The organism is Paraburkholderia sp. MM5482-R2 (assembly GCF_050436125.1).
GTDB lineage: Bacteria > Pseudomonadota > Gammaproteobacteria > Burkholderiales > Burkholderiaceae > Paraburkholderia > Paraburkholderia tuberum.
Window position 1 is genome coordinate 576,717 of record NZ_JBNDLP010000001.1, and the last position, 94,549, is coordinate 671,265.

General features: G+C 60.7%; 77 protein-coding genes and 9 pseudogenes (1 of these 86 running past the window's edge). 45 read left to right on the forward strand and 41 right to left on the reverse strand.

Annotated elements, in window-relative coordinates; genetic code table 11:
• Positions 1–173, forward strand: the final stretch of a protein-coding gene (locus tag OKW37_RS02620; protein ID WP_187639387.1) for a Uma2 family endonuclease. It extends 346 nt beyond the left edge of the window; 173 of the gene's 519 nt are visible here — the last part of the coding sequence; the start codon falls outside the window, past its left edge; it ends in the stop codon at positions 171–173.
• A gap of 36 nt (positions 174–209) precedes the next feature.
• On the opposite strand, the gene OKW37_RS02625 is transcribed toward OKW37_RS02620, so the two are convergent.
• Positions 210–581 (reverse strand): hypothetical protein, encoded by a 372-nt coding sequence (locus tag OKW37_RS02625; protein ID WP_429401096.1) that lies wholly within the window; start codon positions 579–581, stop codon positions 210–212.
• A 312-nt stretch (positions 582–893) separates the two neighbouring features.
• Here OKW37_RS02625 and OKW37_RS02630 point away from each other — a divergent pair.
• A pseudogene (locus tag OKW37_RS02630) lies at positions 894–2,079 on the forward strand (FIST signal transduction protein).
• A 163-nt stretch (positions 2,080–2,242) separates the two neighbouring features.
• On the opposite strand, the gene OKW37_RS02635 reads toward OKW37_RS02630, so the two are convergent.
• Positions 2,243–2,584 (reverse strand): hypothetical protein, encoded by a 342-nt coding sequence (locus tag OKW37_RS02635; RefSeq protein ID WP_429401098.1) that lies wholly within the window; start codon positions 2,582–2,584, stop codon positions 2,243–2,245.
• Positions 2,585–2,807: 223 nt separating this feature from the next.
• On the opposite strand from OKW37_RS02635, the gene OKW37_RS02640 reads away from it, so the two are divergent.
• The 4 genes from OKW37_RS02640 (at position 2,808) to OKW37_RS02655 (ending at position 5,551) form a co-directional block, all read left to right on the forward strand.
• Positions 2,808–3,155, forward strand: coding sequence for an MTH938/NDUFAF3 family protein (locus OKW37_RS02640; RefSeq protein WP_187639383.1), 348 nt, complete (start codon positions 2,808–2,810; stop codon positions 3,153–3,155).
• Between the two features lie 24 nt (positions 3,156–3,179).
• Complete coding sequence (locus tag OKW37_RS02645) at positions 3,180–3,392, forward strand: ATP-binding protein (RefSeq protein ID WP_187639382.1); 213 nt, start codon at positions 3,180–3,182, stop codon at positions 3,390–3,392.
• A complete protein-coding gene (locus OKW37_RS02650; protein ID WP_429401101.1) occupies positions 3,389–3,835 on the forward strand; it encodes a cupin domain-containing protein in 447 nt (148 codons plus the stop codon). Before OKW37_RS02645 ends, OKW37_RS02650 begins: the two co-directional genes overlap by 4 nt.
• Positions 3,836–3,952: 117 nt before the next feature.
• Positions 3,953–5,551: a SagB/ThcOx family dehydrogenase gene (locus tag OKW37_RS02655; protein ID WP_429401103.1), complete on the forward strand. Its 1,599-nt coding sequence runs from the start codon at positions 3,953–3,955 to the stop codon at positions 5,549–5,551.
• 1,960 nt (positions 5,552–7,511) lie between these two features.
• Here OKW37_RS02655 and OKW37_RS02660 read toward each other — a convergent pair.
• From OKW37_RS02660 to OKW37_RS02690, 7 genes are all read right to left on the reverse strand, one after another.
• Positions 7,512–8,261: a response regulator transcription factor gene (locus OKW37_RS02660; RefSeq protein ID WP_184061688.1), complete on the reverse strand. Its 750-nt coding sequence runs from the start codon at positions 8,259–8,261 to the stop codon at positions 7,512–7,514.
• 303 nt (positions 8,262–8,564) lie between these two features.
• Positions 8,565–9,380 carry an ATP-binding protein gene (locus OKW37_RS02665; RefSeq protein WP_429401707.1) on the reverse strand — a complete coding sequence of 272 codons (816 nt, stop codon included), beginning with the start codon at positions 9,378–9,380 and terminating at the stop codon, positions 8,565–8,567.
• Positions 9,275–10,426: a sensor histidine kinase gene (locus OKW37_RS02670; protein ID WP_429401751.1), complete on the reverse strand. Its 1,152-nt coding sequence runs from the start codon at positions 10,424–10,426 to the stop codon at positions 9,275–9,277. Before OKW37_RS02670 ends, OKW37_RS02665 begins: the two co-directional genes overlap by 106 nt.
• 677 nt (positions 10,427–11,103) lie before the next feature.
• On the reverse strand, positions 11,104–12,024 hold the full coding sequence (locus tag OKW37_RS02675) for an ornithine cyclodeaminase family protein (RefSeq protein ID WP_429401106.1): 921 nt from the start codon (positions 12,022–12,024) through the stop codon (positions 11,104–11,106).
• 47 nt (positions 12,025–12,071) lie between these two features.
• A complete protein-coding gene (locus OKW37_RS02680; RefSeq protein WP_429401108.1) occupies positions 12,072–13,064 on the reverse strand; it encodes an asparaginase in 993 nt (330 codons plus the stop codon).
• 54 nt (positions 13,065–13,118) lie between these two features.
• Positions 13,119–14,369, reverse strand: coding sequence for a D-amino acid dehydrogenase (locus tag OKW37_RS02685; protein ID WP_429401709.1), 1,251 nt, complete (start codon positions 14,367–14,369; stop codon positions 13,119–13,121).
• Positions 14,370–14,556: 187 nt separating this feature from the next.
• Positions 14,557–15,648 (reverse strand): GlxA family transcriptional regulator, encoded by a 1,092-nt coding sequence (locus tag OKW37_RS02690; protein ID WP_026225747.1) that lies wholly within the window; start codon positions 15,646–15,648, stop codon positions 14,557–14,559.
• A 320-nt stretch (positions 15,649–15,968) separates the two neighbouring features.
• Between OKW37_RS02690 and OKW37_RS02695 the strand changes: the two genes are divergently transcribed.
• Complete coding sequence (locus tag OKW37_RS02695) at positions 15,969–17,093, forward strand: branched-chain amino acid ABC transporter substrate-binding protein (RefSeq protein WP_429401711.1); 1,125 nt, start codon at positions 15,969–15,971, stop codon at positions 17,091–17,093.
• A 777-nt stretch (positions 17,094–17,870) separates the two neighbouring features.
• On the opposite strand, the gene OKW37_RS02700 is transcribed toward OKW37_RS02695, so the two are convergent.
• Positions 17,871–18,329 (reverse strand): YybH family protein, encoded by a 459-nt coding sequence (locus tag OKW37_RS02700; RefSeq protein WP_429401110.1) that lies wholly within the window; start codon positions 18,327–18,329, stop codon positions 17,871–17,873.
• Between the two features lie 894 nt (positions 18,330–19,223).
• Here OKW37_RS02700 and OKW37_RS02705 point away from each other — a divergent pair.
• Together OKW37_RS02705 and OKW37_RS02710 are read left to right on the forward strand one after the other, a co-directional pair.
• Positions 19,224–20,765: a trypsin-like peptidase domain-containing protein gene (locus OKW37_RS02705; protein WP_280783377.1), complete on the forward strand. Its 1,542-nt coding sequence runs from the start codon at positions 19,224–19,226 to the stop codon at positions 20,763–20,765.
• 460 nt (positions 20,766–21,225) lie between these two features.
• Positions 21,226–22,101 (forward strand): tyrosine-type recombinase/integrase, encoded by an 876-nt coding sequence (locus OKW37_RS02710; protein ID WP_429401112.1) that lies wholly within the window; start codon positions 21,226–21,228, stop codon positions 22,099–22,101.
• A gap of 1,408 nt (positions 22,102–23,509) precedes the next feature.
• Here the strand turns inward: OKW37_RS02710 and OKW37_RS02715 are convergent.
• A complete protein-coding gene (locus tag OKW37_RS02715) occupies positions 23,510–23,983 on the reverse strand; it encodes a hypothetical protein (RefSeq protein WP_429401114.1) in 474 nt (157 codons plus the stop codon).
• A 517-nt stretch (positions 23,984–24,500) separates the two neighbouring features.
• Between OKW37_RS02715 and OKW37_RS02720 the strand changes: the two genes are divergently transcribed.
• Together OKW37_RS02720 and OKW37_RS02725 are read left to right on the forward strand one after the other, a co-directional pair.
• Positions 24,501–24,905, forward strand: coding sequence for a hypothetical protein (locus tag OKW37_RS02720; protein WP_429401116.1), 405 nt, complete (start codon positions 24,501–24,503; stop codon positions 24,903–24,905).
• A gap of 14 nt (positions 24,906–24,919) precedes the next feature.
• Positions 24,920–25,465 carry a GIY-YIG nuclease family protein gene (locus OKW37_RS02725; protein ID WP_429401118.1) on the forward strand — a complete coding sequence of 182 codons (546 nt, stop codon included), beginning with the start codon at positions 24,920–24,922 and terminating at the stop codon, positions 25,463–25,465.
• A 464-nt stretch (positions 25,466–25,929) separates the two neighbouring features.
• Here OKW37_RS02725 and OKW37_RS02730 read toward each other — a convergent pair.
• The 3 genes and pseudogenes from OKW37_RS02730 to OKW37_RS02740 all read right to left on the reverse strand — a co-directional run.
• Positions 25,930–26,301 (reverse strand): annotated as a pseudogene (locus OKW37_RS02730) (glutathione binding-like protein); the annotation flags it as partial.
• 103 nt (positions 26,302–26,404) lie between these two features.
• Complete coding sequence (locus tag OKW37_RS02735; protein ID WP_429401120.1) at positions 26,405–27,073, reverse strand: peroxiredoxin-like family protein; 669 nt, start codon at positions 27,071–27,073, stop codon at positions 26,405–26,407.
• A 115-nt stretch (positions 27,074–27,188) separates the two neighbouring features.
• Positions 27,189–27,548, reverse strand: coding sequence for a hypothetical protein (locus tag OKW37_RS02740; RefSeq protein WP_429401122.1), 360 nt, complete (start codon positions 27,546–27,548; stop codon positions 27,189–27,191).
• 19 nt (positions 27,549–27,567) lie between these two features.
• Between OKW37_RS02740 and OKW37_RS02745 the strand changes: the two genes are divergently transcribed.
• Positions 27,568–28,467 (forward strand): LysR substrate-binding domain-containing protein, encoded by a 900-nt coding sequence (locus OKW37_RS02745; protein WP_429401124.1) that lies wholly within the window; start codon positions 27,568–27,570, stop codon positions 28,465–28,467.
• Between the two features lie 15 nt (positions 28,468–28,482).
• On the opposite strand, the gene OKW37_RS02750 is transcribed toward OKW37_RS02745, so the two are convergent.
• The 4 genes from OKW37_RS02750 to OKW37_RS02765 all read right to left on the reverse strand — a co-directional run bounded on the left by OKW37_RS02750 (position 28,483) and on the right by OKW37_RS02765 (position 32,759).
• Positions 28,483–29,205 carry an SDR family oxidoreductase gene (locus tag OKW37_RS02750; protein WP_429401126.1) on the reverse strand — a complete coding sequence of 241 codons (723 nt, stop codon included), beginning with the start codon at positions 29,203–29,205 and terminating at the stop codon, positions 28,483–28,485.
• Positions 29,206–29,261: 56 nt separating this feature from the next.
• Positions 29,262–29,936 carry a peroxiredoxin-like family protein gene (locus OKW37_RS02755; RefSeq protein ID WP_429401128.1) on the reverse strand — a complete coding sequence of 225 codons (675 nt, stop codon included), beginning with the start codon at positions 29,934–29,936 and terminating at the stop codon, positions 29,262–29,264.
• A 33-nt stretch (positions 29,937–29,969) separates the two neighbouring features.
• Positions 29,970–30,536 carry a carboxymuconolactone decarboxylase family protein gene (locus OKW37_RS02760; RefSeq protein ID WP_429401130.1) on the reverse strand — a complete coding sequence of 189 codons (567 nt, stop codon included), beginning with the start codon at positions 30,534–30,536 and terminating at the stop codon, positions 29,970–29,972.
• 765 nt (positions 30,537–31,301) lie between these two features.
• Entirely contained in the window at positions 31,302–32,759 is a 1,458-nt protein-coding gene (locus OKW37_RS02765; protein WP_429401132.1) for an NCS1 family nucleobase:cation symporter-1, read from the reverse strand.
• A 690-nt stretch (positions 32,760–33,449) separates the two neighbouring features.
• Between OKW37_RS02765 and OKW37_RS02770 the strand changes: the two genes are divergently transcribed.
• The 3 genes from OKW37_RS02770 to OKW37_RS02780 all read left to right on the forward strand — a co-directional run bounded on the left by OKW37_RS02770 (position 33,450) and on the right by OKW37_RS02780 (position 36,535).
• Complete coding sequence (locus OKW37_RS02770; RefSeq protein WP_429401134.1) at positions 33,450–34,265, forward strand: IclR family transcriptional regulator; 816 nt, start codon at positions 33,450–33,452, stop codon at positions 34,263–34,265.
• A gap of 163 nt (positions 34,266–34,428) precedes the next feature.
• Positions 34,429–35,793 carry an MFS transporter gene (locus OKW37_RS02775; RefSeq protein ID WP_429401136.1) on the forward strand — a complete coding sequence of 455 codons (1,365 nt, stop codon included), beginning with the start codon at positions 34,429–34,431 and terminating at the stop codon, positions 35,791–35,793.
• Positions 35,756–36,535 carry a hypothetical protein gene (locus OKW37_RS02780; protein ID WP_429401138.1) on the forward strand — a complete coding sequence of 260 codons (780 nt, stop codon included), beginning with the start codon at positions 35,756–35,758 and terminating at the stop codon, positions 36,533–36,535. The genes OKW37_RS02775 and OKW37_RS02780 overlap by 38 nt, the downstream gene beginning before the upstream one ends.
• 146 nt (positions 36,536–36,681) lie before the next feature.
• On the opposite strand, the gene OKW37_RS02785 is transcribed toward OKW37_RS02780, so the two are convergent.
• Positions 36,682–37,419, reverse strand: coding sequence for a hypothetical protein (locus tag OKW37_RS02785; RefSeq protein WP_429401140.1), 738 nt, complete (start codon positions 37,417–37,419; stop codon positions 36,682–36,684).
• 127 nt (positions 37,420–37,546) lie between these two features.
• Between OKW37_RS02785 and OKW37_RS02790 the strand changes: the two genes are divergently transcribed.
• The 5 genes and pseudogenes from OKW37_RS02790 to OKW37_RS02810 all read left to right on the forward strand — a co-directional run bounded on the left by OKW37_RS02790 (position 37,547) and on the right by OKW37_RS02810 (position 44,745).
• Positions 37,547–37,936: a hypothetical protein gene (locus tag OKW37_RS02790; protein WP_429401142.1), complete on the forward strand. Its 390-nt coding sequence runs from the start codon at positions 37,547–37,549 to the stop codon at positions 37,934–37,936.
• A gap of 283 nt (positions 37,937–38,219) precedes the next feature.
• Complete coding sequence (locus OKW37_RS02795; protein WP_187639394.1) at positions 38,220–38,414, forward strand: hypothetical protein; 195 nt, start codon at positions 38,220–38,222, stop codon at positions 38,412–38,414.
• Between the two features lie 2,329 nt (positions 38,415–40,743).
• Positions 40,744–40,995: pseudogene (locus OKW37_RS02800) on the forward strand (IS6 family transposase); the annotation flags it as partial.
• Between the two features lie 954 nt (positions 40,996–41,949).
• On the forward strand, positions 41,950–43,839 hold the full coding sequence (locus OKW37_RS02805; protein WP_429401144.1) for a sulfatase-like hydrolase/transferase: 1,890 nt from the start codon (positions 41,950–41,952) through the stop codon (positions 43,837–43,839).
• A 228-nt stretch (positions 43,840–44,067) separates the two neighbouring features.
• Positions 44,068–44,745, forward strand: a complete 678-nt coding sequence (locus OKW37_RS02810; protein ID WP_429401713.1) for a transposase — start codon at positions 44,068–44,070, stop codon at positions 44,743–44,745.
• Here OKW37_RS02810 and OKW37_RS02815 read toward each other — a convergent pair.
• Positions 44,742–45,075, reverse strand: a pseudogene (locus OKW37_RS02815) (hypothetical protein); the annotation flags it as partial. The gene OKW37_RS02810 and the pseudogene OKW37_RS02815 overlap by 4 nt on opposite strands.
• Before the next feature lie 487 nt (positions 45,076–45,562).
• Here OKW37_RS02815 and OKW37_RS02820 point away from each other — a divergent pair.
• Together OKW37_RS02820 and OKW37_RS02825 are read left to right on the forward strand one after the other, a co-directional pair.
• A pseudogene (locus tag OKW37_RS02820) lies at positions 45,563–45,667 on the forward strand (IS6 family transposase); the annotation flags it as partial.
• Positions 45,668–45,833: 166 nt separating this feature from the next.
• The gene (locus OKW37_RS02825; RefSeq protein ID WP_187639731.1) at positions 45,834–46,853 is read left to right on the forward strand and encodes an IS110 family transposase; all 1,020 of its coding nucleotides are present in this window, start codon (positions 45,834–45,836) and stop codon (positions 46,851–46,853) included.
• A gap of 1,353 nt (positions 46,854–48,206) precedes the next feature.
• Here OKW37_RS02825 and OKW37_RS02830 read toward each other — a convergent pair.
• The 6 genes and pseudogenes from OKW37_RS02830 to OKW37_RS02855 form a co-directional block, all read right to left on the reverse strand.
• Positions 48,207–48,587 (reverse strand): type II toxin-antitoxin system VapC family toxin, encoded by a 381-nt coding sequence (locus OKW37_RS02830; RefSeq protein ID WP_429401147.1) that lies wholly within the window; start codon positions 48,585–48,587, stop codon positions 48,207–48,209.
• Positions 48,584–48,790 carry a type II toxin-antitoxin system VapB family antitoxin gene (locus tag OKW37_RS02835; RefSeq protein WP_018420240.1) on the reverse strand — a complete coding sequence of 69 codons (207 nt, stop codon included), beginning with the start codon at positions 48,788–48,790 and terminating at the stop codon, positions 48,584–48,586. The genes OKW37_RS02830 and OKW37_RS02835 overlap by 4 nt, the downstream gene beginning before the upstream one ends.
• A gap of 363 nt (positions 48,791–49,153) precedes the next feature.
• Positions 49,154–49,354, reverse strand: a complete 201-nt coding sequence (locus OKW37_RS02840; RefSeq protein ID WP_429401149.1) for a hypothetical protein — start codon at positions 49,352–49,354, stop codon at positions 49,154–49,156.
• A gap of 89 nt (positions 49,355–49,443) precedes the next feature.
• Positions 49,444–50,137: pseudogene (locus OKW37_RS02845) on the reverse strand (IS6 family transposase).
• 62 nt (positions 50,138–50,199) lie between these two features.
• Positions 50,200–51,177: pseudogene (locus OKW37_RS02850) on the reverse strand (class I SAM-dependent methyltransferase); the annotation flags it as partial.
• A gap of 1,343 nt (positions 51,178–52,520) precedes the next feature.
• Positions 52,521–53,039, reverse strand: a complete 519-nt coding sequence (locus OKW37_RS02855) for a PRC-barrel domain-containing protein (protein WP_429401715.1) — start codon at positions 53,037–53,039, stop codon at positions 52,521–52,523.
• A gap of 767 nt (positions 53,040–53,806) precedes the next feature.
• On the opposite strand from OKW37_RS02855, the gene OKW37_RS02860 reads away from it, so the two are divergent.
• Both OKW37_RS02860 and OKW37_RS02865 read left to right on the forward strand, forming a co-directional pair.
• On the forward strand, positions 53,807–54,592 hold the full coding sequence (locus tag OKW37_RS02860) for a hypothetical protein (RefSeq protein ID WP_429401151.1): 786 nt from the start codon (positions 53,807–53,809) through the stop codon (positions 54,590–54,592).
• Between the two features lie 3 nt (positions 54,593–54,595).
• Entirely contained in the window at positions 54,596–55,198 is a 603-nt protein-coding gene (locus OKW37_RS02865; protein WP_429401153.1) for an RES family NAD+ phosphorylase, read from the forward strand.
• Positions 55,199–55,963: 765 nt separating this feature from the next.
• Here the strand turns inward: OKW37_RS02865 and OKW37_RS02870 are convergent.
• The 3 genes and pseudogenes from OKW37_RS02870 to OKW37_RS02880 form a co-directional block, all read right to left on the reverse strand.
• On the reverse strand, positions 55,964–56,113 hold the full coding sequence (locus tag OKW37_RS02870) for a DUF3562 domain-containing protein (protein ID WP_429401717.1): 150 nt from the start codon (positions 56,111–56,113) through the stop codon (positions 55,964–55,966).
• A gap of 190 nt (positions 56,114–56,303) precedes the next feature.
• Positions 56,304–57,929 (reverse strand): APC family permease, encoded by a 1,626-nt coding sequence (locus tag OKW37_RS02875; protein WP_429401155.1) that lies wholly within the window; start codon positions 57,927–57,929, stop codon positions 56,304–56,306.
• Positions 57,930–58,705: 776 nt separating this feature from the next.
• A pseudogene (locus tag OKW37_RS02880) lies at positions 58,706–59,601 on the reverse strand (LysR family transcriptional regulator).
• 166 nt (positions 59,602–59,767) lie between these two features.
• On the opposite strand from OKW37_RS02880, the gene OKW37_RS02885 reads away from it, so the two are divergent.
• The 6 genes from OKW37_RS02885 to OKW37_RS02910 are packed head-to-tail and all read left to right on the forward strand — an operon-like array spanning position 59,768 to position 66,249.
• Positions 59,768–61,879, forward strand: a complete 2,112-nt coding sequence (locus OKW37_RS02885) for a 3-hydroxyacyl-CoA dehydrogenase NAD-binding domain-containing protein (RefSeq protein ID WP_429401719.1) — start codon at positions 59,768–59,770, stop codon at positions 61,877–61,879.
• Between the two features lie 38 nt (positions 61,880–61,917).
• Positions 61,918–63,084, forward strand: a complete 1,167-nt coding sequence (locus OKW37_RS02890) for an acyl-CoA dehydrogenase family protein (RefSeq protein ID WP_429401157.1) — start codon at positions 61,918–61,920, stop codon at positions 63,082–63,084.
• Between the two features lie 12 nt (positions 63,085–63,096).
• Entirely contained in the window at positions 63,097–64,236 is a 1,140-nt protein-coding gene (locus OKW37_RS02895; RefSeq protein WP_429401159.1) for an acyl-CoA dehydrogenase family protein, read from the forward strand.
• A 42-nt stretch (positions 64,237–64,278) separates the two neighbouring features.
• Entirely contained in the window at positions 64,279–65,028 is a 750-nt protein-coding gene (locus tag OKW37_RS02900) for an electron transfer flavoprotein subunit beta/FixA family protein (protein WP_429401161.1), read from the forward strand.
• A gap of 17 nt (positions 65,029–65,045) precedes the next feature.
• Positions 65,046–65,981: an electron transfer flavoprotein subunit alpha/FixB family protein gene (locus OKW37_RS02905; RefSeq protein ID WP_429401163.1), complete on the forward strand. Its 936-nt coding sequence runs from the start codon at positions 65,046–65,048 to the stop codon at positions 65,979–65,981.
• A gap of 4 nt (positions 65,982–65,985) precedes the next feature.
• Positions 65,986–66,249 carry a hypothetical protein gene (locus OKW37_RS02910; RefSeq protein ID WP_429401165.1) on the forward strand — a complete coding sequence of 88 codons (264 nt, stop codon included), beginning with the start codon at positions 65,986–65,988 and terminating at the stop codon, positions 66,247–66,249.
• Positions 66,250–66,305: 56 nt separating this feature from the next.
• On the opposite strand, the gene OKW37_RS02915 is transcribed toward OKW37_RS02910, so the two are convergent.
• Both OKW37_RS02915 and OKW37_RS02920 read right to left on the reverse strand, forming a co-directional pair.
• Positions 66,306–66,602: a hypothetical protein gene (locus OKW37_RS02915; protein WP_429401167.1), complete on the reverse strand. Its 297-nt coding sequence runs from the start codon at positions 66,600–66,602 to the stop codon at positions 66,306–66,308.
• Positions 66,586–67,446: an IclR family transcriptional regulator gene (locus OKW37_RS02920; RefSeq protein ID WP_429401169.1), complete on the reverse strand. Its 861-nt coding sequence runs from the start codon at positions 67,444–67,446 to the stop codon at positions 66,586–66,588. Before OKW37_RS02920 ends, OKW37_RS02915 begins: the two co-directional genes overlap by 17 nt.
• 762 nt (positions 67,447–68,208) lie before the next feature.
• Between OKW37_RS02920 and OKW37_RS02925 the strand changes: the two genes are divergently transcribed.
• The 10 genes from OKW37_RS02925 (at position 68,209) to OKW37_RS02970 (ending at position 78,331) form a co-directional block, all read left to right on the forward strand.
• Positions 68,209–69,648 carry an aldehyde dehydrogenase family protein gene (locus tag OKW37_RS02925; protein ID WP_429401171.1) on the forward strand — a complete coding sequence of 480 codons (1,440 nt, stop codon included), beginning with the start codon at positions 68,209–68,211 and terminating at the stop codon, positions 69,646–69,648.
• Between the two features lie 54 nt (positions 69,649–69,702).
• On the forward strand, positions 69,703–70,926 hold the full coding sequence (locus OKW37_RS02930) for a CaiB/BaiF CoA transferase family protein (protein WP_429401173.1): 1,224 nt from the start codon (positions 69,703–69,705) through the stop codon (positions 70,924–70,926).
• An 84-nt stretch (positions 70,927–71,010) separates the two neighbouring features.
• Positions 71,011–72,552 carry an acetolactate synthase large subunit gene (locus tag OKW37_RS02935; protein ID WP_429509758.1) on the forward strand — a complete coding sequence of 514 codons (1,542 nt, stop codon included), beginning with the start codon at positions 71,011–71,013 and terminating at the stop codon, positions 72,550–72,552.
• Between the two features lie 64 nt (positions 72,553–72,616).
• Complete coding sequence (locus OKW37_RS02940; protein ID WP_429509760.1) at positions 72,617–73,525, forward strand: NAD(P)-dependent oxidoreductase; 909 nt, start codon at positions 72,617–72,619, stop codon at positions 73,523–73,525.
• Between the two features lie 56 nt (positions 73,526–73,581).
• Entirely contained in the window at positions 73,582–74,040 is a 459-nt protein-coding gene (locus OKW37_RS02945; protein ID WP_429401177.1) for a cupin domain-containing protein, read from the forward strand.
• 65 nt (positions 74,041–74,105) lie between these two features.
• Positions 74,106–74,402, forward strand: coding sequence for a DUF1330 domain-containing protein (locus OKW37_RS02950; RefSeq protein ID WP_429401179.1), 297 nt, complete (start codon positions 74,106–74,108; stop codon positions 74,400–74,402).
• Between the two features lie 67 nt (positions 74,403–74,469).
• A complete protein-coding gene (locus OKW37_RS02955) occupies positions 74,470–75,240 on the forward strand; it encodes an SDR family NAD(P)-dependent oxidoreductase (protein WP_429401181.1) in 771 nt (256 codons plus the stop codon).
• Positions 75,240–75,509, forward strand: a complete 270-nt coding sequence (locus tag OKW37_RS02960; RefSeq protein WP_429401183.1) for a hypothetical protein — start codon at positions 75,240–75,242, stop codon at positions 75,507–75,509. Before OKW37_RS02955 ends, OKW37_RS02960 begins: the two co-directional genes overlap by 1 nt.
• Positions 75,510–75,678: 169 nt before the next feature.
• Complete coding sequence (locus OKW37_RS02965; RefSeq protein WP_429401185.1) at positions 75,679–77,079, forward strand: GntP family permease; 1,401 nt, start codon at positions 75,679–75,681, stop codon at positions 77,077–77,079.
• 70 nt (positions 77,080–77,149) lie between these two features.
• Positions 77,150–78,331: a porin gene (locus tag OKW37_RS02970; RefSeq protein ID WP_429401187.1), complete on the forward strand. Its 1,182-nt coding sequence runs from the start codon at positions 77,150–77,152 to the stop codon at positions 78,329–78,331.
• A 500-nt stretch (positions 78,332–78,831) separates the two neighbouring features.
• Here OKW37_RS02970 and OKW37_RS02975 read toward each other — a convergent pair whose 3' ends face one another.
• Genes OKW37_RS02975 through OKW37_RS03005 form a run of 7 tightly spaced genes read right to left on the reverse strand, consistent with a single transcriptional unit; the run spans position 78,832 to position 85,367 of the window.
• Positions 78,832–79,299, reverse strand: coding sequence for a hypothetical protein (locus tag OKW37_RS02975; protein ID WP_429401189.1), 468 nt, complete (start codon positions 79,297–79,299; stop codon positions 78,832–78,834).
• Between the two features lie 40 nt (positions 79,300–79,339).
• Entirely contained in the window at positions 79,340–79,933 is a 594-nt protein-coding gene (locus OKW37_RS02980) for a DUF302 domain-containing protein (protein ID WP_429401191.1), read from the reverse strand.
• Positions 79,934–79,979: 46 nt separating this feature from the next.
• A complete protein-coding gene (locus tag OKW37_RS02985; RefSeq protein WP_429401193.1) occupies positions 79,980–81,566 on the reverse strand; it encodes a solute symporter family protein in 1,587 nt (528 codons plus the stop codon).
• Positions 81,559–81,933 (reverse strand): DUF485 domain-containing protein, encoded by a 375-nt coding sequence (locus tag OKW37_RS02990; RefSeq protein WP_429401195.1) that lies wholly within the window; start codon positions 81,931–81,933, stop codon positions 81,559–81,561. Before OKW37_RS02990 ends, OKW37_RS02985 begins: the two co-directional genes overlap by 8 nt.
• Before the next feature lie 46 nt (positions 81,934–81,979).
• Positions 81,980–83,308 (reverse strand): fumarylacetoacetase, encoded by a 1,329-nt coding sequence (fahA, locus tag OKW37_RS02995; RefSeq protein WP_429401197.1) that lies wholly within the window; start codon positions 83,306–83,308, stop codon positions 81,980–81,982.
• Between the two features lie 56 nt (positions 83,309–83,364).
• Positions 83,365–84,594 (reverse strand): CaiB/BaiF CoA transferase family protein, encoded by a 1,230-nt coding sequence (locus OKW37_RS03000; protein ID WP_429401199.1) that lies wholly within the window; start codon positions 84,592–84,594, stop codon positions 83,365–83,367.
• Positions 84,595–84,596: 2 nt separating this feature from the next.
• Complete coding sequence (locus OKW37_RS03005) at positions 84,597–85,367, reverse strand: enoyl-CoA hydratase/isomerase family protein (protein WP_429401201.1); 771 nt, start codon at positions 85,365–85,367, stop codon at positions 84,597–84,599.
• Between the two features lie 280 nt (positions 85,368–85,647).
• Here OKW37_RS03005 and OKW37_RS03010 point away from each other — a divergent pair, with 280 nt between their 5' ends.
• Positions 85,648–86,835 (forward strand): AraC family transcriptional regulator, encoded by a 1,188-nt coding sequence (locus OKW37_RS03010; RefSeq protein ID WP_318268219.1) that lies wholly within the window; start codon positions 85,648–85,650, stop codon positions 86,833–86,835.
• 679 nt (positions 86,836–87,514) lie between these two features.
• Here the strand turns inward: OKW37_RS03010 and OKW37_RS03015 are convergent.
• Both OKW37_RS03015 and OKW37_RS03020 read right to left on the reverse strand, forming a co-directional pair.
• Positions 87,515–88,678, reverse strand: coding sequence for an IS91 family transposase (locus OKW37_RS03015; RefSeq protein ID WP_429401203.1), 1,164 nt, complete (start codon positions 88,676–88,678; stop codon positions 87,515–87,517).
• A gap of 23 nt (positions 88,679–88,701) precedes the next feature.
• Positions 88,702–89,517, reverse strand: a complete 816-nt coding sequence (locus OKW37_RS03020; RefSeq protein WP_429401205.1) for a tyrosine-type recombinase/integrase — start codon at positions 89,515–89,517, stop codon at positions 88,702–88,704.
• Between the two features lie 95 nt (positions 89,518–89,612).
• Here OKW37_RS03020 and OKW37_RS03025 point away from each other — a divergent pair.
• Both OKW37_RS03025 and OKW37_RS03030 read left to right on the forward strand, forming a co-directional pair.
• Positions 89,613–91,183, forward strand: a protein-coding gene (locus OKW37_RS03025; RefSeq protein ID WP_429401723.1) for an IS3 family transposase whose coding sequence is annotated in 2 segments (ribosomal slippage) — positions 89,613–90,093 and positions 90,093–91,183 — 1,572 coding nt in all. Because the reading frame shifts where the segments join, the coding sequence is not laid out codon by codon here.
• 1,016 nt (positions 91,184–92,199) lie between these two features.
• Positions 92,200–92,670, forward strand: coding sequence for a YbhB/YbcL family Raf kinase inhibitor-like protein (locus OKW37_RS03030; RefSeq protein ID WP_018422176.1), 471 nt, complete (start codon positions 92,200–92,202; stop codon positions 92,668–92,670).
• A gap of 188 nt (positions 92,671–92,858) precedes the next feature.
• Here the strand turns inward: OKW37_RS03030 and OKW37_RS03035 are convergent, their stop codons facing one another.
• Positions 92,859–93,407 carry a hypothetical protein gene (locus tag OKW37_RS03035; protein WP_429401207.1) on the reverse strand — a complete coding sequence of 183 codons (549 nt, stop codon included), beginning with the start codon at positions 93,405–93,407 and terminating at the stop codon, positions 92,859–92,861.
• Positions 93,408–93,469: 62 nt separating this feature from the next.
• Between OKW37_RS03035 and OKW37_RS03040 the strand changes: the two are divergent.
• Together OKW37_RS03040 and OKW37_RS03045 are read left to right on the forward strand one after the other, a co-directional pair.
• Positions 93,470–93,715: pseudogene (locus OKW37_RS03040) on the forward strand (hypothetical protein); the annotation flags it as partial.
• Positions 93,716–93,787: 72 nt separating this feature from the next.
• Entirely contained in the window at positions 93,788–94,360 is a 573-nt protein-coding gene (locus OKW37_RS03045; RefSeq protein ID WP_429401725.1) for a class I SAM-dependent methyltransferase, read from the forward strand.
• Positions 94,361–94,549: the final 189 nt, after the last annotated feature.

Sequence of the window (94,549 nt, forward strand, 5' to 3'; positions counted from 1 at the left end):
GGATGCCGCAAGATATTGGGCACAGAGTCCGGGCCTACCTGGAGGATGGTGCCCGCGAGGTCATCGTCGTCGGCCAACGCGGCGAACTGCAGTTCTACGGCGCTCATGGGCAACTTCAAGCATCAGCGTTTGGCATATCTTTGTCGCTCGAGCCAATGTACTTCGACGCATAGCGCCGTCGTCCACTGAATCCGTTGGCCGAAACTCAGCTAGCGCTTTATCTGGGTGGGAAATCGCACGTACGCTGCTTGCGGCGCTCCAGGCGTCAGTTGCAGTTCGTGCTTGCCATGCCGCCGCCGAGGTTCGTGGTCGTCCAATAGATGCACTGTCTGCGGCTGCCGCGCGTTGACCGCGTGCATGTAGTTCGCCCACGCGGACATGCTGTTTGCGAACTGCTGATTTGCAATCTGCTCGGCCTGGAGCTGTCGCTCGTGGTTTTCAACGAGGCGAGCTTCCCGGTACTGTCGGGCCGCGTCGACGGCGGCTTTCCCTATTGCATACCGGCGCTGCGCGAACTCGCCGTAGGTGACCAGGCGGTCAAAGTCCGGCACTGGCCATGTATGTCCGTAGTGGGTCGACATGAGCCTATCGCGGGACGCGGCGCGCGGCCAGAAGTGGCCGGTGACTAGTCTATGTCGACTGACAGTTCGCCGCCGAGGCTCATCCTGACCGGGGCGGGTTCGACCAGGGTGAACTCGATGTTGAACGGCGCGACTTTCCGGGCCACCGCCTCGACGCAGCCTTCGCCCCCCCACTCGTTGATGTGGTAGAGGCTGAAATTCGGATAGGCAGTCGGTCCGCCTGCCGCCTTGATCGCGGGTTGCTCAACGGCCGGCTGAACATACCTTGCCTGCGTAGGTCCAATTTATTCTGGTCTTCGACACGTTTCCGCCATGTCTCGCGCTTCGTTTGTCCACGCACACGCTGCCCACGCCGATTGGCGGGTGGCCCTGGCCGAGTGCCAGAGGCAAGTGCAAACTCAAATTTCGACGCGTGCGGCACAGGAAAATGAACCCGGACCGTTCACGCTCGGTTGGTGCTACCTGAGCGACTATTACGCACCCGCGTCCGAGGCAATCCTCAGTGAGTTGCACCGGGGTCTGCCCGGCGTCGCTTGGGTCGGTACGGCCGGTGTCGGCGTGGCCGCTAGCGGCATCGAATACTTCGACGAACCGGCCCTAGTGTTGATGGTCGCGCCGCTGCCACGGGAATCGTTCCGGCTATTCTCCGGCCTGCAGCCAATGCCTGCGACGTCCTCTGGGTTCGTGGCCCATACCGCGCTGGTACATGCCGAGGGCGGCACACCCGACGTGCAAGAATTGCTGCACGAGTTGAGCGCACGCACAACCACTGGATATCTCTTCGGCGGGCTATCCTCGGCGCGAAACCGTCCGCTACACATGGCTGACGGCGTGTTCACCGGCGGTCTGTCCGGAGTGCTCTTCGGCCCCGAGGTCGGTCTGATCTCACGTGTGACGCAGGGCTGCCAGCCGATCGGGCCGCTGCGCACCATCACGCAGGCCGAACACAATCTGGTGGTCACGCTGGACCGCAGGCCTGCACTCGATTGCGTGTTGCAAGATCTTGGACTCGACCTGGATCTGCCAATCGATGCGTTTTCGGAGGCGCTGTCCACCACCCTGGTGGGCTTGAGCATCGGCGCCGAGGACGTGCCGAAGTGGCCTGGAAGGTTCGGCGCGGATACACTCGTGCGGCACCTGCTGGGCGTGGATCTGGAGCACCGGGTCTTGGCGATTGCGGATCTGGTCGAGCCCGGCATGCATCTCGCCCTTTTGCACGCGCAACCCCGAAGCCGCCCGGGTCGATCTGGTGCGCATTGCAACGGAAATCCGCGCGGAACTCGAAAGCGGCACGGCGGGGCACCTATCGGGCGCCCTGTATGTCAGTTGCTCGGGACGGGGCGGCCCGCACTTCGGTGCGCGGCATGCGGAATTGCAGACGGTGCGAAAGGCGCTAGGTGACGTGCCGCTGGTGGGATTCTTCGCCGGCGGCGAGATCGCAAGGGATCACCTTTACGGCTACACGGGGATATTGACGGTCTTTACGAGCCGGGACTGATGCCCTGAACTGTTCTGATCGGCGCTCCGGCCCTGTACGCCAACAGCCATTCGCATGCCGCGCTGACAACTCCATGCATGCCCTTTTCGAACCACGCCTTGTTAATGACGCGTTTGGCGACCCGGGTCTATAGACAGTCGCGAGCATCGTCGCGCTGTGTCGATCACCGCCCCGTCAGCATCCGCAGGATTTTTTGCACGATGCGCTCATGCAGCTCCAGCGCCTCATCGAGCATCCGTGTTCCGTAGCTCTTGTTCTCTCGCGCTTGCATTCCGGCGATGCGCGTCACAAACAGCAAGGGCTCCCCAGTCCTGGCTTCGGACACACCTCGGAAGCGGGTCGTGACCGTTACGCCGGATTCTTCCAGCAGCGTGCGGCGGAAGATCAGTTCGTTCTCGGCCATCCAGCGCGACCACTCGCCGCGGTCGAACACCTCGACGGGCCTGTTCTTCGCATCGAGGACATAGACGTTTTCCCGCCTGGGCGGGACGGAGCGGGTCTTCATATTTCAATTGGGAGGCGCGAGCAGGAAGCCGATCGCCTCCCGCCACCAGGTTTCGTCGACATAGCCAATCCAATCGTTATGTTCAGCCTCCTTCACGATCATCAGTTGCCTCGGTTCGTGCTGCAGCGCAACCCGGCTCCGTACCTATAATCGATTTGCTGGCCAGGCGTTTGTTGGCCTGATGCAATGATTCGTGGCCAGTGCAGGAGCAGTGGAGGCGGCTATGCACTTCGACGCATTTTCTTTTGGTTCTATCCGCATAGATGGCGTTACTTATCAGCATGATGTGGTGATCGACCGCGGGCAGGTTCGCAAACGCAAAAAGAAGCCATCGAAGGCGTTCCGCGAAGCGTTCGGGCATACACCGCTATCGATGGCCGAGGCCATTCCCTGGAGTTGCCAGCGCCTCGTGATCGGCACGGGCACCGGAGCGTTGCCGGTGATGGAAGAGGTGAAGCAAGAGGCCGCGCGCCGGAAGGTCCGACTGCTTATCGTGCCGACGGAGGAAGCCATCGCCACCCTCAAGGAGCGCGCTCATGGAACAAACGCGATTCTGCACGTCACGTGCTAGGCGGTGCATCTGGCGCGGCACTTCGTGGGACAGATTGATCTCGAGTCGCGTCCCACCAGCGGCAAGGGCTGCGGTCTCGGTCTCGACATCGCCTACCGGATCGTCGTCAACCGGCATGACGGCGCGATCACCGTAGCGTCGCAGCCGGGCGCGACGACGTTCCAGGTGCGGCTGCCGCTCGGCGCGCAGGCCGCGGGCGGCGACGAGAATCCTCGACTTGACGGAGACAGAGAATGACTCCAGGCGGCGCGGTACCAGGCGAACCCATCGAGGTCGGTCAATTGAGCATTCGATACCTGATTGATGGAACCGCTACTGGCGGCATGGGTGTATTCGAATTGACTGTGCCACCCGGCTCACACGTTCCACCGCCGCATCGACACACCCATAACGAGGAGTGCGTCTATGCGCTCGAGGGCATACTGCGGTACTCGGTCGATGGCGTAGAGCGGGACCTGTCGCCAGGAGACTGGATGTTCACCCCACGCGGAGCGGCCCATCACTTCAGCAACCCGCACAGCAACTCGGCCCGCGCCTTGATCGTCATTGCGCCCGACATTGGCGCTCAGTATTTCCGTGATGTTGGAGCAATCGTCAATGCTGGCGGTCCACCCGACCGCGCGAAGCTTCTCGCCGTGATGGCCGAGTCCGGGCGGGCTGGTGCCAGCACTACGCATTGAATAGCAGTTGCCGAACCATCGCGTCCCGAGAATGCCCCCGCATCTCGGGAGCGGCAATTTGCATCGGCTCGTGCTCCGGACAGCCGCACGTGCGGGTATTCTTGGTCTGAGGTGAACATGGACCCGCTAAAGCATGCGCTGCTTGAATATCACGAACGCAGCAAGCACCGCGTCAACTCCTACGCTCCCGGCCCCGGGAGGCTGGATTGGGCAACCCAGCCGGATCCGTTCCGTGTGTTTCACGGCACGGCGCGCGTTGGTCTGCCGTTAGCCGCGGACACACTCGCGACTCGCTACAACGATCTACGCCGCGGCACCCTGCCGCTCGCGCACGGATTCGATCTATCCAATCTGGCAATCCTGTTCGAACTTTCGCTCGGCCTGTCGGCGTGGAAATCCTATGGCGCCCAGCGGTGGGCACTACGTTGCAACCCATCGAGCGGAAATCTGCATCCGACCGAGGGCTATCTGCTGTGTCCGGCACTGCCCGACTTGCCCGGAGGCGTGTATCACTATCTGAGCCGGAGTCATGCGCTTGAACATCGCGCCGCAGTGGAGGATCCGCAATGGACCGAGGCGTTTTCAGAGAGCGGCGTCCTGCTCGGCGTAAGCTCGATCTACTGGCGCGAGGCGTGGAAATACGGTATGCGCGCTTGGCGATACTGCCAGCACGATTGCGGCCATGTCGTCGCCGCAGTGAGCTACTCGGCGGCAGCGCTAGGCTGGCAGACGCGGCTGCTTGAGGAGACCGCCGATGACGCAGTGGCCGACTTGCTTGGATTGGACCGCAGGGAAGACTTCGGAGTGGCCGAAAGAGAGGCGCCGGATGTTTTGCTCTGGATCGGCAAGCCTGCATTGCGGCCTGATCTCGAGCGCATGCGGACCGCGCTGGACAAGGCTCAGTGGCACGGGCGCGCGAATCAGCTGAGCTCGGGACACGTGACGTGGGCGGATATCGATTCGATTCATCGCGTCACGCATAAGCCCCCGACTCGCGCACCGACCTCGTCGACTCCGCAACAGCGCCCGCCGCCCGCGACGCCGGCCCTCGATCTCAACTTTGCCCGGATCGCCCGACAGCGTCGCAGTGCGGTGAATTTTGACGGTACGACGTGCATCACCACGGGGGCGTTTTTCAGCATGCTGGCGTGCCTGTTGCCACGTCGCGACACGCCGCCGTGGAATGCACTGATGTCTGCTCCCGCAGTGCACGCGGCACTATTCGTGCACCGCGTGGACGGCCTGGAGCCGGGCCTGTATATGCTCGTGAGAAATAGGGGCGCGCTGCAGGATCTCAAACAGTCCATGCGTCCGGAATGGCTGTGGCAAAAGATCGGACCAGACTGTCTGCCGCTCTATTTTCTGCTGCCTTACGACCTGCGCGCCGCGGCAAAGTTGATCTGCTGCGACCAGGATATCGGCGCTGATTCCTGCTTTGCGCTGGGGATGCTCGCGAGTTTCGAAATCGCCTTGAAAGAGCCGTGGCGATATCGCCACCTTTTCTGGGAATGCGGCATGCTCGGCCAGGCGCTCTATCTCGAAGCCGAAGCCGCCGGAGTGCGCGCCACGGGGATCGGCTGCTTTTTCGACGATGAAATGCACGCGCTGCTCGGCCTGAAAGATCACGCCTGGCAGAGCCTGTATCACTTCACCGTCGGTGGCGCATTGGACGATCAACACCTATGCGCCCTCCCGCCCTATGAGGTTCAGCCCTGAAACGAGAGTCCCGTGTCTCGACGCGGGCGAGGCGGTTTTCTCCGGCACGACAGAGGCCGCTACATCGGAAATCCGTCGGCAAAGCTATCGCGGAGATAGCTGACGAACAGGCTGACTGCACGCTAAATGGCTTGAACCGTCCGCATCGGGCAGGAGCCGGCCAGGAAGCGTCATTCGGCCGTCGCGTCGCTCGGACGTTCAGACGTCGGGTCCGCCCAGTAAACAGTCATTCGACTGGCGAAGGCGAATGTTGCTTCGTCGGCCATAGCCGACGTGGGACCGGGGTTCGGTTCTGCGTCAGCTAGGGGCATTGCCGTCAGCGGCGGCGTTGAGCAGTCCGACGGCAGCTTCCGCGACCGGTGCCCTTGCACTTTCGACCCATTCGGCATCTCTTTTATCAATCGTATCGGTCGTCCCGGTCGTTTCAGAGAGCGAGTTGGCTTATCGCGACACAGCCGCCAAGTTAACTACCCTGATAGATATCGCACGACAGGCCGACCACGCACGGTTGACCGTCTCGGGCTTTGCCGTAACCATCTCGTCCGCCAGGTTGGGCTCCATGGTCCCACGGACTGTCGCCGTCCGTCGGCATCGCCCGCTGCGATGAATTTATTGCTTGCTGGCTGGAGGAGTGGCTAGTGGCGTCTAACGGTTGCATTTCCTGAGAGTAGGCAGCGCCGGCCGCGGTGAGCAGGAATAGCACGATGGTTACGGCCGAGGGTTTCACTTTCATTTCTTCACCTTTCGTCATCAATGGATTGCGTTAGCGACGCCGAACTCGCGGCCGGGGAAGGAATTCCAGAAATGCGCGGCCCAGACGTCGTCTTAAGTGAGCGTTCCCGCGAAGGTTGAATTGACGCGAAGAAGAGTTGGCCGTGGCCCGCACCACGCTGACGTCCTGCCAGCTGCAACTGGCGCGGCGATTTCGAACTCAAGCTTCGCGACCGCCCAAATGCTCGTTATGACGCCCCTTTCACTTGCTCCTGAAGCGCCGTCGGGCCTCTCGCGTGTCGTGGCGCCTCCCCTCTCAGGAGGCGCCACCTGAAAGAGTGACAGCGAACTCGGTAAGCCGGACCACTTTCCAGTCATGGCTCGCGCGCCGTCAGATCGGTGTTAGCTCCCTCCAAAAAAAACGTTGCATTGTGGATCCATCCGGCACGGTCTGGCATGTTTTGCACCGGCTTGTACCCGTGTGTCGGGCGTACCGCCGTATGCTTCCATCCCCGCACTCGGGTCAGCGGCTTGTGTTGCGGCGCTTTCTTGCGGGGCGGGTTGAGAGGCTTCCGGTGTGCCTTGCGAATGGGCAACACCGGCCACGGCAAACAGCACGACGGCGGATGCGACTATCAGTGGTGATTTCATGCTGGTTCCTTTGTGTACGTTGAGTTTTCCATTCATGCGATTCGTTATTTGCGTGCCCCGAGCTCGAAGTCCACGCGCATCGAGCGTGTCGCGCACGAGCCGCAACACCGGTGGTGATTGATTGATAAGGTTTCGTGAGAGGGCTCGTTGGAGTTAAAGCAATCAGCCTGTTCACTTCATGTCGACCTGCAGCAGTCGTCGCACGAGCCAAGGCCGGTTCAGCTCTTCACGACGACCAACCGCTCTGGGTACACTCGGCGAATGCACCCTCTGCGCTGCTGTCATACTCATTCTTGGTCAGGCGAAACGCCGTCGCAACGCACATGCGTAGGCGGTCGACAGCAATCGTCGGCGAAAGATGTATGCACTGTTATCGTCCGATCCCGGTGACATGTCGGATACTCGCCTCCCGACGCAGCTCGTTCCTGAAGTGGTCAGGCGCTGGGCGAGCGCGCGTCACCTGGCTGATACATTTGTGGCTGTTAGTAGGGATAGCGACCTGTTATTTTGCTTTTTTTTCGCGCTGCGGCCACGCACGAGGCGTTGTGCATCGTGCTGTTAAGCAAGTCTTCCACTCCAGAAAGCACGCTGCCTGAAGTCAGTCGGTTGATTGTCCCCCAGCAGCCGGTAGTCTTCGGTCAAGCGCCGGATCCGTGACCGGCGGGACGCCGAGCTTGATCCCGCTATTCGCCAGCATGACGATGAGTTCCGTACGGCGCCGGAGATTGAAATGCGCAAGCAGATGACTGATGTATTTCCGTACCGTAATGTCCTCGAGGCCCATTCTCAGGGCAATGGCCTTGGACGGAAGTCCGCGCACCAGCCACGCCAACGTTTCGAACTCTCTCGGTGTGAGTCCCAGCTCGGATGCATTGCTCGTTTCCGATTTAACGCGCGGCTCACGATCCTCAGGTCCATTTGCCGGAGTCTCATCAGTGTCCATCTCACGACTGAGGCTGGCGATGCTGGAGGCTGGTAGGAATACGCCCCCCGCAAGCACCGCGCTTATCGCCGCACGAAGCGCTTCAGGCGGCGACGATTTGGGCACGTATCCCATGGCGCGAAGTTGGATGCATCGACTGATGGTTTCCACTCGCTCATCGGCCGATATCACGATCACCGGTAAGGACGGTCGCGATTCCTTCAATTCGGCAAGCGCGTTGCAACCGTTGCCATCGGGCAGGTCGAGATCGAGAAAAACGATGTTCAGGAGGTCACAAAGCGCATGATTCAAACCCTGCGACAACGTGCTCGCGTGCAGCAACTCGATGTTCGGAAAGAGTTCCGTCAGTAGAAGCGCCAATCCGGCTCTGAACAGCTCATGGTCGTCGACGATCAGTACGCGCATTCCATCGTCTCCCGGAATCGTATTCGAGCCAGGCTGCGATTACACATCGGAGGAGGGTTCAATCGACAGTGATCGTCCGATGTCCCAGGTCAGATAGTACACACTAGCGGTGGATCTACATGGCGCCGCCTGAAAAGTGGCGGTTTTCATCCACCATTAGACGAATCGAGCGTATCAAGGGGACCACCGGGCCTTGCATGGGCCAATACATCAGTCATCTGTTCGCATACTTCAAGTTGCGGCGCCGTGCAGCACTCACCGTGATGCTGGCAGAGAAGGGCGTTACGCTCGGGACGCTTTCAGTCACTGATCGTTCGCGAGATCGAGATTCACCTTCCGTCGAGCGGTCACGAACCGGCTAATCTCGGCCAGCAGGTCTTTCGGGGCGGAGGACTTGCGCAATAGCACGAACGGTTCGGGAAAGTCGCGAAGGATGTGATCGGACAGCAGCTCGCCGGTGATAAATGCGACGGGAATCACGCCGGCCCACGCGAAATGACGCCTGAGCCGATCAGCAACCTCCTTGCCGGTTACTCCCTCGCGCAGACGAATATCGGCGACGATGAGATCGGGAATGCGGCTGTCATCGGCAAGGACGGCTTCGAATCCAGCCATCGACTCGGCGGCGTGCACGAGCGCGCCCGCGCTCGAGAAAAGACGCCTCAGGCCTTCGAGCACGGTAGGTTCATCGTCGCACAGGAGCATGAACGTGCCAGCGAGATCGGGCATGCAGACGTCGCCATCCTGAGCATTTTCGCCGACTGTCGGGGCGGATGCCGAAACCGTCGCGTAAAGCGAAAATCGGGATCCGCGCCCTTCCACGGACGCGAGACTCATGCCATGTCCCGGCAGGATATGGATCGCACGCTGCACGATCGACAGCCCCAGTCCCAGTCCTTTCGAACGGTCGCGCCCCGGATTGTTGATCTGATAGTACTCGGAGAAGATCGCGTCGCGATGTGCGGGCGCAATGCCGATGCCGGTATCCCATACATCGATGCGCAGCCGTTCATTCAGTTGCACCCAGCCAAGCACAACGCCACCCGATGATGTGTTCTTGATCGCGTTCGATACGAGATTCGATACAGCCCGCTTGAAGAGCGACCGGTCGGTCGCGATAGACGGGGGTAGCCTCGCCGTCCCGCGATCCTTAGATCGATGCCACGCAATCGGGCCGTCTCCCGGTACTGCTCGAAGACCTCGGTCAACAGGCCGTGGGTGTCGACCGGTACGACATGGGGAACATATGAGCCCAGCTCGCTGTAGTCCTGAATGTCCTTGAACATGTCGAGGATGTCGGACGCGGTCTCCTCGACGACATCGAGCTCGCGATCCACGGCGTATCCGTCCCTGATCCTCGTCCGGGCGCTTCGGATGAAAAGGTTGATTGCGGCCAGAGGCTGCTGGATGTCGTGATACGCCGATGAAAAGAATCGCTCTTTCTCCCTGACGAGCTCTTGCATGCGTCGGTTCTGCTCGTTGACCACACGCGAAGCCGCTTCGACGCGCGCCTTGGCCGCGCGCAAGGTGCGCCGGTACATGAATTCGCGCCTCGCGGCACGTTCCAGCGGGATACTGACGAGCAAACCGACGATATACATCATCGGCACCATCGTGGCGTGCGCGATCACCGACTCCATGCGCGCGCCGACGCTCTGGCCATCGGGCTTGAGATAGAGCATCACCAGATAACTGACGACGCATAGGCCGACCAGCCACGCCGCCGTAATTACTCGAAGCCGGAAGGCCATGAATATCATGAAAAGGGCAAACGTGAGGATCGGATAGGCCTCCCGCCAGGCCAGGTCGCCCGGATAGATCTGTACCATTCTCAGGACCGCGAACCAGCAACTGAGCGTCCAGACACTGAGCAGCCCGACGCTCCAGCGCTCGTCGAGTGCGTGTCGGCTCCACAACAGAACGGGCACCGTCATGCCGATCGTCCCGGCGATTCTCAGGACACAGAGTTCTTTGTGGTGCAAGTGGGCGGGATCGAGTATGTCTAATCGCCCGAGGTCGTGGACGGAAAACACGACCCACAGCACGGTGAAGATTGTGATGGCGAGCCTGCGCTGTCCGAAGAAGCGCCGCGCATAGTCCATCCGGAACGCGCGTTCCTGAGCCGCCGATCTGAACCTGCGCACCGTGAGGCCTGACGATCTCATGACGACGCTCGATCAGGAAATTCGCCGTCCGCGGATAGGGCAGCGTGCAATTCAAACAGAATAGCAGGCCGCCATCCAGAGTCATACACACAAATGTAGCGGTCTCGATGCGCCTGCCCGCCCAGGAACGCCTACGTTTCCAGACTCGGTTCCGGGCCGGCAAACGAGAAATGCGCTTTCTTCGTAACTGTCATCGCCTCGGTACGGCCTCTTCTTCCGGACTTTCATTCGCATTATTTTTGTTCTTGAGGCGGTTCGGGCGTTTGCCTCGCCTCATCGCAACCGGACGTTACGGCAACGCTCGTTAAAGGAGATTCTCGTGAAAACAGGGGCTCAATACCACCACCGTCAGCAATCTGCCACATTGCTGACGTAGAGCCCAACGGTCCCAGTGGCAGCAATGCCGATCGACCTGCCGTGCGACCCGCGAGATTAAGCGGCCGTTGCACCTCGCAAACGGCCATTGGGGGCGTGTCGAGCCGACAGGCAGTTGTGGGTCGGCTACGGAAGTTCGACGCGGCGGTGCGGCCGACGATCACCGGAGGCCGCTCGATTTCCGGGATCGGCCATGAACCGACCATCGCACCGTGACGCCGAATGACTCAAAGTGGGGCTATCGCGGCCAGTCATTCACTCACAGTCTCGGCGATTTAATACATGATCTGGAAGGCGTGCTACTACTCTTCGCGGGTCATACGGCGTGTGATCAGGCCGGCTAGCGCAATGTCCGAAAGACCGAAGCCGAGCGACTTAAAAATTGTCACGTCGCCTCGTGCGCGATCCGCAATCTGGGGATTCGTGAGTACCACGCCGAGTTCGACGACGCGGTCCCCGTCGACAACACCCGACGCGGCCATCAGCAGATCGCCCGCTTCGGTACGCGCCTGCTCCAGCGATTCGACGACAAGCGTGCTCGCGCGCGCCAACAGCGCGTCGTCGAGTTCGCGCGCATCGGGTTTGCTCGAACCGATCGCCGCGACGAATGCGCCCGCCTTCACACACGTGCCGTCAAAGAGGGGCGTCGCGCTTCGCGTCGCGGTGACGATCACATCGGCGGCCTGAGCGGCTGCGTGCGCGTGGCTGCCTTCGATCAGTTTGTCGGGGAAATACGCCTGCATTTCCGCAACCGTCTGCGCGACATGGTCGATTCCGGCGATCAGCACGCGCTCGATGCTGGAATTGTCGGCGAGCGCCCGGATATGGGCTCTGGCCTGCCGGCCGGTGCCGAACACCGCGAGCACGCGTGCATCGGGCCGTGCGAGCGCATCGCTGGCGATACGCGTGACTGCGGCGGTGCGGAATTCGGTCAGTGCATCGCCGTGGAGGATCGACATCAATTGTCCGTCTTCGCTCGAGAAGAGCGGAACGACGAAATCGAACCGGCCGCGATGCGTCGAATAGATCTTCGCGCCGCACACACCCGCGCTCGGCAGGATTGCACCCATCGCACTAATCGATACATGCTCGCCCTTCGTTCTGACGCGCGGCTGAACCGATGCGCGGCCCGCGCCGTGTTCGATCAGCGCAAGGCGCAGTTCGGCAATTGCGTCGCGCATGGTGATCAGACGGCGCACATGGTCGTCGGTAATGAAATGCATGATGTTGTGTCGGGTCAGATGAGAGTTGGTCGTCAGGAACGGCGGTTTCAATAGCGCTCGAACGCGGCCTGCAACGTATTCGTGTCGCAGCCTTGCGTGAGTGCCAACGTGAGAAGCAGTCGGGCTTTCTGCGGAACCTGGTCGTCGACGGTCAGCCAGCCATACTCGTCGTCGGGTTGCGCGCCGTTGCGCAGCACGATGCCGTTGCCGGTGCGCGATGCCCGAACCACGTGCACGCCGCGCCGCGCTGCTTCCCGAAGTGTCGTGAGCAGATGGCTGGCGACGTTGCCGTTGCCGGTGCCTACAAAGATCAGCCCGCGCGCATTCGCGGCGATTGACGCGAGCGCATCGGACTCGAGTGCGCCGTATCCGTAGACGATGTCGACTTTGGGCAGGCCGGCAAGCCCGTCGAGCGACCACGGCGTGTCGAGCGTATGCGCGCGCGATGGGCGGCGATAGTAATGCGGCACGCCTTCGATCACATATCCAAGCGCACCATAGGGCGAACGAAACGCTTCGAGCTTGAAGCTGTTGCTCTTCACGACATCGCGCGCAGTGTGTATTTCGCTATTGGCGACGACCAGCGTGCCGATGCCGCTCGACGACGGGTGCGCCGCGACCGCGATTGCATCGTAAAGATTAAGCGCCGCATCGGAACTCATCGCCGACGGTGGGCGCATCGATCCGACTACGACGACCGGTTTTACGCTTTTGAGCGTCAGATGCAGAAAATACGCGGTTTCCTCGATCGTGTCGGTGCCGTGGGTGATCACCACACCGTCCACATCCTGCCGGGCAAGCACATTGGCAACGCGCTTGCCGATTGCGAGCAGATGCTCGTTATTGAAGTTCTCGGAGCCCGTTTGCAGCAACTGCTCCGAGCGCAGATTGGCCAGCGCCAAGGCATGAGGGATGGTATCGAGAACCTCGTCGATGCCAAGCACCGAGCACAGGTAGGCAGACGTGTTGACGGCGGCTTTGGCCCGGCCGGCAATGGTGCCGCCGGTGCCGATTACCAGGATGTTGGGCTTTGCTGTCATGCGGGTTTGATCAGGTAGGGGGAACGCGCTCGCGAAACGCATCGCATCGCGGCATTAATTGGAAAGGGCGAACGTGCGGCGCAGTTCGTGGCCGGTGCTGCTTGCCAGCCAGTCAGCGAGCAGCGCGGCGGAACCCGTCGCGAGCGTGAATCCGAGCGCGCCGTGGCCGACGTTGAGCCACAGGTTGCGGTAACGTGTCGGTCCGACAATCGGCGTGCCGCGTGGGGTAGCCGGGCGTAGGCCGGTCCATTCGCGGGCAGTGATGGACCCGGTCAAATCAGGGAGCAGAGCGGCTGTCTCGGTATGCAGCGTCCCCAGCCGGATGGGATCGGCTTCGAGCGAATAGCCTTCAATGTCGGCAATTCCCGCAACGCGTAATCGATCACCCAGTCGCGCATAAACGACTTTGCGGCTGAAATCCGTGACGCTGAGGCGCGGCGCGACCGTCTCCGGTTGCAGATCGAACGTGAGGCTGTAACCCTTGAGCGGATAGACCGGCACACGGATATGCAGCGCCTTCAGAAGGTGTGCCGCCCCGGCGCCCGACGCGACGACGATATGATCTGTTGCGAGCGGTGCGCCGTTCTGGAGAGCTTCCACGTCGCCGTTCGCGTTGAGTCTCAAAGTGTCGATCGGCGTATTCATCAGCAAGCGAACGCCTCGTTCGCGCAACACGGCCGCGAGGCCTTCGCAGAAGCGCAAACAATCGGCGGTTTCCTCGCTCGGTGTATGAATGCCGCCCTGGAGAAGCGGCTTGACGTGTGAGAGCGCCGGTTCTAGTTCGACGCAGGCGTCAGCGCTCAGCGCCTGCTGTTCACAACCGAGCGCGCGCTGGAATTCGAGCAGACTCAGGGCATTTTGCATGGCGTTCGCGTCACGGTGCACCACGAGCTTGCCCGAGCGAACGAAGTCGAAGTCGAGCGTGGGTTCTGTGCCGATCAGCTCGTGCATGAGCGTTCGACTCAGGAACGAGAGCGACAGCAGACTGCGTGTCGTCAGTTCGCTGCGTTCGCGAGTGCATGCTGAGAGAAATTCGAAGCACCAGCGCCATTGCTCGACGCTCAGCTTGGGCCGCAGACGCACCGGCGAATCGCGCTGCGTCAGCCAGCGCGGCAGCTTCGAGACGACGCCAGGGCCGGCGAGCGGCGCGACATAGCTGTACGACAGTTGGCCGCCGTTGCCGGAACTGGTCTCGCCCGCGACGTCCGCGTGCCGGTCGGCGACCGTCACGTCGTGGCCCGCGCGACTCAGGTAATACGCGCTCGACAAGCCGATGACGCCTGCGCCGACGATCAATATCCGCATGCTGCCGTACTCGCTCTCTGGGGTGATTTGCGTTGGGGCGTGTGCCATGCGATGCATGGTTTGCCCGATAACTACACTGTACGGTGGCATCGACGCAGAGGAATTGCACCGATCTGCCGGAAAATAGAAGAAACGCGACAGATGCCTGAGGGACGAGACGAAATGCGCCGCGCGCGGCCCGCGAGGGTCAGGCCGCGGCGGCGCTCCGCGACGCGCGTAGCTTGCCCGGTGTCACGCCATAAGCCTCGCGGAACACGCGGATGAAATGTGCCGAGTCGGCGAAGCCGCACTCGTACGCAATGTCAGTAATCTTGCGTGCCGTGTTGACGAGCATCCAGCGCGCGTAGCGCATGCGCATGCGCCGATAGAACTCGTTCGGCGATGTGTCCATCTCCGCCATGAACGCGCGTTCGAGATTGCGCACGCTGGTGCCGATCATCTTCGCGATGACGGCAATGTTCAGCGGTGCTTCGAGGTTCTCTTCCATCAGCAGCACCGCGTGACGCACCGTGGCATCGTCGACGGAAAGGTAGCCGAGCGCCGCGCGCCGCTCGACAAACGAGGAGCCGCCCTGACGGCTCACTGTCATCTGATGAATCACCTTCGACGCGCGATCCGGCCCGCAATGCAGGCTGATCAGGCGCGCGGCCAGTTCGACCACGGAAATCCCGCCCGCACAGGTGATACGGTCACCGTCAATCAGATAGTCGGCGTGCGTGATGACACGCAAGGCCGGAAACATGCGCCGGTAGTCGTCGAGATGGAAGCTGTGCACGCAGGCGACGCGATCTTCGAGCAGGCCCGCACGCGCCAGCACGAAGCTGCCGGTGCACATGCCGACTAGCGGAATGCCCGCGTGGAGGGCCTGTTTCAGATAATCCCAGTAGCGACGGTCGACGTGATCGAGATGCGGCAGCAGGCCGCCTATCACGACCAGATAGTCGAATTGCGCGACGTCTGGAAACGCGGACTGCACCTGCACCGGAATACCGCAGCTCGCCTCGACCGATTCGCCTTGCACGCCGACGATCGTCCACAGGCAGCGCAACTGCCGGCTCTGGTCGCCGCGATCCGCGGCATGGCGCAGCGCATCGCACAGGCCGGCGAGCGACAGCATGGGAAAGCGCGGCCATAAGAGGATGCCAACGCTCAATTCCGCTTCGGAGCGGCTTTCGCGTTTCTGGAGCGTACGCGGTAACGCGTCCAACTGCTCGACCAGTTCGTGAGCCGCCTGCGCATGGGGCTGGGAAACGCTAGTAGGAGGGGCAGCAGTCGGCATGCGCGAACTCGTGGGCGGTTCGTTCTGATTATACGGTGACGGGTTGCGAATCGGTGTGGCTGGCGCTTGCCGCAATTCTTCTATTTTCCGGCAGATCGATTCAATGCCGCGGCATTCTGGCTGCATAAATTTGTAACCGCTAACGAACGACGCCGCGCCCCGAGGTGCGGCACGCTCCAGCGAAGGCAGGCATACCGGCCGCATTGAGACGCGTGCGGCTTGTGCGTCCGGTCGACAGACGGCGCTGGCCGCTCGTCCCGGCCAACCACAACTACTTTTTCGGGTGAAGCATGAGCAAAAGCATAGCCTTGGGTCGCGGCATGGCGACTGTCGGGATTCTGGGAACGTTGGCGGCCGCTGCAATGGGCGTCGCCCGTGCCGACGAGATGGTGAAGATCGGCGAAGCCGCGCCCGTGACCGGACCGGCTTCGTACCTGGGCAAGGACACCGAAAACGGCGCGCGCCTCGCGATTGAGGAAATCAACCAGAGCGGCCTCGTGATCGGCGGACGCAAGGTGACGCTGGTGTTCGACGCACAGGACGATGCCGGCGACCCGCGTCAGGCGACCCAGGTTGCCCAGAAACTGGCGGACGACAAGGTTGTCGCGGTGGTCGGGCACATGCAGTCGGGCTCGACCATTCCCGCTTCAAAGATCTACAACGATGCGGGTATCGTGCAGGTGTCGCCATCCGCGACGAATCCGGCGTACACCCTGCAGGGATTCAAGACTGCGTATCGTGTCGTCGCGACGGACGCTCAGCAAGGTCCGACGCTTGCCGACTACGCGGCAAAAACGCTGAAGGTGAAAACGGTTGCGATCGTCGATGACTCGACCGCCTACGGTCAGGGACTTGCCGTCGAATTCGAGAAGCAGGCGAAGGCGGACGGCATCACGGTGTTGTCACATGACGCGAGCACCGACAAGGCGGTCGATTTCCGCGCGATTCTCACCAAAATCAAAGGCGAAAAGCCCGACGCGATCATGTACGGTGGACTTGACGGCACGGGCGGCCCGTTCGCGAAGCAGGCGAAGCAACTCGGCATGACGGTGAAAGTACTGGCCGGTGACGGTTTATGTGCCGACGATCTGGCCAAACTTGCCGGCGACGCATCCGATAACGTGATCTGCTCGATTGCCGGTGCGCCGCTGCTGAAAATGGCCGGAGGACCAGCTTTTGTCGAACGTTACAAGAAGCGTTTTGGCTATGCACCGGTCTTGAACTCACCGTTCGCATACGACGCGGTGGGCGTTATCGTCGCTGCGATGAAGCGCGCGCAATCGACCGACTCCGCGAAGATTCTCGCCGCGATGCCGGCCACCGACTACCACGGTGTGCTCGGTGAAACGCAGTTCGATTCGAAAGGTGATCTGCGGCACGGCGTAATTTCGCTGTACAAATATGTCGGAGGTAGACAGACGTTACTGGGCGTCGTGGAGAAGTAATCGCGTTTTAGCAGTCTTTTTGTTTCCTTATAAACCCCGCTTCCAGACTTGTCGTTCCTGCAGCGGCACAGGCGCTCGTTCATGTGCCGCTTTCTTACGACACCACGATTTCGGTTCACGCTTTGCAGGTACTCTGCGACGCTTTAATACGCGTTCCCATCTGACCTTCACTGGAACGAAGGTTGACCTCAAATGGACTCCGCAACCGCGCAGGCGCTCGCGGGCGGCAAGCGGCAAATGTTGGCTATGGCTAGAGTGCTTTCCTCAAGGTACCAAACTGGCTAGACGGAGGAACTGAGTCCTGCGAACAACGACAGGCCGATATCAACGCTAAAACGGACACCCGCAATCTGGCCTGAAGGGCTGGTCAGGGTCGGGCACGGCCGGTCGCATCAGGGCGGAGGCCATCAGCGGCCGGTTGCCCGCGCTGCCGTACGGACACTCGAACGTTGGCTCCGCACCAGGCACGGACCTTCATTCGCCGAGGATGTCATTTTCCGTCAAAACTTCGCGAACTTCGGACTCGCCCCTATCGCATATGAAGCCACCTGCCCGTCATATAGGACGGCGCCCGATGTCGCGTCCGGACAGATGAACAGCGCTCGATCGAAAGGAAAAGTCGTGCGGCCTGCTCCTCGGTGCGCGACGATCGCCTCGCCCGAAGATGTACCGGTCGGCGACGGCACTTCGATCGCGCGGAGTTGATCTTTTGTGGTCGGCGGGCGCCGGTGCTCGCGCTTCCCGACTAGAGTAGACCGGAGCGCGGTGAACGCGGCTTCACTTGTTTTCTTCCGCGTTCCAAGTGTGCGCAGTCGTGCGCCACTTGCCGTCCGCGCTCTTGGTCATCACCTTCAGCAATACGCCTTTGAATTGCGTCTTCTTGCCGTCCTTCTCCTGCACGGCGGACCAGTTGGCCGTTTCGTACATCACGTTGCCGACCCGGGTCGCGTGCACCACGTCGATCGTGTGATCGTGAACGCCCGCATCGAAGTAGCTCTTGAAGAGCTTTTCTATTTCCTCGCGCCCTTGAACGGTCTTGCCGTTGCCCGGCGATACGACCGCCTTCTCGTCGTATAGCGCGGCGAGCCCGTGAGCGTCGCCTTTGTTGAAATCCTTGTTCCAGGTCGCATTCGCTTCTTCGACGAGCTTGTCCTGAGCGAGGGCGGGATGCGGCGCGACGAGCGTGAACAGCGCGCAAAGCCCGCACGCACTGAGGTGCCTCAAGGTCTTGTTCATTGCATGCCTCCAGTAGCGAACGGCGGCAAGCGATATTTAAGCTTATCGCGCGACCGGACGCACATTCGCGCTTGACTTTCAGTCGCTTGTCAGTGCGTGCAGTATAGGAATGGGCATCGCCGTAATCAAGTAACGGAGATCGATGCTGCTGACCATTACGAACGTCGCCAGCCGTAAAGATCGATCCAGAACGTGCAATAGGAGTGCAACTGGGTAAGCACCCAAACACACTCATACCGAAGCTTCCCGTTCCAGCCGGCTAGCCGATTCGACCGTTCCAGCGGATCGGTTACTCGCCGATCAACTCGATGGGGCGCAGCGGCGGCTGTACTTCGGAAGCGGTCGTTGCGGTGGCCCGAGTCCGAACGGCGGTTCAGGGTCGATCAGGGACATTTGAAACGCGCGCTCTCAGCGCCTTGTCATCGACAAAAGGCTACTGAGCATCAGCGGCGAGCGCGGGGCCGACCAGTCAGAAGCGGCCGGCGACGACGCGCTTACCTATGCGCAGGAACGGATCGTCGGCGCTTTTTGCACCGCCGCATGAAACGCCCCCGACGACAACCCTTTGACGCACGCCAGGATTTGTACTCGCTGCAATTTGCCCGCTGCTTCCCTATAAATAAAAGAGGACGAGCGAGCAAACCGTTTGCGTCCTGATGGCCCATTGCTGGCAAACATGCTGCAGCCGAATCTCAAGTCGACTTTGATCCATCGAAGATCATGTATCGGGTCGATCGCATCCCTGCGCGCGAGCGCACTGGAACGCTCGGCGCTATCACACGCGCGAAATAATTTCTTCACAGTGCAAGGCACCATGGGAGGTGCGCTGTGTTTGACCTGACCAAATCGACCCACTCAACTCTGTCTCGCATCTGGTTTTACACCGCCGTAACAATGGCATGTCTGACCGGTTGTTCCTGCGCGGACGCAGCCGCAGTCGCCACTTCTCCGGCAGCTGCTTCCGCGGTTGCTCCTGCATCAGCGCCACCTTCGGCGCCCGCCACCGCGCCAGCGAGGGAAAAGAGCGCTGCAACCGCCAGCACGGCCGCACCAATCGACTTTCCGGCGGTCGTCGAGCGCTATGGGCCAGCGGTTGTGAATATCCGCGTGACAGTGCCGGTGAATGCGCCCGCGAGCGCGACGCCTGCTTTCGGTCCCAGTGCCGAAGCGGTCGACGGTGACGACCCCATCTTCGCGTTCTTCAAGCAGGCCTTGCCACAATCGCCAGACGGCCAGGGCGCTACGCCGCGCGCGATGTCGGGCGTCGGATCGGGCTTCATCGTGAGCCCGAACGGTCTCATTCTGACGACGGCGCATGTCGTCGATCAGTCGGGTGACGTGACTGTGCGTCTGACCGACCGGCGCGAGTTCAAGGCGAAAATCGTGGCCGTCGATACGCAAAGTGACATCGCCGTGATCCAGATCGACGCGACGAAGCTGCCTACCGTCAAGCTCGGCGATTCGGCGCGCGTGCGCGTCGGCGAGCAGGTGCTGACGATCGGTTCGCCAGACAGCTATCAGAACACGGTCACGGCGGGCATCGTCAGCGCGACGTCGCGCACGCTCGCCGATGGCAGCACCTTTCCGTTCTTCCAGACGGACGTGTCGCTGAACCCCGACAACTCGGGCGGTCCCGTGTTCAACCGCGCGGGCGAAGTGGTCGGCATCGACGTCCAGGTGTATGCCGATAGCGATCGCCTGCAGAGCCTGACGTTCGCAATCCCGATCAATATGGCGAACAAGGTGCGCTCGCAGTTGCAGGCTGAGCAAGCCCAGCAGGGCCAGCTAAGCGCGCAAGACAATGCGCGCAGCAATCTGGGCATTCAGGTAGAGGACGTCGATACGAATCTGGCGAGCGCGTTCGGCCTGCCGCGCGCGGCGGGCGCGCTGGTGACGTCGGTCGACCCGGGCAGTTCGGCGGCGGCGAGCAATCTGAAAACGGGCGACGTGATCGTGCAACTCGCCGACAAGCCTATCGACCACGCGGCCGATCTAACCGGACAGAACCCGGCGTTGCAGACCGGAACGAAAGTCCCGCTGAAGCTGATCCGCGATCACAAGCCGATGACGGTGATGGTGAATATCGGGCCAGCGTCGCAACAGGCGAACGCAGGTGCGGGCGGGGTTGCAGGCCCAAGCTCTGACGCAGGCTCGCGGCAGTTTCACGCGCTCGATCATCTTGGCCTCACGATGCATTCTTTGACCGACCAGGAACGGCACAGCATGGACCTTCCTCAAGGCCTGATGGTCGATGACGTGTCGGGGACAGCGGCCGCTGCCGGCATCAAGCCGGGCGATGTCGTGCTGTCGTTGAACGGCACGCTGGTCGCGTCGCAGGATGAGCTGGCGTCGCTCGCGGCAAAGGCTGGCAAGAAGGCAGCGTTGCTGATCCAGCGCAATCACGCACGAAGCTTCGTCACGGTCGACCTCAAATAAAAACCGGAGTGCGAGAGCGGCTAATCGATACACGATTCCCGCCTCGCATGCCGACGCGGTGAACACATGTCGCTAACGCCCCGGGTGAGGGACGATCACGACGGATCGCAGACCGGGCATATTCGCACAGCGTGTGTCAACCCTCTGCATAGTGGCCGCTGTGCTTCGAAAACGCTCATTTGGTACCGGGCATGGGGGCCGACCGACTCGGGTCGTGACGGCTCATTCACCGGCTGGGAGAGCTGCCATTCGTCGACGCCGGTTTGTGAATGTCCGCAAAGCAAGGTGCGGCCGCCGCAGGGCTCCTAATCACTGTCCGTCGGCTATGGCCGATGGGACTAAACCGCTCGCGCGGTAGGGGGCTGCGGCCCGTCTCTGGCGGCGAATGGGAGGCCAGTGGTGCCGGCGCTTATGTTGGTGGTTGAGGCAATCCGCCTCGTCCTCCAGCAGGAGCCCCATCATGACCTCCTCCGATCCGGGCATCAGCCCGCTGCGCCGCCGTATGCTTGAGGACTTGCGCATGCGCAAGTTCGCACCCAAGACCCAGGCCGCCTACCTGCGTGCCGTACGTCAGTTCGCCCGATACCTCGGGCGTTTACCCGATAGCGCCACTGTCGAGGACCTCCGGGACTACCAGCTGCATCTGGTCGATCACGGCGCGTCGCCGGTGTCGCTGAACGCCGCGATCAGCGGTCTGAAGTTCTTCTTCGAAGTCACGCTCGGCCGGCCTGAGCTGATGGCGCGGATGCAGCCGGTACGCGTGCCTCGCACGCTCCCGGTTGTGCTCAGCCCCGAGGAGGTGCGCCGGCTCATCGCGGCAGCCGGAAACCTCAAGCATCAGACCGCGCTGTCGGTCGCCTATGGCGCCGGGCTGCGTGCGAGCGAAGTGGTCGCGCTCAGGGTCAGCGACATCGACAGCCAGCGCATGACCCTGCGCATCGAGCAGGGCAAGGGCCGCCGTGACCGCTACGCGATGCTCTCGCCGGTCCTGCTCGAACGTCTGCGCGTCTGGTGGCGCGTTGCCCGTGCCCAGGGCTGCATGCTCGATGGCGGGTGGCTCTTTCCGGGCCTCGATCCGATCGACCCGCTCAGCACGCGGCAAGTGACCCGCGCCATCCATGCGGCCGCCGAGACCGCAAACATCGACAAGCGCGTATCCATGCACACGCTGAGGCATTCCTTTGCCACGCACCTGCTGGAACAGAAGGAGGATATCCGCGTGATCCAGGTGCTCCTTGGACACAGGCAGATCGAGACCACCACGCTCTATACCCAGGTTGCCACTGACCTCCTGCGCAAGGTGATCAGTCCGCTGGACCGCCTGCCCGCCGGCTAGCCCGGTCGCACGCGGAGCACCCTGTGCTGGAGGTCGCGGATATCTTCCGCGCCTGCGGGCCGGCGTGGCGGCGCACGGTAGCGCTGAGCCTGGGGCAGCTGAGAGTCTGTAAGCCCCACTCGAGTTGGCGCCGGGGAGAGCAGGATTGAGGAGGAAGCGTGAGAAGCATGAGAAGCACATCGATGCGGGTGGCAGCGGGCACGAGAGCGCTGGTACGGGATGCATGGCCCGCCGTTGGCGCAGAGTTGATGATCCTCGTGGCGGGTGCACTGCTGATGGCTGCTGTCGACACAGTAATGGAGCGCTATCACATTGCGTGTTTCATGGTGGTACTTCTTTGGTTCCTCGAACGCGAACGCATAAACGTGTTCTCAGAGCCGCGAGGCCATCGTAACCCTTACCATGGGAAGGCAATAAGATGGGCCTTCTCTATCGGCTCCTTTGCTCTCTGCGCAGTTCTACTCTACATTCTTCGGCCATAACTTCCGCCAGTCGTACCGTAAATTTAGCTTCACTGCCCAGCAGCATGGACACCGCTGGAGTCTGTTGATAATGGCACGAGCGATGAGCAGCCGCAGCGTCGAAATCGAGTCAGTCTCGTGGCGCTGTACTCGTCCGGCTGCCGCGAGGAACGTAATCTTTGGGTAGGGAAGGCGTTTCTGGTTGAGCACGGTTTTTTTGAGCAGTCGCGAATCTCGCCCGCCGAAGGCGAAGCCCGGCGCGCGCCGGGCGCGCGAGGTACTTGCTAACCCGCCCGCGTCGCTCCGTCTGATCGAAGAGTTCGGCGACTGCCATGAAGTCTTGCGTGGGACCCTTTGTGTCAAAGTCTATTGTCGCAAGATCGGCGAGTTCATTCGATCGCTAGCCGTTTGTGTCAAAGTCTATTTTCCGCTGGCTCCATGTCGCTGCCACGTAAGCCGCTGATTTAGCTGAGTGCGTTGTGTCAAACTCTATTGTGCGTTCACAAATAGTTATTCGATTGGCGACAAGTTTGTCAAGGCGCTGCTCTCATCCAGCGACGGTCACGGGCTGCGATGCGACCTTCGCGGCCAGGGAGCCAGTGGTGGCGGCGTATGCGTAGACGACGGCGGCAAAGTGTACGACGTCCTCCTGGTGCGGAAATAAGCATCAGTTAGTATTCGCGCCTTACCGGGTCCTCGGTGAATGCGATTGACGCGAGCGAGCAAGGAATTGCACTACTCGGGCGTGTCTGGTTGAACGTTGAAGTTTGATATCTCGGCATCAAGATCGACAGGGTGTTAGAGACGGCGAAACAGACTGGGGTTTGGGCCACTGTCGGCACCCGCAAGGTACAGGCACCGTTCTGCCACAGGCGGACCTTCGCAGTAGGCGTCCCGTTAGTCGACAATCTTTACGGCTTGATACCGGCCTCCCGTCAACAAACGGTCTAGGTGCGCGCCCCTATCCACAGAGCTAAGCCTCCTACGCCGAACGTCGCAACAAGCAGGATGGCGATGCTCCCCAAGAGGGACCAGTCACCGTGAAAAAGCGCGGCCAAGATCGCTATCGGGACAACGCCGACACCCATCATAAAAATTCCGATCCATAACGCCAGCGTTCCCCACAGCTGAAGCGTCACCAATACTGACGCGATCCAGAGGATTGCACCGAAGACGAACGATGCAATCATGAGCGCGACCGCCGAGAAACCTCGCGTCTTACGGAATGCGGCCAGCGGCGCAAAGACAAAAATACAGGCGAGCAATGTCAGTGAGAAGGCCGGGCGCAGCCAAGGCGCTAAGTGAACGCTGAGCCACGTGATCCCGAAAATGAGCACCACCGGAATCACGAGCCCGACCAGAGTCAACGCGATTGCCGCAAGACCGAAGCCTACGCCTTTCACCTTTTGTATGGTGCCCATGGTGCCCCCCGTGTTTGAAAGCAGTTTGTTGGAAAGCTAACGTCTGCCGAGTGGCCAAGGGTATCGTCGCTTCATATCGATGAAACAGCAAGCCTGCTACTCGGCCGCCTACCCGAGTTCCGATTCGGACCACCGCCGGTCCTTGAATGGCTGCTTTCGCTAAAGTCGAAGGTCGGTTCACGGTCGGCTCATGCCTTTTGCATAGCTCGCACGCCCGAGACGATCGTCGCGCTCGTTCGTCAGGCGCTGGTCGGCCACGAACCGACATTGGATCAATCGTCGTAGATTGAAAACAATCCGTGGTCTTTTCTGGCGCGACCGCTAGCCCGGTAGTGGATGCTGCAGCGAGCAAATATCGTGAACTGGGCGGGGAGATGCCGCCGCTCGACTACACCGCCCGTAACATGCCAAACTCGGGCGACCGTAAGGTACGCGGGGTCAATGCAATTGCACTGGAACTGGCGCCCACATGGGTGGAGTGCGCTGCTTCCGCTTGATAAAAATACAGGGGGTTGGGATGAAACGGGCACTTTGTGCTGCGGTAGCAGCGACGTTTGTGATCAGCGGGTGCGCGACGTACGATATAACGCTCATGCCGCGCGGCGCGGGAGCCATGGCCCACGGCGTGGCGAAGCAGATAGACAAGTCCGTGGCGATCACTCTAGGCGACGAGACCTACACCGGTAAATACGTGTACGTGCAAGGCGGGGCGTTCTCACTGGCGAGCGGAATGGCGGGCGCGCAGACCTTTACCGGTAACGCCGTGGGCGTCAGCGCCGTGGGTAATGGCAATGTGCTGGCGCAGTCGGTAGACGGTCACAACCTCCGGTGCGTGTTCACCTTCAGTGGATGGACCCAGCAGGGTACGGGCCTATGCGTGACCGACAGCGGCATTGCCTACGACTTGCAGATAACCCGTTAGACCGACATGTGACCATGCTTTACGACCAGATTGTTGAGGCCCTCCTGTGTAGGATGTCCAATCCAGATCAAGTGAGTGCGCCGAGTTGTCCAGGCGTGTATGCATCCTTTCTCGTTAATGGCGATGCGCTCGCCCCCTTTGGGGTGCCAGCCAACGGGCTTGTCTACATTGGGAAGTCGTCAAACTTGGCACAGCGCGAGTTCGACACTCACCTGAACTCGGACAACACGGGCTTCTCAACGGTGCGGCGCTCGATCGGTGCGATCCTGAAGCAACAGCTCAAGCTTACACCACGCCCCCGCGGACGCGGGGCGTCGAATACCGACTTCACGAACTACCGTTTCGATCGAGAAGGCGAAAATGAATTGACCGATTGGATGCGGGGGAATCTAAAGATTTCTGTGCATGCGGATACCGATTATGCCGTCGTCGAACGCGACTTGATCAATGGCCTGCAGCCAATTCTCAATCTCACTGGTTGGCCGAATCCGAACAGAAGGGAGATCAAAGCCCTACGAAAGGCGTGCGCCGATGAAGCAAGACAACGACGTCCCGCCTAACAACAACTTCGACGGAACCGCTTAACTGAATGACCGGTTCGGCGATGATCGACCGGCCGGATTGGGTCGGTTTGGTGCGTTCGCCGTCGGCCCGCGTTCGGCCAACTGCAGCCGTTCCAACAAACGCATCCTCCGACATTCGAGTGGCGGCTCGGCCTCAGACAACGGACCTTCGTGCGTCGATCGTGTCAGTGGCGTCTTCGGCCGAAGCAGCGCGGAATGGATCAAACCGCGTATGCAGTCAAGCAGCCACGAGCACGTCATGCCTCTGCAGCAGATCGATCTGTCGCGCGAGCATGTGAGCATGGGTCAATGGTGGACGGGACGTCCGGCGAAGCGAGCCATTGACGCGCTCACTTAGGGGTGGGGCGTCGTCACTGGAGCCCGACCCCGCGCTCAAAAAATGTGCAGATTCTTACCCACTCCAAATTCAAAAGACCCTCATTTTTTCGGTTCCAGCCGAGTTAGGCGCCAGTCGCCAGGCGTGCGTTCTGGGGAAACAGCGCTTTGCGCGTTTCGTCGTCCAGCTCGGTCTTGAATGCATGGCGCGCCTTGATCGCTTCAGCGCGCTGCGCTGCCGGGCGGGCATTGATCTCGTCGAACAGGCGCTTGACGTTCGGCAGCTTGTCCCATGCGTCGGGGCCGAGGACGAACGGCGCGACGCAGGCCCATCCCCATACGGCCATGTCCACCAGCGTGTATTCCTCGCCGAGCATGTAGCGGTATTGCGCCAAATGCGCGTCGACGATGCTCCAGTGGCGCCACGCTTCGAAGTCATAGCGGTTCACGGCGTAGTCCTTGGGTTCCGGCGCAAAGTGCTTGAAGTGCACCGCCTGTGCCGGCGCACGACGACTAGGGCAATTCCCCCGAGGATTGAGGCCCGCCCGCGCGGACTGACGGAATCGCGCGTGGACGCAGCCGGGACGAACTCCTCGAGCTTCAAGCCTGGATGGGGGCCGCCGATTGTAGCGAGCGGAGCGCTGAGAGTACGACATCAGGTTCGCAGCGCCCTCGGTAGTCAATGTCGACATGGGACAGAGCGATGCGTCCATCGCTTGCGATCACAAAGGTCGCGGGAACCGGCAATTGCCAGCTTTCGTCGCCATTGATGTCTGGCAGCGCCTTGTCGACCGAACGCAGGGCCTGGCGCAGTTCTTCCGGAAGCGAATAGACAAGACCGAACGACTGGGCGACGCCATTGCCGGCATCGCTCAGAACCGCAAAGTCAAGTGCATTGCGCTCGGCGGTGGAGAGAGACCCATCCGGCAACTGGGGCGAAATGGCAACCAGGTTGGCGCCGAGTTGCGATAGCTCTGGCAGCACCTGTTGGTACGCTCTGAGCTGAATGTTGCAGTAGGGACACCACCCACCACGATAGAAGATCAGAACTACGGGGCCCTTGTGAAGAAACTCCGCCAGCGAAACCGTCCGCCCCCATGCGCTGGGCAGCTCAAAATCAGGTACGTTCTGTCCTGCGGCGAGCACGCCGCCGATCTGGAAGCTTGCTTTTAGTTCTTCCACCTTGGCGTTGTAAAGTGCAATCCGTTCGGCTGGTGCCGTGCGCTCGTATTCGGCGCGAAAAGCCATAAGCTCTTGCTTGAGTTCCATCTTTGTTGCTCCTTGAAATTGTCCCCGCGCGAAATCCGGAAACGTTCCGGTGACAGCATTGCGATCCAGGTTTGCACGGGCATCACGACGACGGTCTCGAACCCTGACTCGGCCGTCAGCATATCGATTCGAAGGTGGCCGGCCGGGTAGCTGATGCGACTATCGAACAGCTGTCGCACCAGCTCAGCCGCGCCGTCCGCTGCCCCCGCTTGCACCGCGAAGCCGCTACCGGGCATGATCGGCGCAAATACGTTGCCATCAGGCCGTTGGGAACATCGCCCGTGCTTGAGCGCAAGCGTGTGAGCGGTGCAATCACGACGCGATGCTTGAGTGCGTATGGGCCAATCGCGGCCGGAGAAAAGAGTGACTTCATGATGACTTCTTGTAGAAGATCTGAATGGGGTGGCCCTACTGGATGTGAACTGTGCCCTGTCCGGCGTCCCGGCGGAAGACATGTGTCGGCGATATGATTCATTCCTTGGAGGAATGACTAAATGGACAGATTGACTGCGATGGAGACTTTCATCAGTGTGATCGAGGCCGGGTCGTTTTCCGGTGGTGCGCGCCGGCTGAACGTGGGGCAGCCGGCGGTATCGAAGTCGATTGCGCAACTGGAGGAAAGACTCGGGGTGCGCTTGCTGCTGCGCTCAACACGCGGCCTGACGCCCACCGATGCCGGCCAACAGTTCTACGAACGGGCAAAGCGCGTCATCGAGGAAGCCGATGAGGCCGAGCTCGCCGTGCGTGGCTCGGGCGAAAGTCTGTCGGGAAGACTGCGGGTGTGCGCTCCGGTGACGTTTGCACGCCTGCGCATTGTTCCGTTGATGAAGGCGTTTCTGGCCGCACACCCGGAGCTGACCCTCGAAGTCGTGCTCGATGACCGCCATATTGATTTGCTCGAAGAAGGCATCGATGTCGCGCTGCGTATGGGCGCACTCGGCGACTCGAGCATGACCGCGCGCAAGATCGGGCAGAGTCGGCGGATCGTCGTCGGAACCCCCGCTTACTTTGAATTGGCTGGGACGCCAAACGTTCCGGCCGACCTGATTGCGCATCAGGCGATCATCTACGAGCAGCGCGGCAGCAGCGGCGCGTGGTCATTCAAACGCGGCAGTTCGGAAGCGACGGTGGCCATATCCGGTCGGATGCGCGTCACTGCCGCCGAAGGCGTGCGTGCGGCTGTGCTCGCAGACATGGGTGTGGCGATTGCGTCCGCATGGATGTTTGCGCCGGAGCTCGCGAGCGGCACGGTCAAGACCGTGTTGAACGATTGGACCTTGCCGCCCGTCGATCTGTGGGCCGTATTTCCGACCGGCCGGATGGCCACCGCGAAGGCGCGGGCATTCATCGCGTTCGTCGAGGCGACGCTGGGAGCCGCAGCCGCTCCCGCCTGAAGCAGGCGCGGCGACTCAGACTGCTGCCTTTCCTATCGATGCGCCGCCATCGACGAAGAGCGTCTGGCCGGTGATAAACGCTGCGTCGTCGGATAGCAGGAAAGCGGCGGCCGCTGCGATCTCGTCGGGGCGGCCGAAGCGACCCATCGGCACGGCCGACAGATAACGCTGTTCGCCCGCGCTGCCAGGCGGGTTGTTGGCGCGAAACAGTTCCGTTTCCGTCGGCCCAGGCGCGATGGCATTCACGGTGATACCGGTCGTGGCCAGCTCCAGTGCCCAGGAGCGCGAGAAACTGACCAGCGCGGCTTTCGCGGCGGCATAGGCCGTGCGCTCGACCATGCCGAGTACCGTCAGGCTGGAAATGTTCACGATGCGACCGCGGCCCATCTCGCGCATGCCCGGCAGCAACGCCTGCGCCGTCTGCACGGCGGGATGCAGGTTCAGCGCGAAGACGGCGTCCAGATCGTCGAGTTCGATCGCGCCCAGCTTCTGGGGGCGCACGAGGCCGACATTGTTAACCACGCCGTCGAACGCGTATTCTGACGTAAGCCGCTGGAGGACGGCCTGCGTGGCGTCGCGATCGGCGAGGTCGGCGGGCACGAGAGCGCCGGGAAAATCCGCGTCGTCCGCATGACGCGCGAGTCCGACGACGCGATGGCCGTCGCGCGCCAGACGTGCGGCCAACGCTCGTCCAATCCCCTTACTCGCGCCGGTAATAAGATAGGTGCGTTGTGACATGTTCAGTTCCTTTCATAAATGGCGTACGCCGTTTCTGCGACGTCCGCCCGCTGGTCTCAGGACACCCGCACACCTGTCCGACGCAACGCCGGCAACATGTCGGACGGCTCTGGCCGACGCGTGTAGTCGGGATTCACTTCCGAATACAGGATCATGCCGTCCGGGCCGATCACGTAGCGCGCCGGCATCGGTAGCGTCCAGCTCGGGTCGCCATTGAAGGCCGGCAGGTCGTTCTTGAGATTCTTGTACAGCTCTACCAGATAGTCCGGCAACGCGAAGCGCAGGCCAAACGCGGCTGCGACATCGTTGCGCGGGTCGCTCAGAATGGGAAAGCTGAGCTTGTTCTGACGAGCCGACTTGCGGCTGTTCGCCGGGTTCTGCGGCGAAATCGCGACCACGCTCGCGCCCGCTGCTTCGAATTCCGGCAGCACTTCTTCCAGCGCCTGCAGTTCCATGTTGCAGTACGGGCACCAGACGCCACGATAGAAGCTGATCACGAGCGGCCCTTTCTCCAGCAATTCCGTCGAGGAGACCAGCGTGCCGTTGGGATCAGCCAGCGTGAACGCCGGTGCCATGTCGCCGGCTTTGTGCGCACGTTCGGCTTGTCCCGAGGCGATCAATTCAGCGGTGGCGCGCTCCATCACTGCATGGATTTCGGCCGGGGCGAAGTAGGGTGCCTTGCCCGCCTTGAAGTCTGCCTTGAAGGCATCCAGCTTATCTTGCAGCGACATGGTAACTGCTCCTTGCATATGAGATGAGCGGGCTCAGGCCGCTTCAGCGACCGGCTTGGTCCATTCGTTGCCTTTCATGAAGGCGTCGAGCGACGTGTGTGCCAGGTGGTTGGTGTAGTTGCTCATCACCTTGGTGGCGACGCCCAGCACGACTTCGAGCACGTTCTGGCGCGTGTAGCCAGCGCGGAGGAACGCGTCGATATCCCCTTCTGCGACAAAGCCGCGTTCGCGCACGACGAGAGTCGTAAAGCGTTGGAGTGCTTCGAGCTTTGCGTCGGGCAGCGGCTTTCCAGCGCGCAATGCGTCGATGACCGCGACATCCATCTTGATCATCTTGGCGAGCGTGGTGTGTCCGGCCATGCAGTAGTGGCAGTTGTTCTCAAAATTCGAGGTCAGGTAAACGACCTGTTGCTCATGCGGGGTCAACGTGCTTTTCGAAAACAGATCCCAAAGCGCGGAGTAGCCGGCCAGCAATTCCGGCGACTCAGCCATGTTCGCCTGTAGGTTGGGCACGAAGCCGAAGGCCGATTTGACGGCCTCGAGCGTTGCCTTCGATGCTTCCGGCGCGGTTTCGACGGTGTGTGCGATGAAGTTGGTCATGGAGTCGCCTTTGTCGGTGAATGTCAGGTGGCACATTGTGGAAGCCATGTTCGCGCAAGTCGCTTGCGCACAGAAGTCAGCGCCCGCGCATAACACTCATTCCCCCAAGGCATATGGGTACGGTGAATCGCGCCGACATAACGACACGGTAAAAACAGCGTTGCCCTAACCCAGGGTCAAAGGGGCGGTCCACGCGAGGACACATTTCCTTTGCCGGTGCTTTGTGACCGCGTGGCCCACACCATATCTTGAAGGTTCGTTGGCAAGAGGCGATGGTGGTAGCTCACCGTTGGCGGCAGTGGCCGCGAGCCTTCCGACACGGCTGACTGCGTGAGTGGCCGTACTACCCTAAAAGCTGCCGTATAGGGGGCGTCGGGGCGGCCGTCCGGACTGGGTCGGGAGTGTGAGTTCGCTGATGCAGGAAGCTGCCGCCCGGCCGCTCGATGCCGCCACCGTCGGCAATCTGTCCCACTGCCGACCTAGAACCCAGTACTCTCCAACGTCGGCATTGGCCGAATTGTCGGGGTAGCTCGTCCGTCAGGTTCCGGAGTAATGCGGTCGCTCCAACGGCAGATTTCCCGGCTCGCTGAACGGGAAGTTGTGGCCGAAAGTGCCATTCTTTGAACGATGCCATCAGGCGGATCGTCGGCCAAATCTGCGATTCGCGAGTCGCACGCGGCTATCGTGACCGACCGCCCGCTTCCGGGAGGCACCCGGCGGTGCCGTGCCAGTGCTTGACCCTACCTGATCGGGATGGAAAGAGCCTTAAACGCGGGTAGGGGCGATCGCGGTACGCGGCCGCAGCGTCGCCATGACCAGGTACATGCCGCCGCCGATCGCTACGCCGAAGAACCAGCCATATGTATTCCACCAGGCCGGCAGCAGGTTAGTGAAGTTGGGCAGGAAGGTCGAAAACACGCTGCCGACCGCCGCCGCAGCCAGCGCGTTGACGTTCCAGCCGCCTTCGTAGCGATACTCGCCGTGCTCCTGGTAGAGCGCCGCGACGTTGACGTTGCCCTTGGCCACCAGATAGTAGTCCACCAGGATGATCCCCAGCAGCGGGCCCATCGTGGCGCCGATGGCGTTGACGAAGTGCGCGGCGTTGCCTTCCCACGGCGCAAACGGGTAGAGCACCAGCGCGATGGCTGCGGCGATGAAACCGCCCTTCCTGAAACTGATCTGCCTGGGGAACGTGTTGGAGATGTCGAACGCCGCCGAGACGAAATTGGCCACCACGTTGATGCCTAGCGTGGCGACTGCGAAGGTCACCGCCGCGATGAGTGCCAGTATCCAGCTATCGAACTTGGCTGAGATCTGCTCGGGGTGCAGCAGCACTTCGCCGTACACCCTGAAGGCGGCGATGGTGGTGACGCCGGCGACCAGCGAGAACGCAATCAGGTTGACCGGCAGGCCCCACAGATTTCCTTTCTTGACTGCGTCGCGGTTTTTCGCGTAGCGCGAGAAGTCGCAAAAGTTCAGGTACAGCGCCGCGAAGTAGGTGATCCAGGTCGCGCCTACGGCCATCAGCGCCCAGAACGAGCCGGGCTCGCCGCTGACGCCGGCGTCCCTGGTCTTCTCGAGCAGCGCGTCCATCGGAATGCCATGCTCGAACGAGAAGCCGCCCGCCTTGACGCACAGGCCGAGCGCCAGGATCAGCATCGCGATCCACACCGCCGGACCGGCCAGGTCCTGGAATTTGCGCACCGTTTCCATGCCCTTCTGAATGATGAGCAGCTGCAGCGCCCAGACGATGAAGTAGCAGATCACTTCCAGCCCCGAGTGGCCGAGAAAGTGCGTGTCCTTGTGGAACTCCATCAGGCTGGTGCTGCGGATCAACAGCGCGACTATCGCGCTCGAAGCCGCTGCTGTCTGCGCGCCGTACCAGAAGCAGGCCACCACGGCGCGCACCAGCGCCGCGAGGTTGGCGCCCCACACGCCGAAAGAGGCGCGCGCAAGCACCGGGTATGGCACGCCGGTCTTCTCGCCGGCGTAGCCGATCAGATTCATCAGCGCGAAGATCACAAGTGAGCCGAGCCCGATCGCCAGCACAAAGTTGGTAAAGCTGCCGCACAGCAAGAACAGGCTGGCGGCGAGGTAGTAGCCCCAGAGGCTGTGCACGTCCGAGGTCCAGACGTTGAAAATGCTGAAGGCACCCCAGTTGCGCACCCTGGCAGGTGCGAGATCTTCGTTGTAGAGGCCGGGGGAAGGGTTGCGGATTTCCATGTGTCATCTCCTTTGATTTCGTGGAACTGAGGAAACACCGCCAGACGACCCTGGGCGCCGATGCCCCCGCGTCTGAAGCAGGCTCGTATGCAAGAACTGTATGTACTTTGCGGCACAGCTCTGAATGGGTTAACCCTAGTCGAGAGGCATGTCGGCGCAAGCCAACAATCCGATCCCACGCACAATGAGCGCAATCGCAAGTTCGTCGTTGTTGTCCATTGTGACCGCGCAAATCAATAAAATTGCGCGACGCTTACTGTTGCTGCGTCCCGCTCGCAATCTGTGGGGCCGTTGATGTGGAGATGGCCGGAGGCCCCCCTCGTCGAAGGGTTCGATGTGAGGGCAGCCCGATTCAAATGCCGTGTTTGATTGACCTCCGATGGTCCCGCATCGGGCGACAGCTGGCGTTCGTCAGTTCAGATGCGATCTCAAATGGCAGAAGTGGATCGGGTGCCGCCGAACGCAACCGGCGGTGCTCAGCCCCCTCACCGAAGTTTGCTGTCGGACCGGGGTCGGCCAGGAGCCGCCTGTTGAAGCGCTGAGACCGGACACTGACTACTTTCGTGACTGCTTATCCACTAATCCTCGGAAAAATTAAGCCCGCCCCGCGATTTTGAAAAGTATTTGCATTTTGGAAACACTTTCCACTATCATGGCTCTCAAGTCGAATGACTCAACTCGAGTAATCACATGAGCGCTATAGCCGAACGCATCCTCCGTGTACTGGAAGAGCTCGCCAGTGCGCCAGAGGGCAAAACGCTTTCAGAACTTTCCGCTAAGCTCGATTTGCCAGTTAGCGCTACTCATCGCCTTCTTGCGGATCTGGTCGAGCAGGGTTATGTGCGCAAGGACGAACGGCGCGGCGAATTTTCGCTGACCATGAAACTGCCTTCGCTGGGACTGCGATTTCTCAGCGCAGGTGGGGTCGTTGACGTCGCCCAACCCATTCTGGAACGACTTGCGGCTACCTCGGGCGAATTGGTTCGGCTTGCGATCGTCGATGGCGAGCAGTTGATTTACGTTGCCAAGGCGCAAGGCGCGCGACAAGGTATCCGCTACGACCCGGAGATGGGCCGGGCGGTGACTCTTTCATGCAGTGCAGCAGGAATGACCTGGCTGGCTGGCAAGAGCGAAGAAGATGCGATTCGGCTTGTGTCGAAACAGGGCTTTGGCATGCCGTCAGACTTTGGTCCGCTTGCGCCGACCACGTTCAAAGCTCTACTGCCAATGATCGAGCTTGCGCGCAAGAATGGCTACGCAACGACGCAAGACATGTTTCTGCCGGCAATGAGTTCTATGGCTACGCCTGTGCATTTGAGCAATGGCGAAGTGCGCGCAATCCTGATCATCGCGGGACCGATGTCACGGTTGACTGAAGAGAGAATGAAAGAGCTCGCTCCGGCGCTCATGGCGACGGCAACAGAATTGTCCGACGCAAGCGGTGTGTCAGCCATGCTTAAGCAGGCGATGCAAGGCGCCAGCCGCACAGCAGGCGCTGAGCGCTAGGCCAAGGCGTCCATTGCTGGACGTTATCCGTTCGTGACTTGATGTAGTGACATGGAGAATTGAAATTCGTCAATACTTCAGATCCTATATTTAGCAGTAGAAATCAAAATAGGCGATTGACGCAAGAGCAGCACAGACTCTTTTGAGACAGCAGGAGACACGCATGAACCATGTTTCAGAGCAACCTACCTCACATTCCATGGCGAACAGGGCGGTGAGCGCCGCCACGCTTGGCACCGCACTTGAATGGTTTGACTTTACGCTCTACGGATCAGTCGCAGCCACCGTGTTACCAAAGTTGTTCTTCCCGGCGATGGATTCGAGTTCCGCCATGCTTGCCTCGTTGGCAACTTTCAGCGTCGGACTGGCCGCGCGTCCACTCGGCGCGATCATCTGCGGATACTTTGGCGACAAGGTTGGACGTCGCAATCTCATGCTCGGTACGGTGTCGGTGATGGGTCTGACATCGGTACTGATGGGTTTGCTGCCGACGTATGCGCAGATTGGCGTTTATGCGCCCCTGCTGCTTGTCATTCTTCGCATTGTTCAGGGTTTTGCACTTGGCGGCGAATCTACTGGTGGCCAACTGATGGCGCTAGAGCATGCTCCAGCAGACCGGCGAGGCAAATACTCCGGTCTGATCGGCATGTGCGCTCCGCTGAGCCAAATCGTTGCTAACGCGGTGCTTCTGCTACTTTCTTCGACGATGAGCGCGGGTGCCTTCATCAGCTATGGCTGGCGAATTCCGTTCGTGCTGAGCTTCGTGCTGGTGTTCGTCGGCATTTACATCCGACTGCGCGTTGCGGAGACTCCGGCTTTCGTCAAGATGCAGCAGTCCGCTGTTGCCAAGGTCGGGAGCCCTTTAAGGGATGCGTTCCGCCTTCACTACAAGACGATCATTCGCATGATGCTGTTCTTCTGCGGACCGACTGCACTTTTCTATCTTGCCGTCGTGTTCACCTTGAGCTATCTGACGAATACGCTCGGCGTGCCCAAGCAGACCGGCTTCATGTTGTTGATGATCGCCAATGCCTGCGCCATCGCAGGTTCGATCTTTGGCGGCCTGCTGAGTGACCGGATTGGTCGTAAGCGCGCATTGCTGTTCGCGTCCGCCGCGACCTTCGTGATCATGCTGTTTTATTTTCAGGTCCTAGCTACTCGAAGCTTCGTACCGATGGCGATAGCCATGGGGCTTTTCATGGCATTCACGCAGGTCCAAACGGGGATTCAACCGGTCGCGTTCGCTGAGGCGTTTCCAACCAATGTTCGCTATTCCGGTTCGGCCCTCGCATTCACCGGTGCAAGCCTGTTCGCTGGTGGGCCGATTCCGGTGGTCGCCGCTTGGTTGTTACACCTTGGCAACGGTTCCCCGTGGCTGCTCGTCGCATTGGTTGGAGCACTCAACATCCTGTCGTTCTGCATGATTGCCATCGGACCAGAGACTGCAGGCATCGACATGAACCGCCTCGACTCAGCGGCCGAGATCGCCGGTGAGCATCAACGTGTCTCTGGGCAGGCCACATATTGATCTCGCGCTGTGCCTTCGCTTTGCACTGGAAGAAGCACAGCCTTTGAGCACTCGAAAGCAGATGGAGCAAACACAATTGGACAACGCAAACACTGGCCTTCTCGCGATCTGGAGCACGATCGCGGCCGAATCAGAAACTGACTACATGCACTGGCTCACCCGGGAGCACATCTTTGAACGGGTAGGCGTCCCGGGTTTTCGCTCAGGGCGCGTCTTCAAGCGACGCAACAACCGGCCCTCGGAGTACATGATGCTGTACGAACTCGACAACGCAGACGTGATGGCGAGTTCTGGCTATCTGGAACGGTTGAATAACCCGACTGCGTGGACGCGCCGGATCATGCCGACGCTCGAGCAGTTTCGCCGAGGCGGCGGAACTATTCTCGCTCGGGGTGCGAACTCGGCCGGACACGGCGGTCACCTCGCCATCGCACGATTTGAAGACGCACTACCGGAATGCCTGACAGCCCAGCAAGGGCCGACAATCGTTGATGCGCTCGCGAAAGGCGACTGGGTTGTGAACGCGCAGATCATGGCCGTGAAAAACGGGGCGACAGCCATTGCCACGCAGGAGAAGTCGATGCGGCGAAGTTCAGAAGGTGAATTCGCGGGACTACTTCTCGTGGAGTCGCTCGATAATGGCTCGCTTGACCGGGCGATGATGCAGGCGAGCAAGGCAGCCGGGATCAATCCTGATTTGTTCGAGTCATACGACCTCGTCTTCGTCTGCCATTCCAGGTAGGCGACTGCATAAGAGCATCTGCTGTCTGGAATAACTCAGAGAGTGAGGCGGTCCGGCCAAGGTGAGACGTTGCATCGGATGTCCGTGAGAATGTCTGTAACGGTCATTCGGTCAATTTACGCGGCGTCCGCTTTGGTCGACCCCGGTCATCCAGCGGAGGCGCAACGCGCCCGTTCTAGTACCACGGCGGCCATATCTACAGGTGTCGGCACATTGTTCGAACTCGGGCCTGCGGCATGGCGAGTGGTGGTCCCGGTGCACTTCTTGACGTAAGCGCGCCCTGGCCTTGCAAATGTCTTGTCCGGGCAGGGGCCTTCCCATTTCAGGTCGATACCGTGACCGCGCAGGAGTACGATGATCTGTCCTTCGCGAAGGTGCGTTACCTGCGTGAGTGAGCGCGCCCGAAAGTACGCGTCCAGTTCAACGAACTTGTAGTGCCAGATGCCGGCCTGCTGCCGGACTTCTGATGCCGACGCCGCATCTGGAAGATGCGCGAGCGTCCACAGATATCGCCGGGCATAGAAATGCCACTGGGTCTCAGCGAACCCGTCGAGGACTTCGTTGCATTGCGGGTAAGCGGCGCGCGAGGACACCACATGGGCGAGCTTTGCGGCTCGCCCGATGATGTACTTTGAGATTCTCGCCGGCCGATCGGTGCTAGCATAAAGTCTTAGCGCGGCCTGTCGAAGCTGGTCGGCCCGCTCGCCATCAAGCCGATGTGGCGAAATCACTCGCGCGGTGACTGGTTGCCTGCTGCGCGACTTCTGTGCAAGGTCGCGAATTTGGGCGAAAGCCTTTCGGTCCCATTTCAGCAGGCGTGTAAGTGTGCCCCGATACCTGCTCCACAGGTCTTCAGTCTCCGTCAGGCGCTCAGTCGCCTGCATGCGGGCCTGTTCAACGTGTACATGGCCACACGGAAAGTGCAGCACCGGTGAGCATGATGACTGGCGGCCACGATTACCGCTGATGCCGTAGTCGCATTGGCCAGTCGCGCGGAGGCACGGAGGCATCATGACATTCAAGGCGCAGTGGTACCGGGACAGGCTCGCGAAAAAAAGCCGCAAGGGGTTCTGCGGCTACCCGGTCGCAACGGTGGCCTGCTATGGGCCCGATGACAGGTGCGCGACGAAGGTTGCCGTCGGCATCGTCGCGTACGAAGGCGCGGATGCTGATCCTGTTGAGCGGTGGTTCTGTGAAACGTCCGATGCGAGAACCGATCCGGAAATCACCGAAGCAGTCGTCCGGTTCATTGAACAGCATGGTGCGCGTTCGGTCGTCGCCGTCGATCGCATCATCGGGTGCCCGCATGAGGAAGGCATCGACTATCCGGACGGCGAAACCTGTCCGCGGTGTCCGTTCTGGAGCGACCGTGACCGCTGGAGCGGCGGGTTGATCAGGTGAGGCCAGTTGGGTGCTCTCGCGACTGTGCACGGGGCAGCTGGCGTTGAAGCGGGGTGACGCTATTTCACGTGCGGAAGACCTTCGATCTGTCCAATATGCGGGACGACCCGGATTGCTCCGCTCCCGAGCCTGCTTCTATCATCAACTCCCTGCTGCCCATCGCAGCCAGACGCGCCATCGGTAATGCGTCGCCGACAGCGACCCTAGCCGGGCAGGCACGGCCCACAGGCCAGTAGCCGGCGCAATCCTCTACGGCACCTACTCGAACGACCAGGAGACAGGAATGCTCAGCGCCCATGAATTTGCGACATTGATGCTCGTCAGGGACTCGGCCGACCATATTGCCGAGCGGCAGGAACTTGACACGTTGCTCGAACGCCAGCTTGTCGCCATGGAGCAGCTTGCCGGCGGTACCGTGCGGCCTCGCATTACGCAGGACGGAGATTCCCTTCTTCGGGCCTTCGCACGCCGTCACTGAGATGTCGCACGCTATGAGGCCGCAAGCCAATAGGATGCAGGCTTGAGCGTTGTTCCGGACCCTTGCCGCGGCCCAACTACGACGGCCGCCCGATCTGCGCTGGGATAGCGCGAGCTTGACGGCGTTTATGCGCCGAAGTTTACGACCGGGCTGACGACCGCGGCGGCTCGCGTGTGCTGCCAGGCGGGTTCGTACACGGCAACAGGGCACGTCAGGCTGTTCGACTCCTCGTCGCTGGATGCCAGCCGGGAAAGTGGGTGGACCAGACGCGGCTCGAGCACCCGTTCGAGCACGCGATACCGCGGACGCTTACCTGGCGCTCGTCGCCTTCTCCGAGGTGCGATTGATCAGCTGTACATCCTGTCACGAGACCGTCTGGCGCGCAAATATGCGCACCAGACGCTGCTAAACCCGTCCTTGATGTGCGTTATGCTGGTCTTTTCTGGCGATAAGACCTGGCGATAAGACCAGCCCGGGTTCCGCCAGAAATTCAGCTACTGCCGGCCTGGCCTCATGTTCCAGCCACTCTTTCGAATGGCCGGTGATAATGAAATCGTCCGCGTAACGCACCATGTTCACTTTCAGTCCTCTCTGTCGGGCTCGCGGGAAGCTGTGCGTTTCATGAAAGGTTCAAATGACGCGACGCCGGCTCGCGCTGCGTTGACTGCATATACCGAGGCCTCGGGCAGCTGGATGCCGGGGCGACAGGTGTGTCGCTGCTTCCGGGCGCAGTACGAGCGACCGGCGCGACGGTCGGGCCTGATTTGCCAATTGTCGATTCCGCTGTCAATCACGACCTTTGCGTTCTATAACATAAACGCAGCAAGGGTCTTATTGGCCAATTGACTTTACAACGTCCTTTCGCCGGCGCACTTATTGCGCATCCTTCTGCCCCGCCCGGTGCCAGCCTCGCGTCATTACCCAGGTAGTCATCGAATAAGTCCGGCTTTGGGCCCAAACGGTGCCACAAGCCAACTTCGCGTTTGCTCCGCTAAACGGCGTCGGAGACGACCCTGAATGGCATTTGGTGAAGCGAAAGCAAGAGTCGGCAAAAAGCGAAAAGGTCTAATGCAACCCTCGCGTGCTCGTGGGAATGCGAATCCCCTTGTTATTCCGGGGGCGTGTTATTCGCAACCCGTTGACGAAAAAGAGGTGACGAGATGAAAGTGCAACTTTTAGCTGTAGTCAGCGCGGTATCCCTGCTCGCTGCGACCGGCGCCGCCCACTCGCAGCAAATGCAACCGTCGGGCACAACTGACCCGTCGTCTGCCCAGCAGCCCATGACAACTGCTCAGCCGGCAACAACGATGGACCGCACACCTGACCTCGGATACGGACCCCAGCCCGGCGGAAGCAGCGGCAGCGGCAAAGCCAGAAACGGTGCTCCGTGCACGGTGGGCCTGTCCTGCGATATCTATCAGGGCAGCTAGCACGCCTGAGGTCGCCGATGCCAGCGTGGGCCGAATACGGAAATTTGGATGACCACCCTGATTGGGCCGCGAGTCATTGTTGCTCGAGTCTCGTTTTAAGCGGTGGGTGGGTCAGCCGAGGCCTCAATGCGACGTTTTTTCGGCAATGGAGCCAGAGCTTAGTCGGGGAGTGTCAGCCCGCGGCTTATCATCCGACAGCCTTCTCCGTTACGTAATATTCCCGGGAGACCGTACTTGAAATAGCGGGTCTGTTGACGGCTCAAGCAGCCAAACCCATCGAACTTTTGTGGAGTACTTAGATATGAAAACGCCTAAAGTAGCGGCAGCTATCGCCGCGGTTCTCGCATTTGGATACGTCCAGGCGCAAGACATGGCGCCTGCAACGCAGCCCACAAATCCCAACGTGTCTTCGGCAGACTCTGTGGGTGGTGTGCCCGCCACGAGGAGTGACGCTGGCGCTCCAATGGGAAAGACCCGGACCCAAGTCAAGCAGGAGCTTCTGCAAGCACGCAAAACGGGCGAACTCGACCGCATCAACGCGGAGTATGGGGGGCAATAAAATGAGGTGCCTGCTCGCACCGGTCAGGTCTGGTGCGTCCCACCGTGGTCGTCAATTTTCATATGCGGTCCCGGAAAAGGTCAGGGATGTTGCAGCGAGATCGCACACGATGGGCGCGAAAGCGAAGACGGATGCGAGCGGTGCTGTTGGACGGGTACCCAGCAATCTGCACAGTTCGGCTCCAGTTCCCGTCGCTCGGGCGGTCTTCATCTGCAAAGCTCGCACTTGTTCGACTTGTGCCGAGACGACCGACGCGCCGTGCAGTGACGCCCCAGGTGGGCTGTATCGCATTAACGCGGGAGGTAAACTTCGAGGCTGATGAAAACGCTTTGTTCGCACGATGAAGAAGACACTGACACCACGAACTACGCTTGCTCCGGCCATCGCCAAGGTTCTGAAGCGGCTGCACTATCCCCTTGAGGTGAGGCTGCTGTGCGTGCGGTGGTACGTGGCCTACTCGCTGAGTCTTCGGAACCTTGAGGAAATGCTGGCTGAGCGCGACATTGACGTCGACCATTCGACGGTACATCGCTGGATCATCAAGCTGGTGCCGCTGTTTGAAAAGACATTTCGCAAGTACAAGCGTCCGGTTCGCGTGGTGCATTTTCCACTGTCTGTCACAGCGTCACTGCCGACGGCACGAGCACACGAAATCCCTCGTGTTCGATCGTCCGCTTCCAGGCCGCCGGGATTTCATTTGTCACGACGACCACCGGACGAATGCCGGCCACATGTGGATCAGGTTAGTCAGGTTGGACTCGTCACCGACCTCAGTGCGGGAACTCAAAAGGGGTGCTCAGCACTGATGGCCGGGCCGGTCTCCCGCGTGTGAGTTACCTGGACGTGGCGGCCGCTGAGAAGTTCCAGTCTCCAACCGTGACCAGCGGCGGCGCACGTCAGGCAAAGCGCGAGTGGCACCCCGACCCCGAGCGCCAGCCGGAGGAGACGACGCCTGCGAGAAGAGCATGCGGAACGACGCGCGCCCATCGCAACGTTTGTCTGGGCATAAGTAGGCGCGGGCCTATCGCACGGGGCCGGAGATGACAGGCTCGCCAACCTGACTGAGTGACGCGGCATATCCTCCCAAGATGTTATCCGTGGAGAGTCGTCGTTGCGGAGTGCTGATCGATGAAACCGGGATAATCGCAAAATCCAGTACTCCGCGCGAGACAATTAAAGGTAGCAGCGTATCGGGATAAAAAATCGAGGTTTGATCTGCGGGGAACGACACAATCTCATGCAGCGCAGACAACGGCGCCCTGTTGTCAACGGATATGTTGTAGAAAGGCGGTGGCGGCGACTCCCCATCGCGCCGTTGAAGCGCGCGATAGGCTATTTCATCTACCCGACTACAACAATAGACGTAGCGCCGAACGGGAGGTGTCTGGTGACGATACGCGGCAGATCGACCCTGCCAGTCAGGTGCCTGCTCTGAAGATTCAGCAGTCGAATTTCATCGTCACTACGCTCTGGTTATTGTTTCGCTTGATACGACGATCAAAAGACGCGAGGCAACCCGCTCGCGGAGGACCAATGAGGTGGAGCCATGGATCGCAGAGATTTTCTGAAGAATGCCGGCATTGGCGCATCGCTCGCCGCAACTGGGATAATACCTGGAGAAAGCAACGCTGTGGAGCGGGGCAGTCGTGACCCACACGACGGCCGACCGCCAAACATCTTGTTCATTCTCGTTGACGAGCTGCGTTATCCGCGGGTATTCCCGAAAGGGATCGGTAGTGCGGGCGAATTTCTGCAAACATATATGCCGCGAACCTATTCGCTATGGGCTCGCGGAGTGAAGTTTGCGGGGCATTACACGGCGGCTGTTGCATGCTCGCCCGCACGCGGGACGCTGGTGACAGGTCTATATTCGCAACAGACCTGGCTGCTCACCACGATACTCGATGCACCTGACTCTCAGGTATCGATACAGCCGGTGCTCGGACGCGAGTACCCGACCTACGGAAAGCTGCTTCGCAACGCTGGCTATCGAACCCCCTACATTGGAAAGTGGCACCTCTCAGTGCCGCCTAACGTCGCGGGCCGTCTCGCGGCATACGGGTTCGAAGGACTTACTTACCCGGATCCGACAGGCAGCAACCTTCAAGGCACTGTCGGCGACGAGGCGCAGGGCTATCTCAGCGACCGTGACATCGCCGCCCAAGCGGCCACGTGGCTAGGCACGCGTCGTCCGGCCGAACGGCCGTGGTGTCTCACAGTCGGATTCATTAATCCACACGACAAAGAGTTTTTTCCCGCGGGTACAGAGTTTCAAACCTTCACCGATCTGTTCGCTTCCCGTCACTACAACCCGAGCGGACTCGCGCAATTTATCAACTTTACCGCAGGCCCTCCATCCTACGACTGGAACGCAAACCCGCTGAAAGATCCTCCCGCGCTCGCCTATCCGGCCATCCCGCCGAACTGGGAGTCATCCGATCGGATCGCGAGGTCGAAGCCGTCGACGCAGACTTTTGCGCGGCTGTTTCAGGAGACGGTATGGGGTGGTGTTTCGGACGATCCGCAGGTCAAGGACTTCAGTATCAGCCAGTTTCAGACTAATCCCGCCGATCCTCCTCTCAACCCTCCGGACGGCCTTGCAAAAGCGCCATTCACTTACTGGAAGCGCAGCCTCGACTCATATACGCAGGTCATGAACACGCTTGACGGTTACGTCGGTAGCGTACTCGACGCGTTGCCGCGTGCTGTCGCCGCCAACACCATTGTCGTCTTCACGTCGGATCACGGCGAGTATGCAAGCGCGCATGGCTTCGTTTCCGGTAAGGCAGGTTCGTGCTACGAAGAGATTTACAATGTCCCTCTAATCGTATTTGATCCCACGGGGAATTTTACTGACGACATCGACGTCGTACGGACGGGGCTCACCTCGTCGGTCGATATCCTGGCGATGCTGGTCAGCCTTGGTTACAAGGGGGATCGGGGGTGGTTAAGCGGCGATCTTGCGCAACTGTACGGCAGCCGCCATGACCTGTTGCCGATGCTCAAATCGGCGAACGCGGCGGGGCGTCCCTATGTCGTCTACACGTCGGACGAAACCGTGCCGCGAATCTACAATTTCAACAACTCACCTGGTCACATCATCGGGTTGCGAACGCCCGATACCAAGCTTGGCGTCTATTCTAACTGGACACAGGCGACCACCGAGATAGCGATGGACGGGACGATGGAATTTGAGTTCTACGATTACTCGATGCCGGGCGGCCGCCTTGAACTAGTGAACCGCAAGAGAGATCCGGCAGCCGCGGCCCTGTACAGCGCTTTGCTTGGCGACGTGCTACCCAACGAATTGCGGGCACCGCTGCCCGCCAGTCTGCTTGGGCAACAGACCGTCGTCCGCGATCGATACCTTTTGTACGTCGATCTCGTCAACGGTACGTCAAAGCCGGATTTGCCATTCCGTATTGGAGATCTTTGAATGGCTTTGGCAACTTGTCGAGGTTTAGGGGGAAAGACGGCAGCAAAAGAGCATCTTTCAGAAAGCCTAGAGGGTGTTAGGAACTTTGAATTAGACCTGGTATCCTGGCGGGATGAAAAAACGCAGGCCATACCCAACGGATGTATCGGATGAAGAGTGGTACTTCGCCGCACCGTACCTGCCTTGATGAACAAAGACGCACCGCAGCGCCGCTACGAATTGCGTGAGATGTTCAACGCGCTTCGCTGGATCGTACGTGCGGGTGCGCCGTGGCGTTTGTTGCCCAATGATTTTCCACCGTGGGAACTGGTCTACCAGCAGACGCAACGCTGGATTCAGGCAGGCTGTTTCGAGGCCATGGTGAATGACCTGCGTTCGATCATCCGGATCGCGCAGCAGCGCCGTGGTCAACCCAGCGCGGTCATTCTCGACGGGCGGACCCTGCAGTCGACCTGCGAGAGTGGGCCTCGCGCCGGTTACGACGGCTACAAACGCAAACGCGGCAGCAAGGTCCACATGGCGGTTGATACCTTGGGGCAGTTGCTTGCTGTGCATGTCACGCCGGCCAACGAACAGGAACGCGCGCAGGTCGGAGAACTGGCGCGTCAGGTTCAGCAGGCCACGGGCCAGACGGTCAAAGTGGCGTTCGCCGATCAGGCGATATACCGGCGAAGAGCCTGCGCAGGCGGCACTCGACGAAGGGATCGAGCTTCAGGTAGTCAAGCTGCCGGAGGCGAAAAAGGGCTTCGTGCTGTTGCCGCGCCGCTGGGTGGTCGAGCGCAGCTTCGGCTGGCTCAACCGCTTTCGCCGACTGGCCAGAGACTACGAGCGATTGCCCGAAACCTTGGCTGGCTTGCACTTCGTCGTATTCTCCGTGCTTATGCTTGTTCACTTTGCAGCCCTTAACAAAAGTTCCTAACACCCTCTAGGGGATTTCGGGTGACTTCGGTGATTTCGCGCCACGCGCCGAACCGTGCCGGCGAGTTGTTTGCGAAAGAGTGAAGCGCGCAGCAGATGGCGCTTGAGCGCGAAATGTTGCCGGATCGGCCCAAAACACCAGAGCCATTTCCGTGTGCGTTTCGGGTCGAAAGCCACGCACGCCCCGAAGGAAGTCCCCTTGGGGATGCGCCGCCCGCGCTCGCGTGCCGGTTGGTGGCTGTTCTCTGCGCGATTGTTCAGCCGAGCAGCCGCCTTGACGAACACGTGCTTCACATTCACAAGCTCCACGATCTCGGACAAGCTCTCGTCTTGATCGGCGCAAGGCCGCGCGGTTCGACGGCAAGGGAAAATCCTAACCTGTGGGGCTCATTACGCGTTTGCCGATAGGCCCGGCACCGGAAGCAGCGAACTTTCCAGTTGGACGGTCGCAGGGACCGTGATCATTCACCGCCAACAGAATGACTCGGCGTTCCTCGTGGGGTGGGGGCCAGCATTGCAGACCGGTCCGGCGCGTTCTCGGACAGCAGAGAAGCCGACAGTCGCCGAGCGGATCGAGAGCCTTCGCAAGTACCGCGGACGACTGCCTGCCGACTTCAAGTTTGATCGGAAATCGCTCAGCGAAAGGGGAAATGCTGAATGACCGTTGACGTACCGCAACGATTTGCAGTCGATAGTCGACGTCATTGCCTATCTGTTTTCCGCCGACGCCGGGAAGGCTGACCGGGCGGCTCTGTCGCGCAAGGCGATCAGGTAAAATTGATCGACCCAAATTGAGACGACCAGAATGGCTATGACGGGCAAGACGCTGCGTAAGACGTTGCCGCCCGGAATCACGAAGGTGCTGAAGCGACTGCATTATCCGCTGGACGTGATCCTGCTATGCGTGCGGTGATATGTGGCCTATTCGCTTAGCCTGCGTGATCTTGAGGAATGAAATGAACGCGTCCCACCCCGTGACCGAGTGAGCAAATCAAGGTGGATCCTCACTGGCCAACGGCATCGATGTACCCACGTGGAAAATAGGAAGTTTCCCAAGGCAACCGGAGGATCCAGTCGTGAATCGTACAGCAGTCGGCGTGGACATCGCGAAAAACGTGTTCCAGGTGCATTACATCGATCAGGAAACCGGCGAGATCGTGAACAAGCCGATCAAGCGGGCAAAGTTCCTTGAACATTTCGCGAACCGTGCGCCGTGCCTGATCGGGATAGAAGCGTGTGGTGGTGCGCACCACTGGGCCCGGCAACTGACGAAGATGGGCCACGAGGTGAAGCTGATGCCGGGGGAGTTTGTGAAAGCGTTCAATGTCCGCAACAAGAGCGATGCGGCGGACGCCCGGGCGATCTGGCTGGCAGTACAGCAGCCAGGCAAGCCGGTAGCGGTAAAAACTGAGATGCAGCAGGCGATGCTTGGGCTGCACCGGATGAGGCAGCAACTGCTCAAGTTCCGAACGATGCAGACCAATAGCCTGCGAGGACTGCTGACGGAATACGGCGAGGTGATGAGCAAGGGGCGAAGCAAGCTGGACAAGGAGATACCAGTGGTGCTCGAACGGCTCGCTGAGCGTCTGCCTGCTGTGATCATTGACACGTTTCGCGAGCAGTGGAACGGACTGGCGAAGCTGGACGAACAGGTAGCGCAGATTGAGCGCCGCATGCGCGAGTGGAAGAAGGAAGACAAATCGGTAAAGGCAATCGGCGAGATTCCCGGCGTCGGACTGCTGACGGCAACGGCGGCAGTCGCGATGATGGGCGATCCGAAAGCGTTCAGTTCGGGGCGGGAGTTTGCCGCGTGGGTTGGGATCGTACCGAGGCAGACGGGTTCGGGCGGCAAGGTGAATCTGCACGGGATCAGCAAGAGGGGTGACACGTATCTGCGCACACTGCTGATCCACGGTGCGCGTAGCGTCCTTGAGCACGCAAAGGAGCCGGGTGAGTGGGTCGAGCAGATGAAGAAGCGGCGGCCAAAGAATGTCGTGGTCGTCGCACTGGCCAACAAGATGGCGCGAACGATCTGGGCCGTACTGGCCCATAACCGGCCATACCGGAAGGACTATGTCAGCGTGAATCCGGCCTGAATGGCTCACGCGATGTAGAAGATCAACGTTTGACACAGGGTGAACGTCGAAAGGTTGCGCAGCAAACGAGTGTGATGACAAGCCAGGTAGGACCGGGGCCCGCCAAGCCTGAATCATTTCCAGAGCTTCGAGCTCGTTTGAGGAGTGAGGCGCGGGCCAGCGGATTTCATAGGGGGCCGTAGCCTATTGGGCTGCAACAAGCCCGGATATAGAGCAGCAGCCCATCCTGTCTGTCACACAAGCGAGAACTAGCGCAAAGGGACGCGTTCATATAGAGATGATGGCCGAGCGCGGCTTCGAGGTCGAACATTCGAGCGTGCATCGCTGGGTCATCAAGCAAAGGACGACGGAGTCGCGCAAACCGTCGCCGCCCAGTTCTATTCGCTGACGGCGTAAGAAATCCTTACCATGGTCGGATTTTTCGCCTCGTCAGCCTTATCGCGACACAACCCTGTAGGGAGCCTGATCGACCTTGGCGTGGACGTCGCGTGGACATCTGCATAATGCTCGCTCAAACGCAACCGCCAGGGTGCGTCTCAGTGCCCTGATCCATCTCGCCCGCGTGTGTGCTTCGCATGTGGTGGTCGAAAGTGTCGAAGATGAGAAATGTCTGCAGCTATCCTTGGCCTGTGGCGCGCTCTCGGTTCAGGGCTATCTCTTCGAGCCGCTCTTCGCCGCCGGCCTCGAGCAACAAGGTCTATACTCGCCAGCACTCACGCATAACAAACGTCCGCGAGAGGAGTGATCGTGCGGGACACCTGCTCATCGCCGCGAAGGAGTGCGTGCCGGTCCACCTCCTGCGCCGCCAACATGCATTGTGCTGCCTAACGGAGCCGTTTGCGAAACGCAAGCCGGCCACCAACGCCCACTAGTGCGCCGGACCTGAGGCTAGACGGCGCGCCTCACGGCGGCACCGTTGGTCACGTAGCTTTGTTCCTCGCGAGCCAAGATTGGTTGGGAGTCTCCGCCCAGACGGGAACAAATTTAGGCAAGGCGGCGTTCCGCAAAATTGTTCCCGCGCCGGACGGTCGGCCGCACCATGCACGTCGAGCCCGCCTGAGGCGTTCATCGGGGGTGCTGAGAACGGGTTGACGCAGAAATCGCGCAAAAGCTATGCAATCCAACGGCGGGCGACAGGGCTGTTCGCCGCACCTCGCAATTTGACATAAAAGAAATTAGCATTTTCATTAGTTGGTATAACTAACTATCGTGCGACATATAAAATCCGCCTGCGGACCGGAGAAGCCTCGTGAGGAACTGCTCAGGTGGGTGAGCTGTAAGACCGCAGGTTTTTGCACAGCGATAGCGCTGATCCTGGAAAGTGCCGAATGACGTGCCCGGGGGATGCCGCGCCTAGTGGATGTCATGCATATGCGCGATGCCGAGTTCACCGGCGAGCTGGGCGAGTCGTTTGTCCAAGGTCCAAAGTGACGCACCGGGAGTCATCAAAGTTGACGCAAGCAGCGTAAGGTCGCTACTGCCGCAGCCTCGACCATAAAATTGTCTTGCCTCGATAAACGCCATCACCTCAGTCCATGTCGCGTGCGTCGCATGTTGCAGCAGCCCGATGTCGTGGAGCGTACGTGCGCGGGGTGCAGGCGGAGTGCCGCAGGCGAGCTCAACAAGCACGACTGGATGGGTGAGCGCCTGATCGCTGGTGATCAGCTGGACAAGTCTCGCATTCGCGCGACGGAAATGATCGACCCACACAGATGTATCGATGAGGACGCTCATTGAGCCGCAGGCTCCGATCGGCGCCGCGGGATGTCGGGCATACCGGGCTCGGTACCGCCCAGCGACGCCAGACGCTTACCAGCCTGAACGCGAACAAACGTCTGCATCGCCACTCGAAACAGGTCGGCCTTATCCATGTCAGGGTCGGCGAGCTCGAGAGCGCGCTCGTAAAGGTTGTCGTCGATCGTAACAGTGGTTCGCATTTGACTTCCAGTTGATGCTGAATTGCATCAATTATAGCATCAAATATTTGACGCTTCTTCCTGGACGAAAGATGGGGTAGGCCGCACGGGAGTATCGAAGGAGCTGTGTTGCGTGCAACGCGCCGGATCCACGGCGTGCTCACTGCGTCAGTGTGGGGCGACCATCCGCAACGACTCGACCAACTGCCGCAGCGACGGGCTCCGCGGAGAAATCGTGCTTCCACGCGATCAAGTTTTCGAGAAACGTGCCGAAAAACTGCTTATCCCCAGGCTTGGCTTCGCGCTGCTAGAGATCACCGCTCACACCCGGGAATGTCGTAGCTTGAACTCATACACCTACAAGCCAGTGCAGCGGCGCGAGTGTTACTCCTCGACGACGATAGGCGAACTTTCGGTTCCTGCGAGAAAATCCCTGAGTTGCTCTTCGGCGTGACGTACCGCATGCAGTGGTGCGCGGGCAAGTTGCGCGTCATACAGCGCTATCAGTTTTTCAAAGTCACCGATGACGTCCGGCGTCAGACGCCATTCGCCCGTCCCATACGCGTGCGCCAGCGCCACCTCCACAGCGCACTCGGCGACCTTGAAGTGCGCGGCGGGAGGTTTTGTCGCGGTAAGGGCAAGACGCGGACGAACGGTGGTATAAGTAGGACTGCTTATGCTGCCAGTGAGTAAAACTGCTCGGCACGAGTGTATCCGATGCCACTGTCTTCCATTTGGCCCTTGGCGATCATGTGCATGAGTTCGATGCCGCTCAACAGGATGCGGGCACAACGAAAATTCTTGAAGCCGAGCATGGGCCGCGTGCGTCGCTTGATCGCCCGATGATCTTGTTCGACGACGTTGTTCAGATACTTGTTCTGGCGAATCTTGATCGGTGTTTCCCGCTCCGCGTTGAGGGCATCCAGCGCGGCCAGGTTCGCACCGCTTTTATGGATTGTCACCGTCTCGGGCTCGCCATTTTGGTCGATTGACTTTTCGAAGTAGCGCCGCGGCCTTGTCACGATGGGCGCGCAGCAGAAAATCCACCGCGTTGCCCTCCTTGTCGACTGCGCGATACAAATACTTCCACTGGCCTCGGACCTTGATATAGGTTTCATCCATTCGCCAGCTCCGACCGACGGCTCGCTTTTGGCGGCGAAACGCCTTCTCCAGAACCGGCAACACCTTGATGGCCCAGCGATGTACGGTTGAATGGTCGACCGAAATTCCGCGCTCGGCCATCATCTCTTCCAGATGTCGAAGGCTCAGCGGATACGCCACATACCAGCGCACACACGTCAGGATCACATCGAGCGGATAGTGCAAGCGCTTGAGCACCCGTGCCAAGGCTGGATTCAGAGTCGTCATCAAGCGTCCGATCGTTCGCATTGTCAGGGCACATGATACCCGACGCTTACTGCGACAAAACCCAGGTTGCCGCGGGTCATGGCGTCCATCATCACGCTAACGTGCACCAGCTGGCCACCCGGGAAGATATATCTGTCGATGAAATCACCCATGCCGCCATCGAGTTGCGGGGTATCAGCGCCGCCAGCGGTGATGCTGTGATTCATCATGAGGCCGCCCGGTCTGAGCAGACGGCGCATCTTCCCGAAGTACAGAGGCAGGTTTGGACGGCCCACGTGTTCGCACATGCCTACCGATGCTATCTTGTCGAAGGGCATGGATTCGTCGACGTCGCGGTAGTCCTGCAGTAGCATGCTGACGCGGCCGTGCAGTCCCTTTCGCTCGATAAGCCGGTTGACGTAGGCGTGCTGATTCGTCGACAGGGTGATGCCGGTCGCGGCAACGCCGTAGTTCTCTGCGGCCCACAGTAGCAACGCGCCCCAACCGGCGCCTACGTCAAGAAAACGCTCGCCCGGACGCATCATCAGTTTCCTGCAGATGTGATCGAGTTTGGCTTGCTGGGCCTGGGCGAGCGACATGGCGGGCGCTGAAAAATACGCGCATGAATACACGCGCAACGGGTCGAGCCAGAGGGCATGGAACTCATCGGAAAGATCGTAGTGGTGCGCGATCTGCGCGACATCCCTGGCGCGGCTGTGATGAGTGCGCTCCCAGATCGCGCGACCGGTGCGATTGACATGGCGCTTCAGCCATCCATGCGCTTCCTGGGAGGGGTCCTGGCGGAGCAACGCGGGTGCGGTCGCCATCAGGTCGTGCAGGTCACCTTCGATCTCGAGCCGGCCTTCCACGTAGTCTTCCGCCAGCCGCCCGATTGCGCCCTGCGTCAGTTGCCAGAGCGCCCGCATGTCCCGGATGACGAACGACAGCCGCGGCTGCGCCGCTCCGATGTGCTGGCCATCGGGAAGTCAAACCGAGCACGGCAGTGGCAGGCTGGCAATCTGCTGTTCGGCAGGTTGCCGCAAAAGGCTGGATAGAGTCATGACAGCTGTCTCCTACTGGCAATGTCGCAGCGCTCCTGGGCGCGAGGCGATGACTCCACGTCCAACTCAGATCATTCTTCTATATTCGAGCGCCTCGTAAGCGCAGCGATCCAGAATCGCTGAACAAATACAGATGTGATGATGCTGTGACGCTGTTACCGCAGCATCATTCATGCCGTACCCGATCGGCGTCGTTTGCGCTGCAACGGTTCTGTTCACATATGTCATGACGTGACTTATAACGATCGTATCGGATTCGAATGCGAAGCGTCGGGTGTATATCTTCAGAAACGAGATGTGAAACGACGACGGTGTCGTGCAACGTGGGGTCCCGCTGATTGTGCAATCAGGTCCGATCATCTTCATGACTGGGGCATACGGCCACCGGTTTTTTGTCTGCTGGTCCTTTTCGCCGTATTGTTCATCTTCTCCATCAGAGGGTTGGGGGTTGTCTCCCCTTGTTCCCGAAAATGACGCTCCGGACCGACTCTCCGTAAGGCGTCGTACCGAATCTGCTGCCGCGGTCGTTGTCAGGGCTCCATGCCACCGGTACCGTGCGCAAACAGGCCGGCGAGAGCATTTCGCCGATGTTCCCGGAGAACACATGAACAGGATGCAAAAAAATTCAGAACAGCGCCGATGAGCGATCGCGCGGCATGTATGTCTCACGGTTGGCACGATGGCGTTGGTATCAGCTGCATTGCAGCTGATAAGCCACTTTCGCCCCGACGGCAGCACATACGGCCTCTACGGCGGTCTTTTGTCAGAAGGATTTCTCTATTCGATTCGTCATGCTGACAGTTCCCTCCTGCGGCAAGGCCGTACAGAGGGGGCTCAAGAGAACCAGCGGGCTCCAGATGGCCATACATCACGCCTGGCCGAAATCGCGACCGGTCGCCACCACCAATCAATCCGGCCCAAGGCGGACAGGACATCCCGCCGAACCGCGACAGCAGCCAGGCGATATGGCGCCATCCGAACTGACTTGCTGGCTTTCCTGCGACAAATTTATAGTGGAGAGCGTACAGAATAAAGCCAACGACGATGGCGAACAGGACGGAATCGGTCTTAACCCGGTTCGGACGATCACCCACTTACACGTAGACGGGAAACATCATCCTGCTCCAGATACGGCCCACGCCGACGTCGTGGCTTCCATGGGCTCATGTGAACCAGCGCGCCACTTCGCGGCAAAACCGCAGCCAGTTCGGCGTAACCATTGCGGTGACGGATGGGGCGCCGGTTCCCCCGGCTTTCCTGAAGCTCGCCGGGACAAAAAACGGCGTACCGTTTTCAGGCAATGCGCCGGTCTTTGCCTCCGCGCGACGTGGACGTCGCCAGTGTTAAAGTTTGACGTCCCCTCGCTCCGGTGACTCCGGCGAATCCGCAACGGTTTCACCGATCCGCATATCGCCGCGCTCGTCGACGGGTACTTCTGCGCGGCCTTTCCAGTATGGCTCGCTGCCGTAGTACGCATGCACGGTGGCGGCCCAATTCGGATCGGCCATCGCCGGCCAGTTATCCTTGTCGAAGCCCGGGGCATTCCTGATCTGCTCGGACGATGCCGACAGCACAAAACATTCGCGCGACGTATCGAGCGTCAGCATGCACCAGGGGATCGCGAGCAGCTTGCTGCCGATGCCGAGAAAGCCACCGCTTGCCAGCACCGCGTACGCTACGCGGCCAGTGCGCACGTCGAGCATGATCTCCTTGATCTTGCCGACGTCGTCGCCGTCCGCACTCAGCACGGTATTGCCCTTGAGCGTCGCCGCGGCCATCACGTCGGGGCCCGGGCCGCCGGCCGGATCGCCGCTCGTGCGCGCGATCTGTGCGCCGCCTTCAGTGGCGGACTGATTGGTCAGGTTCATGATAGGGCTCCTGTTTATCAACAATGGCTTGATGAAACTGCGTGCCGGCTGCGTGACGCTAATCACGCCAACAACTACTGCGTTCTTTGTCGGGAGACTGCCGCCCGGTCGCGGTAATTTTTGTCGGGCAAATCCTTGACCCGATCGCCAGACGCGTGCCGCGTAGAAATGCCGCAAAGCGTATGCCTGGGCGACCCGTGAAACCGGTGCGCGCGTAGCAATACAGCCCATTGGGCGCGCACGGGAAGTCTTTAGCTTCGCTTTTCGACGCCGCTCAGCGCGCGACGATGGACGTGGCGATCCGGTCGGCCAACTGCCCAAGAATTTGGCACAATGCAGCGGCTTGCGCCGCGGCGTCGCGGTTCGTCATCTCTGAACTGAACGTGGCTTGTTGCGACAAAGTCATCTCAACTGGCCTGGCTGGCGGCGACTTTTCTCACGAAAGTGAGAGGCACGGCAGGTGGTCCCCCCGCGCCCGCTGCGGGCCGCAAAGCAGCTGACAGCAATGGTCCCGAAAAACGGCGCAGGCAATCGCTCTATACGCAACTAACGGTCAAGCCGGCTCACCAACAGCCACCGGCTGCCGGCGGCAATAGTCGGGGAGCAGAACGACGACTCCGGTAAGTGCTGAAGCGGTTCCCGTCGGCCCCGCGAGCGGACGCAGGCAACAACGGCAAAGGTTCACGTCCTTTACTCCCTTGACAACCTTGACGGCGTTGCCATCTCCGGATTATCCTTGATCGTTCCCATGGAGAGACGTCATGTCTACGGCAACCATACACGCGTCAGAGTTTTCGCGGCTACTCGTGCGTGCTGCGAAGGTACTCGATCGTACCGGCGCGCGTACGCCGGAAGCGATCCGCAAGGTCGTGGCCAGATCGATGCAGGCCGATATCGGTCAGCTTCCCGCCAAAAAGCAGCAGAAGTTCGCGCAGTCGATCGCGCTGTTCGCGCAGGGCTTCGATGATGCGCTGGCGGCCGTCACTGACGCGGCGCCCGGGATCGCGCCGGCTGCGAAGCCAGGAACCGGCCAGCGCCGTCGTGCGCCCGCGCAGCGCGCCCGTTCCGCGGCGGACTCCAGGGCGGGGCGTCGTGCAGGGACGTCCTCGGTCGAAGCAGAAATGTTTGCGGAGGCGATGGCAGCCCGAGCCAAGCTCGCTAAGGAAGGGCGGTTGCTTGAGCCGGCGGAATTCATGCGACGTGCGGGTGTCACCCGGCAGGCAATCAACCAGCGGCTGAAAACGGGTTCTCTGTTCACCGTGGACGGTCCCAACGGGATCAGCTATTACCCGACCTTTTTTGTGGACGAGAGCCTCGACCGGCGCACGGTTGCTCGAGTATCCCGGGCTCTGAGAGGGCTGCCCGGCGCTAGCAAATGGGCGTTCTTCTCGAATCCGCGGCATTCGCTCGGCGGCCTTACCCCGCTGGAGGTGATCGGCGGCAGGCAGCCCGGGCGAAGGCAAGGCGGTCGTGCCCGCATTGATGAGGTCGAGCAGGTCAATTTGCCGATGGTGCTGCGCGCCGCAGCGGGCTACGCGGAGGAATAGCCTTTGCCTGCTCGCCCTCTTAAAAGTCCGGCAAGGAATTTCGGCACACTTGAATTGCCCGTCGTCACGGTAAAAGCAGAGCTGCTGTTCCGTATCTCGAGTTACGAGTCTGGCGAGCCGCATTTTGGGAAAACTGCAAGTCACCGGTTCGACGATTCCAGAAGGGAATACGGGACCAGTTACTTTGGTCTGAGTCTGGCAACGGCCGTCGCAGAGTCCCTGCTTCACGACCTCGAGCCAGTTGGGACCCGATATCAGGTGGCGGCCGATGAAGTGAAGCGTCGTTTTATTCATCGATTCGAGGGCAGGGATCTCGCGCTCGCTGATCTGACAGGCCAAAGCATGAACATTCTTGGCGCGCACGCCGGGCTGTTTGGTGCCGCGAACTACAGCATCCCGATGCGCTGGTCCCGGGCGATCTATGCGCATCCAGCTGACGTGGACGGAATACTCTACGTGTCGCGAATGATGGCGCCCAACCTGGCTGTCGTGCTTTTTGATCGGGGTCGAAGTATCGGGCTCACGCAGCGCACGCCTTCCAGGGCATTGGCGAGTAGCGCGGCTTTCGCGAAGATCCGGAAGGATCTGCGCATTGCTTATTCCTAGGCCATGTTGCCAGCTATCGGGGTGCGAACCAGTGCGTGTGCCGCCTCATGAACCCGCGGGTGACGTGGAATGGTTTCCCTTCAGTACTGTCGATTGCCTCGTTCGATATCGTTGCGAGTTAATCGCATTCGGGAATTGAGCCTGTTTCGGCCGTTTGTTTGCCTGAAGGCGACCTGGAACAAAGCGATATGGTGTGACACGTCGCGACGAACAGGCGCGATCGGGGTACTGAGGAGAAGAGCGCCCCCACGGCCCAAACTCGCCGTGGGGAATGCATCAGTTATCGGCGTGATCCAATGCACGCCGTGGTCACCCAGCCGCAGGTCAAAAACATTCGAGCAGGTTAGTGGCTCCAAAGCGGCGTCGTGGCTCAGTGCAATCGGCCACAAATGGCCGTCCATGTGCTTCGTCGGTCGGACATTCATGGTTTGGCTACACTCTGTAAGCGGTCATCCATCGCCAAAGACGAACGCTCATTCATCGGCCATTGCGGACGCTCAGCGTTCAGCCGCCGTGCGGCTGCAGCACACCGCTTCGCTGTCATTCGCGACGAGATGCTCTCCAACGTCGGCTTCCGGCAATGGCGAATGAGTCTTCACGACCCGCTCCGGCCGTTGGCGCCGGCACCATCCAACTGGCCGCTTTGAGGGGTGAACGGTCGTCCGCGCCGCATGCCGGCACCTACCGCCTGGGCCGGCGTTCGCTCAAAGTCTGACGTCGTCGGCTGGCAAGTAGATTGACGTCTGGCGTGCTCGGCAATACGCATCAACGTGCGGCGTCCTTCGCTGCTCGGCGTAGCGCATCGCGAACGCGTTTGGCGACGGGTACCGGCACGTAGTCCATTATTTTCGGCACCTCGCTGTATTCTGCCCACGTATCAGAGGCGGCGCCGCTTGTTCGGACAGGGGGCCGGATTTATAAGTTCAGCGGCTGTGGCAATCACGCTGCCGATTTGGTCGCTGGCAGCATCGCGAAGTATGCCTCATCCGGAGCCTCAAGACGACATGAGCCTCACCGGACGCGCGACGATTACCGCCGTCTCACCTCGAATCGGGCGCGCCGCCGAACCTATCCCGGCGCGCGCCGTAACAACACCCTCCGCAGATCACAAGGTGTGTTCGATTTCGATCAGGATCCTGCCTGTTTCTTCGGCGGGAAGCGCCGTGCGTTTGGCCAGTTCGATCACGACAACGCTCCAGACGGCGGTCACGGCAACCGAGCTCCAAAAGCCGAGAACACCGTAGCCGCCGAGATCGTGACCACTCAGCGCGGAGATGGTCCACATGCCGCCGAACCAAGCGCCCAGCCACCAGATGTGGCGCCAACCGAAGTTGGCGGGGTCCTCATGAGCGATGAGATGATAATAGATCAGATAAAGCAGGAAAATGAACAGGACGATCATAAATAACCACGAAACAGTGGCGAGGCCGCTCCACAGAATAATCAAATTGCAGCAGATGAACGCGGTCGGGGCGAGGATGCCGGCGGCACCGAGACGGAACGGCCGCTTGAGACCCGGATGATCCCGGCGCAGGATCAGTAACACGATCGGCCCTATACCATATGTGAGCGCGGTGATGTCACTGATGTAATCGACCATCTTCTGCCAGGCCGGGAAGGGTAGCAAGAAAACCACACCGATAACCCACATGAGCACCACCGCAACCCAAGGCACCTGTCCGCTGTTCAGCTTGGTCAGTGCCGGCGGGCCCGCCCTCATTTCGCCATTGGCAAAAAGAATTCGCGCGCCAGCGGTCACGTAGATGAGGCCGGTGCCAGCGGGGGAAACGGCTGCGTCGATATACAGCAACGTCGCAAGCCAGCCAAAGCCAAGCCCGGCGGCGAGCCCCGCGAAGGGGCCCTTCACGCCTGGGAAATTGATCTGCCCCCAACCGTGGACGATATCCTGCGGCTTCACCGAGTTCAAAAAGCCGAGTTGCAAGAGGATGTAGACGATTGCGGAAAGTACGACGGAACCGATCACTGCCAGAGGAATGTTACGGCTAGGATTGGCACTTTCCCCGCCAAGATCGATCGCGGTCCTGAAGCCAAGAAAGCTGAACACGATCCCCGCAGAGGGGAGCGCGAGGAAAACACCGTTCGGATCGTAGCTGTTAGATGCGGCTGTCCACACGCTGGTGCCATGGGGCCAGAGCGGCGCAGTCTCATGGGCACCGGCGATAATCAGGACGATTGCCGTTAGAAGTGGTACCGCGATCTTCCACCATGTGACCGTACTGTTGACTGCCAGAAGCCAGCGAATAGCCAGGAGATTCAGGAGTGCCAGAATGCCGACCAGGACTGCGCAGGCGATGAAGCCCGCCGCTGTCAACACCCCGTCGTTACCGACGAGATGGGGGTAAAGATTGTTCGCATAGGTCACAATGCTCTCCGCCTCGACGGAGGGCACCGCGACATAAGAGAGAAACAACATCCAACCCCAGACCCGACCCAGGCCCTGGCCGTGGCTCGCGTGGCTCATATGCACAAGCGCGCCCGAACGCGGAAAAAGGGCGGCGAGCTCGGAAAAGCAGAGGGCGATAAGCATAATGATGATCGCGCCAAGGATCCAACTCCACAAGCTGAGCGGCCCAGCGATTTTTGACGCATGGAGCGCACCAAACAACCAGCCGGAGCCGATCATACTGGTTGTACTCGCGAATAGCAGGCCGATGATGCCTGCGTCTCGACGTAGGCTCTTTCCCGTACTCGTCGTGGATGAATTCGACATGGTGGATAGTCCTTCTCGGTTCTACAGGACGGCAGGTCTCCTCTGCTTTTCACCTTCCAGAGGTTCCGGGTTATGCAGTGGCATCCTTGGCCGACGCCATTGCCGACAAACTCAATACCTGACTGCGCACCACACCGCATTAGTGCACGCCGTGGTCCTATCCCGGGGCACGGAGAGAATTCTTGTTCGTAGATTAAGGTACACCATGAATGGCAGCTTAGCTTAGTCAAGCCGTTGTGCAACTAGGGACCAACGAGCGGCAGCTTTGACCGAACTACTTTGACAGGGTATTCGAGGGCATTCGGCAGCTTCCGGAGTGGACCAGCCGTTCAAGTGACTGCTTTGTGGGATCGGCGTGCGGCTGCAATTGGCCGGCAGTACGCGTTCACACAAGTCGCCGGAAAGCTGCCGTTGAGGATTCCAACGTCGACTCTGTAAAACGTTCATCGAACAGATCCTATCGGCCACAAGGGGACCATCGTCTGTTTTGAAATGCAGACGTTCAAATGACTGGTCCACCCCGCAACCTGCCTTTCACAATCACTAGCGCTGCCACCGAGTCACTGCAAATGTAATCCAGTTCAGCTTCTCCTTAGGTCCAAGGAGGGAAGCGTCGACATTGGTGTCCTTTTTATGGCGCTTTCGCGAGACATGATGATCGGCTCACGCCGCAACGAGATGGCATGGAGCGCGACATCCTTTTGCTTCCTTGGAAGTCCATCCGCGACGTTGATTTGGATAACGTATGGAAGTGATCGGTTGATTCGAAATTGAGTTCAGGTGCCTGTTCGTCGGACGCGATCAAGAATGTAATCGATGAAGGCGTGCGTCGCGCGCGTCTGATGACGGTTCGGCATATAGAGCATGTACATGTGGGTGCCGAAGATGCTCAGCCGCCACTGATCCAGCGCTGTCACAGCGTGGCCTTTCCGCAGGTCATCCATCACGACGTAATCCGGCACAATTCCCACGCCCAGTCCGGCGAGAATGGCCTGTCTCAAGAAGGTGAAATTCTCCGAGATGAGGCTCGGTTCGAGCATGACCTCGTGACGCTCGTCGTCAAGATAGGCCGCGACGCGTGTCTGTTTGCCGACGACCGTGGCCGTGATAACGGGCACGATTCGAAGCTCGTCGAGCCTCGTGGGCATGCCGTGCTGCGCGGCGTACGCCGACGACGCACATGCGACATAGCGCACCGGTCCCATGTCGCGTGCGACCAGACTCTGCGGCGGCTCCGGCATCACGCGCACCGCAATGTCGACCTCGTCGCGCAGCAGGTCTTCCACGCGATTCTCGAACATCACATCGAGCACGATATCCGGATACTCGCGCTCGATGTGATAAGCCACTCCGACATTACGAGTTGCCCGTAACCGCTCGGAACTGAAAGCCGCACCCGCCCTTGCAAGCGTTGACCGAGCGTCGACACAGACTCCTGTGCCGCCAGCAGCGCATTGCGAATCGACCTACCGTGCTCGTAGAGCGTCAGCCCAATATCGGTCGGCTCGACGCGCCGCGTGGTTCGACGCACCAGTTGCATGCCGACCGACTTCTCGAGCTGATTCAGGTGATAGCTGACATTTGCGCGGGTCATCTTGAGTCGCCGCGCCGCTTCGCTGAGATTGCCGGCATCGAGGATTTCGACCAGCAAAGAGAGTCCGTTGACGTCCACGAGTGGGAGGATTGTCAAATTAGATTTGACAGTCTGTCAATCCCGGCTGGAATTGTCAAGGCAGTCTGTCCCCGCGAGAATGCAGTCAGCCTCTCAAACACTCGAATTCAGACCGGAGACAGCATTCATGACGTCGAGCAGCACGATTAAAGCCGCACCCACCGTAATGGGCGAAAACGCCAGCGTGACCCGTCAGCGGCGCGGCAGCGTACTCGTCGTGACTATCGATCATGCGCCGGTCAACGCCCTGAACGCAACGGTGCGGCGCGGCCTGCTCGACGCGATCGAAGCCGCCGACACCGACGCAGCCGTGCGCGCGGTGCTGATCGTCGGCGCGGGCCGCAATTTCATCGCGGGCGCGGATATCCGCGAGTTCGGCAAGCCGGCGGTCCCGCCGTCGTTGCCCGACGTGTGCAATCGAGTCGAGGCGTGCGCGAAGCCTGTGATCGCGGCGATTCACGGTGCGGCGCTCGGCGGTGGTCTGGAGGTTGCGCTAAGCGCTCACTATCGCATCGCGTTCGAAGGCGCGAAGCTCGGACTGCCGGAAGTTCAGTTGGGCCTCTTGCCCGGCGCGGGCGGCACGCAGCGCACGCCGCGTCTGATCGGCGCGACGGCGGCGCTGTCGCTGATTCTGAGCGGACGCCACGTCGGCGCACAGGAAGCGCAAGGCATGGGCCTGGTCGATCGCGTAGGTGTAAGCGATCACGTGCTCGCTGAAGGCCTCGCTTACGCGCACGAGCTGATCGCCACGCAGGCGGTTGCGCGTCGCACGAAGGACGCGGCCGCGCTCGCCGACAAGGCAGCGAGCACAGCCGCCATTACAGCCGCGCGTGCCGAAACGCAGAAGAGATCGCGCGGCCTGCTTTCGCCAATGAAGATCGTCGATTGCATCGAAGCCGCCGTGAATCTGTCTTTCGATGAAGGTCTTCGCTTCGAGCGCCAGCAGTTTCTCGAATGCCGCGAAAGCCCGCAGCGCGCGGGCCTCGTGCATGCCTTCTTTGCCGAGCGCGAGGCGCAGAAGGCGCCGGAAGCGCGTGATGCAAAGGCTCGTGCGCTGCGCTCCATTGGCGTGATCGGCGGAGGGACGATGGGCGCGGGCATCGCAGTGGCTTTGCTCGATGCCGGTCTGCTCGTCACGATGATCGAGCGCGACGACGACTCGCTTCAGCGCGGCCGCGCGCACATCGAAAAGGTGTACGACGGGCTGATCGAGAAAGGGCGTTTCACGCGCGACGCGAAGTCGAGCGCGTTCGAGCGCTTCAACGGCAGCACCTCATACGATGCACTCGCCGATGTCGATCTCGTCATCGAAGCCGTGTTCGAGGACATGGCCGTGAAGAAGTCCGTGTTCGGCGAATTGGATCGCGTGTGCAAGCCAGGTGCCGTGCTCGCGACCAATACGTCCTACCTCGATATCGACGAGCTCGCCGCGTGCATTTCGCGCCCCCAGGACGTCCTCGGGCTGCACTTCTTCTCTCCTGCGAATGTCATGAAACTGCTGGAGATCGTGGTGCCCGAGCGCGTCAGCGCCGATGTCGTCGCGACCGCGTTCGAGCTCGCGAAGAAGCTGAAGAAGGTCGCGGTGCGTGCAGGCGTGTGCGACGGCTTCATTGGCAATCGCATGCTGGCGGTGTATCGCTCGGCGGCTGACCACCTGATGGAAGATGGTGCATCGCCGAATCAGATCGATCAGGCCATCCGCGAGTTCGGCTTTCCGATGGGACCGTATCAGGTCATCGATCTGGCCGGCGGCGATATCGGTTGGGCGACGCGCAAACGCCGCGCCGCAACGCGCGATCCTCGCGCGCGCTACGTGCGCATCGGCGATCTGTTGTGCGAGCGCGGATGGTTTGGTCAGAAAACCGCACGCGGCTATTACCGCTACGACGACGGCGCCCGTATCGGCAAGCCTGACCCTGAAGTTGAAGCGATCATCGACGCCGAGCGCGCGCGGGCCGGCATCACGCCCCGCACATTTGACAACGGGCAGATCGTGCGCCGATACCTCGCAGCGATGATCAACGAGGGCGCAAATATCGTGCATGAGGGCATCGCATTGCGTCCTCTCGACGTCGATGCCACGTTGATGCACGGCTTCGGCTTTCCGCGCTATCGCGGCGGCCCGATGCACTACGCGGACAGCGTCGGCCTCGACACGGTGCTTGCCGACATTCGCGAGTTCGCGAAAGAAGATCCGCTCTTCTGGCGCGCGTCGCCGCTGCTCATCGAACTCTTGGAAAGCGGCAAGAACTTCGCGAGCCTGAACCAGGCCGCCTGAGCCGGTCGAACCATCACTTTCCAGACAGGACCGCAATCATGGATCTGACATTTACCGCACAGGAAGAAGCGTTTCGCGCCGAAGTGCTCGATTTCCTGCGCAGCTCGCTGCCGGAGTACATCGCGCAAAAGGCCAGCACTGGCAAGCCTTTGACGCGCGACGACATGGCGCAATGGCACGGCATTCTCAACGCGCGCGGCTGGCTCGCGAATCACTGGCCAAAGGAGTACGGCGGCCCGGGCTGGACCGCCGTGCAGAAGTTTATCTTCGAGAACGAATGCGCGATTGCGGGCGCGCCACGCATCGTGCCCTTCGGTGTCAACATGCTCGGGCCGGTGCTGATCAAATACGGTAGCGAAGCACAGAAGCGGCACTGGCTACCGCGCATTCTCGACGGCTCCGACTGGTGGTGCCAGGGCTATTCGGAACCGGGTTCGGGGTCCGATCTCGCATCCGTACGCACGACAGCCGTGCGTGAGATGGAGAACGGCAAGGCTTATTACATCGTCAACGGACAGAAGACGTGGACCACGCTCGGCCAGTACGCCAACATGATCTTTTGTCTCGTGCGTACCGCGCAGGAGGGCCGCAAGCAGGAAGGTATCAGCTTCTTGCTGATCGACATGAACACGCCTGGGGTGGAAGTGCGTCCGATCATCACGCTCGACGGAGAGCACGAAGTCAACGAAGTGTTCTTCACCGACGTGCGAGTGCCCGCTGAGAATCTCGTCGGCGAAGAGAACAAGGGATGGACGTATGCGAAGTACCTGCTGACTTACGAGCGCACCAACATCGCAGGCGTCGGCTTTTCCGTCGCCGCGCTGGCTCGTCTCAAGGCCGCTGCCAGCAAGGTGCGACGCAACGGCCGCGCGCTCATCGACGACCCGCTGTTCGCCGCGCGTCTTGCGCGTGTGGAGATCGATCTCGAGAACATGAAGACGACCAATCTGCGCGTGATCGCGGCCGTGGCGGGCGGCGGCGTGCCCGGCGCCGAAAGTTCGATGCTCAAGATTCGCGGCACCGAGATCCGGCAGGAGATCTCTTCACTGATGCGTCGCGCGATGGGTCCGAATGCGCTGCTGCTCAGCGATGACGCATCGCAGAACGCTTCCGCTCAGTACTTCAACAATCGCAAGCTGTCTATTTTCGGCGGCTCGAATGAAATCCAGAAGAACATCATCTCGAAGATGATTCTCGGACTCTAAAGGAGTCGCACCATGAACTTCCAGCACACCGAAGACCGCCGGATGCTCGCGGATTCGCTCAACCGTTTTATCGCCGAGCAGTATGGCTTCGACGTCCGCGACCGCATCGCGCGTTCGGCAGAGGGCTTGAGCCGCGACATGTGGAGGCGTTTCTGCGAACTGGGCATCATCGGCGCGTTTTTCGATGAAACCGTGGGCGGTTTTGGCGGCGATGGATTCGATATCGCGGTCGTGTTCGAGGCACTGGGACGCGGGCTCGTCGTCGAGCCGTTTCTCGATGCGTTGATCGTTGGGCGCGCGCTCGCTCATGCGGGCAACGAATCGCAGCGCGAGGTCATCGCGAAGATGATCGATGGCGCTGCCATCGTGTCCTTCGCGCATGACGAGCCGGGCTCGCATTATGAATTGTCGCGCGTGTCGATGCGCGCCGAGCGCAGTGACGGGCAGTGGACGCTGAACGGTGCGAAGGGCGTCGTGCTGCAGGGCGAGCACGCGGACGTGCTGCTCGTTTCGGCTCGCACGTCGAACGATGAATACGACGACGCAGGCATTTCGCTCTTCCTCGTGCCGCGAGATGCGACAGGCGTGACCGTGCGCGGTGACGGAAAGATCGACGGCGGAAGGGCCGCGGAGGTGTTGTTCGACAATGTCGCGCTAAATGCCGATGCGCTCGTCGGCATCGAAGGCGATGGGTTTGCCACGCTCGTGCATTCGGTCGGTTACGGACTCGTCGCGCTCGCATCCGAAGCCGTCGGCGCCATGGACGTCGCGAAAGAACACACGCTCGAATACCTTCGCACGCGCAAGCAGTTCGGCGTCGCCATCGGTACGTTTCAGGCATTGCAGCATCGCATGGCCAACGTGCTGCTGGAAATCGAGCAGGCTCGTTCCGCTGCGATCAATGCGGCCGCGGTGGTCGGTGGCGCAGGCGTCGAACGTGAGCGGACGCTGTCGGCGGCAAAGTATTCCGTCGGCCATATCGGTGCGCTGGTCGCTGAAGAGTCGATCCAACTGCATGGTGGGATCGGCATGACCTGGGAACTGCCGCTGGCGCACTACGCCAAGCGTCTCGTGATGATCGATCACCAACTCGGCGACGAAGATCATCATCTCGCACGGTACATGGAACTGGGCCGGCAGAGCGCGGCGTGAGCGCGTGTGTGGTCAATCTCGTAGTTCAATCGGGAAACGGATATGAAGATTCTTGTGCCTGTCAAACGTGTGGTCGACTACAACGTGAAGGTCCGGGTGAAATCGGATAACACGGGCGTCGATATCGCCAACGTGAAGATGTCGATGAACCCGTTCGACGAGATCGCCGTGGAAGAGGCGGTGCGTCTGAGGGAAGCGGGCGTTGCTACCGAAGTGATCGCCGTATCGTGCGGCGTGACGCAGTGTCAGGAGACCTTGCGCACGGCGCTGGCCATCGGCGCGGATCGCGCGATTCTCGTTGAATCCGCTGATGAATTGCAGCCGCTGGCGGTGGCGAAGATTCTCAAGGCGCTGGTCGATCAGGAGACGCCTGAGTTGATCATCCTCGGCAAGCAGGCTATCGATGACGATTCGAATCAGACCGGTCAGATGCTCGCTGCACTGGCAGGCCTGCCGCAGGCGACGTTCGCATCGAAGGTTGTAGTCGCCGATGGCAAAGCCACCGTGTCGCGTGAAGTCGATGGCGGCGCGGAAACGCTGTCGTTGAAATTGCCCGCCGTGGTTACCACGGATCTGCGCCTGAACGAGCCGCGCTACGTGACGCTGCCCAACATCATGAAGGCGAAGAAGAAGCCGCTGACGACGGTGAAGCCCGCGGATCTTGGCGTCGACATTACGCCGCGTCTGAAGACGCTGAAGGTCACGGAGCCGCCCAAGCGCAGCGCCGGTATCACGGTGCCCGATGTAAAGACGCTGGTGGACAGGCTCAAGACCGAAGCCAAGGTGCTGTAAAAGGGAGACGCGACAAAATGACGATTCTGATAATTGCGGAACACGACAACGCGTCGATCAAGGCGGCGACGTTGAACACGGTTGCAGCGGCGGCGAAGATTGGCGGCGACGTGCACGTGCTGGTGGCAGGTTCGAACGCGCAAGGCGCGGCGGACGCGGCGGCGAAGATCGCGGGCGTGGCAAAAGTGCTGCTCGCCGATGCACCCCAACTCGCCGATGGTCTGGCGGAAAACGTCGAAGGCACGGTGCTGAGTATCGCGAAGAACTACTCGCACATCCTGGCTCCGGCGACCGCTTACGGCAAGAACATCGCGCCACGTATCGCGGCGCATCTGGACGTTGCGCAGATCAGCGACCTCACCGCAGTCGACAGCGCCGATACCTTCGAGCGTCCGATCTACGCGGGCAACGCGATTGCGATCGTTCAATCGATCGATCCGATCAAGGTCATCACGGTTCGCGCAACGGGCTTCGATCCGGTTGCAGCCGAAGGCGGCAGCGCATCGGTCGAAAAGATCGAAGCCACAGCCGATGCGGGCGTCTCGCAGTTTGTGAGTCGCGAAGTGACGAAACTGGACCGTCCGGAACTGACGAGCGCGAACATCATCGTGTCGGGCGGACGCGGTCTGGGCAGCGGCGAGAACTACACGAAGACGCTCGAACCGCTCGCGGACAAGCTCGGCGCGGCACTGGGCGCATCGCGCGCTGCAGTGGACGCGGGCTACGTCCCTAACGACTATCAGGTCGGTCAAACCGGCAAGATCGTCGCGCCGCAACTGTACGTTGCGGTCGGCATTTCGGGGGCCATTCAGCATCTCGCGGGCATGAAGGATTCGAAGGTCATCGTCGCGATCAACAAGGACCCGGAGGCGCCGATCTTCAGCGTGGCGGATTATGGGCTGGTCGGCGATCTGTTCACCGCAGTCCCCGAACTCGTGAATGAACTGTCTTGAGGCCATGAGCGCCATGCTGGCAATAACCCGCAATAACGTCCGGAGCGAAGCCGCCGCGCTCGCCGATCAAGAGGATGCTCGCCTCTGGCGCTGGTTCTCCGAACTCTACGACGAGGGCAGAATTCGCTGGTGCCGGTCCTCGCAGGGCTGGCTCGTCAGCGTGGACCACCGGCATCTGGCCACCGAGTCAGACTTCGACACTGCGATTCGCATATCGCGCGAGCGCTGCTACAGCGGCCGGCTCAGACGTGCCGACGCGCGCCGCTGATCCGCACTCGTCGTGTAAGAGTTGGGGTGAACCTCGATGACCTAAGGGACAAAATCCTACGCGTAACGAATCCGACTGACCCTAGTCCACAGGGTGCGGGTGATCTGCGGTTGGTCGGGAAGCAGATTCTGCTTACCAACACCTTGTGATGAATCGTGGACGACCGGCTCCTCGTGGTTCTCGAGCGGGCCGAGCATCACGTTATCCATAGGCTCAGCGTAAAGACGATCGCCTTGCGCATCGGTGAGCAAAACGGCTGGTGCGAGTTCCTCGACCGGTAGCGCCAAGTCGATGACGCCGATGACCGCAAGCCCGACGGGCGCCGCATGCGGTGGGTCAAAGTTCCACGACACCACCGCCGCCAAGCGGAAACCGGCTTCCGCACGCTTGCGAAACGCGCGAACTCGCTTCGACCAGCCGCGCGATCGCCATTTCCTTGATCGACGACACTTCGACGCTCGCGCCAATCAAGGTCAGGCAGGCAACTGCTTCTTCCTGCACGTCCAGAATCGGGGCGCTTATTGCGGCGAGGCCCGGGATGAGGACGGACTCTGCTTCGTCATACCCGCGCCGACGAACCGTTGCCAGACGATCACGCAGATCCGACGGCGGCTTTTCGTGATTCTTTGATACAGCCAGTTCGATCAGATGGTCTCTTATCTGAGCCGGCATAAACGCGAGCATCACGCGCCCCGTTGCCGAGTTGGTCAGTTGGAATGTCGATCCGACAGACAGCGTCGTAATGAAGGGAACATAACTGCGTTCCCAACGGACGATGGTTGGACCACGATCACCAAGGACATTGAGCAGAGTAGGAAGACCCGTGTCGGCGACCAATTGCGGCATCGCTTCGCTGGCAAGCCGCAAAGGATCGAGGCGTCCGAGCGCGGACGCGCCGATGCGAAGCGCAGCAGGACCCAGGTCGTAAAGACCGGTGACTTCATCTTGAATCGCCAAACCGCTCGCAGTCAGGCTGGCGAGATAACGGTGCGCAAGGCTGTTGGGCATGCCTGTCGCCCGCGCCAGCTCTCGCAACGGTGCAGCCTTCCCAACTGCGACGAGCGCCAGGAGCATATCTGTCGCCTTGTCCGCCGACTGAATGCGCCGTCGCCCGCCGCCACCGTCAGCGGGCCCGGCAGACAAATCGTGCTTAGTTGACGTCGAGGTCTGTGGGGCTCGTTTTTTCGTTGCGGGCAATGCGGTTATTTCCTTAATCCTGGCGTCGATGGTCCCGCTGAGAGAGCCCGTCGGCTCTATTCAAAACCAGAGAGGCTCCGGTTGCGGGCGGGCTTCGGAAAACCCCGAGGGTATGTGGGAAATTTCGCCCGGGCGCGGTCAGTCTACCATTTGCATCACACCGTGCGGTCCGATCAATGCTGGTCCTTGGGCTCGATGCGAAAGTGTTCAATAGGACGATCGGCGAGGCGCCCCAGGCGCATCCCGATGCGTGCACAGACGTGCATCCCGCTTGCATCGTCTGGGATCAGGCAGACCGAAAAAGGCGGTGCGCACAGAAACAAGCAACTCATCCGCATGCTCTCGCGTGCGTTCGCCCTTCGCCCCTCCAAGGCCGACTACAAAGGCCGCTTCCCGGCTGACCTCTTCGGCTGACATCCTAAACGCGTTCTTTCCGACGATCTCGCAGGCGCGACACGCTCAAACTCACGATGCGGGCTGCTCCTGGGTAACTTTGCTTCCATGGTGCATGCGCTGTTTCCTCACGGAATGGAAGTTTTCCCCGTTTCTTTTTTGCCCTGATTTCGGGTGCCGGACACGGTGAAATGACCGGCTGGCGTGCCTCTTAGACGTTATCCTATAGACAACGGGTTATCCCCATTTGCAACGCAGCGAGACCGAGTCTACCTTTCAGCCCATGGGACTTCTCGCCGTTCAAAAGCGTCAGCAGTGTGCGTTTCGAGCGGGAAGCATTGGTTTTGCATCCGTAGCCTGAGAGAAATCGTGCTTGAAAAAAGACAGTTTTATATCGATGGGCGCTGGGACGAAACGCGGACGGCGCGGACGCTTTCCGTGCTCGATCCATCGACCGGACAGCCGTGCGCAATCATTTCGGCTGGCGATGCAACGGACATCGATCGTGCGGTCGATGCTGCGCGCCGCGCCTTCACCAACTGGTCGGGCACGGCGCCGGAAGAGCGCCTCGCGCTAGTAGAGAAGCTCCTTGCGATCTACAAGCGTCGCGCGCCGGAGATGGCGAAGATGATTAGCCTGGAAATGGGCGCGCCCATCGACTTGGCCGCGAACGATCACGTCGGCGCCGGTGCCTTCCATATCGAAAACTTCATCGCGGCGTTTCGCGACTTTCGGTTCGAACGTCCGCTCGGAGCGCACGCACCCGCCGACCGCATCTTGATGGAGCCGATCGGCGTAGCGGGCCTTATCACGCCGTGGAACTGGCCGATGAACCAGGTCACGCTCAAGGTCGTTCCCGCGCTGCTCGCGGGCTGCACTGCGGTGCTCAAGCCGTCGGAAATCGCCCCGTTGTCGTCGCTGCTTTTCGCTGAGTATGTTGACGAAGCCGGCTTCCCGAGCGGTGTCTTCAATCTCGTCAATGGCGATGGCGCGCAAGCGGGCGCACGACTCTCATCCCACCCGGATGTGGACATGATCAGCTTCACCGGTTCCACGCGCGCGGGCATCGCCATTTCGATCGCGGCGGCGCAGACCCTCAAGCGTGTATCGCTCGAACTCGGCGGCAAAGGCGCGAATCTCGTCTTCGCGGACGCGGACGTAGGCGCGGTGAAGCGCGGCGTGCTCCATTGCTTCAAGAACACGGGACAAAGCTGCAACGCACCCACGCGCATGCTGATCGAGCGGTCGATCTACGAGCGCGTGGTCGAGGAAGCGCGCGAGATCGCGGAAAGCGTGGCTGTCGACGCGGCCCATCAACCGGGCAAGCACATTGGGCCGCTTGCGTCCGAGGCGCAGTTCATGAAAGTCCAGGAGATGATCGAGAAGGGCATAGACGAAGGCGCGCGACTCGTGGCGGGCGGTCCCGGACGCCCGCGCGGACACGAGGCCGGCTACTTCGTTCGCCCGACCGTCTTCGCCGACGTGAACAACCAGATGGCCATTGCGCGCGAGGAGATCTTCGGCCCCGTGCTGTCGATCATACCGTTCGATAGTGAGGATGAAGCCATCGCCATTGCCAACGACACGCCCTACGGCCTCGCCAATTACGTGCAATCCACGGACGGCGAGAAACGCAATCGCGTCGCAGGGCGGCTTCGCTCCGGCATGGTCGAAATGAACGGCAAACCGCGTGGAGCGGGATCGCCTTTCGGCGGGATCAAAGCTTCGGGCCGCGCCCGTGAGGGTGGCGTGTGGGGTATCGAAGAGTTTCTCGAGGTCAAGGCCGTCTCCGGCTGGGCGTCCGCCTGACGACTGCCCCTTCGCCCACGCATGCATCAACAAGAGTCAAGCAGGAGAGAAGAGATGTCCAAAGCATTATCCGGTGTACGCGTGCTCGATCTGTCGCGCGTGCTCGCCGGACCTTGGGCGAGTCAGACGCTCGCGGATCTGGGAGCCGAAGTCATCAAGATCGAGCGCCCCGGAAGCGGCGATGACACGCGCGGCTGGGGGCCACCCTATCTGAAGGACGTCGAAGGTGAATCGACGGGTGAAGCCGCCTACTATCTTGCCGCCAATCGCGGCAAGAAGTCCGTGACACTGAACATCGCGCGTGCGGAGGGGCAGGCCATCGTCCGCCAGCTTGCTGCACAGGCCGATGTATTCATCGAGAACTACAAGGTGGGCGATATGGCCCGTTATGGTCTGTCTTACGAAGACCTTCGGGAGCTCAACCCTCGTCTCGTCTATTGCTCGGTGACCGGCTTCGGGCAAACCGGCCCGCTCGCCGAGATGGCTGGCTACGACTTCATCGTGCAGGGCATGGGCGGTCTCATGAGCATCACCGGCGAACGCGACGAGTGTCCAGGTGGCGGGCCGCAGAAGGTGGGCGTCGCCTTCGCGGACATCATGACCGGCATGTATTCGACGGTCGCGATACTCGCGGCCATCGCACAGCGGGCGAGTACGGGAGAAGGGCAATACATCGACATGGCATTGCTCGACGTTCAGGTTGCAACGATGGCCAACATGAACCTGAACTACCTCGTCTCGGGTACCACGCCACGCCGGCAAGGCAATGCGCACGCGAACATCGTGCCGTATCAGGTGTTCGACGCGAAGGACGGGCAAATGGTGATCGCCGTCGGCAACGACAGTCAGTTCGCGAAGTTCTGCGAGACGGGCGACTGCCTTCATCTCGCGGCGGATCCGCGGTTCGCGACCAACGCCGGACGCGTGGCTCACCGCGATGTGCTGATCCCCATGCTTGAACAGATCATGCTTACACGCACGGTGGACGAGTGGACCGTGCAGCTCAATCGGAAAAGCGTGCCGGCCGGGCCGATCAACAGCATCGCGCAGGCGTTCGAGCATCCGCAGGTGAAGCATCGACAGATGCGCGTGGACATTGAGCATCCGTTGTCAGGGACCGTGCCGAGCGTGGCCAGTCCGATCCGCATGTCAGCGTCACCCATGACCTATGACACGCCGCCGCCGACGCTGGGTCAGCATACCGATGAGGTGCTCGCATCGCTCTGCGGGATGCGTGCGGACGATATCGAGGCGCTGCGTAGCCGCGCGATCGTATGAAGGACCAGCACAGCTGCAATCGCGAACCGCGTGGGCTTTCCTTGCCAGCCGGGGCGCATATCGTTGAATCGGAGAAAGTACAGCATGAATGGCGCTGAGAGTCTTGTTACCACCTTGCTGGAGTCAGGCGTCGACACCTGCTTCGCCAATCCCGGCACCAGTGAGATGCACTTTGTTGCAGCACTGGATCAGATCCCGGGCATGCGTTGCGTGCTCGGCCTTCAGGAAAACATCGTGACCGGCATGGCCGATGGTTACTACCGTATCGCGGGCAAGCCGGCGAGCACGCTGCTGCACTGCGGGCCGGGGCTCGCCAATGGGTGGGCCAACCTGCACAACGCGCGCCGGGCCAATAGCGGCATCGTCAATATCGTGGGCGATCAGGCGACCTATCATCAGCCGTTCGATGCACCGCTCACCGCCGATACCGCTGGCCTCGCAAGTGCCGTCTCGCGCTGGGTACGGACGAGCCGGCATGCGGCTGATGTCGGCAGGGACGCGGCGGCGGCGGTGGCGGCCGCGCGCACCACGCCTGGACAGATCGCCACGCTCATTCTGCCGTCCGATACATCGTGGGACACGGGCGGCGTCGCCGTGCGCGCGATGCCCGTTCCCGCCGCGCCGGTCGTCGATCCGTTCGCAGTCGAAACGGCTGCGCGCATCCTGCGGCAGAACCCGAACGTGCTGATTCTGCTCGGCGGACACTGCGCAATGCCGGAAGCACAAGCACTGGCATGGCGCATCGCGAGCGCAACGGGCGCGACACTGAAGTACGAGTATGTGAACGGACGCGTCGCACGCGGCCGCGGCCGCTTGCCGATCGAGCGGCTGCCGTATAACACAGATCAGGCCGTCAAGGTGCTGGAGCCATTCCAACACATCATTCTAGTCAACGCGAAAGCACCGGTTGGGTTCTTCGCGTACCCCGGCAAGCCTTCGATTCAATACTCGAGAACCGCGCAGATCCACACCTTGTCGCGCGTCGATCAGGATCCCACTTCGGCACTGCTGGCGCTCGCGGAAGCGCTGAATGCGCCTCCGGCCGCCATGCCCGACGCCGGTCCGCGGCCGGAAGTGGGCCGGGGCTCACCGACGCAGGAAGGCCTCGCGCAGACACTGGCCGCGCTGATGCCCGAGAACGCCATCGTGTCCGACGAGAGCATTTCGTTCGGGCGCGGCTTTTACCCGCTCACTCATGGGGCCGCGCCGCACGACTGGCTTCAACTGACCGGAGGCGCCATTGGCGACGGCCTGCCCGTGGCGACCGGCGCGGCAGTGGCGAGCGGTGGGTCGAGGCGAGTCATCAGCCTGCAGGCAGACGGCTCGGCCATGTATTCGTTGCAATCCTTGTGGACGCAGGCCCGCGAGAAGCTGCCCTGCACGACGATCCTGCTGAGCAACCGGAAATACAACATCCTGATCGGCGAATACCAGAATGTCGGCGCCATTCCCGGGCCGACCGCGATGAGCATGCTCGATCTTTCCAACCCCGACCTCGACTGGGTAAAGCTGGCCAATGGCATGGGCGTGGAAGCAGCACGCGCGACAACACTGGAAGCATGCGCGGACCTGATGAAGCAGAGCTTCCAGCAGACCGGGCCCTTCCTGATTGAACTGGTCATTTGAATAGGCCAATAGCCAGCGCGAATTTATCCGAATGGCGCTGGCAAAATGAAGGAGACATATCATCGTGAGCGATATCACCCATCTCGGCTTTCTGGGCCTTGGAAACATGGGGGCCGCGATCGCCCTGCGGCTCATTCATCCAGGCTCGACGCTACATGTGTTCGATCCAAATCCGGAAGCGGTCACGCCGCTCGTCGAAGCTGGCGCGATTGCGCATGCCAGCCCGCGTGCCGTTGCAGATGCGGCCACAGTCGTCATGGCCTGCCTGCCGAGCAGCGCCGTCTGCGAGAGCGTGTTGTTCGGAGAGGACGGCGTTGCGGCCGGCAGGACCGTGCGAACGTACATCGAAATGTCCACGCTTGGCCCAACCGCGGTCTCGTCGAATACGAAGCGACTCGCTGCCTCGAATATCGCCACCATCGATGCGCCCGTCAGCGGCGGCCCTGCTGCGGCGCGGGCAGGCACCTTGTCCATCATGCTGTCCGGCAATGAAGATGTCGTCGCCACGGCGATGCCGTGGCTCACGCTCATCGCAAAGAAGATCTGCAGGCTTGGCGAACAGCCAGGTCAGGCCCAGGCGATGAAGCTGGTGAACAACATCATGCTCGCAGCCAACATGGCCGTCGCTTCTGAGGCGCTTACCGTCGGCGCAAAGGCGGGACTCGACGCAGACGCCATGATCGAAGTGATTCGCTCGAGCACGGGGAACAGCGCGGCCGCGGATATCCTCGCCCGCTTTGCTATCTGCGGTGCATTCGACTTCGGTGCGCACATCTCGATCGTGGCAAAAGACGTGGAGCTCGCCATCGACGAAGCAAAAGCGCTCGACGTGCCGGTGCCCGTGCTGAACGAAGCGCGAAGCCTCTGGCACGGCGCCATCGAACAAGGCCGGGGACGCGACGATTTCACGTCCATCCTCAAAATCGTGGAAGCGCGCGGCGGCGCGACCGTTCGCGGTAGGCCACGACGATAGGCCTGCAGGCAGCTTCGATTACATCCCTCAACTGCTTGACCCCAACGGAGAAATTCATGAATTCCATCGACAACGATAAGGCTGTTTCCCCCGAGCCCGCTTGCGATACCGCCGACCTGATTAAAAGGCTCGCCTACGCCACCTCCGAAACCGCGCCGCTAGTGCCGGGCCGCCGCGAGTTCTTCAAATATCGTGATCTTGGTGTCACAGATGCCACGGGCGGCCGCATGCGAGCCCAGCTCACCATCGCCACGGGCGACATGCAGCAAACGGGCTGGCACTACCACGTGTGCGAGTCCCAGTTCATCTTCACGTTGCGAGGCTGGGTCGATCTCCTGATCGAGGATGGACGAAAGATTCGCGTGAGCGCAGGCGAGTCGCTGCTTATTCCGGGTGGGCTCAAGCATAACGAGATCGCCATCTCGGAAGACTTTGAGCTGCTCGAAGTGTCCGTGCCGGCGAAGATGGGCACAGTGGCCTGTGAGCCGCCCGCAGCCTTCGCCTCCCAATCGTAATGAGTTCGTGGATGCGAGCCATCGCGATCCGACGTTAGACGATATCGAAAGCAGAGAAACTTCAAATGACTAAAGGCTATATTTTTGCCGAAGTAACGATCCACTCCGCTAATGCTGAGTGGAACGAATACAGCAGCAAGGTTCAGGCAACACTCGATGCGTATGGCGGTGTGTTCCTGATTCGCGGCGGCGCGCAAAACGTGCTGGAAGGAACAACGGATGGCGGCACGATCGTCGTGCTTGAATTCGAAAGCCCTCGACGCGCCGAAGAATGGTATGCATCGACTGCGTATCAGGACATCCTGCCGCTACGACTGCGTAATGCAGATGCGCGCGTCCTGTGTGTCGCCGGCGTCAACTGAACGAATACGAACGTCGCGCCAGTCCCATCGGCGCGCAGAAATCATCGCACACATCGCCGGAGACAGAATGATCGAAGCGAAAGGCCGACTCGCAGGAAAGGTGGCGTTCATCACGGGCGCGGGCGCGGGTATTGGACGGGCCGCGGCCGAGCAGTTCGCCCGTGAGGGCGCGGCGGTCATCATTGCGGAATTCGACGCAGACAGCGGTGAAGCCGCTACCGAAGCCATCCGCAAACACGGCGGCAGGGCGAAGTTCGTTCGGACCGACGTCACGAACGAGGATAGCGTGCGTGAGGCCATCAAGTCTGCAATCGAATTCGGCGGCAAGATCGACGTGCTTTATAACAACGCAGGCGGATCGAGCGCGATCGACGCGCGCGTCACCGATTGCCCGGCCGACGAGTTCTGGCGAGCGGTGAAGCTCGATCTTTTCGGCACGTGGATCGCTTGCAAGTATGGAATCGCGGCCATGCTTGAGAGCGGCGGAGGTTCGGTCATCAATAGCTGCTCCGTATTTGCGCTCGTCGGCACGCGAGGAAAGGACGCATATACGGCGGCCAAGGGCGGCATCGCATCGATTACACGTTCGATGGCCGTCGAGTACGCGCCCCATCGCATCCGCGTCAATGCGCTCGCGCCAGCCGTGACGACGACCAGACGCGTTCTCGGTCTCATCGAAACTCAACCGGAGGTGATGAACAAGACGAGCGAGCGTCAGTTGCTCGGCCTCGTCGAGCCGGAGCAAGTGGCGATGACCGCCCTGTTCCTGGCATCGGACGAATCGAGGAGGACGACTGGCCAGATCTTCGCAATCGACGGCGGCTTTTCGATCTCGTGATGGGCATCGAGATCGACAGTGGCCGTGCCGCCGAAGCATTGTTCGCGAATGTGCATGTCGATGTCAACGCGATACGCGGAAGCCGGGGCGACAGTGTCGCGACGCTCTCTCGCGCCAGGGGTTATGGCACCGTCGCGCCGACCTCAAAGGTAGTCGGTGCGATGAATGTCCTGAAAGAGCACCCGCTCGACTACATGCTCTCGACCGAGATGGATTTTGATGTGGCGATCGGAATATCGCGCGAGCGGTTTCTAAAACGGGCTGCATAGCCCAACAATACTCGAACACGTAGTCTTACGCCGCAGCTTGCTCAGCGCGATACCTCTTATTTATTGTTATGTATAACTAAGTGATAGTGTAAAACATTTTTGAAACAATTGAAGCTTTCACTGGTAGTTTGAAAATCGACCGAAAAAATAGTCAAGACCGGAGACAGGTATGGCCTTGGTAATTGTTCTTTGTTCGCTGGCGTTTCTCATGATAGCGGCGTATCGCGGCTACAGCGTCATTCTTTTTGCACCGATTGCCGCGCTCGGTGCCGTCTTCCTCATGGAGCCCGCAGCCGTCGCGCCGGTGTTCTCGGGCATTTTCATGGAGAAGATGGTTGGCTTCGTGAAGCTCTACTTTCCAGTGTTCCTGCTTGGGGCGTTATTCGGGAAGGTGATCGAGATATCGGGATTTGCCGCCGCCATTGTCGCTGCTGCCATTCGATATATCGGTCGTTCGCGTGCCAACGTCGTGATCATCACAGTGTGCGCGTTGCTGACTTACGGCGGGGTGTCAGTCTTCGTTGTCGTGTTTGCGGTTTATCCGTTCGCTGCAGAGCTCTATCGGCAGAGCAACATTCCGAAGCGGTTAATGCCAGGCGTCATCGCGCTAGGCGCGTTCTGCTTCACCATGGATGCACTTCCAGGCACGCCACAGATTCAAAACATCATCCCGTCAACCTTTTTCAAGACCACGGGCTGGGCCGCACCTGCGCTTGGAATGAGCGGTTCAGTATTCATGCTGGCCATCGGCTTGATCTATCTCGAATGGCGGCGAAAGCGCGCGATGGCAAAGGGCGAGGGTTACGGCACGTCGCTTGTCAACGAACCGGAACGCGTGGCGGAGAACATGCTGCCTAACCCGTTGCTGGCGATCATGCCGCTAATCGTGGTCGGCGTCTCGAACTATTGCTTCACGAAGTGGATTCCGCTCTGGTATGGACCTTCGTACGCTGTGGCACCGGAGGTACTGCCAGGCGTGCATGCTCCGGTTACGACGTCGATCAAGACGGTGACAGCGATCTGGGCTGTCGAGGCAGCATTGATTCTCGGCATCGCGCTCGTGGCGTTGACCGCATTCAGGCGGGTCGCCGCCACTTTCGCCGATGGCACGCGCGCGGCGGCAAGCGGCGCTTTGTTGGCCGCAATGAATACGGCGTCGGAATATGGCTTCGGTGCGGTCATCGCCGCGTTGCCGGGATTCATAGTCGTAAGCAATGCACTCAAGACCATACCAAACCCACTCGGCAATGCCGCAGTGTCGGTGGGTACGCTGGCAGGCATCACGGGGTCGGCCTCCGGCGGTATGAGCATCGCGCTTGCTGCGACATCAGATGTGTTGATCAGGAATGCGCAAGCCGCGCACATACCGTTGGATGTCCTGCATCGAGTCGTCGCGATGGCGAGCGGGGGCATGGACACGCTACCGCACAACGGAGCCGTCATTACCTTGCTGGCGGTGACCGGGCTGACGCACCGTCAGTCCTATCGGGAGATTTTCGCGATCACGCTCATCAAGACAATGGCCGTGGCGTTCGTCATCGCCGTCTATTACGTCACAGGGTGGGTTTGAAACCCGTCCTTCAGTCACGTTTCAACTGGCAGCACTTCAAAAAAACAAAGACTTTATTGGAGATCTTTACATGTGGAAGCTTCCTCTTGCCTGTGCTTTAGCGTGCTCGGTCAGCGATGTCGCACATTCACAAAGCAACGTATTGCTGTACGGCATCGTGGATGAAGGAATACAGTTCAACAGCAATGCGGGCGGCAACCGTCAATACTACCTGGCTAGCGGCGAATTGAACGGCAGCCGGTGGGGCCTGCGAGGAAACGAGGATCTGGGCGGCGGCGTGAAAGCGATATTCGTGCTCGAAAACGGCTTCGATGTGAATACCGGAAGACTGGGTCAGGGCGGACTCGTATTCGGGCGTCAAGCTTATGTCGGATTGGCAAGCAGTGTTGGTACCGTCACGCTCGGTCGTCAGTACGATTCAGTGGTCGATTACGTCGGGTTTCTTGAAGCGGGCGATCAGTGGGCGGGGTACCTCGGCGCGCATCCGGCGGACAACGACAATTTCAACAATACGAACCGCGTGAACAACGCGGTCAAATACGCGAGCAGGGACCTGGGCGGATTTACCTTCGGGGGCATGTATAGCCTCGGTGGCATTGCCGGAGACCCCACACGCAATCAAATATGGTCGTTCGGCGCGGGCTATACGAGAGGGCCGCTGGTTCTGGGTGCCGCATACCTCAATGTCCGCAATCCGAACGTGTCGTTCTATGGGTCCGGTGGCACCGTGGCGGCCACGAGTGGAGGCGTTCCCGGCTCGAACTTCGGCAGCTCGCCGGTTATCTCCGGCTATGCATCGGCGCATATGCTGCAGGTGATCGGCGCGGGGGCGGCTTACACGTTTGGTGCATCCACGCTTGGCGCACTGTATTCCAATACCCGCTTCAAGGGACTGGGCGATGTATCGTCCGGGCCGGTTCCAGCGGGAGGCATCAGCGGCAGCGCGACGCTGAACAACGTGGAAGTCAATTTCAAATACCAGTTCACGCCTTCGCTGCTCGTGGGCGCCGCGTATGTCTACACGAAGGGGAGCGGCCCGAACGGAGTGGGCGACGCCTCGTATCACCAAGGTGCGTTGGGCATCGATTACTTCCTTTCCAAACGAACCGATATCTACGCGGTGGCCGCGTTTCAGAAGGCGAGCGGCACAGATTCCAGCGGGAAGCCGGCAGTCGCGTCTCTCAGCCAGATCACTCCGTCCAGTACGGACAAACAAACTGCATTGCGCCTTGCCATACGTCACAAATTCTGATCTCGAAGCGGCGGGCAATGCTGCCCGTCTGCGCTTGGCTTGATGAAATGGTCCCTGGCAAACAGCACGCGAACGGCGACTCGGGGTCGAATTCACCTATAGATAGGGGAGCAGTTGATACTCGATGCGGTGGCGGCAGGAATGGTCGGTGTGTCTTTCGGTCAACAGCCGTCTCAAAGTGAATCCATGGACGTCGGCGTAGGCCGTTCTGCCGGTCCGGAGAAGTCAGCACGAATGCCCGAACTGCTCCGTTACCTGCCCTTGGACTGCAGACAACGCGACCGTCGCCAATGGGTCGTTAGCTGACTTTGACACCCCTCTTGGCTGAGCCGCCCGGGCATTCTCACTGAATGTGGTTCGTGGCCGATGTTATCGGGCTGTCATCACAGAATGTGGGCCCATTCTCACGTAATGTGGTCCCACGCGTGCCGATATTCTCACCTAATGTGGTCCCGCCAGCGCGGATGTAATCGGTTCCCACGCCGGATGTAATCGGGCCGCTACACGTAGCGGTTGCTAGTGTCGCCGGGTTTGGGCTTGCCGATCGATATGAGGCCGGCGTAAGCGGTGAATCCCGGCATGCCGAGAACGCCGAGCCGGGCTGAAGGTGCCGAGAGAGCGGGGTCGACCTTGCGCATTCCCGTACCGTCGATCACCGCATAGTCGCACCATCCGGTTGGAGCGAGCACGAGTTTACCTGCGCGATAGTCGGGATGTCTGGATTCGATCACCTCGGCCACGGCTTCCCCGACCATCTTGTGATCGATTTCGACCGCCGGCGCATACGACTTGCGCGCATCCATCCGGCCTCGCATGTACGGGTCGAGCGACAGGTATAAAACACGAAGCAGCAGCCCATTCGGTGGCGTGTCCGGCAGCGTGGCTTGCTCAAGACGGAAATTGTCGACGGTCGCCTGTCCATCGGGACGAGAGGCGAGAACGATCTGTTTGAACGTGCCTATGGTCATGGTGGATATCCGGGTCGTCAGCACGCCGGCCCGTCTGTTTCTATTGCAATACCGCAGCACAAAGTTTCGCCAGTCGATCGTCGAGTGAGCGGCCTTGAACGTCGATCTGGGGGCTGTGGAACTGGCTGAGTTGGGTCGAAGGCTTATCGTACTCGATCGTCGTACCACCCTGTGCGTTCTCGTACACCATGATGCGCAATGGCGCGTACAGTCCCGCCGCCATATTGACGCTGGTCATTTCAGTCGCGGTGAGAATGTTGCCGGTGAAATACTCGGTGCCGTTCCTGCGCTGTCCTTTCAGCACGAGCCAGTCCCCATGCAGCCCAATGTAGTGGATCACAAGCCCGTCGTTGCCAGCGGCTTTCTGAAGGGCGGTGCGCAATTCGTCGACCTTGTCCTGCTTCAGCAGCGTGCGGATATGATCGTCAAGTCGACCAAGACGGCTCTCCAGATCCTGTTTGACGAGCGCATAAGGTTTGCTGGACGAGACGGTCACATGATCGATAATCGTCCTTGTTTCCGATACCTCGACGGTCGCCGCCATCGCGGACGCACAGAACGCGCTCATGCTGATCGCAGCAATGGCGGCGGTAGTCAACGCAAGTCGTGAAGCGGCAGTACGTAAGTGAATCACTGGGTGTCTCCTTCTTGGACAGATAGTTGGCTTGAGCGCTCTCGCGTCAGTGTTTCGACGCGGCTTCCGCGCCAAGGCCGCTTAGCATTCGAAGTTGCTGCGCATCGAAGGAGCCGCCGCCGGTGTTCTGACGTGTCGTGACCGATCCGATCCAGCCCGCGATAAAGCCCACGGGAATGCTGAACAGACCGGGATTCGAGAGCCAGAAGGGCGGGGTGGAATCCTTGAAGATGATGCCTTTCGCTCCGATAACGGCCGGACCCAGCAGCACGAGGCCGATCGAGGAAAGGGTGCCGGCGAGTACCGCGGCCACTGCGCCTCGATCCGTAAAACGCCGCCAGTACATCGAGAAGAGAACCACGGGCAAGTTTGCGCTTGCCGCGATGGCAAACGCGAGCCCTACGAGAAACGCGACATTGAAGGTCTTCACGAGCAGCGCGAGTCCCATGGCGGCGATACCGAAGACTATCGTGGCGATCTTCGCGATCACGACCTGCCGACGTTCCTTGTCCCGCGACGCCGAGAAGAGATGGCCGAAGATGTCGTGAGAAATGGTCGAGGCCGAGGAAATCATGATGCCCGAGACGACGGCGAGAATGGTTGCGAAAGCAATTGCCGAAACGCACGCGAGCAGAAGTTCGCCACCGGCAGAACCCGCACCGCCGCCAAGTGTCGTGGCGAGCAACGTGATGGCGCTGTTTCCTGAACTGTGTGTCGCGAGAATCGCCGCAGGTCCCACGATCGCGGTGGCAGAAAACCCGAGCACGATCATCATGACGGCAAAGGACGTCATCACGATCAGGCCGATTTTCGCTGACTTTCTCGCCGCGACGGCGGACGGCACCGTGTAAAACCGGGTCATGACGTGCGGCAGGCCTGCTGTGCCCAACGCCAGGGCGAGCGTGAGTGACAGCGTATCCAGCGGGTCCTTGAAGTAGCCGCCGGGCACGAAGTACTGCGCTGGGTGCAGCGATGACAGGCGTGCCTTGTTGAATAGCGCGCCCACGTCGAAGGAGAAATGCGCCAGAGCAAGCAGCACGAGCACCGCGCCGGCAGTCCAGACGAGGACGGCCTTGACGATCTGCACGTAAGTCGCGGCCACCATTCCGCCGAACAGCACATACGCGATCATGAGTACGCCGATCAGCACGATCGCGGCGTTAGCGCCGATTGGCAATAGCAGACTGGCCAGTGCGCCAGCGCCGACCAGTTGCGCGAGCAGATAGGCTAACGAAATGATCAATGAAGAACCCGATGTGGCCGCTCGTACTGCGCGGCTGCGCAAGCGGAGTGCGACCACATCCGAGAGGGTGTATTTGCCGCAGTTTCTGACCGGCTCCGCGACGATCAGCATGATCATGATCCATCCGGCGATGAAGCCGACCTGGTAGACGATGCCGTCGAATCCGAACAGGGAAACGAGGCCCGTCACACCAAGGAACGAGCCCGCGGACATGAAGTCTCCCGCCAGTGCAAGGCCGTTCTGAACCGGCGACAGATTACGTCCGGCCACGAAAAAGCCGGAGGTTCCGCGCGATCGGCGAGGGCTCCATCCGGTCAGAATGAGGCTGAGTCCGATGAATCCCACGAAGGCGATGATTCTGAGTCCGCCATGACTGATCAGGTTATTCATGTCGATCACCGTCCGGTTGTGCAGACGCGCTGCGAAGCAGTTCGGCCGCTTTCGGGTCGTAGGTTTGCTCGGCCCATGCGCAGTAGCCCCAGAAGGTCGCGATCGTGAGCGCGAACTGAATGACTACCGCAAGCAGTCCAAGGTTAAGTTCGCCGTAGACGGATACGGACATCGCGCCAGGAAACTCCAGCACTGCGATCAACAGGCCAAAATAGATTCCCAGTGAGGTGTAAAGCAATGACCATACGAAGCGGTTCCGGAATTTTGCGAGCGCTTGCGTCTTCTCGACGAGTGACGGGCCGGATGATCTGACTTTCGTCACGTTTTGCCTCTCGAATTCCGCGTTGATTGATTCCATCGATTGCATGTCGGGTCTCCTCCGTTATGGTCGTCATGACAGACATCTGAAGTGGTCATCGCGAGCGCTTTGCCGGCAAGACTTCGCCGCGGCTCTCTCCAAATCCGATTCGTGTAAAGCCTGCTTTTTCGCAGTAGCCGCGCAGAATAATGGCGTCGCCATCCTCCACATAGCTGCGCTGTTCACCCGTACCCAGCGTGACGGGCTCGCTTGCGTTGCGTGCAAGTTCCATCAGCGCGCCGGCCTCCGATCTCTGCGGGCCTGAAATGGTGCCGCTACCAAGCAGGTCTCCCGAACGCAGATTGCAGCCGCCCACGGCGTGATGCGCGACCATCTGCGCGATGCTCCAGTACTGATGCTTGAAACTCGTGCGTGAGAGTTGCGTTGCCGTGAGATTCCCGGCTCTATGGCGAGAAGTCTCCATGCAGACTTCCAGTTGGATATCGATGGCGCCCGTCGTACTGTTTCGGTCAGAATCCAGATAAGGCAGCGGCTTTCCATCCGCGTCCGGGCGCGGCAGGGGAAGCCTGAAGGGCGCCAGTGCCTCCATGGTCACGATCCAAGGCGAGATCGTGGTGGCAAAATTCTTTGCCAGAAACGGTCCTAATGGCTGCATCTCCCAAGCCTGAATATCGCGCGCGGACCAGTCGTTGAGCAGACATAGCCCGAATACATGACTGTCGGCCTGATCGAGATCGATCGGCTCGCCAGCTGCATTGCCTTGTCCAATGTAGATGCCGAGTTCGAGCTCGTAATCCAGCTTGCGCGAAGGCGAGAAGATCGGCGCTTCTTCACCCGGAAGCATGATTTGACCCGCTGGGCGTCGGAACCGCTGACCACTTATTCCGATGCTTGAAACCCGGCCGTGGTATGCGATGGGTATCGACTTGAAGTTGGCGCCGACACCGTTCATGCCGAGTAGCTTGCTGATGTTGGCCGCGTGATGAATCGAGGTGTAGAAGTCCGTGTAGTCGCCGATCTGCGCAGGCAGGCTGTGTTCCACTTCCGATTGCGGGATCAGGCATGCCTCGATTGCCGCACGATCCTCCGAAGGCGCGCGCTCGTGAAGCGCTGCGAATAGCGCGTGCCGCAAAGCTCGCCATGCGGAGGGACCCATTGAGAACAATGCATTGAGCACGGGCTGCGTGCATGCCCGCGCAGCCTCGCCCACGATTCCATTCAGACCGGCACGATACGCCCACGCGGCGATGTCGATGACCTGATCGCCAATGGCGACCGCGCCCCGAAACGTCTCATCGACATTCCTTCTGCGGAAAACCGAAAACGGCAGGTTCTGGATTGGGAAGTCGCCTGCCTGTGCATTGGCGGACGCGACCCAACTGTGCGCAGCGGGGTCATGAGTCTGATTCAGTGTGTGTTGCATGTTCGTCTCGATTCATTCGGGGGAGGAGCGAGCCGTGCGCATCAACGCATCGACGTTCAGTCGAACGGGCGAGTGGGGCCAGGCCGGCTGAGAAGGATTCCGCGTTCCTGCAAATCCTGGATGAACGCTGCGCTGAGCTGGCGCTCGGAGAGCACCTCGGCGTTATGCTCGCCCTGGAAAGCGGGGCTGCCCGGCTGCGGCAACTCGGACTGGCTGAAATGCCACGGCGCGCCGGGCATGCGTGTCGTGCCGCCCGATCTGTCGTCGACATCGACTAGCGCACCCCATTCCTGCACCCACTCGGATTCGGCGAACTCGTTGACGCTGCGGACCACGCCAATGGCGAGTCCCGCTTCGCTAACCTGCGTCTGGAGCAGATCCAGGTCGTTGAACGTGAGAATCCACGCGCGGACTTCGGCCAGTAAGTCAGCAATGTTTTGCCGCCGCAAAAGCGCCGTGCCGAAGCGGGGGTCACTCAGCAGATCGTTGCGGCGCATCATCGCGCAATAACGCGAAAACATTGGCGTGTAGATCGGGCTGCCCGCTATGGTGAGCTGACGTCCATCGGGCAAATCGAAGATGTGCGAATCGGGCGCCGAGAGAATGATCGGCTCGCCCTCGGTGTCGATTTCCGACAGTTGTGCGCCCACGCGTTCGTTGACTGACAGCATGGTGGCGGCCATCGAGACATCGACGTGTTGCCCCTCGCCGGTTCGCGCGCGATGCTGAAGCGCGGCCAGAATACCGATGACGCCGTGAAGTCCGGTGTACATGTCTGCGTGGCTGCATGCGTCGTTACGGACTTCCGTAAGCGCATCGCCGAAATGGTGCTGGACGATGTCCGTCAGTCCCGACTCGGCCTGCACGGTCGGCGCGAACGCAGGCCGGTTGCGCCATGAGGTCGATTGTCCATAGCCGCTCAAAGAGGCGTAGATCACGGACGGGTTGAAATCGCGCACCTGCTCGTAGCCGAGTCCAAAGCGGTTCAGCGTCCCAGGACGAAAGTTTTCGACGATGATGTCCGCGTCGCGGCACATGTCGACCATGATCGAGCGTGCCTCCGGAAAGTTGAGATCGAGGCTCACGTTGCGCTTGCCGGCGTTCTGCTGCACGTAATACAGCGACATGTCGCCGATATGCGGCATGCTCACGCGGCCGATATCGCCGGAGGGCGGTTCGATCTTGGTCACGGTGGCGCCGAGATCGAGAAGCGTCTTGGTGCAATGCGGTCCGGCCAGCACTCGCGTGAAATCGATCACACGAATACCTTCGAGCGGTGCTGACATGATCAGTCTCCCTTGAATTCGGCGGTGGCGGGCCCGGTCGCAAAGAACGAAGCGAAACCGCGTTCGCGATCGCCGGTCTTCCAGATCATGTTGTTGAGGTTGATCTGTTCCAGGTCTGCGCTGCGCACGCCACCATTTGCGGCGAGATTGGCCTGCTGCTTGATACCGTTGAGGACTTTGGTCGGGCCCGCCGCCAGTTGCCGGGCGAACGACATGGCGGCAGTCTGCAGTTCGCCTTCGGGCACGACGTGATTGATGATTCCCCAGCGTTCGAATGCTTCCGCCGAATGCCGACGCCCGATCAGCGCGATTTCCTTGGCGCGCACGACACCCGCTCGCTGAACGAGTCGCTGCGTGCCGCCGAGCAGCGGAATCAGGCCCACGATGTTCTCAACCTGGCCGAAGTAGGCTGTGTCCGCAGCGACGATCATGTCGCAGGTGAGCGCCAGTTCGAGGCCGCCGCCAAGCGCGGCGCCGTGAACGGCGGCGACGGTCGGGACGGGTGCGTTCTCCAGCACGTCGAGGAACTCGAGGAATCGATCGGCGTCGTGCTGGATGACTGTCTTGCCATTGGTAAATGAGCTCATTTCCGCGCCTGCGGAAAAGTGCCGCATGTCGCTTTTGAGCACGATCGCGCGGGCGCCTTCGGCGACTGCACCGCGATATGCGGCGAGCAGATCCGCGATCATCGCGTCGTCGATCAGGTTGTGCGGCGGTTTGGCTAATGAAACGATTCCGACGGCGCCATCCATTTCAATCGTTACTGTAGTCATGGTTCTCTCTGCAATGTGCAATAGGCAAGGCAAAAGTCGCTGGCAGCAGGCAGCCCTTGCCGCGCTGCACGCGTGTGGGGCGGCTAACGAGTCCGTTACCGATGGGTTATACGGAAGCCTTCAGCTGGAAGCGGCGGTCGTGTTGCATCGCCGCATGAGGGCCAATTGCGCCATCCATGCATCCGGAATGGGCGCTGATCAGGGTCGTCGCGAGTGCCAGAGCGTGGTTGGCTGAGGGCATCAAGGCTTGTCTCCATCTGTTCTTCGGCTCGCGCCGTTGATGCTCACTATCTCAGCGAGCCTATTGGGCAGCAACGTTCAACCCTGCCAATTGCCGCGTCAAAGTGTGCCAACTGCGCTCGACGAAGATCCGGAAAATGTGCGAGCATTGTTCGCAACTGGAGTGAGGCATATCGTGCGTCCACCGAAAATCATCACGCCGTTGCATCCGGATCTCGATGCGCCGACGCAGAGTCTTCTTGGCCTGGCCGCGCTCGCCGCCGAATTGGCCGCGGAGGGCGTTTCCGTCAACAAACTGTTCGCGCACACTGGCGTCCACGCGAACCAGTTGGAGGATTCGCAGGCGAGAATTTCGCATCGTCAGCGTCTCGCCATTTATCGAAACGCCCAACGGCTCGCAACAAGGGCCGATGTCGGATTACTTGCGGGTGCGCGTCAGAGGATCAGTGACTTCGGCATATATGGCTATGCGATGGTCAGCAGTACGACCTTTGGAGATGCCCTTAAATTCAGCGTCGAAAATGTCAGGATGGCCGGCGCAGTTTTGCAGATCAGCTACTCCACCGAGGGGAACACTGGCATTCTGAGCAGCCACGGACTTGCATCGCTCGGCGACATGCTGCCGTTTGTCGCCGAATTCTGGCGAAGCTCGATGACGGTGTTGTTCAGCCGGGTGCTGGAAGCGCCTTTTCCGTCGAAGCGGATGGTAATGGCGTATCCGGCGCCACCACACTGGCGAAATTACGAAAGGATGTTCGACTGTCCCGTGGAGTTCGGCGCCGATACGATGGAGTGGCATTTCGACGTGCATGTACTGGATCGTCCATGTCCGAATGCGAATCCGATTACTGCGCAGATCTGCCAGCAGCTTTGTGATCGCATTCTCGAAGAACGGGATGGTATTCCCGAACTCCCGCGGCAGATCCGCATGGCCTGCCTGAACGCACCGGGCGTGTTCCCATCCGCCGAAAAGATGGCTGCACAGCTCGGCATGTCACTGCGAACCTTGCATCGACGTCTGGCCGACGATAACTACTCGTATCAGACCTTGTTGAACGATGTTCGCCGGTCGCTCGCCATCGAATTTCTGGAAAATACGAGGCTTCCCATTGATCAGGTCGCCGAGCGCATTGGATTTTCGGATGCAGCGAGCTTTCGCCGGTCTTTCAGGAAATGGACTGGAAATTCACCCAGCGTGTATCGGAAGGGTGTGGGCAAGGATGGGTGAGGGGCGTTGCCGTCTCCCTCTGGTTAATGACCTCTATTCACGTGACGCCGCTCGCACGACACCCGTCAGCGTTGACGCAAAATCGATAAAAATTTGGTGAAGCTGGACGCGTTGGCACACTAAGCTGCGCCTGTCGACGCGATAGCCTCGGAACGGAACGGGCCGGCTACGGAAACTCGTGCCTGAGGAATCGCGCGCGATCATATTCGCGATGCGAATTTCCGAATGCGGCCAATTGCTGCCGCTCGCCCATTGGATCGAGGCGCCACTGGAAAGGCGGTTCCACTCCGAAACCTGCCGGATGTTCAATGTGAGCATCTCTTAAGGTTTGTTCGATGCCTGCCCGTGTCCACAAGCCTGGAGGTGCACGACGGGACGTGTGGGCAGGCGTTGAATAAACCTGAAGGGAGGAAACCGCGGGATGCGGTGATGCGGTGGGAAGCTTTGAGGCTATGGCGATTGATGAGCCGGGATGCCCGGCAGTGTTGCGGGATGCGCGGTCAGGCGGGGTGGCGGATCGGGACTGACGCGTTGACGAAGCGGCGCAGTGGCGCAGTCGGAAGGGCGAAGTGGACGTGGGAGCGACTGCGTGAAGCGACAGGCGCAAACGTCCGCTCGTGGGCCGCGTTGCCGCGAAGCCGACGGTCGGGTAGCACGTCCGGAAACCGTTGTATTCATGTCAGGCCCCGGCGCGTGGGGGGGCGCGGATCGGTGCGGTGCGCGCGAGGATATCGATGACGATCATCGGCGCGCCGCAGTGGCGGCAGATGAAGACGGGCCGTGTTTCCCTGACGGCTTCGCGCGGAGACGTGTCGACCCCGGTCGCAACGTGCAGCAGTTCGCGCACCTTCGCGAGTCTGGCGCGGCGCACCGGGTTGGCAAGCAGTCCGTAGTGACGGATGCGATGGAAGCCGCCAGGCAGCACATGCAGCATGAAGCGGCGCATGAACTCGCCGGCCTCGAGGGTCATGGTCTTGTAGCGGGTGCGCCCCTTCGCCCGATAGTCTTTCCAGCGGAACGTGACGCCGCGCTCGTCGAAGGCGAGCAGACGCTGGTTGGAAATCGCCACCCGGTGCGTATAGCGTGAGAGATACGCGAGTACCGCTTCGGGTCCCGCAAAGGGACGCTTGGCATAGACGACCCATTCGCAGGCACGCAGCGGCGCGAGCCATGCGGTGAAGACGGCCGGATCGGTGAGGCTGGCATATTCGCCGAAGAACTGCAGTTGGCCCTGCCGGTGCGCCGCTTTGAGTGCCTCCAGGAAGCGGCGCCGGAACAGGCGTGACAGGACGCGCACCGGCAGGAAGAAGCCGGGCTGGCAGGCGATCCACCGCTGCCCGTCGGGCGACAGGCCGCCGCCGGGGACGATGCCATGCACGTGCGGGTGATGCGTAAGCGCCGAGCCCCACGTGTGCAGCACGAGCGTGGTGCCGATCTGCGCGCCGAGGTGCCTGGGGTCTGCCGCGATGGTACGCAGCGTGTCGGCGGCGACATCGAACAGCAGCCCGTAGAGCACCGACTTGTTGTACCAGGCGATCGCACTGATCGCGGCAGGCAGCGTGAAGACGACGTGGTAATACTCCACGGGCAGCAGGTCGGCCTGACGTGCCTCGAGCCACCGGTGTGCGGCGCTCGCCTGGCACTTTGTGCAATGTCTATTACGACACGAGTTATAGGCGATCTCAACCTTTGCGCAGCCGGAACAGCGCAGCACATGTCCCCCCAGCGCCGCGCTGCGGCACTGTTCGATGGCCGACATGACCTTCAGCTGCCCCAGGCTCAGCGCTACCGTACGGCGCCACGCTGGCCCGCAGGCGCGGAAGATGTCCGCGACCTCCAGCACGGAGGGCTCCGCGTGCGGCCGGGCTAGCCGGCGGGCAGGCGGTCCAGTGGACTGATCACCTTGCGCAGGAGATCAGTGGCGACTTGGGTATAGAGCGTGGTGGTCTCGATCTGCCTGTGTCCAAGGAGCACCTGGATCACGCGGATATCCTCCTTCTGTTCCAGCAGGTGCGTGGCAAACGAATGCCTCAGCGTATGCATGGAGACGCGCTTGTTGATGTTTGCGGCCTCGGCGGCCGCATGGATGGCGCGGGTCAGTTGCCGCGTGCTGAGCGGGTCGATCGGATCAAGGCCCGGAAAGAGCCACCCGCCATCGAGCATGCAGCCTTGGGCACGGGCCACGCGCCACCAGACGCGCAGACGTTCGAGCAGGACCGGCGAAAGCATCGCGTAGCGGTCGCGGCGGCCCTTGCCCTGCTCGATGCGCAGGGTCATGCGCTGGCTGTCGATGTCGCTGACCTTCAGCGCCACCACTTCGCTCGCACGCAGCCCGGCGCCATAGGCGACCGACAGCGCGGTCTGATGCTTGAGGTTTCCAGCTGCCGCGATGAGCCGCCGCACCTCCTCGGGGCTGAGCACAACCGGGAGCGTGCGGGGCACGCGTACCGGCTGCATGCGCGCCATCAGCTCAGGCTTGCCGAGCGTGACTTCGAAGAAGAACTTCAGCCCGCTGATCGCGGCGTTCAGCGATATCGGAGACACGCCGTGATCGACCAGATGCAGCTGGTAGTCCCGGAGGTTCTCGACGGTGGCGGTATCGGGTGAACGCCCGAGGTATCGGGCGAACTGACGGACGGCACGCAGATAGGCGGCCTGGGTCCTGGGTGCGAACTTGCGCATGCGCAAGTCCTCAAGCATATGGCGGCCCCCGGCGTCACACTAGATGTCGCCTCTGAATTTTCTTAATTTCAAGAGATCAGAGGTGCAAGTTGAAGGTGAAACAAACGTATTCTGTCGAGTTCAGAGAACAGGCGCTGTTGAAGGTCTTACACCGCGGAAGTCGCACCATTGGATCCGTGGCAGATGAATTGAACATGAATGTGATGACCTTGAAGAACTGGATGAAAGGTGCCGCGGCATCAGCTCGGAGTGAGGGCTCCGGGCACGCAAGACGACCGGAGGACTGGTCACTGGAAGAGCGTCTGCTGGCCTTGCAGCAGAGCCATGGGCTACTCGACGAAGCACTGAACGCGTGGTGTCGTGAACGGGGTCTGTTTGCTCATCATCTCGCGCAGTGGCGCGTGGACTTCTGCGCCGTTGGCGCGACCGGGGGCCGGCGTGAGAACGCCCAGGAAGTACGTGAGCTCAAGCACGCGAACACGCAGCTTCAGCGCGAACTGAACCGTAAGGAGAAGGCACTGGCGGAGGCGGCCGCGTTGCTGGTGCTGCAAAAAAAGTATCGTGCGCTGTTCGGGGACGAGGTCGAATGACGCCCCTCGAAGAGCGCAAGACATTGATCGGTCTGATCAGCGAGGCGAGCACGGGTGGTGCTCGCCAGGCGCGCGCGTGTGAGGTGCTCGGGCTGAGTGCCCGTACCCTTCAGCGCTGGCAGGGCGGCGAGCCTGACGCAGCGGATGGGCGCTCTTTACGGTGCCATGAGCCGCCTCACAAGCTGAGCGCTGCCGAACGTGCCGAGCTGCTGGCGGTCGCAAACTCGGCCGAGTTTGGTCACTTGCCGCCCAGCCAGATCGTTCCACGTCTTGCTGACCAGCAGCGCTACATTGCCTCGGAATCGACGTTCTACCGGGTGCTGCGCGAGGAAAAGCAGCTCGCACACCGGCGCAGCGAGCGGCCGGCCAACACGCGCAGCAAGCCCCGCGCGGTCTGTGCCTACGCGCCGAACCAGCTGTACAGCTGGGACATCACTTACCTGCCAGCGACGATTCGTGGCCAGTATTTCTATCTGTATCTGTTTATGGACGTGTTCAGCCGAAAAATTGTCGGCTGGCAGGTCTATGCCGAAGAGAGCAGCGCCCTCGCCAGCGAGGTCCTCAAGGATCTCTGCGCGCGTGAAGCGATACAGCCCGATCAGGTGATTCTACATTCCGATAACGGCGGGCCGATGAAGGGCGCCACGATGCTGGCCACCTTGCAGGCCCTGGGCGTCATGCCGTCATTGAGTCGCCCAGCCGTGAGCAACGACAACCCGTTCTCGGAGTCGCTGTTCAAAACGCTGAAGTACCGGCCCGCCTACCCGCTGCAGGCGTTCGACACCCTGTTCGCCGCGCGTACCTGGGTCGCAGAACTGGTGCGCTGGTACAACCACGAACATCGTCACAGTGCGATCCGTTTCGTGACGCCTGCGCAGCGCCATGCGAACATTGATCAGGACATCCTGGATCGACGCGCAGTGCTTTATGAAAGCGCACGCCAGCGCAATCCGCTGCGCTGGAAAGGCCCTACGCGCAACTGGGAGCGCATCCGTGCGGTGCATCTGAATCCCGATCGTGCCGACGATCAGGGTGTCATTCCAGAACACCATAACCAGGGGCGAAAAGCAGCCTGAAATTTAATCGTCGAGGCGACATCTACATTGACAACGGCCGTGGGGTAGGCTATGTGGAGATTGACGCGGCCGGGCATTGGCAGTACGCACTTGCCAAAGAGCTCAAAGCCGCCGGCTATTCGATCGACATGAACGACCTTTAAGGAGAGAGCCCACATCCGCGGTAATGCCGCTCAGGTCTTAACTGAACGGCATTACCGCTAGGGCGCAGCGTTTTGGCTGTCTCGCGGGGCTCCCACATAGCGCCCAGATTCAAGGAAGAAAATTGTTCTCGAAAATGGTCAAAATCGCGGGTGACAATGTCTCATGTCAGCAAGACAGCGGACGGGCGTCGATGCTGACTGAGTGACTCAGACGGGTCGCGTGCTGCCGCTCGTGGCACGCACGGGTCGATCGCACGACGATAGGCCAGGTACGGCCATCTCCAGCCGTTCGCCTGATACCGTGCGCTTTCCTCGGAAACCCAAGAGGAATCAGTTGCGCACACGGAATCGCGTTGTTCATCCTGTTCGGCACGCAACCGGCCACGACCGATGACACCGGAAGTCCGACGTAGTCGTGCGGGAAATTCCCCGAGATATACTTCCCGCATGGAACTCGACCCCCGCGACCTCGATAAAATCAGTGCCGTCACGTTGCAGCACTACGACGCGCACGCGGAAGATTTCCGCAACGGTGCGTACGAAGCGACGGCGCACGGTTGAGCAACATAGTGGCCGTTCGTTGACGCAGCCGTTCGGGCTGTAACCCGTCTTCTCGAGTTGAGCCAGTCCGGCCGCCAATGACTACAATCTAGAGATGGTCGCATTCCCTAAGGAGAGGCTGCCATGACTCAGTCAATGATCAGTGTTTGGGTTGGCATTGTGGTTATCGCTGTTGTTGCATCGGCCCTGTCGAGGCGCTACAGGCGCGACCACCCCGAAGAGAGCGTGAGCCATTGGCTCGACACGCATCATATGAGCTGGATGCATCGCAAGCACTAGCTGGCGACGCGGGCTGACGCCGAGGAGCGCACCATGGCCTTCACCCTCACCTCGCAGGCTTTCCAGGAAGGAAGCGAAATCCCCCAGCGCTACACCTGCACGGGCGCGGACCTCTCACCCCCGCTCTCGTGGTCCGGGGTACCCGCCAATGCGAAAAGTCTCGTGCTAATCGTCGACGACCCCGACGCGCCCGACCCGGCCGCGCCACAGATGACATGGGTCCACTGGGTGCTTTACAACATCCCGGCGACGGCTCCGGGCGTTCAGGAGGGCGTCACTGCGGGCGCGCTTCCGGCAGGCACACTCGAAGGCACCAACGACTTCCATCGCACCACGTATGGCGGCCCATGCCCGCCCGCTGGCCGTCATCGGTATTTCCATAAGCTGTATGCGCTCGACACCGTGCTGCCCGATCTTCACAAGCCCACAAAGGCGGCGTTGGAAAAGGCAATGGAAGGCCATGTCGTGGCACACACCGAACTGCTCGGCACATTCCAGAAGTAACAGGCGGACCTTGGACGCTACTTGCCCGGGACTGTCGATTCCGCGTCGATGCCTGGCGCAGATGTCATCGATTGGCGCGAGGCGTTTCAAGGCTACAAACTCGGCGAGGCAGCCGACAGGTGAACTTCAATCCCATACAGCGTTTGCGCACGGTTCGCCATCTCCATGCGTCAGATGCGGCGTTGACATCACCCGCCGGGTTTCCACGGCCACGACGGATAAAGACGTCCGTTGCTTTCGACACTCTCGCGCTGTGCGTCGCCCGCTTCTCCGCCACGCTCCGCTTTGGCGGTCTCGATGTCGGAGGTGTCCGACGTGGGCGAATCGTCGTCGCCCGCTTCACGTGATTGCCCGGTCGTCTCCGAAGCAGCGGGTAGTGCATCGCCGAACCATTCCACCTCGCGCGTCAGTGCCCCGACATACGCGTGCCAGCCTGGGGGGTCGTTCGCGAACAGATTGCTCCGTACGGCAAATGCCAGTTGCCTATAGTCCACCTGCGCTTCCAGCAACTGTGCGGGCCAGCCGGCAAACGACGCGCTAACGCGCTTCGCGAACTCCGCGACCTCCATATCGGGCGGTACGGCGGCTAGCCATGCATGGGTAGCGAGAGCCGCGTCAGCGTCCAATAGATCGCGCACTGTGTCGCGCGGGTTGTTGGTTGCGAGCGCGGCAGCGATTGCTTGCAACGCGTCGCCGAGATGCAGCAGCAACGCGCGTCGTTCAAAAGCGTCTTTCATCTAACGATATCCGTCGGTAATTCGATTAAGCCATTTTAAAGTGCGTGGGACGTGAGAGCGCAATGGCGTGCGAGTGGAAGCTAAAAACCTTGCCACGGCCAGGAATCGAAAAGACCTGCCGTCGCAACTCGCAAAAACGGCAGAACCGGCGTCATCCTGTCGCCACCGCTCGACGCGATATCGATATCAGAAAGCGTGTGGCGGGTGCGCGAAGAAGCGGCGACCACGCTCGGAATACGCCTGACGAAATCCGCAACGACGTCACGGCGCGCGCGCTCACGCTGCATTGGGCGGCTGGCCGAACGCAGCGCGTCGCCCATAGCCGCCTGCGCGAGGCGTGCCCATGCGCGTTCTGCAAGCGCATTCGCCTCGCGGGCCGCGTGCCCACGGCGGCACCCAGCCTCACGCTCACCGACCACGACGTCACGCAGAACATCGCGGCGCTGCTGCACCATATCGAAGTCGAGCCGCCTCTTACGATCCTGGATTTCGGCTGCGGGCCGGGGCGAGATCTCAAGGCCTTCACTACACTCGGCCATTGCGCGGTCGGCCTCGATGGCGCCGAGCGCTTCGTTGCAATGGCGCGTGACGCGACTGGCTGCGACGTCTGGCAGCAGGATTTCCTGCATCTCGATTTGCCGGCCGCGCACTCTGACGGCATTTTCGCCAACGCCGCGCTGTTCCAAGTCCCGAGTCAGGCGTTGCCGCGCGTGTTGCGGCAATTGCACGCGACGCTGAAGCCCGGCGGCGTACTGTTCAGCTCCAACCCGCGCGGCACGAATCAGGAAGGCTGGAGCCACGGCCGCTACGGCGTCTTCCATGATCTCGAAACATGGCGCCGATATATGGCGGACGCAGGCTTCGTCGAAATTGAGCACTATTACCGGCCCGCCGGCTTGCCGCGTGAGCGGCAGCCGTGGCCAGCCAGCGTGTGGCGCAAGCCGGTTGCCTGAAACGCCAAGGAGCTGTTCCACGGTATGCCCGCGTTGGGCGTGGCAGATGCTTGCGTTCAAGCCGCTTTGATGCAGCGCAAAGCAGCCGATTTGCAACAGTGTCCATCGCGCAGAGAAACGGCCAGTCGTGGATCTCAGACAATCGGCAGAAGCGGGGACGCCTGTCGTCGGCCGCGACAGGCAGAGGGC

What these genes read in the sequence shown, in the direction of transcription:
- OKW37_RS02625 (WP_429401096.1), bottom strand. Translation starts at nt 581, where the DNA reads ATGTCGACCCACTACGGACATACATGGCCAGTGCCGGACTTTGACCGC.
- OKW37_RS02635 (WP_429401098.1), bottom strand. Translation starts at nt 2,584, where the DNA reads ATGAAGACCCGCTCCGTCCCGCCCAGGCGGGAAAACGTCTATGTCCTC.
- OKW37_RS02640 (WP_187639383.1), top strand. Translation starts at nt 2,808, where the DNA reads ATGCACTTCGACGCATTTTCTTTTGGTTCTATCCGCATAGATGGCGTT.
- OKW37_RS02650 (WP_429401101.1), top strand. Translation starts at nt 3,389, where the DNA reads ATGACTCCAGGCGGCGCGGTACCAGGCGAACCCATCGAGGTCGGTCAA.
- OKW37_RS02655 (WP_429401103.1), top strand. Translation starts at nt 3,953, where the DNA reads ATGGACCCGCTAAAGCATGCGCTGCTTGAATATCACGAACGCAGCAAG.
- OKW37_RS02660 (WP_184061688.1), bottom strand. Translation starts at nt 8,261, where the DNA reads ATGCGCGTACTGATCGTCGACGACCATGAGCTGTTCAGAGCCGGATTG.
- OKW37_RS02670 (WP_429401751.1), bottom strand. Translation starts at nt 10,426, where the DNA reads ATGAGATCGTCAGGCCTCACGGTGCGCAGGTTCAGATCGGCGGCTCAG.
- OKW37_RS02675 (WP_429401106.1), bottom strand. Translation starts at nt 12,024, where the DNA reads ATGCATTTCATTACCGACGACCATGTGCGCCGTCTGATCACCATGCGC.
- OKW37_RS02680 (WP_429401108.1), bottom strand. Translation starts at nt 13,064, where the DNA reads ATGACAGCAAAGCCCAACATCCTGGTAATCGGCACCGGCGGCACCATT.
- OKW37_RS02685 (WP_429401709.1), bottom strand. Translation starts at nt 14,369, where the DNA reads ATGCGGATATTGATCGTCGGCGCAGGCGTCATCGGCTTGTCGAGCGCG.
- OKW37_RS02690 (WP_026225747.1), bottom strand. Translation starts at nt 15,648, where the DNA reads ATGCCGACTGCTGCCCCTCCTACTAGCGTTTCCCAGCCCCATGCGCAG.
- OKW37_RS02695 (WP_429401711.1), top strand. Translation starts at nt 15,969, where the DNA reads ATGGCGACTGTCGGGATTCTGGGAACGTTGGCGGCCGCTGCAATGGGC.
- OKW37_RS02700 (WP_429401110.1), bottom strand. Translation starts at nt 18,329, where the DNA reads ATGAACAAGACCTTGAGGCACCTCAGTGCGTGCGGGCTTTGCGCGCTG.
- OKW37_RS02705 (WP_280783377.1), top strand. Translation starts at nt 19,224, where the DNA reads ATGGCATGTCTGACCGGTTGTTCCTGCGCGGACGCAGCCGCAGTCGCC.
- OKW37_RS02710 (WP_429401112.1), top strand. Translation starts at nt 21,226, where the DNA reads ATGACCTCCTCCGATCCGGGCATCAGCCCGCTGCGCCGCCGTATGCTT.
- OKW37_RS02715 (WP_429401114.1), bottom strand. Translation starts at nt 23,983, where the DNA reads ATGGGCACCATACAAAAGGTGAAAGGCGTAGGCTTCGGTCTTGCGGCA.
- OKW37_RS02720 (WP_429401116.1), top strand. Translation starts at nt 24,501, where the DNA reads ATGAAACGGGCACTTTGTGCTGCGGTAGCAGCGACGTTTGTGATCAGC.
- OKW37_RS02725 (WP_429401118.1), top strand. Translation starts at nt 24,920, where the DNA reads ATGCTTTACGACCAGATTGTTGAGGCCCTCCTGTGTAGGATGTCCAAT.
- OKW37_RS02735 (WP_429401120.1), bottom strand. Translation starts at nt 27,073, where the DNA reads ATGGAACTCAAGCAAGAGCTTATGGCTTTTCGCGCCGAATACGAGCGC.
- OKW37_RS02740 (WP_429401122.1), bottom strand. Translation starts at nt 27,548, where the DNA reads ATGAATCATATCGCCGACACATGTCTTCCGCCGGGACGCCGGACAGGG.
- OKW37_RS02745 (WP_429401124.1), top strand. Translation starts at nt 27,568, where the DNA reads ATGGACAGATTGACTGCGATGGAGACTTTCATCAGTGTGATCGAGGCC.
- OKW37_RS02750 (WP_429401126.1), bottom strand. Translation starts at nt 29,205, where the DNA reads ATGTCACAACGCACCTATCTTATTACCGGCGCGAGTAAGGGGATTGGA.
- OKW37_RS02755 (WP_429401128.1), bottom strand. Translation starts at nt 29,936, where the DNA reads ATGTCGCTGCAAGATAAGCTGGATGCCTTCAAGGCAGACTTCAAGGCG.
- OKW37_RS02760 (WP_429401130.1), bottom strand. Translation starts at nt 30,536, where the DNA reads ATGACCAACTTCATCGCACACACCGTCGAAACCGCGCCGGAAGCATCG.
- OKW37_RS02765 (WP_429401132.1), bottom strand. Translation starts at nt 32,759, where the DNA reads ATGGAAATCCGCAACCCTTCCCCCGGCCTCTACAACGAAGATCTCGCA.
- OKW37_RS02770 (WP_429401134.1), top strand. Translation starts at nt 33,450, where the DNA reads ATGAGCGCTATAGCCGAACGCATCCTCCGTGTACTGGAAGAGCTCGCC.
- OKW37_RS02775 (WP_429401136.1), top strand. Translation starts at nt 34,429, where the DNA reads ATGAACCATGTTTCAGAGCAACCTACCTCACATTCCATGGCGAACAGG.
- OKW37_RS02785 (WP_429401140.1), bottom strand. Translation starts at nt 37,419, where the DNA reads ATGCAGGCGACTGAGCGCCTGACGGAGACTGAAGACCTGTGGAGCAGG.
- OKW37_RS02790 (WP_429401142.1), top strand. Translation starts at nt 37,547, where the DNA reads ATGACATTCAAGGCGCAGTGGTACCGGGACAGGCTCGCGAAAAAAAGC.
- OKW37_RS02795 (WP_187639394.1), top strand. Translation starts at nt 38,220, where the DNA reads ATGCTCAGCGCCCATGAATTTGCGACATTGATGCTCGTCAGGGACTCG.
- OKW37_RS02805 (WP_429401144.1), top strand. Translation starts at nt 41,950, where the DNA reads ATGGATCGCAGAGATTTTCTGAAGAATGCCGGCATTGGCGCATCGCTC.
- OKW37_RS02810 (WP_429401713.1), top strand. Translation starts at nt 44,068, where the DNA reads ATGTTCAACGCGCTTCGCTGGATCGTACGTGCGGGTGCGCCGTGGCGT.
- OKW37_RS02830 (WP_429401147.1), bottom strand. Translation starts at nt 48,587, where the DNA reads ATGAGCGTCCTCATCGATACATCTGTGTGGGTCGATCATTTCCGTCGC.
- OKW37_RS02835 (WP_018420240.1), bottom strand. Translation starts at nt 48,790, where the DNA reads ATGCGAACCACTGTTACGATCGACGACAACCTTTACGAGCGCGCTCTC.
- OKW37_RS02860 (WP_429401151.1), top strand. Translation starts at nt 53,807, where the DNA reads ATGTCTACGGCAACCATACACGCGTCAGAGTTTTCGCGGCTACTCGTG.
- OKW37_RS02875 (WP_429401155.1), bottom strand. Translation starts at nt 57,929, where the DNA reads ATGTCGAATTCATCCACGACGAGTACGGGAAAGAGCCTACGTCGAGAC.
- OKW37_RS02885 (WP_429401719.1), top strand. Translation starts at nt 59,768, where the DNA reads ATGGGCGAAAACGCCAGCGTGACCCGTCAGCGGCGCGGCAGCGTACTC.
- OKW37_RS02890 (WP_429401157.1), top strand. Translation starts at nt 61,918, where the DNA reads ATGGATCTGACATTTACCGCACAGGAAGAAGCGTTTCGCGCCGAAGTG.
- OKW37_RS02895 (WP_429401159.1), top strand. Translation starts at nt 63,097, where the DNA reads ATGAACTTCCAGCACACCGAAGACCGCCGGATGCTCGCGGATTCGCTC.
- OKW37_RS02900 (WP_429401161.1), top strand. Translation starts at nt 64,279, where the DNA reads ATGAAGATTCTTGTGCCTGTCAAACGTGTGGTCGACTACAACGTGAAG.
- OKW37_RS02905 (WP_429401163.1), top strand. Translation starts at nt 65,046, where the DNA reads ATGACGATTCTGATAATTGCGGAACACGACAACGCGTCGATCAAGGCG.
- OKW37_RS02910 (WP_429401165.1), top strand. Translation starts at nt 65,986, where the DNA reads ATGAGCGCCATGCTGGCAATAACCCGCAATAACGTCCGGAGCGAAGCC.
- OKW37_RS02930 (WP_429401173.1), top strand. Translation starts at nt 69,703, where the DNA reads ATGTCCAAAGCATTATCCGGTGTACGCGTGCTCGATCTGTCGCGCGTG.
- OKW37_RS02935 (WP_429509758.1), top strand. Translation starts at nt 71,011, where the DNA reads ATGAATGGCGCTGAGAGTCTTGTTACCACCTTGCTGGAGTCAGGCGTC.
- OKW37_RS02945 (WP_429401177.1), top strand. Translation starts at nt 73,582, where the DNA reads ATGAATTCCATCGACAACGATAAGGCTGTTTCCCCCGAGCCCGCTTGC.
- OKW37_RS02950 (WP_429401179.1), top strand. Translation starts at nt 74,106, where the DNA reads ATGACTAAAGGCTATATTTTTGCCGAAGTAACGATCCACTCCGCTAAT.
- OKW37_RS02955 (WP_429401181.1), top strand. Translation starts at nt 74,470, where the DNA reads ATGATCGAAGCGAAAGGCCGACTCGCAGGAAAGGTGGCGTTCATCACG.
- OKW37_RS02960 (WP_429401183.1), top strand. Translation starts at nt 75,240, where the DNA reads ATGGGCATCGAGATCGACAGTGGCCGTGCCGCCGAAGCATTGTTCGCG.
- OKW37_RS02965 (WP_429401185.1), top strand. Translation starts at nt 75,679, where the DNA reads ATGGCCTTGGTAATTGTTCTTTGTTCGCTGGCGTTTCTCATGATAGCG.
- OKW37_RS02970 (WP_429401187.1), top strand. Translation starts at nt 77,150, where the DNA reads ATGTGGAAGCTTCCTCTTGCCTGTGCTTTAGCGTGCTCGGTCAGCGAT.
- OKW37_RS02975 (WP_429401189.1), bottom strand. Translation starts at nt 79,299, where the DNA reads ATGACCATAGGCACGTTCAAACAGATCGTTCTCGCCTCTCGTCCCGAT.
- OKW37_RS02985 (WP_429401193.1), bottom strand. Translation starts at nt 81,566, where the DNA reads ATGAATAACCTGATCAGTCATGGCGGACTCAGAATCATCGCCTTCGTG.
- OKW37_RS02990 (WP_429401195.1), bottom strand. Translation starts at nt 81,933, where the DNA reads ATGCAATCGATGGAATCAATCAACGCGGAATTCGAGAGGCAAAACGTG.
- fahA (WP_429401197.1), bottom strand. Translation starts at nt 83,308, where the DNA reads ATGCAACACACACTGAATCAGACTCATGACCCCGCTGCGCACAGTTGG.
- OKW37_RS03000 (WP_429401199.1), bottom strand. Translation starts at nt 84,594, where the DNA reads ATGTCAGCACCGCTCGAAGGTATTCGTGTGATCGATTTCACGCGAGTG.
- OKW37_RS03005 (WP_429401201.1), bottom strand. Translation starts at nt 85,367, where the DNA reads ATGACTACAGTAACGATTGAAATGGATGGCGCCGTCGGAATCGTTTCA.
- OKW37_RS03010 (WP_318268219.1), top strand. Translation starts at nt 85,648, where the DNA reads ATGCTCACTATCTCAGCGAGCCTATTGGGCAGCAACGTTCAACCCTGC.
- OKW37_RS03020 (WP_429401205.1), bottom strand. Translation starts at nt 89,517, where the DNA reads ATGCGCAAGTTCGCACCCAGGACCCAGGCCGCCTATCTGCGTGCCGTC.
- OKW37_RS03030 (WP_018422176.1), top strand. Translation starts at nt 92,200, where the DNA reads ATGGCCTTCACCCTCACCTCGCAGGCTTTCCAGGAAGGAAGCGAAATC.
- OKW37_RS03035 (WP_429401207.1), bottom strand. Translation starts at nt 93,407, where the DNA reads ATGAAAGACGCTTTTGAACGACGCGCGTTGCTGCTGCATCTCGGCGAC.